A 115,343-nucleotide genomic window follows, 5' to 3' on the forward strand; every position below is an offset into this window, starting at 1 on the left:
CAAGCTCTCTGAACTCGACTGGTTTGAGCGCATTGTGACCCGAGAGGAATCCCATCTGGCATAGAGCATAAAAAAAGCCCGCTCGGTGAGCGGGCCGGGTATGGAGAGAGACGATTACTTCTTACGGGCGTACTTCAGTGAATCCAGCGCAACCGCGAAGATAATGATGGCGCCCTTGATGATGTACTGCCAGTACGGGTTCACGCCGATATAGGTCAACCCGTAGTTGATGACGGTGAAAATGATCACACCGGTCACCACGCCCAGTACCGTACCCACACCGCCGCTGAAGGAGACGCCGCCCACCACGCAGGCTGCGATCGCATCCAGCTCATACATGAAGCCGAGGTTGTTGGTTGCAGAGCCGATACGGCCCGCTTCCAGCATCCCACCGAAGGCGTAGAACACGCCGGACAGGGCATAGATGATGAGCAGGTTCAGAGCTACGTTAACGCCGGAGACTTTCGCCGCTTCCGGGTTACCGCCGATGGCGAAGATGTTTTTGCCGAAGCGCGTTTTGTTCCACAAGATCCAGACGAAGGCCACCGCAATCAGCGCATAGAAGGTGATGTACGACAGGCGGAAGCTGCCAAGCGCAATAAACCCTTGCGTAAAGGTCGAGAAGCCGCTGTCAAAGCCCGAGATTGGCGAAGCGCCGACGAAGTCGTAGTACAGGGAGTTGATACCGTAAACGATGATCATCGTACCCAGGGTGGTGATAAACGGCGTCACGTTCAGGTAGGCGATGATAATTCCGTTGATCAGACCAATCACCGCACCGATGGCGCAGACAATCAGGATCACCACGAAAATCGGCATGGTGGCCATTTCCGGGAAGACCTTGTTAGCGTTTTCCATCGACTGCAGCAGAGTTGCCGCGATAACCGCCGCCAGACCCACCTGGCGACCGGCAGAAAGGTCCGTCCCCTGGGTCACGATCAGGCCCGCCACGCCCAGCGCAATGATAATACGCACGGAGGACTGGGTCAGAATGTTACTCAGGTTCAGCAGGCTTAAGAACGTAGGGTCCTGGAAAATGATGATTGCCAGCAAGACTAAAAGAACAACGTAAATACCGCCTTCTTTCAGGTAAGTGAGAAAACTTTTTTTATTTAACGCACTCATGAGGAGCCCCTGATCTTAAAGGTGCAAAGACGCAAGACGCAAAATTTCGTTTTGCGTTGTCGTTTTGGTGTCAACAATACCGGCGACGAGACCATTGCTCATAACCAGAATACGGTCCGTGATCCCTAACAATTCCGGCATTTCGGAAGAAATAATAATGATCCCTTTATTCTTTTTCGCCAGCTCGGCAATCAGCTGATAAATTTCAAACTTCGCGCCGACGTCAATACCGCGGGTAGGTTCATCCAGCATCAGAATTTCTGGCTGGGTTAATAACCAACGGCCGATAATCACTTTCTGCTGGTTACCGCCTGACAGCGAACCAATTTGGGTGCGATGGCCTGGCGTTTTCACGCGCATGGAGTCAATCACCCATTGGGTATCGCTCTTCATGCGGGAGTTATCCAGCAGCCCGACTTTGTTTTTGTAATTGCGAATGTTAGAAATTAACGAGTTAAAGTTAATATCCAGATAAGCATAAATACCGGTCGAACGACGCTCTTCCGTCACCAGCGCGAAACCATTATTAATAGCTTCGTTGGCGTTGTGGTTGTTAATTTTCTTACCGTGCAGCGTAATGGTGCCTTGAGCTTTCTCACGGATACCAAACAGGGTTTCGACGATATCGGTACGTTTTGCCCCGACCAGGCCGGCAATCCCCAGGATTTCACCTTTATGCAGGTCGAAGGAGACATCGCGTATAGACGGCTGACGTAACGAGGTCAGGTTGCGCACTTCCAGAATCACTTCACCCGGCTTGTTTTCTTTGTCAGGGAAGCGCTGGTTCAGGGAACGGCCGACCATCATGGCGATGATCTTGTCCATGTCCAGCCCTTCCAGCGGCTGCGTGGCAATCCACTGACCGTCGCGCAGGATGGTGATCTCATCGCACAGCTGGAAGATCTCTTCCATTTTGTGTGAGATGTACACAATGCCGCAGCCGCGATCTTTTAGCTTACGAATAATGGTAAAAAGGTGGTTAACCTCTTTTTCCGTTAATGACGATGTCGGTTCGTCCATGATGACGATTTTCGCATCATAGGAGAACGCTTTGGCGATTTCGATCATCTGCATCTGGGAGACGGATAATGTTCCCACGCGGGCGCGCGGATCGATATCAATATCCAGCTCGTCGAAAATCGCTTTGGTGTCGCGATACATTTTGTCCTGATCGACAAAGACACCTTTGGTTGGATAACGTCCCAACCACATGTTATCCATAACTGAACGCTGCAGCACCAGGTTTAATTCCTGGTGAACCATCGAGATACCGTTTTCCAGTGCTTCTTTCGCTGAATGGAAATCGATCTCTTTCCCCTGAAAAAGAATGCTGCCAGAATCTTTTTGATAGATCCCAAAAAGACATTTTAATAATGTTGATTTACCCGCACCGTTCTCCCCCATTAAGGCATGAATAGAGTGAGGACGAACTTTTAAATTAACATTATCGAGTGCCTTAACGCCGGGAAATGACTTGTTGATACCGCTCATTTCCAACAGGTATTCACCGGATGACTGAGTTGTTGTGCTGACCATAATTATACCTTGTTGGCCTCGCATATCGCGTTATAAAAGGGCGCAACGAATTGCGCCCAGTGGAGACAGTACCGCTAACTTATTTACCGATAAACTCAGCCAGGTTGGACTGGTCTACGCCCACGTAAGGTACGCGAACGATTTTGTTGTCAATTTTCCAGTTGGTGCCATCTGCCGCGCCTTTGCCATCGGCGAGGTTTTTCGCCAGATCGAAGGTGGCTTTCGCCTGGTTGTTGGCATCGTTCAGCACGGTACCGGCCATCGCACCGGATTTAACCAGCGCCAGCGCTTCTGGCAGTGCATCCACGCCGAATACCGGGATTGAGGATTTGTTGTGTGCTTTCAGCGCTTCTACCGCACCCATTGCCATCGCATCGTTGTTGGCGATAACGACTTCGATTTTGTTGGCATTAGGGCCGGACAGCCATGCGTCCATCTTATCTTTCGCCTGAGCGGTATCCCACATCGCGGTATCTAACGCCAGCTGCTGGGTTTTCAGGCCCTTGTCGTTCAGCTCTTTAATAACGTAGGTAGTACGCGCTTCAGCATCCGGGTGGCCTGGCTCGCCTTTCAGCAGCACGAACTGAATCTGACCGTCTTTATTCAGGTCCCAGTTCGGGTTCGCCGCCCAGTGTTTCGCGATCAAATCGCCCTGAATAATACCGGACTCTTTGGAGTCAGTACCGACGTAATACGCTTTGTCGTAGCTATCCAGCGCCTTACGGGAAGGTTCTTTGTTGAAGAAGACGATCGGCACGTTCTGACCGCGCGCTTTTTCAATGACCGTGCCTGCTGCAGCCGGGTCAACCAGGTTGATGGCCAGGGCTTTCACGCCTTTCGCCAGCAGAACGTCGATCTGGTCGTTCTGTTTGGACTGGTCATTCTGGGAGTCGTTCATCAGCAGCTGAACGTCTGGCGCTGCTTTCGCATCTTTCTCAATCGCTTTACGCACAACAGACATGAAGTTGTCGTCGTATTTATAGATGGTCACACCAATACGGGTATCCGCAGCGTGCGCTGCTGCACCAAAAAGCATGCTTGCCATTACAGCAGACAGGGTCAACACCTTCTTATTCATGGTATCTCCGGTTTTTTATGCAGGGTAGTTCTTGTGAATAACGATCGGCGGGCAGGTGTTAATAAAACGTTACTGACAGCCGAAGTTCACTTATAAAATTTCTATCTTCCGTGTTCGGTAACGCTCCAGAAATGCGTTTTATTCGTTGTTTGCGGCACATTGGCTATAGTGAAAGTGAATAATCACTGTTACATAGCGTTTCAGCCCCTAAAACGCTGACATCATAGTCAGCGCCTTGTTAAGATACTGTGAATTTACTCACAGATTGAAAACGGTTACATCACCTGAACTAATCAGTTAGTGATCGGAACCACAATTTGCCGGGCCGCGACGGAGTGGCGACGTACTAAAGTCGGCATGAAACAGTGCGTTGCGCCCGGATCCAGCAGCCCTGCCGCTCCCTGTAATGCCAGCTCAGTCGCCAGTTTCGCCATAGAGGCAATGGGGTAGCGCACCGTTGTCAGCTGCGGGTCGGTGTAACGGGCAATCGGGATATCATCAAAACCAATGAGTGATAAATGCTGTGGCACCGCAATGCCGTTATCCTTCAGCGCCGTCAGGGCGCCAGCCGCCATGCTGTCGTTATAGGCAAACACCGCAGACAGCTGCAGATTGCGGCCCAGCAGCTCCACCATCGCCGCTTCACCGCCCTGCATGTCCGGCGTGCCGGTCCCCACCCAGCTTTCGGATGGCGTAATGCCGTGCTCTTTCAGGGCATTTTGCCAGCCTTCGTGCCGCAGTTCGTCATCTTCAATCTGATGGCTGGAGGCCAGATAACCGATCCGCTGATGCCCGTTGTTGATGAGCATTTTCGTGGCCATCATGGCGCCGCTGACGTTATCGAGCCCGACGCAGCGGTGAGCATAGCCGGGGACGATGCGGTTGATCAGCACCATGCCCGGGATCTGCTCCATTAATCCGGTTAGCTCTTCATCGCTCAAGGCTTTTGAATGGACAATCAGGGCGTTACAGCGCTGACGGATCAGCACTTCAATGGCATGACGCTCTTTTTCCGCCTCATGATAGCTGTTGCCGATCAGGACATATTTCTGATGCTGCTGTGCCACCATGTCGACCGCTTTCACCAGCGCGCCGAAAAAGGCATCCGAGACATCCATCACCACCACGCCGATGGTGTCACTGACCTGCGTCGCAAGCGCCTGGGCATTGGCATTTGGCCGGTACCCGAGCTGGGTCACGGCTTTCATTACGGTTTCTCGGGTTTCAGGGCTGACCAGCGCGCTATTGTTCAGAACGCGTGAGACGGTAGCCACAGAAACGCCCGCCTGACGGGCGACGTCACGAATGGTGATCATATTCACCATCCTTCAAAGGATTGCAGCAACTCACAGACACCCCCTGTGTTTAGCAAGGTGGCTATTTTGGCAGCGAGAGAAAGGGGACTACGTGAAGAAGCTCACAGTCATGAAAACGCTTACATCCGTTTTGTTAATGATTGTGATCCAGATCGTTATCTGGATGTGTTTTTCAATGATACCCCTGAAGCATATGCGGTTAACTGACGCCACACCCGCTCCAGCGGTCCCTGGCGGAAATAGCGTAGCCAGAGAACAGAAAACGCCAGGTTTACCACCCAGACCGGAATAACAAACGCCAGCAGCGTAAGGCGGTCGAATTTCATAAACAGGCCAAAACGATAGAAAAGCGTGGTACATATGAGCGTTTGCAGGAGGTAATTGCTCAACGCCATTCGGCCCACGCAGGCGATAGCGCTGACAATCCGCAGGCGGGAAAGCGTTGGCCAGAAGCCATAGATCAGCGCCGCGTAGCCGATGGTCTGGAACGGCGCGCTCAGTTCACGCGGCACCTGGAGCAGAAACGCGCACCAGCGGTAATCCCAGTGAATATGCCACTGCACAATCACCGCCGGGAGGTTAATCAGCACGCCGAGCAGCACCAGACCGGCGCCGGTACGACGATAGTGACGCAGGCTGAATTCTCCTTTCAGCCAGCCGGTGCGCATCAATGACGCGCCCATCAGCATCATGCCCGCCAGCTGCCAGCCGTATTGCGCGCCCAGCGCAAGGAGGTTGTCCCCCAGCATATCCGCACGGTTGCTTATCGCTTCCGTACCGCCTTTCAGCTTCCAGAACTGTTCGTACTGCAGGTTAGCGGCATCCGGGATCCATGAACGGTTTGTCGCCTCGCCGGAGATCATCCCCAGCAATAGCAGGACGCCAAGCCCCATCACATACAGCATCACGCCGGTGTTAAACAGGCTTTTTACGCTGTGCGCATCGCGAATGAGGCGCCAGCAGATGAGCCCGACTAACCCATACGCGAGAAGAATATCGCCGTCCCAGAAGAACAGGCCGTGGATAAAGCCGAGGATAACCAGCAGCGTCAGGCGCGACTGGATCCAGCGCGTACCGCGTTTGAGGAGAAGCTGCAGGCCTGCGCCAAACAGCAGGGCAAAGAGCGTGAGGAATTTGACCTGCGCAAAGAGATCGAGGATCGCCCACGTCCAGGCATCACTGCGCGTGATGTCGCCATACCACGCAGGATTGAGATAAGCCGCCTTCGGCAAACCGAAGGCGGCGATATTAAGCAGCAGGATACCGAGAATGGCGACGCCGCGAACAAAATCGAGCGTGACGTTTCGCTCCATGGTCCCTGCCCTGTAAGACTTAGTTGTGATGACGTACGGCGCGCAGGAACTCCTGGCGGGTATTCTGGCTTGACTTAAACAGGCCGCCCAGCGAGGTGGTGGTCGTTGCACTGGTCGCATCACGCACGCCGCGCGCCTTCACGCAGTAGTGAACCGCGTCGATAGAGACGGCCACGTTATTGGTGCCCAGCAGCGTTTGCAGCGCGGTCAGGATCTGCTGCGTCAGACGCTCCTGCACCTGCGGACGCTGGGCAAAGAACTGCACGATGCGGTTGATCTTCGACAGGCCAATCACCGTATCTTTGGGGATATACGCCACGGTCGCTTTACCGTCGATGGTCACGAAATGGTGTTCGCAGGTGCTGGTCAGCGTGATATCACGCACCGTCACCATCTCATCCACTTTCATCTTGTTTTCAATGACGGTGATTTTCGGGAAGTTGGCGTAATCCAGGCCGGAGAAAATTTCGTCGACGTACATTTTCGCGATGCGGTGCGGTGTCTCCATCAGACTGTCGTCACTCAGATCGAGATTCAGCAGCTCCATGATTTCGGTCATATGACCGGCAATCAGACGCTTGCGGGTTTCATTGTCCAAATCCTGTACGGGCGGACGCAGTGGCGTTTCAAGACCGCGCGCAACCAGGGCTTCGTGGACCAGGGCAGCTTCTTTACTGAGTGATGACATTTTGTTCTCCTGCAGGTGTGGCGTCTTTTGCCCTCGTTGTGGCAAAAGTATGCGCTCATTGTGCGTGAGGCGACGCACATAATCCAGTATTCACGACGATAATTATTGCAATTGCTGTTGCCTTTCAGCGTGACGATTCCAGACCAAGGCTCCTCCAACGAACAGCGCCATACCCGCCAGGCCAAGCGCGGGCTCCAGCCGGTGGGTAAACCAGGTTGATAACGCCGAGGTGACGGGGCCAATCAACTGACCAATTGCATACCCGGTGGTGAGGAGGCCTGCCATATAGCGCGTGTGGTTTGGCGCCAGCTCGCGGCCGTATAAAAGAGAGAGCTGCACGGCACACAAAAAGCCGCCGCCCACCAGCAGCCCGCCCGTCAGCAGCCCGCCAATCCCCGGCAGCAGCCAGGCCGCCAGCACGCCCGCCCCCTGTAACCACAGTACGATAGCCAGCCTGCGGTTAGCCGTTGAGGTATGGCGTAAAAGAATACTGAGCGCTATCCCCACCACGGCGGCGATACCAAAAATCGGCCAGACGAACTGCGCAAACAGGCTGCCGGGAAAACGCACCGCCGCCATTTGCGAGAGGAAGGTCGCCGGGAGGATATAGCCAAACCCGGCCAGGCTGTAGCTCCAGACCAGGCGTTTTAAATCCGCCGTCAGCACCAGCGGCTCTGGTGCGGTGCCCGGTCGATGGAGCTGACCGGATCGCGGCAGGTAGCGCGCCACCAGCACAATCAGCACCAGCGCCAGCACGCCGTAGATTTGCCATGCCGCCCCGGCCGACAGGGACTTCGCCTGGATATAGACGGCGAGCAGCCCGCTCAGGGCAATGCCCGCCCCCGGTCCGGCAAATACGGCAGCGCTCAGGCCCGGTTTACCCAACTGCCCAAGCCGTTCGTTAGTCCAGGCGGCAATCAGTACCATCGACCAGCCGCTCATGCAGCCAATCACAAAACGCAGCAGGCCGTGTACGACGGCGTTATCCGCCGCCGCGGAGAGCAGCGTCAGCGCCACCGCGCCGGTGATGCCAAGCCAGAGGCGCGTTTCCACAAAGCGGTGCGCGCGCATGGCATCCCATGCGCCCACCAGATAGCCCAGATAGTTCATCGCCGCGACCAGACCCGCGCTGGTCAGCGTAAGCTGCCCGGCAGCAATCATCAGCGGCACCTGAGGCGTAAAGGCAAAACGTCCTATCCCCATCGCCACCACCAGAACGACAAACCCACTGAGCGCAATACGCAGCGCCATGACCGCTCCAATTGTTAAAGAAAAGTAAATTTATGATGCAGCATCTGGCCGTCAGGCGAAAGTGAAAGTTGCTCACAGGTCAATGAAAAGGCTGTATTATGGTTTTTATGAATACGCATTCTCATTAAGGAGCCCTGCATGGAACTGCTCGAAGAGCACCGTTGTTTTGAAGGTCGACAGCAGCGCTGGCGGCATGACTCCACCGTCCTGAACTGTGCGATGACGTTCAGCATTTTCCTGCCGCCGACGGAAAATCCGCCGGTTCTGTTCTGGCTTTCCGGCCTGACCTGCAACGACGAAAACTTCACCACCAAAGCGGGGGCGCAGCGTATTGCCGCCGAGCTGGGTATTGCGCTGGTGATGCCTGATACCAGCCCGCGCGGCGATGATGTGGCCGACGATGCGGGATACGATCTGGGCAAAGGCGCCGGATTTTATCTCAATGCCACCGAGCAGCCCTGGGCGCGCCACTACCGCATGTATGATTACATTCGTGATGAACTTCCTGCGCTGGTGCAGTCGCAGTTTGCGGTTGGCGAGCGCTGCGCGATCAGCGGCCACTCGATGGGCGGACACGGGGCGCTTATCATGGCGCTGAAAAATCCGGGGAAATACGTCAGCGCGTCGGCCTTTGCGCCGATTGTGAACCCAACGCAGGTGCCGTGGGGGCAGAAAGCCTTCACGAACTATCTGGGTGAAGATGAAGCGAAATGGCTGGAATGGGATAGCAGCGCGCTGATGCTGGCCAGCAGCTCAGCAAATGCGATCCCGATGCTTATCGATCAGGGTGATGCGGATCAGTTCCTCGCCGGTCAACTGCAGCCTGCGGTGCTGGCAGAAGCGGCACGCCAGAAAGACTGGCCGCTGACGCTGCGCATCCAGCCGGGATACGACCACAGCTATTATTTTATCGCGTCCTTTATTGAGGATCATCTCCGCTTCCATGCGGAGCATTTGTTCGGGTAAATGCAGCCGATTGCCGGGTGGCGGCTTCGCCTTACCCGGCCTACATTCGTGGGTTTTGTAGGCCCGGCAAGCGAAGCGCCACCGGGCATCCAGGCTACATCAGAACTTATAATCCACGCCCACAAAGTAGCGACGGCCATCTTCCGTGTAGCTGTAATCGTCACGGCTCAGATCTTTGTCCAGCAGGTTCTGCACGCCCGCGCGTAGCTTAACGGCTTTCGTTACCTGCCACGCGGCGCCGGTATTCCAGATGACATAGCCACCCGGCGTTGGAGCACTGCTGGTCAGCGCGCGTTTCTCACCGGTGTAGTTACCCTGAACATAGAACGACCAGTCCTGCGTTGCCTTCCAGTCAACGGTCCCGTTGGCGGTGTGGAACGGCAGATCGGACAGCGGCTTGTTGCCGCCGTTGCTGATATCACGACCGTCGTTGTAGGTGTAGTTCAGCGTCACCTTCCAGTCTTCAGCAACCGGGAACTTTACCTCTGTTTCCACCCCGCGGATGCGCGCCTTGTTAACGTTGTAGTAGCGGAAAATCGGTTCACCGTCCGCATTCAGGCCAACGTAGTTAGTGTAGCCCTGGGCCTGTTTCGCATTGGCCGTACGGCTGATGCTGATGCGGTCATCGACGTTATTCTGGAAGGTGGTGACGCTGGCCTGCACGCCCTCTAACCAGCCCTCTTCCCCGCTGTAGTAGAGACCGAATTCGAAGCTCTCGCTGGTTTCCGGTTTCAGGTCGGGGTTACCAACAATCTCACAGGCACCGCGGCACGAGCCGGTGACCCAGTCCGGGCTCAGCTGCAGCAGTGACGGCGCTTTAAACGCGGTCGCCCAGCCCCCTTTCACCGTTACGGTATCGGTCGCGTTGTAGACCAGATAGGCGCGCGGGCTCCAGTGGTCGCCGTAGGTATCATGGTCGTCCATACGGATGCCGGTGGTCAGTGCCAGAGGTTCAAAGATACGCCACTCATCTTCAAGGAACAGGGCATACTGGCTTGTCGACGTACTGCTGCTCGAGCCGCCCGTCAGGTTGACAGGGTCCTTCAGCTTATCGTGACGCCATTCGCCGCCGAAGGTCAGCAGCTGGTTGATTTCGCCCAGCGGCAGCACGTATTTCCCGTCCACCGCGTTGCTTTCGGAGGTGATCGGATTGCTGTTGCCCGGGTTCTTGTTATCTACCTTTTCGCCGTAAACCTTCAGCTCGCTGTTGCCGACGCCCCAGCGGCCGTTGTGGCTGAGCGAGTAGTTCTGCCGCTCAAGGCGGTTTTTGTCGAGGGAATCAGAGTCACGATCCTGACGGTCGAAACCGTAGCCCGCCGTAAAGTCATGATTTTCAGACGGCGTCCAGGCGAATTCAACATTCGCATCGCGGCTGGTAAAGCCTTCAATGCGCGGCGTTTCACCGCTCGCCGTGGTAGAGGACTTCTGCTGACCGTCTTTCTCACGCTTCGCGAGGCTACCGTAGGCTTTCAGCCCCAGCAGACCGTCCACCAGCGGACCGCTGGTATAGAACTGACCGTTATACGTGTCGCCACGGTCGCGATGTTCCTGAATTGTTGAATCGGCGCTCAGGGTGCCCGTCCATTTCTGGCCGATTTTTTTGGTGATAATGTTTACCACGCCGCCCAGCGCATCGGAGCCGTAAAGAGAAGACATCGGTCCGCGCACCACTTCAATTCGTTCGATGGCGTCAACCGGCACCCAGTTGAGGTCGAAATCATTATGGCGGAACACCGCGTTACGGGAATTGACGCGCTTGCCGTCGATCAGGATCAGCGTGTAGCTGCTGTCCAGTCCACGGATACTTACCCCTTTACGGTTGTCCCCTTCGCTCGTGAGCTGAACGCCCGGCACATCCCGTAACACATCTTTCAGGTTCTGAACGGGTTTGCGCTGCAAATCTTCCTGGGTAATCACGCTGATGCTTGCCGGGGCGTCTTTCAGGTTTTGCTCGGTCGCGGAGGCCGTTACAACCATTGTGTCGCCGGATTCCGCTGCGATAACAGGCAGGGCCAGGGACATTGCGGACGCACACAGTCCTCCCCTGACGAAGGGATTCAACCTAAACATTCCATATCTCCATGAGGTAAATACAACTAAATCAAATCATCATTGCTCACAGCGTCTTCCCTGCCGCCCACATCTGCGGTGGGTCGGTGACACGCTTATTTTTGATAACGATAAAGCAAACGATAATTATTATCAATTAAATTGTTAAGAAATATATCTTTGTTTCAGGATACGGGAATAAAAAAACCCGCTCGAATGAGCGGGTTAAAAGAGAGGAAGTGCGGTTATTGTTTAAATCGTTCCGGGAATTCCATTTCACTGTAGCGAACGAATTTTGTTCCTTTCGTCAGCTTGTAGCCAAACCAGATAACGAGGAACAGCGGAATACCAATGTAGGTCGCCGTGACGGCGCCCCAGTCAATGGTGTCCGCCAGGAACGCTTCATAGTTCTGTCCCAGGGTAATGATCAGGCACAGAATGAAGGCGAAAATGGGACCCAGCGGGAAGAACCCTGAGCGATACGGCAGCTGGTTAACGTCATAACCCTGTTTGACGTAGCCACGGCGGAAACGGTAGTGGCTAATGGCAATCCCCAGCCAGGCAATAAAGCCCGTCATCCCGGACGTGTTAAGCAGCCACAGGTAAACCGTCTGGTTGCCAAACATGGAGGTCAGGAAGCACAGACCGGCAATCACCGTGGTGGCATACAGCGCGTTACGCGGTACGCCGCCACGGGACAGCTTCGCGAAAATACGCGGTGCTTTACCGTCGCATGCCAGCGTGTAGAGCATACGGGTGGACGCGTACATCCCGGAGTTACCGGCTGAAAGCACAGCGGTCAGGATAACGGCGTTCATCACTGCCGCGGCTGAAAGCAGACCGGCGTGCTGGAAGACCAGCGTGAACGGACTGACGCTAATGTCTTTAACGTCATTACGCAGCAGGCTTGGATCGGTGTACGGAATGATCAGGCTGATAATCAGGATCGCGAACACATAGAACAGCAGGATACGCCAGAAGACCTGACGAACCGCGCGCGGAATATTCTTCTCCGGGTTCTCTGACTCACCGGCAGCGATACCAATCAGCTCGGTCCCCTGGAAGGAAAAGCCGACAATCATTGCCACGCCAATCATTGCCGACAGTCCACCGGCAAACGGCGCATCGCCTGTTGTCCAGTTACTCCAGCCCGCAGGTTCTGCGCCTTTGAAAATACCAACGATCATCGCCACACCGACGACGATAAAGATGATGACGGTTGCCACTTTGATCAAAGAGAACCAGTATTCCGCTTCGCCGAAACCGCGCACGGAGATGTAGTTCAGCAGGAAAATAACGGCGAGGAACAGCGCGCTCCAGATCCAGCCTGGCGTATCCGGGAACCACCAGTTCATCACCAGCTGCGCGGCGACAAGGTCAACGGCGATAGTGACCGCCCAGTTGTACCAGTAGTTCCAGCCCAGCGCGAAGCCAAAGCCTTCTTCAACGTATTTTTGACCGTAGGTCGAGAACGAACCGGATACCGGCATGTACGCGGCCAGTTCGCCAAGACTGGTCATCAGGAAGTACACCATCAGGCCAATCAGGATATAAGAGAAAAGTGCCCCACCCGGGCCTGCTGCCGAAATCGTTGCGCCAGAGGCAACGAAAAGACCTGTACCGATGGAGCCGCCAATGGCGATCATCGTCAGGTGACGCGCCTTGAGTTCACGACGTAGCGTGGGCGCTTCTGTGGTTTTAATTTCTGAAACCATATGAAAATGCTGTCCATTTAATAAATGAGGCGCGATTGTAGCAGACGATCCGCGTTCCTTCCGGCAGAAATACTCAGTTATAAGAGAGCTTCATGACTCGGCCAGGATTATAAGTAAAGCATAATTTTTCCCTCTCCCCTTTGGGGTGAGGGAAAGATTACATCTCGCAATAGCGCAGAAAACGCTGCAAAGAACTGGAAAGGTGTTTCTGACGATGATGAATGCACCACAGCGTGCGCACCAGTTTCGGGAGCGGGATGGGGATTTCAACCAGCGATCCGGTCTCCAGCTGTTCGGCAATAACGCGCCGTGAAAGACAGCTGATGCCGAGCCCGTGGCGCACCGCGTGCTTGATGGCCTCAGAGTTCCCAAGCTCCATCCCTAACTGGAAATGCGGCAGATGAGAAAGCAGCAGATAATCGACAATTTCACGCGTGCCGGAGCCCTGCTCGCGCAGGATCCACTGCGCCTGCGCCAGGCGTTCCAGCGTCACCTCTCCCTGTAGTAAAGACGAGGCCGGGGAGGCAAACACCACCAGCTCATCTTCCAGCCAGGGCTCGGCAATAATATCGACGTTATGGCAGGGTCCTTCGATGAGGCCGATATCCACCCGGAAGTCGATCACCGCGTTGATGACGTCCTGGCTGTTCCCCACGCTCATCTCCAGCGGCAGGGTCGGGAAATCCCGGCGGTAGCGGGCAATCACTTCCGGCAGGATGTAGTTCCCGATGGTGCTGCTGGCGTAGACGCGGATCGCACCGTTATCTTCGCGGAACAGCTGCTCGATTTCGATAGCCTGCTCCAGCAGCGCCAGCGCGCGCGGATAAAGAAGACGACCGTGCTCGTTGACCACCAGACGCTTCCCTACCCTGTCAAAAAGCTGAACGCCCAGCTGTCCTTCAAGATCGGTCAACGCCGCGCTGACCGCAGACTGCGAGAGCGCCAGCATTTGTGACGCCTGGGTCGTCGAGCCGCTTTTCAGCACCTCGGCAAACACTTCCAGCTGACGCAGAGTAATGTGCATGGTTGCTTACCACTTATATAGATTGATTATAAGTATATAATCAATTTTATTTTTAAGCCAGGGCGCCGTAACCTTTAGCCAGACAAAGGAGAAGGTTATGTCAGAAATCACCTTACAACATCATCGTACAGTGTGGCACTTCGCGCCGGGTCTTGCGCTCAGCGCCGCAGTGACCGCCGTCGCGCTATGGGGCGGCAGCATCCCGGCCATCGCAGGCGCAGGTTTCAGCGCGCTGACGCTGGCCATTTTGCTGGGCATGGTCGTGGGTAACACCGTTTATCCACATATCTGGAAATCCTGCGACGGCGGCGTGATCTTTGCCAAGCAGCATCTGCTGCGTCTTGGGATCATTCTCTACGGCTTCCGTCTCACCTTTTCGCAGATTGCGGATGTGGGTGCGAGCGGGATCGCCATCGACGTCCTGACCCTGACCAGCACCTTTTTGCTGGCCTGTTTTATCGGCCAGAAAGTGTTTGGCCTGGACAGGCAAACCAGCTGGCTGATCGGTGCCGGGAGCAGTATCTGTGGGGCCGCGGCGGTGCTGGCAACGGAACCCGTCGTTAAAGCCGAAGCCAGTAAGGTGACGGTGGCGGTAGCGACGGTGGTGATCTTCGGTACGCTGGCGATTTTCCTCTACCCAGCCATGTATCCGCTGGTTGCCCACTGGTTTAGCCCGGAAACCTACGGCATCTATATCGGTTCGACCATGCACGAAGTGGCCCAGGTGGTGGCGGCAGGACATGCTATTAACCCTGAAGCCGAAAACGCAGCGGTGATTGCCAAAATGCTGCGCGTGATGATGCTGGCGCCGTTCCTGATTTTCCTTGCTGCACGGGTTAAACAGCTGGCACCGGCGGACAGTAATCAGAAAAGTAAAATCACCATTCCATGGTTTGCGATCCTGTTTATCGTGGTCGCTATCTTTAACTCCTTCCACCTGCTGCCCAAATCGGTAGTGGATATGCTGGTGACGCTGGATACCGTACTGCTGGCGATGGCCATGGCGGCCCTGGGGGTGACTACACACGTCAGCGCACTGAAAAAAGCCGGTGCGAAACCGCTGCTGATGGCGCTGGTACTCTTCATCTGGCTGATTGTCGGCGGCGGCGCGATTAACCTCGCGGTCCATAGCCTGATGGCATAAACCACTACATCCTTCTCCTGTTAACCCGCTATCATAGGCATTTCGGGTTAACAGGAGTCCCTTTATGAAATATGTTGGAGCGCACGTCAGCGCTGCAGGTGGCCTTGCGAATGCCGCCATTCGCGCCGCCGAAATTGAGGCGACCGCTTTCGCCCTGTTCACCAAAAATCAGCGCCAGTGGCGCGCCGCACCGCTCACCGCCGAGGTGATTGACGATTTCAAAGCTGCCTGTGAGAAGTACCACTACGGGCCAGGCCAGATCCTTCCCCACGACAGCTATCTCATTAACCTCGGGCACCCGGTTGAAGAGGCGCTGGAAAAATCCCGCGAGGCGTTTCTTGATGAAGTTCAGCGCTGTGAGCAGCTTGGGCTGACGCTGCTGAACTTCCATCCTGGCAGCCATCTGATGCAGATCGATGAAGATGCCTGCCTCGCGCGCATTGCCGAATCCATCAACATCACGCTGGACAAGACCAAAGGCGTCACCGCGGTGATTGAGAATACCGCCGGTCAGGGCAGCAACCTCGGCTTTAAGTTCGAACATCTGGCGGCGATTATCGACGGCGTGGAGGATAAATCCCGCGTCGGCGTGTGCATTGATACCTGCCACGCGTTTGCCGCCGGTTATGACCTTCGCACCACCGAGGCAACGAAAAACACGTTTGATGAGTTCGAGCGCGTAGTTGGCTTTAAGTACCTGCGCGGAATGCACTTAAACGATGCGAAAAGCGCCTTTGGCAGCCGCGTTGACCGCCACCACAGCCTGGGCGAAGGCAACATTGGCCACGATGCGTTTCGCTTTATCATGCAGGACGCCCGCTTCGACGGTATTCCGATGGTGCTTGAAACCATTAATCCGGACATCTGGGCAGAAGAGATTGCCTGGCTGAAGGCTCAGCAAACTGCTGAACAGGCGGCATAAAAAAAGCCGGGTGCGTAATGCGACCCGGCTTTTTTATTATTTATCGCTTACGCTGCTTTTGCCACAACTTCCGCTTCCGGACGTTTCAGCACCGCGTAAGAGAGACCCGCGACCAGCGTACCGGCGACGATGGCCAGCAGGTAGCCCAGTACCGGCGTGATGGCGCCAGGGATCAGCAGAACAAACAGACCGCCGTGTGGTGCCATCAGCTTCGCGCCAATCGCCATGGAGATCGCCCCGGTCACTGCACCACCCGCGATACAGCACGGCAGTACACGCATTGGGTCACGGGCCGCGAACGGAATCGCGCCTTCGGTGATGAAGCACAGACCCAGCACCAGCGCGGCTTTACCGCCTTCCTGCTGCGCTTTATCGAACTTACGACGGGCAATAATCGTCGCCAGGCCGAGCGCCAGAGGTGGCACCATACCTGCCGCCATGATCGCTGCCATTGGCGCGTAGGTCTGGGTACTCAGCAGGCCAACACCAAAGGCGTACGCCGCTTTGTTTACCGGACCACCCATGTCGGTACACATCATGCCGCCGAGAATTGCCCCCAGCAGAACCGCGTTCGCGGTACCCATGGTTTGCAGCCAGTGGGTCAGACCCGCCAGGATGCCTGCAACCGGCTTACCAATCAGGTAAATCATCGCCAGACCGACCACCAGGCTGGAAATCAGCGGGATGATCAGAATCGGCTTCAGCGCTTCCATACTCTGCGGCAGCTTGAGCTTCGAGCTGATGAGCTTCGCGACGTAACCGGCGAGGAAGCCCGCGATGATACCGCCGATAAAGCCGGAACCGGTGCTTACGGCCAGCATACCGCCGATAAGACCCGGCGTGAGGCCAGGACGATCAGCGATGGAGAAAGCAATAAAGCCTGCCAGAACGGGTACCATCAATGCAAATGCGGAACCGCCACCAATCTGCATTAACGCAGCGGCCAGCGTGCCTTGCTCTTTAAACGCGGTAATACCAAATGCGAACGAGAGCGCGATACACAGACCACCCGCAACCACCATCGGCAGCATGTAAGACACGCCGGTCAGCAGGTGACGATAGGCGCCTGCTGACTCTTTCTTACCTTCCGTCGCGGTCTGGCGCGCGCCAGTTGCCTGATACGGCTTCGCTTCCACCAGCGCTTTATCAAACTCCTGCGCAGTCTTTTTCAGCGCCAGGCCGGTAGACGTGCGGTACATTGGCTTACCGGCAAATTTCGCCAGGTCCACTTCGATATCCGCCGCCACAATCACCAGATCGGCCTCAGCCACTTCTTCAGGGGTGATAGCGTTGCCGGCACCGACGGAGCCGCGCGTTTCAACTTTAACCCACCAGCCGCGTTTTTTCGCTTCGGTTTCAATGGCTTCAGCCGCCATAAAGGTGTGAGCCACACCCGTCGGACAGGCCGTCACCGCAACAATTCGTTTCGGGCCCGTGGCCGCAGCCGGTGCCGTCGCGACGGGCGCGCTGTAAACAGACGCGTGACCTTTCGCTTCGCTCAGGAACAGTTCCGGATGAGCCACCGCGCGATTAATATCGCCCAGCCACACTTTTTTGCCGTTCAGCGCACTGTCAGCCGGGATTTTGTCGCCCAGTACAATGGCCAGTTCGGCATCGCCAGGGTTATCAGTCATCTCGAGATGTGCTTTGTTCGCCGCCGCTCCCAGCAAGGTCTTCGCCATATAGGCGCGAGCCTGTCCGAGACCGGAGTCAATGATCAGCAGCGTTTTCATTATTCCTCTCCTGCTGTTAGTTAAAAGGTTTTAAGTCAACGCGCGCCATCATCGCGGCTAACTGGGTACGATCGGTAATACCGACATTGCTCTGGCTTACGGCCAGGGCAGCAACGGCAGTGGCAAGACGTAAAGTATGTTCACTGGATTCACGCATCAGCAGGCCGTAAATCAGGCCGCCAACCATTGAATCCCCTGCGCCAACGGTACTCACAACTTCCATTGACGGCGGTTTGGCGATCCATTCGCCAGACGCGTTAACCCACAACGCGCCTTCTGCACCAAGCGAGATAACCACGTGAGCGATACCCTGCTCGCGCAGCGCATGGGCAGCTTCAATCACATCTTTTAGTTCTGGCAGCTTACGACCCGCCCAGATTTCCAGCTCGCGGCGATTCGGCTTCACCAGCCACGGCGAGGCTTTCAGACCGGCGACCAGCGCGTCGCGGCTGCTGTCAAAAATAATGCACGGGCACTGGCTGCGAAGGCGCGTCATCCAGTCGGTAAACGCTTCCGGGCTCACGCCGGACGGCAGGCTGCCGCTGACGCACACCATGTCAAACTGACCCAGCCAGGTCAGAGAATCGTTAACAAAACGCTCCCAGTCTGACGGCGTCACTTCGAAGCCAGAAAAGTTCAGATCGGTCACTTCACCGTCTTTCTCCGTCAGCTTAACGTTGATACGGGTACGGCCCTGAACAACCTGAAAACGGTTGGCAATGCCCAGCTCGCTGAACAGCTGCTGGAAACCGTCCTGGTTATCTTTCCCGAGGAACCCACCCACGGTGACATCGATACCGAGATCCTTGAGCACTTTCGCGACGTTAATCCCTTTGCCCGCAGCATGCAGGCCGGTGGTACGCACGAGGTTGACTTCGCCGCGCTCAATTTCCGGGCAAAATCCTACCAGGTCATAAGCCGGGTTCAGCGTAATAGTCGCAACACGTCTGCTCATTATGCGCCCTCCCCCAGACCCGCCGCGATGGCGTCGCCAATCGCTTTCAGCGCCTGTTCAGCATCAGCACCCTGCGCGGTGAAACGCAAACGGTGACCTTTCTTCACGCCCAGCGCGACAACTTTCATCAGACTACGGCCGTTGGCCGGTTTGCCCGTGCCGTCAAGATTCGCCACGGTGATCTCACTCTCGAATTGTTTAATGGTATTCACCAGCATGGTACCCGGACGGGCATGCAGGCCGTGTTCGTTACGCACCACGAACTCCGCAGTTTGCACGTCATCCGTCAGCACATCATCACTGGTCAGCAGTGCCAGCACGGTGGAGGCATCAGCGTTCAGCAGTTTTTCAGCTTTGTTGTTCAACAACAGGTCGCCCAGACGCTTCAGCACGGAAACCGGCCGTTCATCAGCCATCGCCACGGTCACCAGCATGGCCGCGCGCTCGCCTTCTACGTCAAACGCGTTGGCCGCGCGGCTCACGGCGATAGCGCTGCGCAGGTTGCCTTCAGCACTGTCGTTCAGCCAGATACCCTGACCCAGATTCAACGGCTTATCGTTAATCACGCGCGTCACAAAGGTGGCATCCGCCGCGCCGGCTTCTTTCAGACGACCGGCGTTCAGCGCCTGCAGCGTCACCAGATCGGAAGCAACCACGTCCAGCGTCAGCGTTTCATTATCCAGTTTCAGCGCTTCGCTCTGTTTTTCGCCCATCAGCAAGGCGCGCAGCTCTTCCGCTGTGGTGGCGGACTTAAGCTGTTCAGCCACCGCGTCATCACTCAGGACATGCGTCAGCTGACGCAGCAGACCTAAGTGTTCATCGCTGCTGGCCGCGATACCGATAGCCACATAGGCAACCTGACCGTCTCCCCAGAGCACGCCCTGCGGGAACTGGTAAACCTTAACGCCGGTTTTCAACACCTGATCGCGGGTGTCGGTGGTGCCGTGCGGAATGGCGATCCCATTGCCGAGGAAGGTTGAGGTCTGCTGCTCGCGCGCCAGCATGCCGTTGACATAGCCGTCCGCGACGTTACCCGCCTGCACAAGCGCAGCGGCAACCTGGCGAATAGCCTCTTCTTTATCCCCGGCCTGAGCGCCCGGGTGGATATCCTGAACAGATAACTGGAACATGGTTCTCCACTCCTGCTGAAATTGAATCGTTTCAGCTTTAATGAGAAAAAATGCGCTAGCCTGCTCCGTTTGTTTAAACAAGATAGCGCTGAAACGTTTCAAAAAGTCTTGCGCTTTCTGCAATACCTTGCAAGTAAACTCGTCTTTCTGATGTCAGAATTTAGAGATACAGCACATTTCTTCTTCGTTCAGCTGAATTTTGCTGAAGTTCAGCAAGTCAGTTTCAGCTAAGGTCAGCCGATGTGGGTGTAAGATGAAATGCCATTTTGATTTTTCGTGGCATCATTGACCGCGCCCACTGTTTATTTTTTAGCTGACGGCGTACACTCCGCCCCTCTCTGCTACTCGCTAATTATAAAACATGCATAACACCCCTGCGGCTGCCTCGCCGAAGCCCTTTGATTTAACCTCAGCGGCCTTCCTGATTGTTGCCTTCTTCACGGGCATTGCCGGTGCGTTACAGACGCCGACGCTGAGCCTATTTCTGACAAATGAGGTTCATGTTCGTCCGGCGCTGGTTGGCTTCTTTTTTACCGGAAGCGCCATCATCGGCATCCTGGTCAGCCAGTTTCTGGCGGGACGCTCCGACAGAAAAGGCGATCGTAAAAGCCTGATCGTTTTCTGCTGCCTGCTGGGGGTCATGGCCTGCGTTCTGTTTGCCTGGAACCGCAACTATTTCATTCTGCTCTTCGTCGGGGTATTCCTGAGCAGCTTTGGCTCAACGGCTAACCCCCAGCTGTTCGCCCTTGCCCGCGAACACGCGGACCATACCGGACGTGAAGCGGTGATGTTCAGCTCAGTCCTGCGTGCTCAGGTGTCTCTGGCATGGGTGATTGGCCCGCCGCTGGCCTACGCGCTGGCGATGGGTTTTGGCTTTACGGTAATGTACCTGAGTGCCGCTGTCGCGTTTGTGGTATGCGGCGCGCTGGTGTGGTTCTTCCTGCCGTCCATGCGCAAAGAGCCCAAAGTGGCAACGGGCGTACTGGAAGCGCCGCGCCGTAACAGCCGCGATGCCCTGCTCCTGTTTGTTGTCTGCACGCTGATGTGGGGCACCAATAGCCTGTATATCATCAATATGCCGCTGTTTATTATTGATGAACTGCACCTGTCGGAAAAGCTGGCGGGAATCATGATGGGCACCGCGGCCGGGCTTGAGATCCCGACCATGCTCATTGCGGGCTATTACGCAAAGCGCTTCGGAAAGCGTTTTTTAATGCGCATTGCCGCCATCGCCGGTCTGCTGTTCTATCTCGGCATGCTGACGGTACATACGCCGGGGCTGTTGCTGGCTTTACAGCTGCTGAACGCCATCTATATTGGCATTCTCGCAGGGATAGGCATGCTCTATTTCCAGGATTTGATGCCTGGCCAGGCAGGCTCTGCCACCACCCTTTATACTAATACCACCCGCGTGGGCTGGATTATTGCCGGCTCAATGGCCGGTGTTGTGGCAGAAATTTGGGACTATCACACGGTGTTCTGGATTGCGCTGGTGATGTGTACGCTGACGATTGGCTGTCTGGCGAGGATTAAAGACGTTTAAGGTGCGGTGAGCGATTCAAGCTCAAGAAGGTACGTCATCGCCTGCTCGCGCGTGCTGCCGCACATTTCGGCCGTGGGCTGAAGCCCGGAGCAAACTCTCGGGCGCAGCGGTGAGCCAAAGATCTTGCAAAGATTATTTTCAGAGAGCTGAACGCAGCGGGTATTGGCAGGCTTGCCCTCGGGCATTCCAGGAATGGGGCTTGAAATGGACGGTGCAGTACAGCACGCGCCACAATCGGGACGGCAATCCATAAATGCTCTCTTTCGCTGACGATGGCCCGCGTAGTCGGGCATCGCGCGCACAGTAACACCTTTTGCGTATTGATAGCAAAAGCCACGAATTCCACTTGCCTGAAAGGCCGCGCGCGAGTAATTTGGCGCGATATTTTTTACCTCCCGTAAACAGGATTACTGCAATGCCAAGAGCGAACGAAATTAAGAAAGGTATGGTGCTGAATTACAACGGCAAACTGCTGATTGTGAAAGATATCGACATTCAGGCACCAAGCGCCCGTGGTGCAGCAACGCTGTATAAAATGCGTTTCGCCGATGTGCGTACCGGCCTCAAAGTGGAAGAACGCTTCAAAGGTGACGATATTGTCGATACCGTGACCCTGACCCGTCGCTATGTTGATTTCTCCTACATCGACGGCAACGAATACGTGTTCATGGACAAAGAAGATTACACCCCGTACATCTTCACCAAAGATCAGATTGAAGAAGAGCTGCTGTTCATTCCTGAAGGCGGTATGCCTGACATGCAGGTTCTGACCTGGGACGGCGTGCTGCTGGCGCTGGAACTGCCTCAGACCGTCGATCTGGAAATCGTTGAAACGGCACCCGGCATCAAAGGCGCATCCGCCAGTGCCCGCAACAAACCGGCTACCCTGACGACCGGCCTGGTTGTGCAGGTGCCGGAATACCTCTCCGCTGGCGAGAAGATCCGCATCCATATCGAAGAAAAACGCTATATGGGTCGCGCCGACTGATTGCGGCGTTTTTCGGGTGGCGGCTTCGCCTTACCCGACCAACAAAAACACAAAAACCGGCTCTCAGGCCGGTTTTTTTTATTGTTGGCCCGGTGGCGCTTACAGAAGCTCCGGATACTTCGTCATCTTCAACGCCAGCTCAACGCCACGCACTTCCGCCATCCCTTTAAGACGGCCAATCGCAGAATAGCCTGGGTTGGTTTTCTTACGCAGATCGTCCAGCATCTGGTGGCCGTGGTCAGGACGGAACGGAATAGGACGCACATCGCCAATCTGCTTGCGACGCGCCTCTTCGGCCAGAATGGCGTCTACCACCGCCACCATATTCACATCGCCGCCCAGGTGAGCCGCCTCGTGGAAGGTTTTTGGGTTCTCTTCACGGCAGGTCGCGCGCAGATGCGTAAAATGAATGCGGTCGCCGAAGGTTTCAATCATCCGCACCAGATCGTTATCCGCCCGCACGCCGTAGGAGCCGGTACACATGGTGAAGCCGTTATTGATGCTGTCGACCGTCTCTTTCAGCCACTGCATATCTTCAATTGTGGAAACAATGCGCGGCAGGCCGAGGATTGGACGCGGTGGATCGTCCGGGTGCACGGCCAGGCGAACCCCTACCTCTTCCGCAACCGGCACGATTGCGCGCAGGAAATACGCCATGTTTTCACGCAGCTGATGCTTATCAATATTGCCGTATTCCGCCAGGCGGGCGCGGAACTGATCCAGCGTATACCCTTCCTCAGCCCCAGGCAGGCCCGCAATGATATTACGGGTCAGCTTTTCGATGTCCGCGTCGCTGGCTGCATTGAACCATTCGAGTGCCTGCTGCTGCTCTTCCGCGGTGTAATCCGCTTCGGCGCCAGGCCGTTTCAGGATGTGCAGCTCGAACGCTGCAAAGGCAATCTGATCGAAACGCAGCGCTTTTGAACCGTCCGGCATCTGATATTCGAGGTCGGTTCGCGTCCAGTCGAGGATGGGCATAAAGTTATAGCAAACCGTATCAATTCCGCAGGCCGCGAGGTTACGAATGCTCTGCTGATAGTTAGCAATCCAGGTCTGGTAATCCCCGGAATGGGTTTTGATATCTTCATGAACAGGAATGCTTTCCACCACAGACCAGGTTAATCCCTTCTCCGCCAGCAGCGCCTGACGCGTCTGTATTTCCTCTACCGGCCAGACCTGACCGTTAGGAATATGATGCAGCGCCGTGACGACACCCGTTGCGCCAGCCTGACGCACATCATCAAGAGAAACCGGATCGTTCGGCCCGTACCAACGCCAGGTTTGTTCCATTGCCTCACCCTCTTAAGTTGTTATACCAATATGCGTTACTGCAATGACGACTACCATACATGTTTGCCGTGAAGGGTCAATACACCGCCACACATTGATTGATCAAACTCACATAACGGGGATATTTACGGCTCACCAATTTTATTTGCTGTCATATAACTTTACACTGGCATTGTTAATTAATGGTTAATCAGGTGTGTATCTCATGAAGACAATTGCCTCTACCGTCCTTCCTGCCGGGGTTCAGCAACCTCGCTACGATCGCCAGTCATTACGCTCCCGCATCGTCCACTTTGGCTTTGGCGCGTTTCACCGTGCGCACCAGGCCTTGTTAACAAATAGGGTGCTGAATGAAAAAGGCGGCGACTGGGGGATTTGTGAGATTAGCCTGTTCAGCGGCGACGTGCTGATGAGCCAGCTGCGCGCGCAGGAGCATCTGTTCACCGTGCTGGAGAAAGGGGCTGAAGGAAATGAGGCGATTATCGTCGGCGCCGTCCATGAGTGCCTGAACGCAAAGCTGGACTCCCTGCCCGCCATTATTGAGAAATTTTGCGAGCCTCAGGTCGCGATCGTATCGCTCACCATCACGGAAAAAGGCTATTGCATCGATCCCGCGACCGGAAAACTCGATCTGAATAACCCCCGGATCGTCCACGACCTTGAAAACCCCTCAGAGCCACATTCGGCCCCAGGGATCCTGGTCGAAGCGCTCCACCGCCGCCGCGAGCGCGGCTTGCCTGCGTTTACCGTGCTCTCCTGCGACAACATCCCGGATAACGGGCACGTGGTCAAAAACGCGGTGCTGGGCATGGCGCAAAAGCGTTCCGCGGCGCTGTCTGAATGGATTGATAGCCACGTGAGCTTCCCGGGAACGATGGTTGACAGAATTGTTCCCGCCGCGACGGAAGCATCGCTGGCGGAAATCACAGACGCGCTCGGCGTTGAAGATCCGTGCGCCATCAGCTGCGAACCGTTTATTCAGTGGGTGGTGGAAGATAATTTTGTCGCAGGCCGTCCCGAGTGGGAAGTGGCGGGTGTCCAGATGGTGCAGGATGTTCTGCCGTGGGAGCAGATGAAATTACGCATGCTCAACGGCAGCCACTCTTTCCTGGCGTATCTCGGGTATCTCGCTGGCTACGCGCATATTAACGAATGCATGGAGGACGCGGCGTTCCGTGAAGCCGCCCGTCGGCTGATGCTGAACGAGCAGGCCCCCACGTTACGGATTAAGGATGTCGACCTTACCGCATACGCCGATAGCCTAATTGAACGCTTTGCCAACCCGGCCCTCCAGCATCGGACCTGGCAAATCGCGATGGACGGTAGCCAGAAGCTTCCGCAAAGAATGCTGGACGGGATCCGCGTTCATCTTGAGCGAAATACGCCGTGGTCGCTGCTGGCTCTGGGCGTGGCCGGCTGGATACGCTACGTCAGCGGTATCGACGACCGTGGCAATGCGATTGACGTTCGCGATCCCCTCAGCGATAAAATCCGCGCCATCGTCAACGCCAGCAGCGACGCCGACCGCGTTAACGCGCTGCTGGGGCTGAGTGAGGTCTTTGGTCACGATCTCGCACAAAACAGCGTCTTTGTGGAGACTGTCCGCCAGGCATACCAGCGCATTATCCGCAACGGCGCACGTCAGGCTGTTATCGAAACGTTAAATATTTAACGATTATTGCGCTTAACGCGAACGGATGAGGCCTCCGTTCGCCCTTCCCCTTCTCACAGGTCACGTTTTTCGCCAGGATAGAGAGAATAGTGTTATAGCATCACAATTCTCATCTGGAGCGCACGTGACCAAAACCAACCTCATCACCGGTTTTCTCGGCAGCGGTAAAACCACCTCAATTCTCCACCTGCTGGCGAATAAAGATCCGGCCGAGAAGTGGGCCGTGCTGGTCAATGAATTTGGCGAGGTGGGCATTGACGGCGCGTTGCTGTCATCCAGCGGCGCGATGATTAAAGAGATCCCCGGCGGATGCATGTGCTGCGTCAATGGCCTGCCTATGCAGTTCGGCCTAAATACCCTGCTGCGTCAGGGCAAACCTGACCGCCTGCTGATTGAACCTACCGGGCTGGGTCACCCTAAGCAAATCCTCGATTTACTGACCGCCCCGGTTTACGAGCCGTGGATCGATTTGCGCGCCACCCTGTGCCTGCTCGATCCGCGTCAGCTTCTGGATGACAAGGCGGTGGCAAATGAGAACTTCCGCGATCAGCTCGCCTCCGCTGACGTTATTGTCGCGAATAAAGCAGATCGCGCCACGGCTGAAAGCCAGGCCGCGCTGGATGCGTGGTGGCAACATTTTGGCGGCAATCGCACGCGGGTGCAGACCACCCAGGGGAATATTGATAGCGCCCTGCTTGACCTGCCTCGTCTGAACCGCACCGAGCTGCCCGCCAGCGCGGAGCATTCGCACAGTCATCCGGTTAAGCAGGGTCTGGCAGCCCTGAGTCTGCCGGAACACCAGCGCTGGCGTCGTAATCTGAATAGCGGCCAGGGATATCAGGCCTGCGGATGGATTTTTGATGCTGAAACCGTTTTTGACACCATCGGGATCCTGGAGTGGGCCCGTCTTGCGCCCGTCGATCGCGTGAAAGGGATCATGCGCACCCCGGACGGACTGGTGCGGATCAATCGCCAGGGCGACGATTTCTTTATTGAAACGCAAAACGTGGCGCCGCCTGACAGCCGTATAGAGTTAATTAGTGCGGTTAACGCCGACTGGAATGCCCTCCAGTCCAGTCTGTTGAGGATTCGTTTAAGTTCGGGCGGCTAACGTTGCCCCAGTTTTCACTCTATGCAGAACGTTATGACAACTCGATTTCCCCTGATATTACTGCTTAATGTCGCCGGTCTGGCGCTTTTCTTCTCCTGGTATATCCCGGCAGATCATGGTTTCTGGTTCCCGCTGGATTCTGCCATTTTTCACTTCTTCAATCAGGAGCTGGTGAAGAGCAACGCGTTCCTGTGGCTGGTGGCAATTACCAACAACCGCGCCTTTGACGGCTTCTCGCTGCTGGCGATGGGCTGCCTGATGCTCTCTTTCTGGCTGAAAGAGGACAAAGCCGGGCGTCGGCGTATTCTGATTATCGGTCTGGTGATGCTGCTGTTTGCTGTCGTCATTAACCAGCTGGCCACCGCGATTATTCCGGTTAAGCGTTCCAGCCCAACGCTCTTTTTCACCGATATTTATCGCGTCAGCGAGCTGCTGCATATTCCAACAAAAGATGCGTCGAAGGACAGTTTCCCTGGCGATCACGGCATGATGCTGCTTATTTTTTCCTCAATTATGCTTCGCTATTTCGGCAGAAAAGCGTTTGCCATAGCCCTGATTATTTTTGTGGTTTTTGCCTTCCCGCGCGTAATGATTGGCGCTCACTGGTTCACCGATATTGCCGTCGGTTCGCTCTCCGTTGCGCTGATTGCGCTGCCGTGGTGTTTGATGACCCCACTGAGCGACAGGATAATAGCGCTGTTCGATCGCTATCTTCCCGGCAGAGCGCAACAACAATTAAACAAATAACTAACCTAAATTAACGTGAGCTATCAGGGATCGACATGATCCCCGATAGCCTTTCCGCCACGATCTTTTCCCAGCGTCATATTCTTGTCATCACATTCATGATAAAAATGAAGCAATTGCGCGATAAAGCCTCGGATCTGTCTGCATTTTAAGCAATTACGGATTTTTACTTTCTGTATCACATTTTCTTATAAAAAAAAGGCTTTTTTTTCTCGCAATACCCCAGGCAATCGGTTAATCTCGAACTCGTTTTGCCCCATAGAGATAATTATTTCTCTGGCGAATAATTTTGTGCGCTGTACCACAAATGTGACCAGAAAGAATTGTCTCAATGTGAACAGATAATTAGTCTCGTCACGTTTGGCATTTTTATAACGATATTTGTCGTTAAGGACTTCAAGGGAAAATAAACAAAATGGTCAAATCTCAACCGTTTCTGAGATATATCTTACGGGGGATCCCGGCGATAGCAGTCGCGGTACTGTTGTCTGCATGTAGTACATCGAACACCGCAAAGAATATGCATCCTGAGACGCGTGTTGTGGGAATGGAAGATTCCTCGTCACTGCAAGCCTCTCAGGATGAATTTGAAAATATGGTACGTAATCTGGACGTGAAGTCCCGCATTATGGACCAGTATGCTGACTGGAAAGGCGTGCGTTATCGTCTTGGCGGCAGCACAAAAACAGGTATTGATTGTTCCGGTTTTGTACAGCGTACATTCCGCGAGCAATTTGGGTTAGATCTTCCGCGTTCAACCTATGAACAGCAGGAGATGGGCAAGTCGATTTCACGTACCAAACTGCGCACCGGTGATCTAGTCCTGTTCCGTGCCGGTTCTACAGGTCGACATGTTGGCATCTACATTGGTAATGACCAGTTCGTACATGCCTCCACCAGCAGCGGTGTCACCATTTCCAGCATGAATGAACCGTACTGGAAGAAGCGCTACAACGAAGCACGCCGCGTACTGACCCGCAGTTAATATGACTATCGTATCGTTGGTTATCCCTTGGCTGGCGATATGATGAAAAAAAGCACTGCTTCGGCAGTGTTTTTTTTTGCCCGTTACACTGAATACATCCAGCGGCATTTCAGGAATTACGACGTCTATGTTCACCCGCTATTTCTCCAGCAATCGCAAGATACTGATCCTCAGCATCATCACAGGCCTGATCGCCGCCCTGCTCCTGGGTTCGTTGCAATTTTTCTGGAGCTACCACAAGCGGGAAGTCAAATTCGACACCCTGATCCACGATGTGAGCATCTATATGGAGAGCTATTTCGATGAGTTAAAAAATTCTATCGATGTGCTCCAGCCGCTCACGTTAAACAATTGCCACGACGTAAATCAGGAACTCACTTCGCGCGCTGCCTTTAGCGTTAACGTTCGCGCATTCCTGCTGGTCAGAGACAAAATGGCGTTCTGCTCTTCTGCTACGGGTCCGATGAATTCCCCAATGGAGGAGCTGATACCTGAGCTGCACATCGACAAACAGATTGATATGGCGTTGCTTCCCGGCACTCCGATGTTGCCCAACAAGCCCGCCATTGCCATCTGGTACCGTAACCCGCTAGTGAAGGACGGCGGCGTATTTACCTCAGTGAATCTCAACCTGACGCCTTACCTGCTCTACACGGCTCGCCAGGACGAATTTGCCGGCATCGCCATCATCATTGGCGATCATGCGCTGTCAACGCGGTCCAGCATGCTGGTCAACGCGCACGATCTTCATGAAACGCCGGCCCGTACCGCAACGCTGAAAGACGTTCCCCTGACCATAAATCTGTATGCGGACGCCTGGACCAGCGATGAAATTCTTTACGCCCTGTTCTTCGGGCTGGTATGCGGCATTTGTGCCGGCTCGCTCAACTACTATATCCTCAGCATTCGCCTCAACCCGGGTAAAGAGATTTTGAGCGCGATTAAGCGCGGCCAGTTTTATGTAGTCTATCAGCCCGTCGTCGATGCTAAATCGCTCCAGATGACCGGGCTGGAAGTACTGATGCGCTGGAAACACCCGACAATGGGGGAAATTCCGCCCGACGCGTTTATCAATTTTGCCGAAGCGCAGAAGCTCATTGTCCCGCTGACGCTGCATCTTTTTGACCTTATCATTCACGATGCTCCCGTGTTACAAACGCTGTTACCTCCGGGCGCAAAGGTGGGAATCAACATCGCGCCGGGGCATCTGCATGCGGAAAGCTTCAAGGACGATATGCGCACCTTCAAAGCGTTACTGCCGCCAGATTACTTCCAGATCGTGCTGGAAATTACCGAGCGCGATATGCTTAACCATCGGGAAGCCAACAGCCTCTTCGGATGGCTGCATAACGAAGGGTTTGAAATCGCCATTGATGATTTTGGTACCGGCCACAGCGCGCTGATTTACCTTGAGCATTTCACCATGGACTACCTCAAGATAGACCGCGGATTTGTTAATGCGATAGGGACTGAGACGGTAACGTCGCCGGTGCTGGATGCCGTTCTGACGCTGGCAAGACGACTGAATATGTCGACCGTCGCCGAAGGGGTAGAGACACCGGAACAGGCCGCCTGGCTGCGCGAACACAGCGTTAATTTCCTGCAGGGATACTGGATTAGCCGCCCGATGCCGCTGGCGCAGTTCCGCGAATGGCGGCCTGATATTTCGGCCGAGGGTGATTAATTTCACATTGCCCGTGACGTCACTTATTATTCAGCTTAACCGAGCCGGTCTGTAAAGAGGGAGCTGCCGCGAGATGCTTATGCGCTTTATGTTGCTGATGTTGGCATTCATGAGCCTGTCCAGCCAGGCGCAAGCCATCAAAGAAAATATCGCCTTCGCGGTGATTGGCGAGCCGAAATACGCGGTCAATTTTACGCACTTCGATTACGTCAACCCTGCCGCGCCGAAGGGCGGAAAGGTCACGCTTTCCGCCACGGGAACCTTCGACAACTTCAACCGCTTCGCCCTGCGCGGCGTGGCGGCCGCGCGGACGGAATCGCTTTACGATACGCTCTTTGTCACCTCTGATGACGAGCCCGGCAGCTACTATCCGCTTATTGCCGAGAACGTGCGTTACGCCGATAACTTCGCCTGGGCGGAGATCTCCCTTAACCCTCGAGCTCGTTTTCATGATGGTACGCCGGTTAAGGCCAGCGACGTTGCGTTCACCTTTCATAAATTTATGACCGAAGGCGTTCCCCAGTTCCGCATCGTGTATAAAGGCGCGTCGGTCAGAGCCATTGCGCCGCTTACCGTGCGCATCGAGCTGAGCGAACCAAATAAAGAGAACATGCTCAGCCTGTTCTCGCTGCCGGTGATGCCGGAATCGTTCTGGAAAAACCACAAGCTGAGCGACCCGCTTTCCACGCCTCCTCTGGCTGGCGGCCCCTACCGCATCACCGACTGGCGCATGGGGCAATATGTCGTCTATTCCCGCGTCAAAGACTACTGGGCAGCCAATCTGCCGGTAAACCGCGGACGCTGGAACTTCGACACCCTTCGCTATGATTACTACCTTGACGATAACGTGGCGTTTGAAGCGTTCAAAGCGGGGGCCTTCGATTTGCGGGTCGAGAGCAGCGCCAAAAACTGGGCGACCCGCTATATCGGCAAAAATTTCGCCAAAGGCTATATCGTCAAAGACGAGCATAAAAATGAGTCTGCGCAAGACACGCGATGGCTGGCGTTTAATATTCAGCGTCCGGTATTTAATGACCGCCGGGTGCGGGAAGCCATCTCCCTGGCCTTTGATTTTGAGTGGATGAACAAAGCGCTGTTTTACGGGGCTTACAGCCGCGCCAACAGCTATTTCCAGAACACGGAATATGCCGCGCGCGATTACCCGAAAGCCGACGAGTTGATTCTGCTGGCCCCCCTTAAAGCAGAGGTACCGCCAGAGGTGTTTACAACGGTGTTTCAGCCGCCGGCTTCAAACGGTGACGGTTACGACCGCGACAACCTGCTCAAAGCCAGCAAGCTGCTGGATGACGCGGGCTGGCATCTGAAGAATCAAAAACGTGTTGATGCCAAAACGGGCAAGCCACTCAGCTTTGAGCTGCTGCTCTCGTCCGGGGGCAACGACCAGTGGGTGCTGCCGTTTAAGCACAATCTTGAGCGGCTGGGTGTGACCATGAACATTCGCCAGGTGGATAACGCGCAGATCACCAGCCGCATGCGCAGCCGTGATTACGACATGATGCAGCGCCTGTGGCCCGCCCAACCATGGCCCAGCTCGGACCTGCAAATCTCCTGGGCCTCCAGCTACATCGACTCCTCGTACAATGCGCCGGGGGTAAAAAGCCCGGCGATTGACGCGCTGATTGCGAAAATCGTGGCGGCGCAAGGGGATAAAGAAAAGCTCCTGCCGCTCGGGCGCGCCCTCGACAGGGTCTTAACCTGGAACTACTACATGCTGCCGATGTGGTATATGGGCGAAGATCGCCTTGCGCGCTGGGATAAGTTCTCCGTGCCTGCCGTGCGCCCTGTCTACTCCCTGGGCTTTGATACCTGGTGGTATGACGTTAACAAAGCCGCCAGACTTCCCGCTGAGCGGCGATAAGGAATCATCATGGGTGCCTATCTTATCCGTCGTCTCCTGCTGGTCATCCCCACCCTGTGGGCTATCATCACGATTAACTTTTTTATCGTGCAAATTGCTCCCGGCGGCCCGGTCGATCAGGCGATTGCCGCCATTGAATTTGGCAACAGCGGCGGCATGCCCGGCGGCGGCGGTGAAGGCATGGGCGCAAGCCATGCGCGAACCGGCGTAGGGAATATCAGTGAAAGCCATTATCGCGGCGGACGCGGGCTGGATCCGGAAGTGATCGACGAGATCACCCACCGCTACGGCTTTGACAAACCGATTCACGAGCGCTATTTCAAAATGCTCTGGGATTACATCCGCTTTGATTTTGGCGATAGCCTGTTTCGCAGTGCGTCAGTGTTAACGCTGATCAAGCAAAGCCTGCCGGTTTCGATCACGCTGGGGCTGTGGGGAACGCTGATTATCTATCTGGTCTCTATACCGCTTGGGATCCGCAAAGCGGTGTATAACGGTAGCCGTTTCGATATCTGGAGTAGCACGTTCATTATCATCGGCTATGCCATCCCGGCGTTTCTGTTTGCCGTCCTGCTGATCGTCTTTTTTGCCGGGGGAAGTTATTTTGACCTCTTCCCGCTGCGGGGGCTGGTCTCCGCCGATTTCAGTTCCCTGCCGTGGTATCAGAAAATCACCGACTACCTCTGGCATATCACACTGCCGGTTCTGGCCACGGTCATTGGCGGGTTTGCGGCCTTGACCATGTTGACCAAAAACGCCTTTCTCGATGAAATTCGTAAGCAGTACGTTGTTACTGCCCGCGCCAAGGGCGTGAGCGAGAAGCAGATCATGTGGAAACACGTGTTCCGCAACGCCATGCTGCTGGTAATCGCCGGGTTTCCGGCCACGTTCATCGGCATGTTTTTTACCGGCTCGCTGTTGATAGAGGTCATGTTCTCGCTCAACGGACTGGGGCTGCTGGGCTATGAGGCTACCGTATCGCGCGATTATCCGGTGATGTTTGGCACACTCTATATTTTCACCCTGATTGGCCTGCTGCTGAATATCATCAGTGATATCAGCTATACGCTGGTCGATCCCCGAATCGATTTTGAGGGCCGCTGATGCCGCGTTTAAGCCCCGTCAATCAGGCCCGCTGGGCCCGTTTTCGCCACAACCGCCGCGGCTACTGGTCGCTGTGGATTTTTGCCGTGCTGTTTGCCTTAAGCATGTGTTCGGAGCTGATCGCCAACGACAAGCCGCTGCTGGTGCATTTTAACGATCGCTGGTACGTGCCGGTCATCGCCAGCTACAGCGAAAGCGACTTTGGCGGCCCGTTTGCGACACGGGCGGAATATCAGGATCCGTGGCTTCGCCAGCAGATTGAGCAGCACGGCTGGGCGCTCTGGGCGCCGGTGCGCTTTGGCGCAAACAGTATAAACTTCGCTACCACGGCCCCCTTCCCTTCCCCGCCCTCCGCGCAAAACTGGCTGGGAACGGATGCTAACGGCGGCGACGTGCTGGCACGCATCCTGTACGGCACGCGAATATCGCTTCTCTTTGGGCTGATGCTGACGCTCTTCTCCAGCGTGATGGGCGTTGTGGCGGGCGCCGTTCAGGGTTACTACGGCGGGAAAATTGACCTGTGGGGCCAGCGTATCATCGAAGTCTGGTCTGGTATGCCAACGCTGTTTCTGATAATCCTGCTTTCCAGCGTCGTACAGCCCAACTTCTGGTGGCTATTAGGCATCACCGTCCTGTTCGGCTGGATGGCGCTGGTCGGCGTGGTGCGGGCGGAGTTTCTGCGCACCCGCAATTTCGACTATATCCGCGCCGCGCAGGCGCTTGGCGTTAGCGACCGGAGTATCATCTTCCGCCATATGCTGCCTAACGCCGTGGTGGCAACGCTCACCTTCCTGCCGTTTATTCTGTGCAGCTCCATCACCACGCTCACCTCGCTGGATTTTCTCGGTTTCGGGCTACCGCTGGGTTCCCCGTCGCTTGGCGAACTGCTGCTGCAGGGTAAGAACAACCTCCAGGCACCGTGGTTAGGCATCGCCGCCTTTCTTTCCGTGGCCGTGCTGCTGTCGCTGCTGATTTTTATTGGCGAAGCCGTGCGCGATGCCTTTGATCCGAACAAGGCGGTATAAGATGACCCAGCCTCTTCTGAGTATTGATAACCTGTCGATTGCTTTTTCAAAGCAGGGTGAGACGCGCACCGTGGTCAACGATTTATCGCTGCAGATCCAGCCCGGGGAAACGCTGGCTCTGGTCGGCGAATCGGGTTCAGGCAAAAGCGTTTCGGCGCTCTCCATCCTGCGGCTGCTGCCTTCTCCGCCGGTGAGCTATCCGCAAGGGGACATTCTTTTTCACGGCCGTTCGCTGCTGCATGCCGACGAACATACCCTGCGCGGCATTCGCGGCAACAAAATCGCGATGATCTTCCAGGAGCCGATGGTTTCACTTAACCCTCTGCACAGCCTGGAAAAACAGCTTTATGAAGTGCTCTCCCTGCACCGAGGGATGCGCAAAGAGGCCGCGCGGGGAGAAATTCTGGATTGTCTTGAACGAACGGGCATACGCAATGCGGCCAAACGGCTGAATGATTTTCCGCATCAGCTCTCCGGCGGCGAACGCCAGCGCGTGATGATCGCCATGGCCCTGCTGACGCGCCCCGAACTGTTGATTGCCGACGAGCCCACAACGGCTCTGGACGTGACGGTACAGGCGCAAATACTGACGCTGCTGCGGGATCTGCGTGACGAGCTGAACATGAGCCTGCTGTTTATCACGCACAACCTGAGCATTGTGAGAAAGCTGGCCGACAGCGTCGCGGTGATGCAAAACGGACGCTGTGTTGAACAGGATACGGCGTCCGCGCTGCTGAGCGCACCGCAGCACCCCTATACGCAGCGCCTGCTCGACAGCGAACCCTCCGGCGACCCGGTTCCTCTCGATGCGGACAGCACGCCGCTGCTGCGCGTTGAGGATCTGTCCGTCTCGTTCCCGATCCGCAAAGGTATTCTGCGCCGCATTGTCGATCGCAATCCGGTGCTGAAAAATATCCGCTTCTCGCTGCGCCCGGGGGAATCCCTGGGGCTGGTGGGCGAATCCGGCTCGGGCAAAAGCACCACCGGTCTGGCGCTGCTGCGCTTAATTGCCTCCCAGGGCGAGATCCTCTTTGACGATATGCCGCTGCACCGCTGGAACCGCCGCCAGATGCTGCCCGTGCGCCCCCGCATGCAGGTGGTGTTTCAGGATCCCAACTCCTCGCTTAACCCACGGCTCAGCGTGTTACAGATTATCGAAGAGGGTCTGCGCGTCCATCAGCCCGGCCTGAGCACGCAGCAACGCGAGCAGGAGGTCATGCGGGTCATGACCGAAGTGGGTCTAGATCCCGAGACGCGCCACCGCTACCCTGCGGAATTTTCCGGTGGGCAGCGCCAGCGTATCGCCATTGCCCGCGCGCTGATCCTGAAACCGGAGCTGATTATTCTGGATGAACCGACGTCATCGCTGGACAGGACCGTACAGGCGCAGATCCTGGCGCTGCTGAAAGGGTTACAGGAAAAGCACCGGCTGGCCTATATCTTTATCAGCCATGATTTACAGGTGGTGCGGGCGCTATGCCATCAGGTGATTGTGTTGCGTCAGGGAGAGGTGGTCGAGCAGGGTGATTGCCAGCGCGTATTTAGCGCGCCAACGCAGCGCTACACGCGCCAGCTGTTGTCGTCAGACTAGCGCTCAGAATGGATACTGGCCGGAGAAAGGCTCTGCAATAGCAACGCCAAAATTTTTCAGGCGGCAGGTGGCAGCAAACTCGTCCTGGCTTTTCACAAACAGGCACGGCTCACCTTCGCACTCCAGCACGGAGCTGTCCACTTCGATATCCGTCAGGGCCTGACTGAGACGCTCCATCACCCGCCAGGCATTTTCGTCGCTCGGGCTCAGAAGCTTGAGCGCCACCAGGCAGTTTTCACAGCCCGCGACGTTTTGCGGAATCGGTTCAACTTTCGAACCAGCAAAACCCGCCGACCAGCGATAGCTCTGGGGCAAGCGATGGACAATAGAAAGTTGTAATGTATTCACGTTCGTTCCCCGGAAGCAAAATTTACTTCACAATTTATTTACATTTATAGTAACACATCATCGCCAGCCTGCACTATTCAGCACTTTTTTATCGGTATTCAGGCTCGCGTCGGCGCTATATGTACCCGTTTCTGCGATCTAACTCAACCTTTTTGAATACAATGATGTGACTTTTTACACAAATAGATTTTACATAAAATAAACAAACACGGAATAAACGAACGGGGGTTTGGTTGATATGCATCAACAAAAAAGGCCCTTCCGGGCCTTCTCTGCGTTTTAGTGGACCGCTTTTCGCGGTCGACTGGCGTAAAGATAGAAGAGTATCGAGCTGGTTGCGCAAAAAGCCATCGCCCACAGCATGGGCCATGCCGTCGTAAAGGTGGCCATCGAAAGCAACGCCCCGACGATAGCGCCGATGCCGAAGCGGAACGTCCCTGCCAGAGATGATGCGGTTCCTGCCATGTGCGGAAACTCATCCAGGATCACCGCCATCGCATTGGACGACACCATCGACACGCAGCCAACAAAGGCCGCCACGCCGACCACCAGCGCCCAGAAGCCCACGCCCAGAAACGCGCTCACCACCAGCCAGATCGCCATCACAAACTGGATCCACAGCCCGGCGCGGAACATGTTCAGCGCCCCCACCCGCCGGACAAAGCGGCTGTTGATGATAGTCATGATGAACAGGAAGACGATGTTAAGCGCAAAGTAATAGCCGAAGTGCTGCGGCGAAACGTGGTTCAGCTCTATATAGACAAACGGCCCGGCGCTCAGGAAGGAGAACATTCCGGCGAAGCTGAACCCGCTTGCTAGCATATAGCTGAGCACGCGCTTGTGGCGAAACAGCGAGGCAAAGTTGCCGATGGTGGTACGGATGTGAAACTTCTGGCGGCGCTCGACGGGAAGCGTTTCATTAATAAAGAAGAAGATCATCGCGGAGGCCAGCAGCGCGGCCAGGGCCAGGATCCAGAAAATCACATGCCAGCTGAACCACACCAGCACCGCACCACCGGCCATTGGGGCCACCAGCGGCGCAATCGTCGTCACCAGCATGACAAACGACATCATGCGGGAGAACTCTTCTTTGGGGTAGATATCGCGCATCAGGGCGTTAATCACCACGCTTGCCGCTGCCGCCGCCAGACCGTGGAAGAAACGCATGATAATCAGATGATCGATAGTCTGCGCCAGCGCGCAGGCAACCGCTGCGGCGGCAAAGACCAGCGTCCCGCCCAGAATGACCGGCTTGCGTCCAAGGCTGTCGGCCATCGGGCCATAAAACAGCTGGCCGAGGGCAAAGCCGAGAATATAGGTGCTGAGCGTCATCTGCGCGCTGCCCGCCGGAACGCCAAACTGCGCGGAAATGACCGGCAGCGCGGGCAGGTACATATCGATAGACAGCGGCATCAGCATGGCCAGCAGGCCAAGAATGAAGACGATTTTGAACGACGAGTGTGGCCTGGTGGTCACAGAGTTCTCCTGAAATTAGTGCGAAGGCAGACCGACGCTGGCGATCTCTTCTTCCGTTAACGGGCGATATTCGCCAGGCGCCAGGTCGGGATCGAGTTCAATCGCACCAATCCGTTCGCGATGCAGGCCAACAACGTGGTTCCCCACCGCGGCAAACATACGTTTCACCTGATGGTAGCGCCCTTCGCTGATGGTCAGGCGGACCTCCGTCGGGGTGATGACTTCGAGCACCGCCGGTTTGGTCAGATCTTTTTCATTATGCAGCTGAACGCCTTTCGCGAAGTGCTCTGTCGTGTCATCCGACACCGGTGACTCCAGCGTCACGAGATAGGTTTTCTCGCAGTCGTGGCGTGGAGAGGTGATGCGGTGCGACCACTGACCGTCGTCGGTCATCAGCACCAGCCCGGTGGTGTCGATATCGAGTCGACCTGCGGCGTGCAGCTTGTGCGCCACCGGCTCGTCGAGGAAATAGAGCACCGTCGGGTGATCCGGATCGTCCGTTGAGCAGACGTAGCCTTCCGGCTTATTGAGCATGAAGTAGCGCGGACCGTGCTGCTGGGTCAGCGGATTGCCGTCATACTCCACCTGATGGTCAGGTTGCAGTTTGAACGCGCTGTCTCTCACAATGTCGCCATCCACGGTAACGCGGCTGGCGCGAATTTCGCGCCCGGCAATAGCGCGGCTTACGCCGAGTTGCTGAGCGATAAACTTATCAAGTCGCATGAAATCTTTTTAGCCTTAATGGTGCAGGAAGTCGGACAACAGGTCCGAAAAAAGAAGCAGTCTGGAACGGTTCAGTATAATGGTCTGGTTGCGCCACTCAAGGGAAAAAGTTTCGTGGCATACTATGTGCGGAATAACGAAACCGAGACCCCATGACTTTTACACTTCGTCCCTATCAGCAGGAAGCCGTTGACGCCACCCTCGCCTGGTTCCGTAAACATCGCGAGCCGGCGGCGATTGTGCTCCCGACCGGTGCAGGCAAAAGCCTGGTCATTGCCGAACTGGCGCGTCTGGCCCGCGGCCGCGTGCTGGTGCTGGCGCACGTTAAAGAGCTCGTCGCGCAAAACCATGCCAAATATTGTGCACTTGGGCTGGAAGCCGATATTTTCGCTGCCGGGCTGAAGCGTAAAGAGAGCCACGGCAAAGTGGTGTTTGGCAGCGTGCAGTCGGTGGCCCGCAATCTGGACCTGTTTCGCAGCGAATTTTCGCTGCTGATTGTCGACGAATGTCACCGCATCAGCGATGACGACGACAGCCAGTATCAGCAAATCCTGTCCCACCTGAAAGAGGTGAATCCTCACCTGCGCCTGTTGGGCCTGACGGCGACCCCGTTTCGTCTGGGGAAAGGCTGGATCTATCGCTACCATTATCACGGCATGGTGCGCGGCGATGACAAGGCCCTGTTTAGCGACTGCATCTACGAGCTTCCGCTGCGCTACATGATTAAACATGGCTACCTGACGCCACCTGAGCGGCTGGATATGCCGGTGGTGCAGTACGATTTCAGCCGCCTGCAGGCGCAGAGCAACGGGTTATTCAGCGAAGCGGATCTTAACCAGGAGCTGAAAAAGCAAAAGCGCATTACGCCGCATATCATCAGCCAGATAGAGGAGTTCGCCGCGACGCGCAAAGGGGTGATGATCTTTGCCGCCACCGTTGAGCACGCGCGAGAAATCACCGGGTTACTGCCCCCCGGCGACGCGGCGCTCATCACCGGCGAGACGCCCGGCCCCGAGCGCGACCGCCTGATTGAGGCCTTTAAAGCCCAGCAGTTCCGCTATCTGGTTAACGTATCGGTATTGACCACCGGCTTTGACGCCCCGCACGTCGATCTGATCGCTATTTTGCGTCCGACCGAATCGGTCAGTCTGTATCAGCAAATTGTTGGCCGCGGCCTGCGTCTGGCGCCGGGGAAAACCGACTGCCTGATTCTGGATTATGCCGGTAACCCGCACGATCTCTATACGCCTGAGGTCGGCGCGCCAAAAGGGAAAAGCGACAACGTGCCCGTGCAGGTCTTTTGCCCTGCCTGCGGGTTTGCCAACACCTTCTGGGGAAAAACCACCGCCGACGGCACGCTGATCGAACATTTTGGCCGCCGCTGTCAGGGCTGGTTTGAAGATGATGACGGGCATCGCGAGCAGTGCGATTTCCGCTTCCGGTTTAAAAACTGCCCGCAGTGCAACGCCGAAAACGACATTGCCGCTCGCCGCTGTCGGGAATGCGACACGGTGCTGGTTGACCCGGACGACATGCTGAAAGCGGCATTAAAGCTGAAAGATGCGCTGGTGCTGCGCTGTTCCGGCATGGCGTTGCAGCCCGGCGCCGATGAAAAAGGCGAATGGCTGAAAATCACCTATTACGATGAAGACGGGGCGGACGTCAGCGAGCGCTTCCGGCTCCAGACGCCTGCCCAGCGAACGGCCTTCGAACAGCTGTTTATTCGCCCGCACACCCGCACCCCGGGGGTGCCCCTGCGCTGGATCACCGTGGCGGATATCGTGCGCCAGCAGGTGCTATTGCGCCATCCGGATTTTGTCGTCGCCCGCAAAAAAGGCCAGTTCTGGCAGGTGCGCGAGAAACTCTTTGACTACGAAGGTCGCTTCCGTCGCGCCAACGAATTGCGCGGTTAGCGGGACTTTTCATTGATGTGGGGGGCATTTGAGTATAAAATGCCGCCCGCTTCACATCCGTGAGGCAGAACACTCACCTGCTGCTGGGTCGCCTGTAGTAGGGTTTTAAATACAGAGAGAAATCAATGTTTACTATCGAAGCAGAAGTACGTAACGTGCAGGGTAAGGGTGCGAGCCGCCGCCTGCGTACCGCTAACAAGTTCCCGGCTATCGTTTACGGTGGCGAAGCTGCTCCAGTTGCAATCGAACTGGATCACGACAAACTGTGGAACCTGCAGACCAAAGCTGAATTCTACAGCGAAGTTCTGACCATCGTTGTTGGCGGTAAAGAAGAAAAAGTGAAAGTTCAGGCTGTTCAGCGTCACGCGTTCAAGCCAAAACTGACTCACATCGACTTCGTTCGCGCGTAATCGCAAACCTGTCGAAAAAAACCCCGCTTCTGCGGGGTTTTTTGTGCCTGCTATTTACCGCCCGAGGTGCGGCGCTGAAGCTGATCGCGCAGATTCGGCGGCGTGCCCTTAATGGTCAGCGTATCGGTGGCCGGATCCCAGAAGATACGTTCACCCAGCAGCATCGCATCAAAGTTAATGGTTAACCCACCGCCGCTGCCGGCAAACTTGGTTAACTGACGCAGCGTGCTGCGATCCGCCGGGAAGCTCTCTTCAAGCTCATAGCCCTTTTCTGCGGTAAATTCCTGGAAGCTGACTTCGCTGACGCCCGCCAGCTCTTTTGACAGCGACTCCAGCTCAATCTCTTCCCCTGCCTGCAGCTGTTCGTTGCAGTAGCTGTAAACCTGCTGACGCACCGTCTGGCGCTCAGATTTATCGAGCTGCGCTTCTGCTGTGAAATCGTCAACCGCCTGGAGCAGCCCTTTGTTCTGCGCTTTGGCGTTAAGCCCTTCACTGGCACCGAGGAAGTCCATAAAGAAATCCGCCACTTTGCGGCCCACGCGTCCCTTCAGGAAAGTCAGGTAGCGGGTCGACTCCGGGTTGGTTTCCCACTCGGTCAAATCAATACGCGCCACGATATCCGCATGGTTAATGTCCAGATAATGCGTCGAGCTGATATCCAGCTGCTCGTTCACGCGCATGCTGCTTAAGTTATTCAGCACGGTAACCAGCAGATACTCGACCGCCAGATAGCGGTAGTGGCAGAACAAGACAATCCCGCCGTCGGCGAACGGATATTTAGCCAGCTCGTCGCGCAGACGCCCGGTTGCCGCACGGCTAAACGCCAGGAAATCCTCTTCACCCTGGCGCTGCAGGCGCAGGCTATCGGCCAGTTCGCTGTCTTCGCTGAAAAGACCATAGGCTTTATTTTTGGCGCTGTAGACGCGATGCAGCTCTGCCATCATCTCCACCACGGTCGCCGTGGGTTCCAGTAACGAATCGCGCAGCACCACTTCAAGGGTTTGCTCATCACGCTTGATAAGCTGGTGCAAGGCAATCTGGTTGATTTCCAGACTCATGATAAACTCTCCTTTTAGACCGGGCGGTATTCAACCACCACCAGGACATGTGTGCAACAACAGATAAAAAAGGGGAAAAAAAGCTGTTGCTACGGTAATATGTTGCCCTTTCATCAACAAACTGATTTTGATTTATGCCACAACATTCCCGCTACAGTGATGAACACGTTGAACAACTGCTCAGTGAGCTGGTCAACGTACTGGAAAAACATAAAACGCCGACCGATCTCTCCCTGATGGTTTTGGGAAATATGGTCACCAACCTGATTAACACCAGCGTTGCTCCGGCTCAGCGTCAGGCGATCGCAAAATCTTTCGCCCAGGCTTTACAGTCGTCCGTCAGCAACGACCCGGCCCATTAAGGGATACGAACAACAGTTTATGGTGACGAATCGTCAGCGCTACCGTGAAAAAGTCTCCCAGATGGTCAGCTGGGGGCACTGGTTTGCCCTGTTCAACATTCTGTTGGCGACGGTCATTGGCTGTCGTTATCTGTTTGTCGCAGACTGGCCAACAACGCTAACCGGGCGTGTCTACTCCTGGATAAGCGTTGTCGGTCACTTTAGCTTTTTGGTTTTCGCCACCTATCTGCTGATCCTGTTCCCCCTGACGTTTATCGTCATGTCGCAGCGTCTGATGCGGTTCTTATCCGCCATCCTCGCGACGGTGGGGATGACGCTGCTGCTTATCGACAGTGAAGTGTTCACCCGCTTCCACCTGCATCTTAACCCCATCGTCTGGGAACTGGTGATTAACCCCGACCAGAACGAAACGGCCCGTGACTGGCAGCTGATGTTTATCAGCGTCCCGGTGATCCTGTTGATTGAGATGCTGTTTGCGACGTGGAGCTGGCAAAAGCTCCGCAGCCTGACCCGGCGACGCCATTACGCGAAGCCCGTCGCCGCGCTCTTTTTCGTCTCCTTTATCAGTTCGCACATCATGTATATCTGGGCGGATGCAAACTTCTATCGCCCTATTACCATGCAGCGCGCGAACCTGCCGCTCTCGTACCCGATGACGGCCCGTCGTTTCCTCGAGAAACACGGCCTGCTTGACGCTCAGGAGTACCAGCGCCGTCTTATCGAGCAGGGTAATCCGGAAGCCGTCAGCGTGCAGTATCCTCTGAGCGATCTACGCTATCGCGATATGGGGCGCGGGCAAAACGTCCTGCTGATCACCGTTGATGGCCTGAACTATTCCCGTTACGAGAAGCAGATGCCTGTGCTGGCCGATTTCGCGAGTCAAAACGTCTCGTTTACTCAGCATATGAGCTCCGGTAACACAACCGACGCGGGCATCTTTGGCCTCTTCTATGGCATTTCAGCCGGATACATGGACGGCGTACTCTCTACCCGCACGCCTGCGGCGCTGATCACCGGGCTGAATCAGCAGGGCTATCAGTTAGGGTTGTTCTCATCCGATGGCTTTAACAGCCCGCTCTACCGCCAGGCGCTGCTGTCCGATTTCTCACTGCCAGCGGCACAAAATCAGTCCGATGCGCAGACCGCCGGCCAATGGATAAACTGGCTTCAGCGCTACGCGCAGGAAGATAACCGCTGGTTCTCATGGGTTGCCTTTAACGGCACAACGCTTGCTAACAGCAATAAGAGTGATTTCGCGCGCCGCTACGGCCGCGCGGCGGGTGATGTTGATGCGCAGATTGGCCGCGTGCTTGACGCGCTACGTGAGTCCGGCAAGCTGGATAACACCGTGGTGATCGTGACCGCAGGCCATGGCGTCCCGTTAGGTGACGAGACGAAGAGCATGAGCTGGTCACGCCCGAACCTGCAGGTTCCGCTGGTGATCCACTGGCCTGGCACCCCGGCACAGCGCATCAATATGCTTACCGAGCATAAAGATGTGATGACTACCCTGATGCAACGCCTGCTGCATGTCAGCACGCCAGCGAACGAGTATTCGCAGGGACAGGATCTCTTCAGCGCCGCGCGCCGCCATAACTGGGTCACGGCTGCCGGGAATGACACGCTGGTGGTGACCACACCGAAGCTGACGCTGGTGCTGAACAGTAACGGGAATTATCAGACGTATAATCTGCAGGGTGAACGGTTGAAAGACCAGAAACCGCAGCTGAGCCTGCTGCTGCAGGTCCTGACGGATGAGAAGCGCTTCATCGCTAACTGATTAATAATAAACCAGTTAGCGACAGATTCCCTTGCATTCAAAACGGAATCGAGTAGTATTCTTTTTATGCGTCGGCACGTAGCGCAGCCTGGTAGCGCACCGTCATGGGGTGTCGGGGGTCGGAGGTTCAAATCCTCTCGTGCCGACCAAAAACATACAGAAAACCAGCCTGATGGCTGGTTTTTTTATTTCGCCTCGTCCGGGGTTTTGCGCAGATACACCAGCGTAGCCAGACAAATCACCGCTCCGGCATAAAACGTATATTCCGCGCCAAACGTTTCCCATATCGCGCCGGCTCCCACGCTGGCGATTAATAATCCCACGCCGCTGACCAGACTAAAAATACCGAAAGCAGTGCCGCGCAGATCGGGCGGTGCGGTTTTAGCGATCATTGCCGCCAGTAATCCCTGGGTCATACCCATATGTACTCCCCAGAACGCGACGCCCAGAAGCATTCCAGCCCAGTGGGTGCTCAGCGCCAGCACAATATCTGCCCCAATCAGCATCACCAGGCCCCACTGCAGTAATCGGGTGTGGCTCATCCCGTCCGACAACTTGCCAAACGGATAGGCAGAGAGGAAATAGAGCAGATTCATGGCCACCATCACCAGCGGGATCAGCGCCAGCGGCACCCCCGACTGCTGTGCGCGCAGCACAAGAAATGCTTCACTGAAACGTGCGAGCGTGAAGATGGCTCCCAGGCCAATGACCCACCAGCAGCCTTTCCCGAGACGCCTGAGGTTCTCTTTTTTGATGGGGTTCGTGCGTTTATGTTCGACGGGCGTTTTCGGCTCATGCAGGCCGAAGAAAAGCAGCGCCACGGCGAGCACGCCGGGGATCACCGCGATCCAGAAAATCGTGCGGAAGTCATCGTTCCACAGCAGCATTAATCCTACGGCCAGCAGCGGCCCGAGAAATGCGCCGACGGTGTCCATCGACTGACGCAGCCCAAAGGCCGCGCCGCGAAGTTCCGGCGGCGTAACATCAGCAACCAGCGCATCGCGCGGCGCTCCCCGTATCCCCTTCCCGACCCGGTCGATTAAGCGCGCCCCAAGGATCATGCCGGAAGAAGAGGCGATAGCGAACAACGGTTTACTCAATGCGCCAAGACCGTAGCCCAGAACCGCCAGTCCTTTACGCTTGCCCAGATAGTCACTGATGGCGCCGGAAAACACCTTGATAAACAGCGCCGTAGCTTCAGCCAGACCTTCAATCAAACCAATGAAAATAACGCTGGCGCCCAGCGTCGTCACCATAAACAGCGGCAGCAGGCTGTGGATAATCTCCGAGGAGATATCCATTAACATACTGACGCCGCCCACCACCCAAACTCCTTTCGGGATCCGGCTGAGCGTTGCAAACCGGGATAACATTGCGCATCTCCTGCTTCATGTTGCACTGTCTTGTCCGAAACAGAATATCCTGGAAATGCGAATAAAAATTATTAGACATAAAAAAAGCCACCCCGCAGGATGGCTTCGATATCGCAAATCGGCGTCTAGTGTTTATCACGTCCGCCCAGGAAGAAAATGCCCAGCGGGATGGCCAGCAGAACGGTGAACACCAGGCTGTAGACAAAGATCATCGCCGACTGCAGGACATACATGCTGGTTGTCCAGGCAGAGAGAGGAATGTTGTACTGTTCGATAACGCCAACAATCGTGGCCCGCCCCACGCACGCGGCAGCAATCATAAACACAACCAGCAGCGCCAGGAGGAACTTGCGGCCTTCAGGCGTTTTCAGTTTTGCACGAACCATCTCTCTTCCCTTTTACAGATGAATAACATTAAAGAGGGTCTAAAATAACACAAACGCCTGCCGGACTCCATGCCAGTACAAATCTCTACTTAAGTGGCAAATATGTGGTTTATTTCGCTATCCATATTGAAAATGTAAGTAAATAACACCAATCATTCATAGTTGATATGTTAACCTGTGCAGGATCGTTTTGACATAAAGGAATGACAATGAAAAACGCACCTAAATTTGCCATCGCACTCATCGCCGCCGCATGTGTCAGCACCAGTGCTTTCGCCAGCGAAACCCCTAAAGAGCAGCCGCTTGAAAAAGTCGCCCCGTATCCGAAAGCGGATAAAGGGATGAAGCGTCAGGTGATCCAGCTACCGGCACAGCAGGATGAAGCGAATTTCAAAGTGGAGCTGTTGATTGGCAAGACGCTGGAAGTGGATTGCAACCAGCATCGTCTGGGCGGTCAGCTGGAAAGCAAAACGCTGGAAGGCTGGGGTTATGACTACTACGTCTTTGATAAAGTGACCTCTCCGGTCTCCACCATGATGGCCTGCCCGGACGGCAAGAAAGAGAAGAAATTTGTGACAGCGTATCTGGGCGACAATAGCCTGCTGCGCTACAACAGCAAGTTGCCGATCGTGGTTTATACGCCTGAAAACGTGGAAGTGAAGTATCGCGTGTGGAAGGCTGAAGAGAAGATTGAGCAGGCTGTCGTACGTTGAAATTAAGTCGGGTGGCGGCTTCGCCTTACCCGACCTACAAAACAACACCGAACATAGGCCGGGTAGGCGTCAGCGCCACCCGGCTTTTTTACCTTACAGCGCGATATCCGCAACCGGTTTGTTTTCCGGCTGAGGCTTCAGCTCCGCTTTCGGCGCAGCATCCGCAGCCTGCGGTTTGATGTACTGCAGCTGCAGTACGCGGCTGGTGTATTCCAGCTCCTGCTCCGTCGCGTCCACGTTACCGTTCAGCTTCGTGCCGTAGGATGGAATAATGGTTTTCAGCTTCGCCTGCCATTCCGGACTGGCGACTTTATCTTTAAACACTTTTTCCATCAGGTGCAGCATGATTGGCGCAGCGGTAGACGCACCCGGTGACGCGCCCAGCAGCGCGGCGATTGTGCCATCCTTATCGCTCACCACTTCGGTACCCAGACGCAGCACGCCGCCCTCTTTCGGATCGCGCTTGATAATCTGCACGCGCTGACCCGCCTGCCACAGACGCCAGTCTTCTTTCTTCGCCTGAGGATAGTACTCTTTCAGCGCTTCGAAACGATCGTCGTCAGAGAGCATCACCTGGCTAATCAGGTATTTCACCAGATCGAAGTTATCCAGACCCACGTCCATCATCGGCTTGACGTTAGAGGTGGTGGTTGCGCTCAGCAGATCCCACAGGGAGCCGTTTTTCAGGAATTTAGTGGAGAAGGTCGCGAACGGTCCAAATAGCACCACGCGTTTGCCGTCAAGCATACGGGTATCGATGTGTGGAACGGACATTGGCGGCGCGCCCACGGAAGCCTGACCGTACACTTTTGCCAGATGACGATTCACCACTTCCGGGTTATCGGACACCAGGAACTGACCGCCGACCGGGAAGCCCGCGTAGTCGTCAGCTTCCGGAATACCGGACTCCTGCAGCAGCTTCAGCGCCGCGCCGCCCGCACCGATGAAGACAAACTTCGCCTTGATGACGTGTTCAGCTTCATTGTTTTTCAGATCGGCAACGGTCACGCTCCAGCTATTATCCGCGTTGCGCTTGAAACCGCGCACTTCGGTGCTGAGCTGCAGATTGAAGTTCTCTTTTTTCTTCAGAGACGTCACCAGCTGACGGGTAATTTCACCGTAGTTAACGTCAGTACCAATTTCGGTACGGGTCGCCGCCACTTTCTGGTTCGGGTCACGACCTTCCATGACCAGCGGAGCCCACTCTTTAATCTGCGCGTGGTCTTCAGAGTATTTCATCCCGCGGAACAGCGTGCTCTGCTGCAGAGCGGCGTAGCGCGCGCGCAGGAAGTTGACGTTCTGCTCGCCCCACACAAAGCTCATGTGCGGCACGGTGTTGATGAAGGAGTGCGGGTCGTGCAGCACGCCGCTGTTGACCTGATGAGACCAGAACTGGCGAGAAACCTGGAATGCTTCGTTGATTTCTACTGCCTTCTCGATACTAATGGAACCGTCCTTTTTCTGCGGCGTATAGTTCAGTTCCATGAGTGCCGAATGGCCGGTACCGGCGTTATTCCAGCCGTTCGAACTCTCCTGCGCCACGCCATCAAGGCGCTCGACCATGGTCATAGACCAGTCCGGCTGCAGTTCTTGCAGATAGGTTCCCAGCGTGGCGCTCATGATCCCGCCACCGATTAAAAGGACGTCCGTTTCCTGCTCTTTTGGTGCGTCAGCTTTCGCCGCCATGGAGACGGTGTTAAGCCCCACGGCCAGAGAAAAGAGCATGGCAGTCATTTTTTTCATAATTTATGCCTTAGTGTAAAAGTGCTTGATGCGTGGAAATTGCAGGTGAAAAAAGCTGCGGGGGCACGGTAACAACTTTTAAATATTGTTTAAAGGTTACGAAATTATTGTAATTGTGAAATTTAATGATGGATTGTTTGTGAGGAATTAGCGATGCGTCTGGTAAAGCGCGGTTTTACTGGCTAGTATGTTGCGTTTTGTGATCGCGCGCACGGAAGCCTGCCCTAACCAGCGAACTGTTATGTCCTTACCCCATTCTGCTGTATCCCCCGAAAACCGCGTAGCCAACGTACTGCGTTCCCCTAAGAAGCTGACGCGCGAAACGCTGGCAGGCGTGATTACCGCCCTGGCTCTGATCCCCGAAGTCATCTCGTTTTCGGTGGTCGCGGGCGTTGACCCGAAGGTCAGCCTGATCGCTTCCGTAGTGCTGTGTCTCGCCCTGTCCATACTCGGTGGTCGTCCGGCGATGGTCACGGCAGCGGCCGGTTCCGTGGCGCTGGTCATTGGGCCGATGGTGCATCAGCACGGCGTGCAGTACATTCTTCCCGCCGTGCTCATGGCTGGCGTGATTCAGATTCTGTTTGGCGTGCTGGGCATGGCAAGGCTAATGCGCTTTATTCCCCAGTCGGTCATGACCGGGTTTGTTAACGCCCTGGGCATTTTGATCTTCTTAGCTCAGGTGCCGCATTTCTGGAGCCGAAGCCCGCTGATTGTGGGCCTGTTCGTGCTGACGCTGCTGATCGTGCTCTGGGTGCCGCGCTATATCAAAAGCATCCCTTCCCCGCTGATTGCGATTGTGCTGTTAACCTTGTTTACCGTTTCAACCGGGCAAAGCCTGCCGACCGTGGGCGATGAAGGCTCAACGAGCGGCGGTTTGCCGGGACTTAGTGAACTTCTGGTCCCCCTCAATGTACAGACGCTGAGCATTATCTGGCCGTGCGCGTTGAGCATCGCCTTTGTCGGCCTGCTGGAGTCCCTGCTCACGGCAAAGCTGGTGGATGAGCTGACCGCGACACCGTCAGGTAAACGCCGCGAAAGCATTGGATTAGGCGTCGGCAATATTCTGGCCGGATTTTACGGTGGTATTGCAGGCTGCGCGATGATAGGACAAACCATCGTTAACGTGGAGATGGGGAAAGGCCGAAGCCGCATTTCAACCTTCGCTGCGGGCATCGTGCTGCTGATCCTGGTGACGGCACTCAGCGAGGTGATGGCCAACATCCCGATGGCGGTGCTGGCGGGCATTATGGCAATCGTCGCCGTCAAAACCTTCAGCTGGCACAGCCTTCAGCCCGCCACGCTGAAAACGGCCCCGATAGCGGAAACGGTCGTCATGCTGGTCACCGTTGCCGCCACGGTATCAACCGGCAATCTGGCAATTGGCGTGCTGGGCGGGATTATCGTCATGGCACTCCTCCCCGCCCGCATCAAGCGTCGGCTTAAAGAAGAAAAATCGTCGCCAGTCCAAGAAAAATAAAGAAACCGCCGGTATCGGTGATGGCGGTGATCATCACGCTCGACCCCACCGCGGGGTCGCGCCCCAGTTTGGTCATGGTCAACGGGATAATGACGCCCATCATCGATGCCACCAGCAAATTCAGCACCATCGCCAGCATCATCACTCCGCCTAACGCCATATCGTCATACAGCCACCAGGTGATGCCGCCCATAATGCCGCCCCATACCAGGCCGTTGATCAGCGCCACGCCCATCTCTCTGAAGATCAGAAAGGCGAAGTTGCCGGGCTGAATATTTTCCAGCGCCAGCGCGCGGACGATCATGGTGATGGTCTGGTTTCCGGTGTTGCCGCCAATCCCGGCCACAATCGGCATCAGCGAGGCCAGCGCCACCAGCTGCGAAATAGTGTGTTCAAAGCCGTCAATCACGCGGGAGGCGATAAACGCGGTACACAGGTTAATGGCCAGCCACGCCCAGCGCGTTTTCACCGCCTTGCCGACGGAGGCATGGACGTCATCTTCCGCGCTGATCCCTCCGAGCGCACGCAGATCGTTATCGGTTTCTTCGTAGACCACGTCAACGATCTCGTCGATGGTCAGACGCCCCATCAGTTTGCCGACGGAATCCACGACGGCAGCACTCACGAGGTCGTCACGTTCGAAGGTTCGCGCCGCTTTCTCCGCATCGTCTTCCGGGGAGAAGACCATCGGCTCGTTTTCCATCACCTCGCTCACCTTCCGCTGGGTGCTGTTGAGCAGGATGGTTTTCAGCTCCAGCTCGCCGAGCAGGGTTTTGTCCCGGGAGGTGACAAACAGTTTATCGGTGTTATCCGGCATTTTGCCCAGGCGACGCAGATAGCGCTGTACGGTACCGAGCGTCACGTCCGGTCGCACCGTGATAACGCCGAACTCCATGATCGCGCCGACGCTGTTTTTCTCATAGTGCATCACCTGACGCACGCGCGCCCGCTCCTCCGCAGGCAGTGACGCCAGCAGGCGACCGGTCAGGTTTCGCGGCAGGTGCTGAACGAGGTAAATCTGCTCGTCGATATCCAGCGTTTGCAGAGCGTCAAGAATATCCCGGTCGCTCATCTCGTCAATCAGGTCGTCCCAGACGTTTTCGGAGGCCTCAAGCAGCACCTGTCCGCGCTCGTGATCCTGTACCAGACGCCAGAGGGCGTGACGTTCTTCCGAGGGAAGCGCTTCAAGGGTGTCCGCCAGATCCGGCGGGGGTAAGTGAGCAACCAGCGCACCTACCTCAGCAATATCGTCGGCCAGGGTGCCGACATCATATTGCTCAGCCAGGGTGAGTTTGCCTAATAGCGTAGAAGTGACCGCTTTATCGGTCGTGAGGAGCCAGATGAGTCGCGCGCGCTCCTGGTCACGCTGTCTGGCGCTGTTTTTCTTTAATACCGACATCAATCATAAATCCATTAAATGAGTTGGGGTTAAGCATAGCGCGGGGATATGTAAATAAGAATAAACAACGGGCCGGGATGGAGAAAAAAGCGGCATTACGGCCACGATCTCTCCCCTCTCCCTGTGGGAGAGGGTTTGGGTGAGGGCATCAGGCCGTACGCGCCACCGCGTCACGCGATGCCGCATCGCGCTCTTCACCGGTCAGCTCGCTCAGCCTGCCGTCGCGCATCTCCAGCAGGCGGTCAGCATGAATGAAGTAGTGATCGTCGTGGCTGATGGCGAAAATGGTTTTGCCCATCTCCTGCATCAGCGGCAGCAGCACCTGATAAAATTCGCGGCGGAAATGCGGGTCCTGATCCGCTGCCCACTCGTCGAGCAGGATGATGTCACGCTCTTCCGCCAGCGCCAGCAGCAGCGCCACGCGCTTTTTCTGCCCTTTGGAAAGCTTCAGGTTGAGGATCTTCCCGTCCTGTAACTCCAGCTTGTGCGACATCTGCAGCTGCGCCAGCCATTTTTCCACCAGCGCCGGATTAGCCTGCTGCCCATCCGGCCCCAGCAGCCGATCGAACAGCCAGACGTCGGTGAATACCGCCGAGAAAAGCTTGCGGTAATCTTCGGGTTTCTCCGCGCTCAGCGCCCTGCCATCCAGCAAAATCTCGCCCGACTGCGGCTGATAAAGCCCGGTGAGCAGCATAGCCAGCGTCGATTTACCGCTGCCGTTGCCGCCAATCAGGAACAACAGCTCGCCGCGGCGGATCGTCAGGTTGATCGGCCCCACGGAGAAGGCGCTGTCCTGATAGCGGAACGTGACGTTACGTAGCTCGAGCGTCTGCCAGTTCGGGAAGGCCTGCGGGCGCGGAAATTCTGCCTGGAACGGCGCGAGATCGAATTTTTTGAGCTTATTAAAGGCCACCTGCGCACTCAGTAAGGTGGGCAACGCGCCGACCGCCGAGAGCAGCGGCGTGCGCAAAAACAGCAGCGTCAGCGAGTATGTTGCCGCTACGTTGGTGTCCGACCAGCCCAGGCTGTTCGCCATCCAGAATACCAGGCCAATGGCACCCAGCATCATAATGTTTGACCAGTTCACCGCGCTCAGGTGGAAGGTATCGGCGCGAATAATGTGATGCCGGTATTCGCGCGCGTCCGGAATATAGAGATTGTTAAAGATATACTCGGCGCGCTCGCGGTTCAGGGTGAGTTCTTTACGCCCTTCCAGTACCGTCTGGTAATCGTTATAGAGCTTATCTTCGGTTTCGCGCAGCACCGCCATATGTTTATAGACGCGCGACACCAGCATAAAACCGCCCCAGATGGTGATGGCGATCCACAGTGCAGTCACCGCCAGCATTTTGGTGGAGAGCCAGGCGAGATAGGCCGCCGAGCCAAAGGTCAGAATGATCCCCTGCACCAGCTCCGGCAGACGAACGAACGCGATGGTAATGGCGCGCACGTCGCTGGTCAGCCCCGCCAGCAGGGAGGCGCTGCCGAGCTGCTCAACGCGCTCTATTTGGGTGTCCAGGATCCGCTTGATAAACTCACTGCGCAAACGAAAAACGAAATGGTGGCCAAGCGCGGTCAGCGCCAGCTGTGAGCCGAGCGTAACCGCCATCAACAGCAGCAGAAGGCCAAGAAACTCCGGCAATACGGAGAGCGAGGTGTCGACCATTTCTATCAACCGCACGTTAATAAACGCGATGAGGCCAATACCCAGCGCGGCGCTGGCAAGGCTTAACGCCATAACGGCGATGAAGGGCCAGCGATACTGACGCCAGACGAGGAGAAGTAGTTGCATGCAGGCAATCCGGACATTAAAAAAACAGCCAGCAGTGTAAACTGCCCTGCGCGGACATCAAGAATAATTCTTATTTTAGTTTATTCATCCCCGCCTGACGGAAGGTCAGATTAAAGCGGTACTCACCCGTGAGGGGGTGGACGCCGGGTTTCAACGGCTGAATGCCGTGATAATAAAGCCGCGATTCCCTGCCCCACACCACCACATCGCCATGTTCCAGCATGATGCGTTTGAGCGGATCGTTGCGGCGTAATCCCCCAAACTGGAAGACGGTGGGCAGACCTAACGATACCGAGACGATAGGCGCGCGCAGATCGGGTTCATCCTTATCCTGATGCAGCGAGAGCTTTGCGCCAACGGCATAGCGGTTAATCAGGCAGGCATCCGGCCGAAAGTCAGGATACTCGGCTGCCACGGCGGCCTCACGGCAAAGCGCCTGAAAAACCGCAGGCATCGGAGGCCAGGGCTGGCCGGTCGCAGGATCGTTCGGGGCATACAGATAGCCCCGCTCGTTCGTCGCCCAGCCCAGTTCGCCGCAGTTGGCCATGGCCACCGACATGGTGTAGCCGCCCGGCGTCACCATATGGCGAAACGGTGAAACCGCTGTGACCTCTTCAATTCCGGCAAGCAACGCCTCCGCACGGGAGAGAGCAAAGCGACGCAGGATAACCGCCCCCGGCGCAAGCGGCTCCTGCCAGGGTTCAGCATCCGCAAAAAGATCGAGCATTATCCCTCCCGGCGTTTCGCCTCACGTTTCAGTAATAGCGCTTTTCGCGCCGTTCCCCAGCGGTAGCCCGACAGCACGCCGTCGTTGCGAACCACGCGATGACAGGGGATCACAATTGCCAGCGTGTTTGCCGCACAGGCTCCGGCAACGGCGCGTACCGCCCTGGGCTGGCCAATCGCCTGCGCCACCTGCTGGTAACTTGCCGTTTCGCCGCAGGGAATGTTGCGAAGTGCCTGCCAGACGCGCTGCTGGAAAGCGGTTCCACGAATATCCAGCGGCAGCGCAAGCGGTACATCGCGATTATCAATACTGGCAATGACCTGGTGGATCCGCTGCACAAAGGCGTCATCCAGCGGCGCGTGCGTAGCTTTTGGAAATTGCGTGGCAAGCTCTGCGGTTACTTCAGCATCGGTGTCACCCAGCAGAATCGCGCAGATCCCCCGCTCGCTTTCGGCGACCAGACAGCGTCCCAACGAACAGTCATCGATGGCATACCGCACGGCCACCTCTCCTTTACGGTACTGCTTCGCCGTCATGCCTAATGCATCGTTGGCTTTACGATAATAGCTGCTGCTGTCGGGAAATCCCGCCGCCAGCACGGCGTCGGTAATTTTGTCTCCCTGCGCAAGCGCGGTGCGCAGACGCTGACCCCGCACCGCCAGCTGCCAGGCTTTTGGCGTCATGCCCGTCACCGACTTAAACAGGCGGTGGAAATGGAAAGGACTCATGGCAACCTGCTCCGCCAGCCTCTCCAGGGTTAACGCAGGATCCTGCTCCAGAAGCCGGCAGGCATGTTCCACTTTTTCCAGCTTCTGCGCCTGCGGATCGCGTTTGTCCGGCATGCAGCGCTTGCACGGGCGAAACCCTGCCTGAGCGGCATGCCGGGCATCAGGATAAAAACGAACATTTTTACGCAGCGCGTGGCGGGCGCGACATGACGGACGGCAGAAAATACCCGTTGTCTGCACGGCGAAGACAAACTGATCGTCAGCGAGCGGATCGCGGGCCAGCACGGCCTGCCAGCGATCCTCATCGGTAATTAAGGTTGGGTTTTTCATGATCGGCTCCTCGTATAAGCATATATAGAGCGTGCCTGAGCGCCACCGATAAAAAACCCGCAACCTTGCTTTTTAATTTTTGTCGCTGACCAGGAAACTGTTGAACTGCGGCGAGCTCCAGGTTTTAAACCCGTCGCCCTCTTTAACAATCATATAAACCGCCAGCCCTTCCTGACGGACCACCTCTTTAGCTTTTTCCGGGCCGAGAACCATTAACCCGGTATCCCAGGCATCCGCTTCCAGCGCGGTGGGGGCAATGACCGTCACTGAGACCAGATTATGCATGATGGGGCGCCCGGTCTGCGGATCGATAACATGTGAAATACGCTTCCCGTCAAGCTCGTAATAGTTACGATAGCTTCCGGATGTACTGATGCCATGTCCGTTGATATCCACTATCGCCTGCACGGCATTTTGCCGATCGGTTGGTTTTTGAATCGCTACGCGCCACGGCTTATCGCTGGCGTTCATGCCCCGGCTGACCAACGCGCCGCCAACCGAGACCAGATAACGGGAAATGCCTTCCTGCGCCATCAGTGCAGCAAGATGATCCGCCGCATAGCCTTCCCCGACCGTTGACAGATCGACAAACAGATCGGGAATATCTTTTTGCAGGTACTGCTGCCCGTACTGGTTGATCACCGTCAGATGCTGCAGCCCCGTTCGGGCGCGGGCGTCATCAATGGCCGCCTGTTCAGGCGTCTTCACCGGCTGTTTATTCGGGCCAAATCCCCAGAGGTTCACCAGAGGGCCGACGGTCACATCCATCGCCCCGTTAGTTTTGTAACCCACGCGTATGGATTCAGTCACGATATCGGCCATCGCCTCGCTCACCGGCCACAGAGAGGTACTGGTGGAGAGATTAAAGCGCATCAGCGCCGAGTCATTTTTATAGGTTGAGAGCAGCTGATCGTCGGCGTCCAGCTGCGCCTGAATTTTGCCGTGAAGCTCATCCGTGCGAGTTTTATCGAGGTTCATCACACTGACGCGCCAGAAGGTTCCCATCGTTTTGCCTTCGAGCACCGTCGCGGCGGGTGCGTCGGTTTTCGCCACGGGCGCGGGATCGTCACACGCGGTCAGGAAAAAAAGCATAGCCAGAAAGCTGGCGCGTAAAAAAGTCATGTCCATTCATTATTATCCTCATGCCAGGGCGGCAAGAGTACACCAAAACGGGTGAGTAGTGAGAATCGGGGAAGCACAAAAAAGGGGCCATCAGGCCCCTTACGTCACACGATAAAGCGATTAGAACTGGTAAACCAGGCCCAGCGCTACGATATCGTCAGTACCGATACCCGCCTGACGGGTGAATTCATTTTCATCAACCAGGTTGATTTTGTAATCCACATAGGTGGACATGTTTTTGTTGAAGTAGTAAGTCGCACCAACGTCAACATATTTCAGCAGATCCTGATCGCCGTAACCTTCGATGTCTTTGCCTTTAGACTGCAGGTAGGCCACGGATGGACGCAGACCGAAGTCGAACTGGTACTGAGCAACCACTTCGAAGTTCTGCGCTTTGTTAGCAAAACCGTAAGCGGTAGTCGGGCTGTCGCCATTAGAGGTACCGAAACGGGTTGCGTTGTAGGTCTGGGAGTACTGCGCTGCCAGATAGATGTTGTTGGCATCGTATTTCAGGCCACCAGAATAGACTTCTGCGTTATCGCCATGACCGTAAACGCTTGCACCGTTCTGATCGGCAGTACGTTTGGAGGAGGACATTGCGCCACCTACGCTGAAGCCTTCGCCCAGGTTATAGGTCACGGAAGCACCGTAGCCGTCGCCGTTCTGTTTCAGCAGGCTGCGTCCACCCACGTTTTCACCGCTTACGCTGCCGTTTTTACCCTGATACTGCAGAGCAAAGTTCAGACCATCCACCAGACCAAAGAAGTCCTGGTTACGATAGGTCGCAACGCCGTTTGCACGGGACTGCAGGAAGTTGTCTGCGCCGTAGGTATCGCCACCAAATTCTGGCAGAACGTCAGTCCAGGAGGTTACGTCGTAGATTACGCCGTAGTTACGACCGTAATCGAAAGAACCCGCGTCACCGAATTTCAGACCCGCGAACGCCACACGCGTCCAGGCATCATTTTCGCTTTCGGAGGTGTTGCCCTGGATCTGGTATTCCCACTGGCCGTAGCCGGTCAGCTGATCGTTAACCTGAGTTTCGCCCTTGAATCCGAGACGCATGTAGGTCTGGTCGCCGTCGGCACCCTTGTCGTCAGAGAAATAGTGCAGACCATCAACTTTACCGTACAGATCTAATTTGTTGCCATCTTTGTTATAAATTTCGGCCGCATTTGCTGCGCCTGCCACCAGGAGTGCTGGTACCAGGAGGGACAGTACTTTAACTTTCATTTTATTAACCCTCTGTTATATGCCTTATAATTGCCACTGCTTACTGGTTAACCCTCATTAACCAGTCGGCAATTTCATTCTCCGCAAAATTACAGAATAATCCAATGCGAATATGATACGAAAACTTTGAAGATGTTTCATTTATCTATCAACATGTTTCAAAATGTAAATATCAAGGAACTTTTACAAAGCACAAATAGCTTAGAAAATTAGCACTTATAATCAAACGAAAAATACACCACATACAAATCAATAGGTTACAATAAAATCCGTTACAGCACTGAATGACAAAACAAGATCGCACCTAATCTCTAAAATAACTCTCGCTATCATCATTAACTTTATTTATTACCGTCATTCAATTTTGAATGTCTGTTTATCCCTAATTGAGCCGAATGCTTCGCATTCGGTTTTTTTTTACCTTTCTTTACGTAACTTCTCATTTTTTGTGCTACCGATCCGAAATTGTAACGACTATTAACTAATTTCTCACCGGCTATCTTTCTCTGGCACGCAAATGATATAGCGCTTAATTTCTTGTTAATTCGTGCTATTTGCTGGCTTAGCGCATTTATTATTTGTACGCGCACGGCGAGTTTGTACACGTTTATTGCTCCATCCACCGCCGATATTGTCCAGTGAAAAAGTCGCCTCTTCCCGGACAGTGGCGCTGGAAATTCAGTTATTACCCTTTATACTGCCCTATCGCCACAGAGCACGACCACAACGGGTTAAAGATATCAATGAGTCAGACTGAAACCACCGCCCCGAGCAAATTCTCCCTCCTTCCCGGGAGCATCACCCGTTTCTTTCTTCTTTTGATCGTTGTGCTGTTAGTGACCATGGGGGTGATGGTACAAAGCGCGGTTAATGCATGGCTGAAGGATAAGAGCTATCAGGTCGTCGATATCACCCACGCCGTCCATAAGCGCATAGATACCTGGCGCTACGCCACATGGCAGATTTACGACAATATCGCGGCCGCGCCTGCCTCCTCGTCCGGAGATGGACTTCAGGAGACGCGGCTTAAGCAGGATGTCTATTACCTCGAAAAACCGCAGCGTAAAACCGAGGCGCTTATTTTTGGCTCTCACGACAGCGCGACGCTTGAGATGACGCAGCGTATTTCGACCTATCTGGATACCCTCTGGGGTGCCGAAACGGTGCCATGGTCGATGTATTATCTGAATGGTCAGGACAACAGCATGATCCTGATCTCTACGCTGCCGTTAAAAGATCTCTCTTCCGGTTTTAAAGAGACCACCGTGGGCAGCATCGTCGATTCCCGCCGGGCAGAGATGCTGCAACAGGCGAATGCGCTTGATGAACGTGAGAGCTTCTCTTCTCTGCGCCGTCTGGCATGGCAAAACGGTCATTATTTTACTCTGCGCACCACGTTCAACCAGCCAGGACATCTGGCGACGGTGGTCGCCTTCGATTTACCGATAAATGATTTAATCCCACCGGACATGCCGCTCGATAGTTTCCGTCTGGAGCCCGACAGCAGCACTCAGAACATGCGTGCGGCATCTGACAAAGAGGCCGCAGAGAGCGTATCGATCTCCTTTAACGGCTCGAAAATCGAAATTGCCTCATCCCTGAACTCGACCGGTATGCGTCTGGTGTGGCAGGTGCCGTTTGGCACGCTTCTGCTGGATACCCTGCAAAATATCCTGCTGCCTCTGCTGCTGAATATCGGTCTGCTGGCGCTGGCCCTGTTTGGGTACAGCACCTTCCGTTTCCAGTCGGGGCGTCAAAGCGACGCCTCTGCGGTTCCTGCCGGCACCAGCAATGAGCTGCGCGTATTACGCGCGCTGAATGAAGAGATTGTTTCCGTGCTGCCGCTTGGGGTCTTAGTTCACGACCAGGAAGCGAATCGTACGGTGATGAGCAACAAAATTGCCGACCATCTGCTGCCGCATCTTAACCTGCAGAATATCACCACCATGGCGGATCAGCACCAGGGGGTGATTCAGGCCACCATCAACAATGAACTGTACGAGATCCGCCAGTTCCGCAGCCAGGTGGCTCCACGCACGCAAATCTTCATCATCCGCGATCAGGATCGCGAAGTGCTGGTGAATAAAAAGCTCAAGCAGGCGCAAAGGCTGTATGAGAAAAACCAGCAGGGGCGCGCCGCATTTATGCAGAACATTGGCGATGCCTTCAAGCAGCCGTTAAAAACGCTGGCGACCCAGGCGGCGGCGTTGAATACGTCAGAAAGCCACCAGCTTGCCTGTCAGGCCGACTCGCTGGTCAGAATGGTTGATGAGATCCAGCTGGCGAACATGCTGGAGAATGATTTCTGGAAGGGAACGCCAAGCCTCTTCTCTATTCAGGCTCTGATTGATGAAGTGGTTCCGGAAGTCCTGCCCGTGATTAAGCGCAAAGGGCTGCAGCTGCTGATCAATAACAATCTCCCGGCAAATGACGAACGCCACGGCGATCGTGAAGCGTTGCGCCGCATACTGTTGATGATTATTCAATACGCGGTGACCACCACGCAGATCGGTAAAATCACCCTTGAAGTCAGTACGGAGGAGTCGGCAGAAGACCGCCTGACGTTCCGCATCCTGGACACCGGGGAAGGCGTCACCACGAGTGAAATTGATAATCTGCACTTCCCGTTCCTGAACGACACGCAAAGCGATCGCTACGGAAAGGCAAATGCCCTTACCTTCTGGCTATGCGATCAGCTGGCGCGTAAGCTCGGCGGCCATCTCAATATCAAGGCCCGCGAATCCCTCGGCACCCGCTATTCTCTGCACGTGAAAATGGCCGCCAATCCGCAGGAAGAAGATGAAGAACGTCTGCTCGATGATGTCGTGGTGATGGTCGACGTTACGTCGAACGAGATCCGCAATATTGTCGTTCGCCAGTTAGAAAACTGGGGGGCGGCCTGCATCACGCCGGATGAAAGACTTGCAAGTCAAGAATTTGATCTGTTTTTAACTGATAATCCGTCTAATCTTACTGCCTCCGGCTTGCTTTTAAGCGATGATGAGTCAGGCGTGCGGAAAATCGGCCCTGGCCAGCTGCGCGTCAACTTTAATATAAGCAATGCGATGCAGGAAGCTGTACTACAACTAATAGAAGAGCAGCTGGCGCAGGAAGAGATAGCGGAATCCCCGCTTGGCGGTAATGAAAATGCCGAGCTTCACGCCAGCGGATACTATTCACTCTTTGTTGATACAGTACCAGATGATGTTAAGCGGTTGTATACTGAGTCCGCTGCGAATGATTTTGCAGCGCTGGCACAGACAGCACACCGGCTTAAAGGGGTGTTTGCCATGCTTAATCTGGTTCCCGGCAAGCAGTTATGTGAAACGCTGGAACATCTAATTCGTGAGAAAGATGCCTCTGGCATTGAAAAATACATCAGCGACATTGACGCCTACGTCAAAAGCTTGCTGTAGCAAGGTAGCCTTATACATGAACAATATGAACGTAATTATTGCCGATGACCATCCGATTGTACTGTTCGGTATTCGCAAATCACTTGAACAGATCGAGTGGGTGAATGTAGTCGGTGAATTTGAAGACTCTACAGCACTGATCAATAACCTCCCAAAGCTTGATGCGCACGTGCTCATTACCGACCTCTCCATGCCTGGAGACAAATACGGTGATGGGATCACGCTCATCAAATATATTAAACGCCACTTCCCGGATATCTCGATCATTGTTCTGACCATGAACAACAACCCGGCGATCCTGAGCGCGGTACTGGATCTGGACATCGAAGGGATTGTGCTGAAACAGGGCGCTCCGACCGATCTGCCAAAAGCGCTCGCAGCGCTGCAGAAAGGCAAGAAGTTCACGCCTGAAAGCGTTTCTCGTCTGCTGGAAAAAATCAGCGCGGGTGGATACGGTGACAAACGCCTGTCTCCGAAAGAGAGTGAAGTTCTGCGCCTGTTCGCAGAAGGTTTCCTGGTGACCGAGATTGCCAAGAAGCTGAACCGCAGTATTAAAACCATCAGCAGCCAGAAGAAATCAGCGATGATGAAGCTGGGCGTGGACAACGATATTGCACTGCTGAACTATCTCTCCTCCGTCACGCTGAGCGCAACGGACAAGGATTGATCCCGACGGGTGTGCGGCCTGATGCCCTCACCCCATCTCTCTCCCACTCCCACCGGAAGAGGGTGAAAACATAAAAGGCCCTTGCGGGCCTTTTTTATATTCTGGTTTTTCTCACGCGCTCCGCGTAAATCGACAAGGTCTGCTTAAGCACGTCCAGCGTCACCGGTTTCGACAGACAGCTGTCCATGCCTGACTCCAGACAGCGCTGCTTCTCTTCCGCCAGCGCGTTCGCCGTTACGCCCACCACCGGCAACGTCAGGCCAAGCTGCCGGATGCGCTGCGTCAGACGGTAGCCGTCCATGTTAGGCATGTTGACGTCACTCAGCACGATATCAATATGATTCTTACTCAGCACGTTCAGCGCATCCACGCCGTCATTGGCGGTTTTGCACTGATAGCCCAGCGATCCAAGCTGGTCAGCCAGCAGGCGACGGTTAATTGGATGGTCATCAACCACCAGAATCATCATATCGTCATTCACCGACGCCAGAGACTCCGGTGACGGCAATCCTCCCGCGCCGTCGCTCTCTTCCAGTTCCACTTTGTAGATGCGCGCCAGCAGGCTCAACAGCTCGTGCGGGGTTGCGACACTGTGTACCCATTCTCCTGGCGCACGCTCAACCGGGATACCGATGTGGCGACGGCAGAAGAGCACTGACCCTCTCCCCTGCCACGGCAGCTCCAGCATCTCGTCGGCGATCAGCACATCGTCCACGTCCGGCGTTTGACCTTCATAACGGCACGCCCTCACGCCGCTGTGGGTAAGCAGCGCCGTCAGATAGTCATTCAGCGAGGCGTTATGCACCGCCAGCCAGCAGCGCTTGTCGCTCAGCCCGTCTACCGTCGCTTTTGCCGGATATTGCGCCGAATAAAGCGGAATGCGGATGGTGAACTGGCTGCCCATACCGGGCTCGGTATCCACAGAGATATCGCCGTCCATCATGCTGACGAGCTTCTCACAAATCGCCAGCCCCAGTCCGGTTCCCTGGAAGTTACGCTGCACGCCGGTCCCCACCTGGAAGAACGGGTCGAACAGACGAACCACCTCCTTCGCCGGAATGCCGACCCCCGTGTCGCGCACGCGAATGCTCAGGTAATCCCCCGCCCGGCAGACGTGCAACACAATACAGCCGGTATCGGTGAATTTGATGGCGTTGCTGAGCAGGTTGGAGATGACCTGCTGCAGGCGCATCGGGTCGCCGTGCAGCGTCAGCGGCACGTCCGGTTCGATAAAGCAGTAGAGCCCCAGCTGTTTACGCACGACCAGCGGCAGATAGTTGGCGCTGATGTGGTTCATCACCTCGCGCGGTGAGAATTCCCGCGGCTCAATTTTCAGCTGCTCAGACTCAATTTTAGAGAAGTCGAGAATATCGCTAATGATTTTCAGCAGCAGGCTGGAGGAGTTGTTCATCGCCGTCACCAGTCTGTCGACTCCTTTCGGCAATTCCTTCGTCTGCAGCAGATCGAGGTTACCGATAATCCCGTACAGCGGCGTGCGCAGCTCGTGGCTTACGGTCGCAAGGAACATGGATTTCGACTGACTCGCCTGCTCTGCGGCCTGCGCCATCTCCTGTAACGACTCTTCCATTTTCACGCGGGCGGAAACATCCACCAGCACGCAAATCGCCACGTTTTCATTGCGATAGCGGGAATGCACGAAGCTGATCTGCAGATTGGTGTGCGTACTGGTCAACACGTCGACGAAGTTAACCTGCTGGCCGCAGATAATTTGCGTCAGCCTCTGCCGGTCTTCATGCGTCAGCATGTTCAGGTAGTTATGCGCCAGTTCATTACTCAGGATGTTGGTTCCGTCCTGGGTACGCAGAATACAGATCCCCACCGGCGCCGAGGCGACAATCTTGCGGTTAAACTGCTCGTGTTCCTCGAGCCGCTGGGCGTCGCTTTCTGCGGGAATAAAGATTTTCCGCTCATACATGCGCGCCAGCGTGAACAGCGCGCCCCCCGCCAGCAGGTTCAGCAGAATCGCATTCATGATAAGAATGCGTATCCGCTCAAGCACCATATCCACCGGCAGCGAATAGACGATACTCAGCGACGAAGGCGGCAGGCTCTTCTTCAGGACCAGCTCGCGGAAACCCGAGGTATAGCCAAACCACGACCGCTCCTGCATCCAGTGCGGTTCGACGTTTAGACGGTTATCGGGCCCGGCAAGGGAGATCAGCTGATGACCATTTTCATCCAGAATGGTCACCCCCATGGGCAGGCTGCCCGGGGTGAAGAAGTTCTCCATGCGAATGGTCTGCTCAATCCCCATCAGCGCCTGCAGGCGATTGCCCAGATAGACCGGCGTCAGGGCGTAAAAATACCCCACGCCCGGGCGCGGGCCCTGGCTCACCCAGAAGATGTTATTCCCGCGCTCGTCCTGCGGCGCATTGCGGTATTTCACAATACGTTCATGCAGGCTTTTCAGCGCATCATCACGCTCAACGGGCACATCGCGCAGGCCAAAGTCAGCCATGCAAAGATTCTCGCTGCCAATCAGGAAGACGCGGTTCAGGTCATAGGCGGCGGAGAAATTGTCGCGCCAGTAGCGCATAAACCAGGCAAGGGATTCCAGCGACCCGCGCCAGGTATTGCTCATGGTGGAGCAATCGGAATCCGGGAACAGCGGCTGGAAGTCCGGGACCTCGGTTTTGTCATCACGCCCGCGAAGCGCAAGGATGCCGTTTTCCGCCGTCAGACGATTTTCGGCAATATACTTCAGCTCCTTCATGACGTCAGACGTTCGCTGAATGTAGCGCTGGGCCTGGTCGGAGCTTAAGTTAAACTCCTGGCGGATCTCCGCTTCTTTCTGGTGCAGGGCGTTAACGATGTAAAACACCGAGAACAGGGCCACCAGCAGCCAAAGCAGGAGCGCCAGCGCCCGAAACAGATAGCGAGAGACTTTCAGCGTAGTACGAAAGGAGACGAGGTATTTCAAGGGGGCGAGGCTCCGCCGTCGGGGTCAAAAGAATGTGGTTAAGGTAGCGGTAAACGCGCCAGGTCGCAACGTTGACTTATCTGCTAATGCAAAAGAAAAGGGCCGGAATCCGGCCCTTTTTTGCATCAGGAGACATTACTCGTCAGCGTCATCCGCTACGTCATCGTCGGTGTCGGCTTCCGGCGCGATATCATCATCGCCTTCCGCAACGCTGCCGTCGATGGAGTCGAGCTCTTCGTCATCCACCGGCTCGGCAACGCGCTGCAGACCCACTACGTTTTCATCTTCCGCTGTACGGATGAGGATCACGCCCTGGGTGTTACGACCCACCACGCTGATCTCAGACACGCGGGTACGCACCAGCGTACCGGCATCGGTGATCATCATGATCTGATCCGCATCGTCCACCTGCACCGCGCCGACAACGGAACCGTTGCGCTCGGTCACCTTGATGGAGATAACGCCCTGCGTACCGCGAGACTTGGTTGGGTATTCCCCTTCCGCCGTACGTTTACCGTAACCATTCTGCGTCACGGTCAGGATAGCCCCTTCACCGCGCGGAATAATCAGAGAAACAACGCTGTCTTCGCCAGCCAGCTTGATACCACGAACTCCCGTCGCGGTACGGCCCATTGCACGGACGGCGTCTTCTTTGAAGCGCACCACTTTACCGGCCGCAGAGAACAGCATGACTTCATCAGATCCCGAGGTCAGATCCACGCCAATCAGCTCGTCGCCTTCGTTCAGGTTCACGGCGATAATACCGGCAGAACGCGGACGGCTGAATTCGGTCAGCGCGGTTTTCTTCACGGTACCGCTGGCGGTCGCCATAAAGACGTTCACGCCCTCTTCGTACTCGCGTACCGGCAGAATAGCGGTGATACGTTCGTTCGCTTCCAGCGGCAGCAGGTTAACGATTGGACGACCACGCGCGCCGCGGCTTGCTTCCGGCAGCTGATAGACTTTCATCCAGTACAGACGACCGCGGCTGGAGAAGCAGAGGATCGTGTCGTGGGTGTTCGCCACCAGCAGGCGGTCAATAAAGTCTTCTTCTTTAATACGTGCTGCAGATTTACCTTTACCGCCACGACGCTGTGCTTCGTAGTCCGTTAACGGCTGATACTTCACGTAGCCCTGGTGAGACAGGGTCACAACAACGTCTTCCTGGTTGATCAGGTCTTCGATGTTGATGTCCGCGCTGTTGGCGGTGATTTCGGTGCGGCGCTCGTCGCCGAACTGATCGCGGACCAGCTCCAGCTCTTCGCGGATCACTTCCATCAGGCGCTCTGCGCTGCCCAGAATGTGCAGCAGCTCAGCAATCTGTTCCAGCAGCTCTTTGTATTCGTCGAGCAGTTTTTCATGCTCAAGGCCGGTCAGTTTCTGCAGACGCAGATCCAGAATCGCCTGGGCCTGCTGTTCAGTCAGGTAGTACTGACCGTCACGTACGCCGAATTCAGGTTCCAGCCACTCAGGACGCGCTGCGTCATCGCCCGCACGTTCCAGCATCGCGGCGACGTTGCCCAGATCCCACGGACGGGAAATCAGCGCAGTTTTCGCTTCTGCCGGGGTTGGCGCACGACGGATCAGTTCGATGATCGGGTCGATGTTGGCCAGCGCAACTGCCAGCGCTTCAAGGATGTGCGCACGATCGCGCGCTTTGCGCAGTTCGAAGATGGTACGACGGGTCACCACTTCACGGCGGTGACGGACGAACGCGCTCAGGATCTCTTTCAGGTTCATGATCTTCGGCTGACCATGGTGCAGCGCAACCATGTTGATACCGAAGGAGACCTGAAGCTGAGTCTGGGAGTACAGGTTGTTCAGGACAACCTCACCCACCGCGTCGCGTTTGATCTCAATCACGATGCGCATACCGTCTTTGTCAGACTCGTCACGCAGCGCGCTGATGCCTTCAACACGTTTTTCTTTTACCAGCTCGGCGATTTTTTCAATCAAACGCGCTTTGTTCACCTGATACGGGATCTCGTGAACAATAATGGTTTCACGGCCGGTTTTAGCATCCGCTTCCACTTCGGCGCGGGCACGGATGTAAATCTTGCCGCGGCCGGTACGGTACGCTTCTTCAATGCCGCGACGACCGTTGATGATCGCCGCCGTCGGGAAGTCCGGGCCCGGAATGTGTGTCATCAGCCCTTCAATGCTGATGTCTTCATCGTCGATATAGGCCAGACAGCCGTTGATCACTTCCGTGATGTTGTGCGGCGGAATGTTGGTTGCCATACCGACCGCGATACCGGAAGAACCGTTAACCAACAGGTTCGGGATCTTGGTTGGCATCACATCTGGGATGCGCTCGGTGCCGTCGTAGTTATCGACGAAATCAACGGTCTCTTTTTCCAGGTCGGCCATCAGCTCATGAGCGATTTTCGACATACGGATTTCCGTATAACGCATCGCCGCAGCGGAGTCGCCGTCGACTGAACCAAAGTTACCCTGACCATCTACCAGCATGTAGCGCAAGGAGAATGGCTGCGCCATACGAACGATGGTGTCATAAACGGCGGTATCACCATGCGGGTGATATTTACCGATGACGTCACCGACGACGCGGGCAGATTTTTTATAGGCTTTATTCCAGTCATTGCCCAATACGTTCATGGCGTATAGTACGCGACGGTGTACCGGCTTCAGGCCATCGCGGACGTCCGGCAGCGCACGGCCAACAATGACCGACATCGCATAGTCCAGATAGGAGCTCTTCAGCTCTTCCTCGATGTTAACCGGTGTAATTTCTCTCGCAAGGTCGCTCATCTAACCGCTATCCCTCTACTGTATCCCGGATTCAAAGGTCGCAAATTATAACACAGCCGAGGTGATTGAGGTAAACCTATACGCTTTATTCACGGGGATTGCCTGATATACTCCTTTGTCTTGCTAAATAAGGAGTAAAAGCGCCCATGAATGCCGAAAAATCCCCGGTGGCTCACAACGTTGACCACGAAGAGATTGCCAAATTTGAAGCGGTGGCGTCCCGCTGGTGGGATCTCGAAGGTGAGTTCAAACCGCTGCATCGCATTAATCCGCTGCGTCTGGGCTATATCGCGGAGCGTTCCGGCGGCCTGTTCGGTAAGAAAGTGCTCGACGTCGGCTGCGGCGGCGGCATCCTGGCGGAAAGCATGGCGCGCGAAGGGGCGAACGTCACGGGCCTGGATATGGGCTTTGAACCGCTGCAGGTTGCCCGTCTTCATGCGCTGGAGTCTGGCATACAGGTAGACTACGTGCAGGAAACCGTGGAAGAACACGCGGCAAAACACGCCCATCAGTACGATGTGGTGACCTGCATGGAGATGCTGGAGCACGTACCCGATCCGCAGTCGGTGGTACATGCCTGTGCAAAACTGGTGAAGCCGGGCGGCCAGGTCTTCTTCTCAACCATCAACCGTAACGGTAAAGCGTGGCTGATGGCCGTCGTTGGCGCGGAGTATGTACTGCGCATGGTGCCGAAAGGGACGCACGACGTGAAGAAATTCATCAAGCCTGCAGAGCTGTTAAGCTGGGTTGACCAGACGTGGCTCAAAGAGCAGCACATCATCGGCCTGCACTACAATCCGCTAACCAATAAATTCAAACTCGCACCGGGCGTTGATGTTAACTATATGTTGCACACAACCGCCAAAAACGACTAACGTCATTCGTTATTCTTATAAAGATTGCGCGACATCATGTTGCGCAATTCTGACCTCCCGTTGAAGAAATCAGCACTCGATCAAATTTTGAATTTTTTTTCTTAATTATTGACATGTCTTCCAGGCCTTACGGTACGAGGACTTAGCCTTTTTTACCCTTTCACAACCTCAATTTAACGCCAAAATCAACCCTTGTGCTGAAAAGATTCGATACTAGAATACTCACCATATAGCGTTTTTCTTATCGCAAACCCCCTACATGTAGTATTTATCCACAGAGTTAGTCACAAGACGGATCTGTGGATAAACGGGGGATATTTTTTATTTCACGGACAGGTAAAACCCACATGAATCAGAGTCTGCTGGTGACAAAGCGCGACGGTACTACCGAGCGTATCAATCTGGACAAAATCCATCGAGTTCTCGACTGGGCAGCAGAAGGACTGAACAACGTATCTATCTCCCAGGTTGAACTGCGCTCCCACATTCAGTTCTACGACGGCATCAAAACGTCTGATATCCACGAAACGATCATTAAAGCAGCGGCAGACCTCATCTCCCGCGAAGCACCGGATTATCAGTACCTCGCTGCACGTCTGGCGATTTTCCACCTGCGTAAAAAAGCCTACGGTCAGTTTGAGCCGCCGAAGCTTTACGATCACGTGGTGAAAATGGTTGAGCTGGGCAAATACGACACGCATCTGCTGGAAGACTATACGGAAGAAGAGTTCGAGCAGATGAACGGGTTTATCGATCACTGGCGCGACATGAACTTCTCCTACGCGGCGGTGAAGCAGCTCGAAGGCAAATACCTGGTTCAGAACCGTGTAACCGGCGAGATCTACGAAAGCGCCCAGTTCCTCTACATTCTGGTGGCTGCCTGCCTGTTCTCTAACTACCCGCGTGATACCCGTCTGGATTACGTGAAGCGTTTCTACGATGCGGTCTCCACGTTCAAGATTTCTCTGCCGACGCCGATCATGTCTGGCGTGCGTACCCCAACCCGTCAGTTCAGCTCCTGCGTACTGATCGAGTGTGGTGACAGCCTGGATTCAATCAACGCCACCTCCAGCGCCATCGTGAAATACGTCTCCCAGCGTGCCGGTATCGGCATCAACGCCGGTCGCATCCGTGCGCTGGGCAGCCCGATTCGCGGCGGTGAAGCGTTCCACACCGGCTGTATCCCGTTCTATAAACACTTCCAGACGGCCGTAAAATCCTGCTCTCAGGGCGGCGTGCGCGGCGGTGCTGCGACCCTGTTCTATCCGATGTGGCACCTGGAAGTGGAAAGCCTGCTGGTTCTGAAAAACAACCGTGGCGTGGAAGGCAACCGCGTGCGTCACATGGACTACGGCGTGCAGATCAACAAGCTGATGTACACCCGTCTGCTGAAAGGCGAAGACATCACCCTGTTCAGCCCGTCCGACGTCCCGGGCCTGTATGACGCGTTCTTTGCCGATCAGGACGAGTTCGAGCGTCTGTACACCAAATACGAAAAAGACGACAGCATCCGTAAGCAGCGCGTGAAGGCGGTAGACCTGTTCTCCCTGATGATGCAGGAACGTGCCTCTACCGGCCGTATCTACATCCAGAACGTTGACCACTGCAACACCCACAGCCCGTTCGATCCGATGGTTGCGCCAGTGCGCCAGTCTAACCTGTGCCTGGAGATCGCCCTGCCGACCAAACCGCTGGAAGACGTGAACGACGAAAACGGCGAAATCGCGCTGTGTACGCTGTCCGCGTTCAACCTGGGCGCGATTAAGAGCCTGGACGAGCTGGAAGAGCTGGCCGTGCTGGCGGTTCGTGCGCTCGACGCCCTTCTGGACTACCAGGATTACCCAATCCCGGCCGCTAAACGCGGTGCGATGGGCCGCCGTACCCTGGGTATCGGCGTGATCAACTTCGCCTACTGGCTGGCGAAAAACGGCAAGCGTTACTCTGACGGCAGCGCCAACAACCTGACGCACCAGACGTTCGAAGCGATTCAGTACTACCTGATGAAAGCGTCCAACGAGCTGGCGAAAGAGCAAGGCGCGTGCCCGTGGTTCAACGAAACCACCTACGCGAAAGGCATTCTGCCAATCGACACCTACAAGAAAGACTTGGATGCGATTGTCAGCGAGCCGCTGCACCTCGACTGGGAAGGCCTGCGCGAGTCCATCAAGACTCACGGCCTGCGTAACTCCACGCTCTCTGCCCTGATGCCGTCTGAGACCTCTTCGCAGATCTCCAATGCCACCAACGGTATTGAGCCGCCGCGCGGCCACGTCAGCATTAAAGCGTCGAAAGACGGCGTGCTGCGTCAGGTGGTACCGGATTACGAGACGCTGGGTGACAACTACGAGCTGCTGTGGGAAATGCCAAACAACGACGGCTACCTGCAGCTGGTGGGTATCATGCAGAAGTTTATCGACCAGTCGATCTCTGCCAATACAAACTATGACCCGACGCGCTTCCCGTCAGGCAAGGTCCCGATGCAGCAGCTGCTGAAAGACCTGCTCACCGCCTACAAATTTGGCGTGAAAACCCTGTACTATCACAACACCCGTGATGGTGCGGAAGACGCGCAGGACGACCTAGTACCGTCAATTCAGGACGATGGCTGCGAAAGCGGCGCATGTAAGATCTAATGAAGGGCGGGGATATCCCCGCCTTTATTTCGTAAGACAGGACACACTCATGGCATATACCACCTTTTCACAGACGAAAAACGACCAGCTCAAAGAGCCGATGTTCTTCGGCCAGCCGGTCAACGTGGCACGCTACGATCAGCAAAAATATGACATCTTCGAAAAGCTGATTGAAAAGCAACTCTCCTTCTTCTGGCGTCCGGAAGAAGTGGATGTATCCCGCGACCGTATTGACTACCAGTCGCTGCCGGATCACGAAAAACATATCTTCATCAGCAACCTGAAGTACCAGACGCTGCTGGATTCCATTCAGGGACGTAGCCCTAACGTGGCGCTGCTGCCGCTGATCTCGATTCCTGAGCTGGAGACCTGGGTGGAAACCTGGGCATTCTCCGAGACCATTCACTCCCGCTCTTACACGCACATTATCCGCAACATCGTGAACGATCCGGCGGTTGTGTTTGACGATATCGTCACCAACGAGCAGATCCAGAAGCGCGCGGAAGGCATTGCTCACTACTACGACGAGCTGATCGAGATGACCAGCTACTGGCACCTGCTGGGCGAAGGCACCCACCACGTGAACGGTAAAACCATCACCGTGAACCTGCGAGCGCTGAAAAAGCAGCTGTACCTGTGCCTGATGAGCGTCAACGCTCTGGAAGCGATCCGCTTCTATGTCAGCTTCGCCTGCTCCTTCGCCTTTGCCGAGCGCAAGCTAATGGAAGGCAACGCCAAAATCATCCGTCTGATTGCCCGTGATGAAGCCCTGCACCTGACCGGCACCCAGCACATGCTGAACCTGCTGCGCAGCGGTACGGACGATCCGGAGATGGCGGAAATCGCTGAAGAGTGCAAGCAGGAGTGCTACGACCTGTTCGTGCTGGCCGCTCAGCAGGAGAAAGAGTGGGCAGACTACCTGTTCCGCGACGGCTCCATGATTGGCCTGAACAAAGACATCCTGTGCCAGTACGTTGAGTACATCACCAACATCCGCATGCAGGCTGTTGGTCTCGACCTGCCGTTCCAGACGCGCTCTAACCCGATTCCATGGATCAACACCTGGCTGGTGTCCGATAACGTGCAGGTTGCGCCGCAGGAAGTGGAAGTCAGCTCTTATCTGGTCGGTCAGATTGATTCTGAAGTCAACACCGACGACCTGAGCAACTTCCAGCTCTGATGTCACGCGTCACGTTAAGTCTTTCCGGCACTGAGGTACTGTGTCGGGAGGAGCACCCTTCTCTGCTGGTGGCTCTTGAGGCGCATCAGGTAGAAGTAGAGTACCAGTGTCGTTCCGGCTACTGCGGCTCCTGCCGCTGCCGTCTGGTCGCCGGCCAGGTGGACTGGCTGACCGAGCCGCTGGCTTTTATCAATGAAGGGGAAATTTTGCCCTGCTGCTGCCGGGCAAAAGGCGATATAGAGATCGAGATGTAAAAAAGGGCCTTACGGCCCTTTTTTCTATTTTAAGAACGTCACCGCTTTATCCGGGAAATCCGTAAACAGTCCGTCCACGCCCGCCTGCTTATACAACACTTCATAAAGCTGATTCACGTCCGTGGCATATGGCGGCAGCTGGTCTGCACGCACGGTATACGGGTGCACCTGCATCCTGCTGGCGTGCGCCTCTTTCACCATCGCAGTCAGCTTCACGTGACCAGGCGTTGAACCTTCCGCCACCAGCATGTGGTAATCCGGCCCGATGCCGTCGGCGTACTGCGCAATCTGCTTCATCGCGCCCGGCTTAAACATCCAGTCGTAATTGTAGTTCACCCACGTTCCGTCCGGCTGCTTCTCCTGGGTTTCATTCCAGTCGGTATAGGCAATCAGCTGCACCAGATTGAGATCCATCCCCATCTTCGGCTCCAGCTCGGTTTTGATGCGCTTCAGCTCGGCGGCATCAAAACACTGCAGGTAAACTTTGTCCTTCTTGCCGGTGTAGCCGTACTGCTTCAGCACCTCGAGCGTCTTCGCGGCAATATCTTTTCCTTCCTGATGGTGGAACCACGGCGCTTTGATTTCCGGGTAGATGCCGATATTTTTACCGGTTGAGTGGTTCAGCCCCTGAACAAACTCAATCTCTTCCTGGAAGGTATGAATGCGGAAGTCAGATTTGCCCATCGGGAAACGTCCCGGATAGACCTGCACCTTCTTGCCGTTTTCAATCTCAAAGCCCTCGGTAAACTTCAGGGAACGGATCTCCGCCAGCGTGAAGTCGATGGCATAGAAGCGGCCATCTTTGCGCGCGCGGTCCGGGAAACGATCCGCCACGTCCGTCACGCGGTCAAGATAGTGATCGTGCAGGACGACCAGCTGGTCGTCCTTCGTCATCACCAGATCCTGCTCCAGATAATCCGCGCCCTGGGCATAGGCCATCGCTTTCGCCGGGAGCGTATGCTCCGGCAGATAGCCGCTGGCGCCGCGGTGGGCAATAACAATTTTATCCGCCGCCAGCGCGGAGCCTGTCATCAGGCCCGCCAGCAGCAGGCCGGTTGCAAGTTGGGTAAATTTCATCGCTAAGCTCCTTATTGACGACGCGCCAGCACTTCCGCGTGGTGACGTTTCTCACCGATCATCACAACAATCAGCAGCAGTACCGCCAGCACGCTACCGCCGATCATCACCATAAAGCCGCCGTCCCAGCCGAAGAAGTCAACGGTGTAGCCCACGATGGCGCTCGCCGCGACCGAACCGCCCAGGTAGCCGAACAGGCCGGTAAAGCCCGCCGCCGTGCCCGCCGCTTTTTTCGGCGCCAGCTCCAGGGCATGCAGACCGATCAGCATCACCGGACCGTAAATCAGGAAGCCGATGACGATCATGCAGGCCATATCTACTGATGGGTTGCCCGGCGGGTTGAGCCAGTACACCACGGTAGCAATGGTCACCAGGGTCATAAAGAACACGCCCGTCGCGCCGCGGTTGCCTTTAAACACCTTGTCCGACATCCAGCCGCAAAGCAGCGTGCCCGGGATCCCGGCATATTCATACAGGAAATAGGCCCAGGAGGATTTATCCAGCGCGAAGTGCTTCACCTCTTTCAGGTAGGTTGGCGACCAGTCGAGGATGCCGTAGCGCAGCAGGTAAACGAACACGTTCGCGACCGCGATGTACCACAGCAGCTTGTTCGGCAGCACGTACTTCATGAAGATCTGTTTAGCGGTCAGCTCTTCTTCGTGCTCCTTGCTGTAATCATCCGGATAGTCGTTTTTGTACTCTTCAATCGGCGGCAGGCCGCAGGACTGCGGCGTGTCGCGCATCAGGGCGAAGGCAATAATCGCCACCAGAATGGCGCCAAAGGCAGGCATATAGAGCGCCGCATGCCAGTCGTTGAACCAGGCCATCCCCAGCAGGAACAGCAGAGGCGGAATACCGCCGCCCACGTTATGGGCGCAGTTCCACACCGACACGATGCCTCCGCGCTCTTTCTGCGACCACCAGTGCACCATGGTACGCCCGCACGGCGGCCACCCCATCCCCTGGAACCAGCCGCAGAGGAACAGCAGCACGAACATGATGGCAATGCTGGAGGTAGCCCACGGCACAAAGCCCATGAACAGCATGACCGCGGCCGCCAGGATCAGACCGGCGGGCAGGAACACGCGCGGATTCGAGCGATCCGACACGGAGCCCATGATGAATTTGGAAAAACCGTAGGCGATGGAGATCCCCGACAGCGCGAACCCCAGATCGCCACGGGAAAAGCCCTGCTCCACCAGATACGGCATGGCGAGCGCGAAGTTTTTACGTACAAGGTAGTACGCCGCGTACCCGAAGAAGATCCCCAGGAAGATTTGCCAACGCAGACGGCGATAGAGCGGATCTATTTCTGCCTCTGGCAGACGCGCCCTGTGCGGCGCAGGTTTGAAGATACTGAGCATAACAGCCTCCGTGGCCTTGAAATGAATGAGCAGGTGGCTCGCACCTGAATTCCAGAGGCGGGGATGTTAAGAAATCACGGTGATTGTTACTGTGAATCAACGCACAGATTGTTACAGAAATATGACAGAATGCGCAAAAAAGCGCATGAAATCACGTTTCACTTTCGAATTCCGCGCGTTTATGTTCGAAATCAAACAAACCACAAAATTAATATGGCTAAATGATAAAAAACGAACATAGAGGGTAAACAATGACCAGTCACGATCCTGGTTATAGTGATGTGATAATCATTGGTGGTGGCGCGACCGGCGCCGGGATCGCGCGCGATTGCGCCCTTCGCGGCTTAAGCGTCACGCTTCTGGAACGCCATGATATCGCCACGGGCGCAACCGGGCGTAACCACGGCCTGCTGCACAGCGGCGCCCGGTATGCGGTCACCGACGCTGAATCCGCGCGCGAATGTATTGCTGAAAACCAGATCCTTAAGCGTATCGCCCGTCACTGCATTGAGCCGACTGACGGCCTGTTTATCACTCTTCCCGAAGATGACCTCACCTTTCAGGACACCTTTATTACCGCCTGCTGTGCAGCGGGCATTCAGGCTGAGGCCATGGATCCGGCTCTGGCGCGGCGGCTGGAACCGTCGGTTAACCCGGCGCTTATCGGCGCGGTTAAAGTGCCTGACGGCACCGTTGACCCCTTCCGCCTGACTGCCGCCAACATGCTGGACGCCCGCGAACATGGCGCTCACATTCTGACCGGACACGAAGTGACCGGGCTTATCCGCGAGGGAAACCGCATCTGCGGCGTACGGATCGTTGATACGCAATATAACGAACACAGCGAGCTGTATGCCGCCGTGGTGGTTAACGCGGCGGGGATATGGGGGCAGCGCATCGCGGAATACGCGGACCTGTCGGTGCGCATGTTCCCGGCGAAAGGCTCGCTGCTGATCCTCGACCACCGCATCAATAACCACGTAATTAACCGCTGCCGCAAACCGTCAGATGCCGATATTCTGGTACCAGGCGACACCATCTCATTAATCGGTACGACCTCAACCCACGTGGACTATAGCGAGATTGACTACAACCGCGTGACCGCTAATGAGGTCGACATCCTGCTGCGCGAAGGGGAAAAACTGGCCCCGGTGATGGCGCAGACGCGTATTCTGCGCGCCTACGCAGGCGTGCGTCCGCTGGTCGCCAGCGATAACGATCCGAGCGGGCGTAACGTCAGCCGGGGCATTGTGCTGCTCGATCACGCCGGGCGTGACGGCCTGGACGGGTTTATCACCATCACCGGCGGCAAGCTGATGACCTACCGCCTGATGGCCGAGTGGGCGACCGATGCCGTCTGCCGCAAGCTGGGCAATACCGAACGGTGCGTGACGGCAGAACAACCCCTGCCCGGCTCGCGTCAGTCCACCGAAAAAACGCTGCAAAAAATCATCTCCCTGCCCGCGCCGCTGCGCGGATCCGCTATTTACCGCCACGGCGACAGAACGCCGCAGTGGCTCGGTGAAGGGCGCCTGAGCCGCAGCCTGGTGTGCGAGTGCGAAGCCGTCACCGCCGGTGAGGTGCAGTACGCGGTGGAAAATCTGACGGTTAACAGCCTGCTCGATCTTCGCCGCCGCACCCGCGTCGGAATGGGTACCTGTCAGGGCGAGCTGTGCGCCTGTCGTGCCGCCGGACTGCTGCAGCGCTTTCATACCACCACCGCTACCCAGTCGCTCGATCAGCTCAGCGCGTTTTTAAACGAGCGCTGGAAAGGCATCCAGCCTGTCGCCTGGGGCGATGCCCTGCGCGAAAGCGAATTTACCCGCTGGGTCTACCAGGGGCTTTGCGGTCTTGAGAAGGAGCAACGCGATGAAATTTGATACCGTAATCGTCGGCGGCGGGCTGGCAGGCCTGCTCTGCGGCATCAGGCTCACCAGGCAGGGGCTGCGCTGCGCCATTATCACACGGGGCCAGAGCGCCCTGCACTTCTCGTCGGGCTCGCTGGATCTGGTGGACGAAACGTACCGCGATAAGCTGCCGCCGGAGCACCCCTATCACCTGATTGGCGCGCACAACGTTGACCGCTTTGCGCTGGAAACCGAAGCGCTGCTGGCGGACTGCGGCGCGCGTCTGAAGGGGAGCGCCCGGCTCAATCACCAGCGCGTCACGCCGCTCGGTACCTTACGCTCTGCCTGGCTCAGCCCGGAGGAGGTGCCCGTTGCGCCCGTCAATGCCGCGCGCGTCCGGGTCGTGGGTATTAGCGGTTTTCTGGATTTTCAGCCCCATCTCGCGGCGGCGTCGCTTTGCCGCCAGGGGATCAATGCCGAAACGGCAGAGATAGAACTACCTGAGCTTGATGTCCTGCGCGATAACCCGAGCGAGTTTCGCGCGGTGAATATCGCCCGATTTCTGGATAACGAGGACAAATGGCCGCTGCTGTATGACGCGCTCAGGCCCCTCAGCGACAGCTGTGACGCCCTGCTGATGCCCGCCTGCTTTGGCTTACGCGACAACCGGCTCTGGCGCTGGCTATCGGATCGTCTGCCCTGCTCGCTCGGCCTGCTGCCAACGCTGCCTCCGTCCGTACCCGGCATTCGTCTGCATACCCAGCTCCAGCGCCAGTTTGTCGCGCAGGGCGGCGTGTGGATGGCGGGTGATGAGGTGAAAAAAATCACCCTGACCGACGGCGCGGTGAGCGAAATCTGGACGCGCAACCACGACGATATTCCGCTTCGTGCGCGCTATACGGTGCTGGCAAGCGGCAGCTTCTTCAGCAACGGGCTGCTGAGCAGCCGGGAGGGTATCCGGGAAGCTATTATGGGACTGGATGTTCGCCAGCATGCCTCCCGCGCGGACTGGTATCAAAGTGATTTCTTCTCGCCGCAGCCCTGGCAGCAGTTCGGCGTGATTGTCGATAACCGGTTACACCCGCAGCTTGCCGGTAGACCTGTCAGTAATCTCTTTGCCATCGGCTCGCTGCTGGGCGGGTACGATCCTATTGCTCAGGGGTGCGGTGGCGGCGTCTGCGCCGTCACGGCGCTGTATGTGGCAGAGCAGATTAGCCAGCGCACGGAGGCTGAACAATGAACGATACCCGTTTTGAAAGCTGCATCAAATGCACGGTGTGTACCACCGTCTGCCCGGTCAGCGGCGTGAACCCACGCTATCCCGGACCAAAGCAGGCCGGACCGGACGGCGAGCGTCTGCGCCTGAAGGACGGCAAGCTGTATGATGAAGCGCTGAAATACTGCATCAACTGCAAACGCTGCGAAGTCGCCTGCCCGTCGGATGTGAAAATCGGCGATATTATCCAGCGCGCCCGGGCGCACTACAGCACGCAAAAGCCGTCGCTTCGTGACGCAATCCTGAGCCATACCGATCTGATGGGCAGCGTCTCTACGCCGTTTGCCCCGCTGGTGAATGCCGCGACCTCTCTCAAACCGGTGCGCCAGCTGCTGGATGCCACGCTGAAGATAGACCATCACCGCAGCCTGCCGAAATATTCTCACGGAACCTTCCGCCGCTGGTATAAATCCGTCGCGGCGAAACAGGCTCAGTACGCCGAGCAGGTGGCCTTTTTCCACGGCTGCTACGTGAACTACAACCACCCGCAGCTGGGTAAAGATCTGCTGAAGGTGCTGAACGCCATGGGAACGGGCGTTCAGCTACTGAATAAAGAGAAGTGCTGCGGCGTACCGCTGATCGCCAACGGGTTTACCGATAAAGCGCGCAGGCAGGCTCAGAGCAATGTCACCTCCCTGCGCGAAGCGATTGTCGATAAAGGTATTCCGGTGCTGGCGACCTCTTCCACCTGTACCTTTACCCTGCGCGATGAGTACCCGCATCTGCTGGACGTAGACAACACCGGACTACGCGAGCACATCGAGCTGGCGACGCGCTTCCTGTGGCGCAAGCTGGACAGCGGACAGACGTTGCCGCTAGGGAAATTACCCCTGAAAGTGGTGTACCACACGCCGTGTCATATGGAGAAAATGGGCTGGTCGCTCTATACGCTGGAGCTGCTGCGGCTAATCCCGGGGCTGGAGCTGACGGTGCTGGATTCACGCTGCTGCGGGATTGCGGGAACCTACGGCTTTAAGCGTGAAAACTATGACACGTCGCAGGCGATCGGCGCCCCGCTGTTCCGTCAGATTGAGGAGAGCGGCGCGGATATCGTGGTGACCGACTGCGAAACCTGCAAGTGGCAGATTGAGATGTCCACCAGCAAGCGCTGCGAGCATCCGATTACGCTGCTGGCAAAGGCGCTCGGCTGAACATGGCCGGGGCGAAAGGCCCCGGCACAGGCGTTACTCCACGAACAGCGATTCAACCACGTTAATCCAGCCGTGCTCGCTGGCCACCTCTTTGCCATTCAGCCAGCGGCGCAGCATGTTCAGCGCCATCATGGCGCATACCTCCTGACGCACCGCCAGGCTGTGGCGGGTAATGCTCATTTTCACCCGCAGGGCGTGGGTGCCCTCGGGCGTCGCCAGCGCGAAGTTGAGGTGTTCTTCATCCAGCCCGCCGACGAACAGCGCCAGACCGGCAAAATGCTTCACCCTTCTCTCGGACGCCCAGCGGGCGGTCTGCGCCAGAGTCTCCTGCTGGAACGGCACCACTTCGCTGGCCAGCAGCGGCGCGTTGACGCGCGACAGCTGAAGTGCCAGCAGGCCACCGGTGAACTGCTCGCTTAAGGTCACGCTGAGCTGACGCGCCTGCAGCTGCTTCGCAATCAGCGCGGGCAACCCTTCCGTACCTTCAAAGATCAGGCTTTCGCCAGCCACGCGCTGCACCTCGGGCCACAACGCCAGCATCGCCTCTTTCTGCTCGGCCGGACCTGTCAGCTTAAGTTCAATGATCGGCATGGAGGAGCGATAGCCCATAGACACGCCCGGCGGCAGCAGAAGGTGATCGAGGCTTTGGGCCAGATCGCTTTCCGAGCGGCCAAAGGTGGTCAGACGCAGACACAGCGGCGGTTCCGGCAGGGTAAAACGATCGCGAAGGCGCGGCAGGATCTGCTGCTCGACCATCACTTTAAATTCTGAGGGCACGCCCGGCGTGAAGAACATCAGGCAGCGGTTCAGCTGCATGGCAAATCCGCACGCGGTACCCACCGGGTTATCAACCAGCTCGGCGCTGGCGGGAATTTCAGCCTGTTTGCGATTGCTGGGGGCCATGACGCGGCCACGTTCGGAGAAAAAGCGCTCCATCTGCGAAAGCCACGCCTCGTGCAGCACAAGCCCTTCGCCTTTTGCGGTCGCGGCGGCCAGCGCGCTGAGATCGTCACTGGTAGGGCCGAGCCCACCGTTCACAATCAGCACGTCACAGTGCTCACTGCGTTCACGCAGAATAGAGACCAGTGACTCAAGATTGTCGCCCACCGTATTGCGGCGCGTTAACGGTAATCCTTGCTCAAAGAAAAGATCGGCAAGCCAGGCTGCATTGGTATCAATAATTTGTCCATGCAGCACTTCGTCGCCGGTGGATAACATCTCCACGTTAATCATTATGTTCTCCCGCTTATTTGGTCAAAACACTATAACGCAAACGCGGGGTGGATAAGAGAGAAACTGGCGCGACAGAATGCCGCGCCGGAGTGATTAAAAGCCTGCGCTGACGCCCACGTACGGGCCGTCGGCCAGCGCGTTGTCGCGGTTGCCGTCTTTACCGGCCAGGTTCAGATAACGATAGCCCGCTTCGATGGTAATCGGACGCATGATGGTCCAGCGCGCGCCAGCGTTGGCCTCTTCATAGCTTTCGATACCGCTTGAGAGGGAATCCGGCGAATAGTAGTACTCACCAAACAGGCCGAAGCTGTCGCCAATTTTCCACTGCAGGCCGCCGCCCACTGCCGCCGCGTACCCTTCGTCACCGTCATTTGGGTTGGTATAGATACCTTTACCGCCGACGGTCGCCAGGAACGGGCCAAGAGGAACGTTGAGACCCAGGCCGAGGCTGGCCGCGTCGCCGTCATCATCGTTATGCGTCCAGCCGCCGGTCATCGCCAGACCGGATGTCTCGGTACCCATGCCAAAGCCCAGGTGGGTATAATCCTGACCCGCCGAGCCGTTAATGCTAATGGCGTTAGCCGCCGCAGATACAACCATCAGGCCGAAGACCAGTAATGCCGCTTTTTTCATTGTCGTGATCCCGCACAATTATTATAAAGGAGTCCCAAAACCGCGAGATTTTAACCGGAGTATCCCGGGGATCAAGCACTCTGCGTGCGGCAGAACGGTAGATTGTAACTATTTGAAACGGCTATTATCCCTTCAGCGATGCGTTCACCCACTGCTGCAACGCGCGGCGCGAGACTTTGATACCGCCATTTTTGAGTTCGGTCGGCAACAGCAGCCAGCGGACGGGTTGCTCAAAACGCGCCACCTTATCCCGCACCCAGTCAGGTAAACAGGTGATATCCGTTCCCGGCTCGCACTCCACTACCGCCACCGGACGCTGCCCAAACTCGGCGTCGTCCAGCGGAACGATAAACACCTGGTTAACCTGCGGGTGCGTGGCGATAACGCGCTCAAGGCTTTCCGGCTGAATCCCTTCTCCGCCGCTAAAAAAGAGGTTGTCCATGCGGCCGAGGATCGTCAGGCGGCCGTCATGCCATTCGCCGCGATCGCGTGTAGCGAACCAACCCTGCGCGTTGGTCAGCGGAATCAGTTCGCCATCCCGCCAGTAGCCTGAGGCCATGCTTTGCGCCCTGATCCAGACTTCCCCGTTAACGACCTGCACCTCTCTGCCCGGCAGCGCATAGCCCACGTCCGGCTCGCCGTCCGCCTCTTTCGCGCAGACGGTAGAGGCAAACTCGGTCAGGCCGTAGCCGCAGAAGGTGCGTATATCCTGTTCTCGCGCCTGTTCGGTCAATTCAACAGGGATGGCCGCCCCGCCCAGCAGCACCGCTTTCAGTGCAATATGCTGGTGTGCATTAAGCAGACGCCAGAGCTGGGTTGGCACCAGCGAGGCGTGGGTACAGCCGCACAGCGCCTCCGCCAGCGGCTGTTTCTCGCGCACGGTTAAGCGCGCGCCGGCCTGCAGCCAGCGCCATAAAATCCCCTGGCCGGAAACGTGAAACAGCGGCAGCGAAAGCAGCCAGTCGTCGTCTTCACCGTAGGGCATCAGCGACAAAACGCCGCGCGCGCTGGCAAGATGGGCCTCGCAGGTATGGACCGCCGCTTTCGGCAGCCCGGTAGAGCCGGAGGTCAGCGTCATGGACGCCAGCCGCGCCGGTTGCCACGCAGCGCAATACGCATCGACGGTCTCGCGCATGCCCAGGGCAGGAAGACCGTCGTAGCTGCCGTCCAGCACCAGCGCAAAGCGCAACGTCATCTGCGGGAGCAGCACGTCCAGCAGCGGGCGCGGCAGCTGCGGATTCACGGGAAGAATACGCGCCCCGCACTGGAGCAGCGCCAGCCACGCCAGCAGGGTGTGCGGATGATTATGGGCCAGCAGCAGCACGCCGTCGCCCTCCTCCACGCCCTGACGGTGAAAGCCCGCCGCAAGGCGGTCAATGCGCGCGCACAGCTGTTGCCAGCTGAGCACCTCGTCGTTCAGACTCAGGGCCGTTTTATCGGCAAACTGCGCACACCAGTGCCGCCACGGCCAGTCGGTAAAACTCATTGCAGCGGCTCCAGCGCCGTAACGTCGAGGCACGGCAGCGCGCTGTCCGGCCACGGGCGGAGAAGCTGAGCCTGCATCAGGTTCAGCGTGTCGAGACCAGGGACCGTGTCAGGCGTTAACCAGGAGGCAATGCGCGCCAGCTGGGTTAGCCCAAGGCTGGACTCAATCGACGAGCTGATGACCGCTGTCAGCCCTAAGGCGTGCGCCGCCGCGACCTGCTCGCGCACTTTCGCCAGGCTGCCGGTCAGCGTTGGTTTAATCACCACCGCGCTGACGCCGGGTTCGGCGACAAATTCAAAATCGGCCTCGCGCAGGCTTTCATCCCAGGCGATGGCAATCCCCGTTTCGCGGGCAAACGCACGCGAATCCTCCCGCGTCTTGCACGGTTCTTCGAGGAAGGCAATGCGGCTGCGGTACGCCGGATTGACGTACTTCGCAAACTGCTGCGCCTTAAGCGGCGTCCAGGCGCGGTTGGCGTCCAGACGCAGATGAAGGTCGGGGATCGCCTCCAGCAGCAGGTTGGCGACCATGCCGTCGCGCACGGCTTCATAGAGACCGACTTTAATTTTCGCCACTTTCTCCCCCGGCATGGCGGAGAGCAGCGCGAACAGCTCGTCAGGATCGCCCGTGCAGAGCGGCGCCGCGCGGTAATTCCCCGTTTCCGGCAGGCTGCCTTCCAGCTCGGCCAGCGCGCAGCTGATACCAAAGGCCGCGGAAGGCACCTCCGGCAGCGCCGGATTTGCACCCTCGCGCCACGCGTCCGCCCACGTAAGCAAGGCCGTCTGCGCGACATCCAGCGACTCCAGGCTAAAGCCCGGCAGCGGTGAAATCTCGCCCCAGCCTTCCCGCTCGCCCTGCTGCAGATGCACGAAGAAGCCGTCACGGGTTTTTAACCGCCGCTCACGCAGCACCACGCCCGCGTCCATCGGTATCTGCCAGCGGTAAACCTGCGCGCGACGCATTACGGATTCCGTTTGTATTTGCTGAAGTCCGGCTGGCGTTTTTCGTTAAACGCGTTGCGCCCTTCCTGACCCTCTTCGGTCATGTAGAACAGCATGGTGGCGTTGCCCGCCAGCTCCTGCAGACCCGCCTGACCGTCACAGTCGGCATTGAGCGCGGCCTTCAGGCAGCGAAGCGCCATCGGGCTGTTTTGCAGCATTTCACGGCACCAGCGCACGGTCTCTTTTTCGAGATCGGCAAGCGGCACCACGGTGTTCACCAGGCCCATATCCAGCGCTTCCTGCGCGTTGTACTGGCGGCACAGGAACCAGATTTCGCGGGCCTTTTTCTGACCGACGATGCGCGCCATGTAGGAGGCTCCCCATCCGCCGTCGAAGGATCCCACTTTCGGGCCCGTCTGGCCGAAGATGGCGTTCTCGGCGGCAATAGTCAGGTCACACATCATGTGCAGCACGTGGCCGCCGCCGATGGAGTAGCCCGCCACCATCGCCACCACCGGTTTTGGACAGGTGCGGATCTGACGCTGGAAATCGAGGACGTTCAGGTGGTGCGTACCCGCGTCGTCCTGGTATCCGCCGTAGTCACCGCGCACTTTCTGATCGCCGCCGGAGCAGAACGCTTTATCGCCTTCGCCGGTCAGGACAATCACGCCGATGTTATCGTCGTAGCGCGCATCCGCCAGGGCCTGAATCATCTCTTTCACGGTCAGCGGACGGAAGGCATTACGCACCTGCGGACGGTTAATGGTGATTTTAGCAATGCCGTCGGTGGATTTGTGGTAACGAATGTCGGTGTAGCCTTCGGAGCAGTCTTGCCATTCAACCGGTGCATAGAGCATGTTTTCATCAGGGTAGATCATAGAGTGTCCTTTATGCGAAGACGCAGTATCTGAGCCAGACTTGCGGTAACCGCATCGGGATTTTCCCGGTGGGCGTTGTGTCCGGCGTTGGGAATTGCATGGCGAACGGCGTTCAGCTCGGCGGCCAGGGCCGCAAACTTCTCATCACGTTCGCCATAGAGATAATCAAAAGAGAAATCGCGCGCGCTCAGGGCAGCACGCAGGTCGGGCTGCACGGCCAGCGACGTTGCCTCGAGCATCATCGCCAGCGTCGCGCCGCTGTTCTGGCTGCGCAGGGTAATCAGCGCATCGCGCTGGGCGTCCGTAAGGGAGGCGAAAACGGGCTGTTGGTACCAGTCAGCGAATACTTTCTCCAGCGGTTCGGTACGAAAACGCGTTGCCCAGCGGCGGTCGGATGCCAGCCGCGCATTTCGCGCATCGGCATCCTGCAGGCCCGGATGCCCTCCCTCCACCAGCACGCCATGCAGCCCCTTCGACTGCTGGCAGGCATGGAACATCGCAATGCGGCCGCCGAGGGAGTACCCGACAAGCCAGAATTTGAGTATGTTGTAACTAAGCAGGGTTCGGGTGAGCAACGCGCTCATCTCGTCAAACCCCTTCACACCCAGATTCCGGGATCCACCGTGCCCCGGCAGATCCAGATATAGCCTGGGATAATCGCTAAGTCCTGCACCGACCCTCTGCCACTCGCGACAGTCACCCGAAAAACCGTGCAAAAAGACCAGCCAGGGATAGCCTGGTTTTCCGGCCTGCAGCACGCCCGAAAGGATCACAGCTGGCTCACCTGCGCCAGCAGGCTTTGCAGGGCCTGCGCACCGTCAGCATCGTTCACCACAAGCTCAATCAGCGTCGCGCCCGGCTGTTTCCATGCGCTGTTTAACGCCGCGTCCAGCTGTTCCCAACTTTCCGGGCGATGGTATTTCAGGCTAAACATCGCCGCGGCGTGTTCGAACTGCACGTTCTGCGGCATCAGATAGAAACGCTCGCGCTCGCTCTGCGGCGTAGGCAGCAGGGAGAAAATCTGCCCACCGTTGTTGTTGACCACAATCAGCACAAACGGGGCTGACGCCTGACGCAGCAGCGCCAGCGCGTTGAGATCGTAGAGCGCGGAGAGATCGCCCACGATCGCCAGCGTCGATTTCGCGCTGGCGCGCTGTACGCCCGCCGCCGTGGAGATCAGCCCGTCGATGCCGCTGGCACCACGGTTGCTGTACACCGGGTAGCCCGCGGGCAGCTTCGAAAAAGCGTCAATCAGCCGCACGACCAGGCTGTTGCCGACAAACAGCTGCCCCTGTTCAGGCAGGTACTGGCGAATACGGTGCGCCAGCCCGGCTTCGCTAAACGCTTCACAGTGCGCTTTGGTTAGTTCCCACGCCTGGCGCGAAAGGTCCGGAATGGCCACCGCCCAGGGCTTGCGTTTTTCAGCGGGATGGAGCGCCAGCCAGGCGTCGATAGAGCTGACGAGACGACGACCGCGGTGGTGCGCCGGGTCAAGCCGCCCTTCCAGCGCGTCCACCAGCCAGTACTCGTCCGGTGTGCAGGTCGCCTGCCACTGCAGTAACCGTTTGCCGGTCAAGCTCGATCCAAGCTGGACCACAATCTGCGCCTGCGCCAGTTCGGTGACCGCTTTGGCATTACCCAGCCAGAGATCGGCGCACGGCAGCGGCTGACCGGTCTGGGAAAGCACGTCGCCTATCAGCGGCCAGCCCAGGGTTTGCGCCCATTCGGCAACCAGCTTGCCTTCAGAGGCGCTCATGCGCCCGGCGATAACCACGCCGCGCTTCTGCCGCCAGAAGAACCAGTCGCGCTGTTTCGCGCTCTCAAGGTGCGTCTGCTCGCGCAGCCACGGTTTTTCACTCTCCCACCAGTCGCCGAGGGTCTGCTGCCAGTCAAGACCCGTGTCGTCCAGCTCACCGTACAGCGGCTCGGCAAACGGGCAGTTGATATGCAACGATCCGCTACGCAACGTCTCCATGGCGTGATCGACGGTGGAGACCAGCCAGCTTGCCGGAATATCCTGGGTGGGACGGGGCAGCGAAATCGTCTGCGAAGGATGCGAAGAAAAGAGTCCCGGCTGGCGAATGGCCTGATTGGCGCCGCAGTCGATAAGCTCAGGGGGACGATCGGCCGTCAGTAAAATCAATTTTTCACCGGTTAACCCGGCTTCAATCAGTGCCGGATAGAGGTTCGCCACGGCGGTACCGGAAGTGACAATCACCGCCACGGGTTCTTTGCTGACCTTCGCCAGACCCAGCGCAAGATGGCCGAGGCCGCGCTCATCAAAGTGGGTGTGGTGAATTAACGCCCGGTTTTCGGCGGCCGCCAGCGTCAGCGGCGTTGAGCGAGAACCCGGTGCAATACACACGTGCCTGACGCCATGGCGCGTCAGGGCTTCAAGGATCACCGCCGCCCAGCGTCGGTTAAAAGAACTTACTGACATGAGATTGTCCGGTATCAAGAATGCGACACAGTATAAATAATAGAAAAAATTGGAATTTTGATATGAATCGGGATTGCGCGAATCTGTATTAATCCCTTAGGAGCAGAGAGCGCAATCCGGCGGCTTTGTTTTCAATCTCCTGCCACTCCTGCTCCGGGTCAGACCCGCTGACGATACCGGCGCCGGCGTAGAGCCGCAGGGAGTCCTCCTGAACGCGCGCGGAGCGCAGCGCCACGCAGAACTCACTCTGCTCGGGGGATAAATACCCGGCCGAACCGGCGTACCATTCGCGGTTAAAGGGTTCAACCTTCTGAATAAACTCGCGCGCAGGCTGTCGGGGTAATCCGGCAACGGCCGCGGTCGGCTGCAACATGAGCAGACACTGCTCGTCATCAGCCTGTTTAAGCTCGGTCCAGATACAGCGGCGCAAATGCTGCACTTTACGCAGGCGTACCACCTGGGGGGGCAGTACCTCGAGCGTCTGCGTGGAGTGCTGAAGACGCTGACAGATATCCTCCACAACCAGCATATTTTCACGCTGGTTTTTATCATCGTTCAGCAGCCACTCGCCGAGACGCTGCGCCTGGCTATCATCGCTATGGCTGGCGACGGTGCCCGCCAGCGCTTCCGTACGCAGCAGCGTGCCGCGCCGCCGCCACAGACGCTCGGGGGTCGAGCCGAGAAACGCGTTGCTGGCGTCGAAAATCATGCAGAAATGGTAGCAATGTAAATTGAGGGCCCGGCTGGCTGCCATCAGCGCGACGGGGTTTACGCGCTGTGTAAAACGAATATCGGTTGCCCGGGCGAGAACCACTTTTTCAAATTCACCGCACGCAATGGTCTCTGTCGCCCTGCGGATAAGCGTCAGCCATTCGGCCTGCTGCGGCAGATGGGTTTCGTGCTCTACCTGAACGGACAGCGGGCGGATAGGCCTTGCAGGACGGAGCTGCTGTAAAAAATCCAGCGCGGCGCGGGCATCTTCCTGAAGAGAATAATTGCTCCACAGCTGCAGGCGCAGCGTGGCGTTGCCGGCGGTACGTCGCCAGAGCAGCCGCGGTAAAAAGAGGCTCCCCTGCTCCGGATTAAAAGCGTTCAGGCCGCAGATACGGGTATCTTGTGCCGCATTTTGCTCGCGCAAAAACTGCGTGGCTAACGCCAGAGAGGAAAATTGGGTAACCGCCCCCAGCGCAGCCAGCTCTTCATCGCCGTTACGCTGTTGCCAGTAAAACTGCGGATAGCACTGCTGAGCCCCAAGCCAGGCGAGAGGGTCGAAGGCGTCGTTTAACGGGAAAGAGACGTCGAAATGACGTAAGCCGGGTGTTGCGGGTAACGCTTGCGAAAGCTGGGTACGCAATTGCTCCAGCGCGAGGAAAATCGAATTCACGCGAACCTCTCCCTGTTAAAACCTCGTATTATACGGGGTACTGACGATAAATAGCAGTACCCACGTATAGGGAGTGGTTAAGCGGTTTAGCGACGGGCCAGCAGCAGCCCCAGCACCAGCCCTACGGCAGCCCCCACGCCAATACCCTGCCACGGTTTTTCATGCACGTAATCATCGGCACGATACACTGCTTTTTTGGCCCGGTAGTAGTAGGTATCAGACGCATGGCTGACGCGGTTTTTCACTTCATGCAGCGCCTGCTCGGCGCGGGCTTTTAGCTCAATATATTTCTGATCGGCAGGGTCGCCCGAGGAACGTAACACCTCTTCCAGCGTTTCGCTCAGTAAAGCCAGGTCGTCGTCGATACGGGTATCCCAGGATTGAAATGACATATTTTTCTCCATGTTAGTACACCAGTCCGCTAACTATAGCCAACGACTCGCTATTACGCCTGCTTCGCTTCTCGCGCCATGCCGACGTGGGGAATGCCATCTTCATCGTACACATCGGTGACCGGCACGAAACCAAAGTGGCCGTAGAAGGACTGCAGGTGTGCCTGCGCGCCCAGGTATAACGCCTTGTCAGGCCACTGTTTCCGGCACGCCTCCAGCGTTTTTTCCATCAGCTGATAGCCCAGCTTTTCGCCACGCGCCTTACCCCTGATGATGACGCGGCCAATGACGACAGGCTCAAAATCGTCTTCGCTTTTCAGAATCCTCGCATACGCCACCAGCTCGTTATTCCGCCAGCCGAGTATATGGCGGTTCTCGCCAACGAGATCGTCGCCGTCGATGTCCTGATACGGGCAGGTCTGTTCAACCACAAAAACTTCGCAGCGCAGTTTCAGCAGGGCGTAAAGTGAATGAACGGTGAGGTCACTATGGTGTAAATCTTGCCACTGGATCATGTCAGTCTCCTTCCTGGGGTTCATCACGTTATACTAAACCCCTCCCCGTTCGGCAAAGGGCTGATTGCGTTATGGAACTGATTTTTCTGGGTACGTCCGCTGGCGTGCCAACCCGCTCACGGAACGTGACGGCGATCCTTCTGGATCTTAAACATCCCACCCGCGGCGGGCTGTGGCTATTTGACTGTGGTGAAGGAACGCAGCATCAGCTGTTACACACCGCTTATCACCCCGGCAAGCTGGATAAAATTTTTATCACCCATCTGCATGGTGACCATCTGTTTGGCCTTCCCGGCCTGCTGTGCAGCCGCTCGATGGCCGGTAACGCCAACTCGCTGACGATTTACGGGCCTGCGGGTATTCGTGAATTTGTTGAAACCACGCTGCGCCTTAGCGGGTCATGGACGGATTATCCGCTGGAGGTCGTTGAAATTAGCGAAGCCCTGGTTTTCGATGACGGCGAATATAAGGTGAGCGCTCAGCCGCTCAATCACCCTGTCGAGTGCTATGGATACCGCATTGAAGCGCATGACAAACCCGGCGCGCTGGACGCCGCCGCGCTGATGGCCGATGGCGTCAAACCCGGACCGCTGTTCCAGCGCCTGAAGCACGGTGAGACCGTCACGCTGGAGGACGGACGCGTCATCAACGGCCAGGATTATCTTGCCGCACCGCAGCCCGGCAAAAAGCTGGCAATATTTGGCGACACGGCCCCGTGCCCGGCAGCGCTTCAGCTTGCCCAGGGCGTGGATGTGATGGTGCATGAAGCAACGCTTGAAACAGCGATGGAAGAAAAAGCCAACGGCCGGGGCCATAGCTCTACGCGTCAGGCGGCGCAGCTTGCCCGTGACGCGGGCGTCGGGAGGCTCATCGTCACCCACGTCAGCTCGCGCTACGACGCGCGGGGCTGTGAAAAGCTGCTGGCAGAGTGTCGCGCGCTGTTCCCGGAATGTGAGCTGGCCGAAGATTTCGCTCAGGTCAGCGTTTAGTCCTTCATTTTTCCCTCAGGATGCCGATAACGATTAAAAGGTCAGCATTTCTCTCGAGGGTAGAATGGATAATTTCCAGAAAGATATTGATGACAGGGCGAATCTGACCCTGTCGAACCGTTTTGAACTGTTGCTGTTCCGTCTTGGCACCTCTCTTAACGAAAATAAATCTGAGCTGTTTGGCATTAACGTCTTTAAGCTGCGTGAAATTGTGCCGATGCCGGAGTTCACGAAACCCGCCGGGATGAAATCACCGCTGATGGGAATGGTGAATATTCGCGATCAGGTGATCCCGGTGATCGACCTCGCCGCCGTGGCGGGCTGTAAGCCCACCACCGGGCTGAATATCCTGCTGATCACCGAATACGCGCGCAGCGTGCAGGCGTTTGCCGTGGAGTCGGTTGAGAACATCATGCGTCTGGACTGGAAGCAGGTGCACGCGGCGGAAACTGCCGTCAGCGGTCGCTACATCACCAGCATTGCGTGTCTTGACGAGAAGAGCGATACCAACGATCTGGCGATGGTGCTGGATGTTGAGCAGATCCTGTATGACATCACTCCGGCCAATCACGATCTGCACGCCACCAATCTGAAGACCACCAAATTCCATATTAAGCCTGGCGCAGTCGCCATCGTCGCAGAAGATTCGAAAGTCGCGCGCTCGATGCTGGAGAAAGGTCTGCAGGCGATGGAGATCCCGGCACAGCTGCATATCACCGGCAAAGAGGCGTGGGAGAAAATTGGGGTTCTGGCCGCACAGGCGCAGGCTGAGGGAGTTCCCATCACCGACAAGATCGCGCTTGTGCTGACCGATCTTGAAATGCCGGAGATGGACGGCTTTACGCTGACGCGCAAAATCAAAACCGACCCGGTATTAAAGGACATTCCGGTGGTGATCCACTCTTCCCTTTCCGGTAACGCCAACGAAGATCATATTCGTAAGGTGAAAGCGGACGGGTACGTGGCGAAGTTTGAGCTAAACGAGCTGTCGTCGGTGATTGAGGAAGTGCTGGACCGCTCGATGAAGAAGATTGACGGGCCGCTTATAAGCAGGAAGCAGCTGGCTTAAGTCTGGTGCGGGCTGGTGCCCTCACCCCGTCCCTTTCCCACAGGGAGAGGGCGAAAACCATAAAAAAACCCGCCGAGGCGGGTTTTTTGTTTTACATCAGCGGCATCGCTCGCTGCACGATATCAATCAGCGGCTGCGGATAGATACCGAAGATCAGCACCAGCAGCGCCGAGATAAGCACTACGATACCACCGGCGCTGTACTGCCAGTTGGTTGGGGCATCACGGTTGAGCTGCTGAGGCGCGCTAAGGTACAGGCTCACGGCCACGCGCAGGTAGTAGTAGAGACCAATCGCGGAACCGATCACCACGCCCGCGGTCAGCCACCACAGGTGCGCCTGCACACCGACGGCCAGCACGTAGAATTTACCGATAAAGCCAAGCGTCATCGGGATACCTGCCAGAGAGAGCATCATCACGGTCATCACCGCAGACAGGATCGGACGGTGCCAGAACAGACCACGGTAGGAGAACAGTGAATCGGCATCCGGACCACGGTACGGGCTGGACATCAGGCTCACCACGCCGAAGGCGCCGAGACTGCTGAACAGGTAACCGGCCAGATACACGCCCACGGTTTCCATCGACATCTCGCCGCTCTGCAGCGCAATCAGCGCCACCATCAGGTAGCCCAGATGAGAAATAGACGAGTAGCCCAGCAGACGCTTGATGTTGGTCTGGCTCAGCGCCATCAGGTTACCGAAGATGATGGAGACGAACGCGATAATGCCCAGCACCACGCGAACCGCTTCGCTGTCACCTACCGGTGCGTACAGGAACAGACGCATGACCACACCGAAGATAGCGATTTTGCTCGCCGTCGCCAGGAAGGTCGACACCGGAGCCGGTGCACCCTGGTAGACGTCTGGCGTCCACAGGTGGAACGGGACCAGCGAGAGTTTGAAGCCAAGGCCAACAATCATCATACCCAGACCCGCCAGCAGCAGCGGCTCATGCAGCATGCCGTCACCGAGGCTCTTGCCGAGCGCCATAAAGGAGAGGTTACCGGACTGTGCGTACACCAGCGCAATACCAAACAGCAGGAACGAGGACGCCGCCGCAGACAGGATGGTGTACTTGATGCTTGCTTCCAGCGAGCGCTTCTGGCGGAAGGCGTAACCAATCAGACCGAACAGCGGCAGAGAGATCAGCTCAATGCCGAGGAACAGCGCGGCCAGGTGGTTCGCATTCGCCAGCAGAATGCCGCCCAGAGCGGCAATCAGAACCAGCAGGTAAAACTCTTCTTTGTTGTCGTTGTAGCCTTCGAGCCACGGGTACGCAAAGGTACAGGTTGCCAGGCTCGCCAGCAGCACCAGACCGGTGTACAGCATGGCGTAACCGTCAACGCGCATCAGCGGGGTGACGTCCATCGCCCCACCCTGGCCAACAAACCAGAGTGAGACTAACGCGGCGTTCAGGCCGATGACCGACAGCGTGGCATTCAGGAAGTGATTGCGTCGCCACGCAATGGAGAGCATCACAACCACCACCGTCAATCCGACGATCAGCAGCGGTAGCAGCGCGATCAGTTGTTGTGGAGTTATTGTCATGGCGAATTACGGCCTTGTAGTAGAAACAGAATTAACAAACCACTGCTGGATGTTACTCATCGCGCTGTGCGAGGTATCCAGAATCGGCTGCGGGAAGAAGCCCAGCAGCACCAGCAGTACGACCAGCAGCAGGATGATGAACAGCTCACGCAGCGACATCCCCGGCAGTTCTTGTGCAGCAATTTCGCTCTTCGCTTTACCGAAGTAAGCGCGGTGCAGCATCGCCAGCGAGTATACGGAAGCGAACACCAGACCAAACGTGGAGATCACGGTAATCACCGGTACCACTTTGAAGCTGCCGAACAGAATCATAAATTCGCCGACGAAGTTACCGGTACCCGGCATCCCCAGGGTAGCCACCGCGAAGAACATGGAAAGCGCTGGCAGCCACTTAATTTTGCTCCACAGACCGCCCATCATACGCATGTCGCGGGTATGCAGACGTTCGTACAGCTGACCGCACAGGATGAAGAGGCCGGCTGCAGACAGACCGTGCGCAATCATCTGGATCACCGCGCCCTGGTACGCCAGCTGGCTGCCGGTGTAGATAGCAATCAGCACGAAGCCCATGTGGGAAACGGAGGTGTAGGCAATCAGTCGCTTGATGTCGTACTGGGTGAAAGCCATCCAGGCACCGTAGAAGATACCGATCACACCAAGCCACATGGCAATCGGTGCGAACTCTGCGGAGGCGTTCGGGAACAGCGGCAGAGCGAAACGCAGCAGGCCGTAGGCCGCCGTTTTCAGCAAGATGCCCGCCAGGTCAACGGAACCCGCCGTTGGTGCCTGAGAGTGCGCGTCTGGCAGCCAGCCGTGCAGCGGAACGACCGGCATTTTCACCGCGAACGCGATGAAGAAGCCCAGCATCAGCAGATATTCCACGCCGTGCGACATTGGGGTCTTCAGCAGGTCTTCGTAGTTGAAGGTCCAGGTGCCGGTCGCATTGTGGTGAACAAACACCAGCGCCAGAATGGCAATCAACATCACCAGACCACTCGCCTGGGTATAGATGAAGAACTTGGTTGCCGCCGTGATACGCGTTTTACCGTCGGACGCCTTGTGGCCCCACAGCGCGATCAGGAAGTACATCGGCACCAGCATCATCTCCCAGAAGAAGAAGAACAGGAACATGTCGATGGCAAGGAACACGCCGATTACGCCGCCCAGGATCCACATCAGGTTCAGGTGGAAGAAGCCCTGGTATTTTTCGATTTCTCGCCAGGAGCAGAGTACCGCCAGAACGCCGAGCAGACCGGTCAGCACCACCATCAGGAGAGACAGACCGTCAATCGCCAGGTGGATCGTAATGCCGAAACGCGGGATCCACGGCAGGATGAACTCAGACTGCCACTGCGGAATGCCCGCAGACTGGGTCAGTGAGTAACCGCCCTGCAACCACAGTTGCAGGCCAAGCGCGAGCGTCAATCCCATGGTGATCAGCGCGATCCAGCGCGGCATCTTCACGCCAAAGCGTTCAGTCTGCCAGCACAGGAAGCCGCCGATGAAGGGAATTAATATTAGCCAGGGTAGTAACATGGCGATTTACATTCCTTTTTAAGGCCCCCAGCAGGGGCCTGATTTTCAACGAATTCGAATAAAATTCACTTAACGATCAACGCAACACCATCAGCAGCGCCAGCACGACAACCGCACCGATGCTCATGGACGCCACATACCAGCGCAGGTAACCGTTCTCGCTGTACAGCAGGCCTTTACCTGCAAAGCGGGAAAGGATCGCCGGGATGTTCATCAAGCTGTTCAGCGGGTCGCGCTTCAGCAGCCACGCGATGCCCAGGAACGGCTTAACGAAGATCATGTCGTACAGCCAGTCGAAGCCCCACGCGTTGTACCACCAGGTGCCCAGCAGGCGGCCCGGCGCACTGTTGGCCACGGCAGTGACCAGCGTACGTTTGCCCAGCCACAGCCATGCTGCGATCAGGATGCCCGCGATAGCGACCACACCGGAGGTGATTTCAAGCGTCAGAACGCGACCGTGCTCAAGCTCGGTGGTGTCCGGCAGTACGCCCTGCAGCGGAGGCACAATCATCGCGCCAACGAAGGTGGACAGTACCAGCAGCACAATCAGCGGCAGGTGATGGGTAATCCCCTTCCCTGCGTGAGCGTGAATTTGTTCTTTACCGTGGAATACGATGAAAATCATACGGAAGGTATACAGGGAGGTCATGAACGCGCCGACCAGACCCGCAACCATCAGATTGATATGACCATTCGCCATGGCACCCGCAAGGATTTCGTCCTTACTGAAGAAGCCCGCGGTGATCAGCGGCAGTGCCGCCAGCGCCGCGCCGCCCACCAGGAAGCAGACATAAACCAGCGGAATGGACTTACGCAGTCCGCCCATCTTGAAGATGTTCTGCTCGTGGTGGCAGGCCAGAATCACGGAACCGGATGAGAGGAACAGCAGCGCTTTAAAGAACGCGTGCGTCATCAGGTGGAAAATGGCCGCGTCCCACGCCTGAACGCCCAGCGCCAGGAACATGTAACCAATCTGGCTCATGGTGGAATACGCGAGAACGCGTTTGATGTCGGTCTGCACCAGCGCGGCAAAGCCTGCCAGCACCAGCGTGACCGCACCGACGATACCCACCAGATGCAGAATTTCCGGGGTCATCAGGAACAGGCCATGGGTACGCGCAATCAGGTAAACACCGGCGGTTACCATGGTCGCAGCGTGGATCAGCGCGGAGACAGGGGTTGGACCCGCCATCGCGTCGGCCAGCCACGTCTGCAACGGCAGCTGCGCGGATTTACCCACGGCACCACCCAGCAGCATCAGCGTTGCCCACCACAGCATGTTGTTGCCTGCCGCGAAGTGCGCCGGCGCTAGTTCCACCATTTCGCGGAAGTTCAGCGTGCCCAGTTCGTTGTAAAGAATGAACAGCGCGAAAGCGAGGAAGACGTCACCCACTCGGGTCACGACGAATGCTTTCATGGCCGCTGCGCCATTCTTCGGATCGGTATAGTAGAAACCGATCAGCAGGTAAGAACACAGACCTACGCCTTCCCAGCCCAGATACATCAGCAGCAGGTTATCGGCCAGCACCAGAACCACCATGCTGGCGATAAACAGGTTGGTGTAGGCGAAGAAGCGGGAGTACCCCTCTTCACCGCGCATATACCAGGAGGCGAACATGTGGATCAGGAAGCCGACGCCGGTGACCACGGAGAGCATGGTCAGCGAGAGGCCGTCCAGCACCAGGTTGAAGCCGATGTTGAAATCACCGACCGACATCCAGGTCCACAGCGGTACGCTGAAAGGCTGACGCCCGTTGTTAAAGAAGTCGATACCCGCATACGCTGTCACCAGCGCGGCCAGGCCAACAGAGCCCATGCCGACGGTCGCAGACAGATTCTCAGACCAGCGGCCGCGAGAAAACGCCAGCAGCACGAAGCCAATCAGCGGAAAAATAATGGTTAAGGCAAGCATGTTCATCCACGCAACTCACTTACTGAATCGATGTTCAGATTCTGGCGGCGACGATGGAGCTGCAGCAACAGCGCCAGGCCAATACTCGCTTCGGCAGCCGCGAGGCTGATGGCGAGAATGTACATCACCTGACCATCGGTCTGGCCCCAGTAGCTTCCGGCGACCACGAAGGCCAGCGCGGAGGCGTTAATCATGATTTCCAGCCCGATCAGCATAAACAGCAGATTGCGGCGGATAACCAGACCGGTCAGACCCAGAACGAATAAAATCGCAGCGAGGATCAGTCCATGTGTTAAGGGGATCATGCGCGCTCCTCCGTTTTTCTTTTCGCGCGGTCGTCAGTGCGGTTGCTCAGCACCTCGCCAGCACGCTCTTCGCGGCCAACGTGGAAAGCAACAACCAGACCTGCCAGCAGCAGCATTGAGGCCAGTTCAACCGCCAGAACGTATGGGCCAAAGAGCGTGATACCTACCTCTTTCGCGCCAATCGGCGTGCCGTCGATGCCCTGATCGTTAACACCCAGAATGGCGTACACGATCACCACCAGCATGATGGCCGACAAAATTGCCGGGCCGATCCACACCTGAGGTTTTAACCACTGACGTTCCTGCTCAATTTCAGAGCCGCCCAGGTTCAGCATCATCACCACAAACACGAAGAGCACCATGATGGCCCCGGCGTAGACGATGATTTCCAGCGCACCGGCGAAGTGCGCGCCCAGTGCGAAGAACACCCCGGAAATGGCCAGCAGCGAGATGATTAAGTACAGCAGCGCATGCACCGGGTTGGTGTGCGTGATCACTCGCAGCGTAGCCAGGATGGCGATAAGGCCACAGATATAAAAAGCGAATTCCATTGCCCTCTCCTTACGGTAACAGGCTCTTGACGTCGATAGGCTTAGCTTCGTTCTCTGCTTCACCCTTATCTTTGCCGTCGATTGCCATACCCGCCATCCGGTAGAAGTTATATTCCGGGTATTTGCCCGGACCGGAAATCAGCAGATCCTCTTTCTCGTACACCAGGTCCTGACGCTTGTACTCACCCAGCTCGAAGTCTGGAGTCAGCTGAATCGCCGTGGTTGGGCACGCTTCTTCACACAGACCGCAGAAAATGCAGCGTGAGAAGTTGATGCGGAAGAACTCAGGGTACCAGCGGCCGTCTACCGTCTCGGCTTTCTGCAGAGAGATACAGCCTACCGGACACGCTACCGCACACAGGTTACAGGCAACGCAGCGCTCGGAACCGTCCGGGTCGCGCGTCAGCACGATACGGCCACGGTAGCGCGGCGGCAGATATACCGGCTCTTCCGGGTACATCCGGGTTTCGCGTTTGGCAAACGCGTGCAGGCCGATCATCCAGATACTGCGTACCTGAGTGCCGAAGCCTACCAGTAATTCTTTTAAGGTCATGGTCTATAGCCCCTTATGGCTGCTGCCAGAGAATGACAGCCGCCGTTACCAACAAGTTGACGAGCGTCAGCGGCAGGCACACTTTCCAGCCGAAGGACATTACCTGGTCATAACGCGGACGCGGTAACGCTGCGCGAATCAAAATGAACATCATCATGAAGAACGCGGTTTTCAGCGCGAACCAGATGAACGGCGGTAAGAACGGGCCATGCCAGCCACCGAAGAACAGCGTTACCATCAACGCGGAAATGGTGACAATACCGATGTACTCGCCCACGAAGAACAGACCGAATTTCATACCGGAATATTCGATGTGGTAACCGTCGGCCAGTTCCTGTTCGGCTTCTGGCTGGTCAAACGGGTGACGGTGACACACTGCAACGCCCGCGATGGCAAAGGTAATAAACCCAAAGAACTGCGGAATAACGTTCCAGATGTCGGCCTGGTTATTGACGATGTCGGTCATGTTGAATGAACCGGCCTGCGCCACCACGCCCATCAGGGAAAGACCCAGGAACACTTCGTAACTCAGGGTCTGCGCGGAAGCACGCATCGCCCCCAGCAGCGAGTATTTGTTGTTACTGGACCAGCCTGCGAACAGGACCGCGTAAACCGCGAGGCCTGCCATCATCAGGAAGAACAGAATGCCGATGTTCAGGTCAGCGACCACCCAGGTCGGGCTGACCGGAACGATAGCAAACGCCAGCAGCAGCGAGGTGAAGGCGATCATCGGTGCCAGAGTAAAGATCACGCGGTCCGAGAAGCGCGGGATCCAGTCCTCTTTAAAGAACATCTTGATCATATCCGCGACCAGCTGGAGTGAACCACCCCAGCCCACGCGGTTCGGTCCGTAACGGTTCTGGAACAGACCGAGCAGACGACGTTCACCAAAGCTCATGAACGCGCCGCAGGTGACCACCACCAGCAGGATAACAATCGCTTTCAGAATGCTCAGCAGGATGTCGATAAGATCCGGCGTTAACCAACTCATGCTTTTGCCTCCTGCAGATTATCAAGACGCGCACCCGCCAGAACCGGCGCGATGCCAGGCATACCCATCGGCAGACCTACCTGCCCTGCTGTCAGACTTTCAGAAATAATCAGCGGCAGGCTGATGGTCTGGCCGTCATAGCTAAAGGCGATGTTTGCACCCGCGTTAACGCCAAGCTTCGCGGCGTCAGCCGGGTTAAGCTTGATGTACGGCTGCGGCATACGGGTCTGGAAGACCGGTGAACGCTGGGACAGCTCGTCGCTACCGAACAGGTGGTAGTACGGGGCAATACGCCAGCTACCGTCCTGCGCCTGGAAACTCGCCGGTACGGTGGTGAAGAAGTCCAGACCGGTTTCGGAGGCTTCAATCAGACGCACGCCCGGATCGCCGTGGCGCAGGGAGCCGCCCACTTCAGCCTGGAACTTGTTCCATGCCTGCGGGGAGTTCCAGCCCGGTGCCCATGCGAAAGGGATTTGCGAACGCGGCGCAGACGGCTGGTTGTTCCCTTCCATCGAGAAGGCGAACATGGTGTCTTTATCCTGCGGCTGGCGCGGTTCGTGCACGCTGATGTTGGCACGCATCGCAGTACGGCCACTGTAACGGTGCGGTTCACGCGCCAGTTTCTGGCCGCGAATGCGGAAGCTTGCTTCAGGCGCGGCATCTTTAATGCCTGCCAGCTGAGGCAGTTTTTCGACTACCGCGTCGATAACGTGGTCGAGCTGCGTCCAGTCCACTTCACGGCTCTGCACGGTGCTGTGCAGGGAGTGCAGCCAGCGCCAGCTTTCCAGCATCACGGTGTTGCTGTCGTAGTACGCCGGGTCATAAACCTGGAAGAAACGCTGTGCGCGGCCTTCGTTGTTGATAACGGTACCGTCGCTTTCTGCGAAGCTTGCCGCAGAGAGCACCAGGTGCGCTTTGTCCATAATCGCGGTGCGCTGATGGTCAATGACCATCACCAGCGGGGCTTTGGAGAGCGCGGCGTCTACGCGAGCGGCAGAAGCATGACGATGCAGGTCGTTTTCCAGCACCACCACGGCGTCAGCGGCACCGGATTCCAGTTCGCTTAGCGCTTTTTCCAGCGAGCCGCCGCCAATCATGCCCAGACCAATGCTGTTCACCGCACGGGCAATCATGGTCACACCGACGTCAGCACCGCGGCCTTTCAGAGCTTTGGCCACGTTGGCTGCTGCCTGAATGATCTCTGCGCTACCGGCGTTGGTACCGGAAATAATCAGCGGTTTCTTCGCACCGGCCAGGGCCTGAACAATCACGTCGACCTTGTTTTGCAGGTCGCGATCCAGCTCAACGGCCGGTGAGTTGTTGTCCAGCGCGTGGGCAATGGCAAAGCCAAGACGCGCCTGATCTTCAACCGGTGCGCAGTAGGTCCACGCCGCAATATCGTCCAGACGGGTGTTGTCGACGTTGGTCACAAACAGAGGATGCTTCGCGCGCTGGCCGATGTTCAGGATCGCCGCAATCTGCCAGTCAGCCACTTTCTGCGCCGCTGCCATTTCACGTGCTTTACCCTTCACCGCCTGGCGAACCGCCAGAGCCGCGCGTGCGCCGGTCTGCGTCAGGTCTTCACCCAGCACCAGGACCGCATCATAGGATTCGATTTCGCGCAGCGCAGGGGTATGGATACCGCCTTCACGCAGCACTTTCAGTACCAGCTGCAGACGTTCCTGCTCGCCCTGGGCGATACCGGTATAGAAGTTTTCCGCCCCAACCAGCTCGCGCAGGGCGAAGTTGCTTTCGATGCTGGCGCGCGGAGAGCCGATACCGATCACTTTCTTCGACTGGCGCAGAATGTCTGCCGCGCCCTGCATCGCCTGTTCAGCGTTCAGGGTAATGAAGTCGTCGCCACGGCGTTGAACCGGCTGACGCGGACGGTCCTTCAGGTTCACATAGCCATAGCCGAAACGACCGCGGTCGCACAGGAAGTAGTGGTTAACGGTACCGTTGTAACGGTTTTCGATACGACGCAGTTCGCCGTAGCGCTCACCAGGGCTGGTGTTGCAGCCGAGGGAACACTGCTGGCAGATGCTTGGCGCAAACTGCATGTCCCATTTACGGTTGTAACGCTCGGAGTGGGTTTTATCCGTGAAGACGCCGGTCGGGCAGATTTCTACCAGGTTACCGGAGAATTCGCTTTCCAGTACGCCGTCTTCTGGACGACCGAAGTAGACGTTGTCATGTGCGCCATACACGCCCAGATCCTGACCGTCTGCATAGTCTTTGTAGTAACGCACGCAGCGGTAGCAGGCAATGCAGCGGTTCATTTCGTGAGAGATGAACGGCCCCAGATCCTGATTACGGTGGGTACGCTTGGTAAAGCGATAGCGACGGAAGCTGTGACCGGTCATCACGGTCATATCCTGAAGGTGGCAGTTACCGCCCTCTTCACAGACCGGACAGTCGTGCGGGTGGTTGGTCATCAACCATTCCACAACGCTTTCACGGAACTGTTTCGCTTCTTCGTCATCAATCGAAATAAAGGTGCCTTCGGTGGCTGGCGTCATACAGGACATCACCAGGCGACCACGCGTGTCTTCCGCGTTTTGATATTGCTTCACCGCACACTGGCGGCAAGCACCGACGCTGCCCAGCGCCGGATGCCAGCAAAAGTACGGAATATCGAGGCCAAGAGACAGACAAGCTTCCAGCAGGTTGTCCGCCCCGTTGACTTCGTATTCTTTGCCGTCTACATGAATCGTAGCCATTAGCATGCTTCCAGTTGGCTCGGTCGAAACCGAGCGTTAATCAAAATTCTTGTCGTTACCAGCGCGCTTTAAGCAGGTTCGGCTGAATCCCATTGATGGCATGGGTATTGCTGAACGGCTGCTTGATGCCTGCTTCGAACTCGTCGCGGAAATATTTGATCGCGCTCTGCAGAGGTTCGACGGCACCCGGTGCGTGGGCACAGAAGGTTTTACCCGGGCCTAAGAATCGACACAGTTGCTCAAGCGTCTCGATATCGCCAGGCTGGCCTTCGCCACGTTCGATTGCACGCAGGATCTTCACGCTCCACGGCAGACCATCACGGCACGGTGTACACCAGCCGCAGGACTCACGGGCGAAGAACTCTTCCAGGTTACGCACCAGCGAGACCATGCCGATCTCGTGGTCGACGGCCATCGCCAGCGCCGTACCCAGACGGCTGCCTGCTTTACCAATGCTTTCGAACTCCATCGGCAGGTCAAGGTGGGCTTCGGTCAGGAAGTCTGTCCCTGCCCCACCCGGCTGCCAGGCTTTAAATTTCAGACCATCGCGCATGCCGCCGGCGTAGTCTTCAAGAATTTCGCGCGCGGTGGTACCGAACGGCAGTTCCCAGACGCCAGGATTTTTCACGCGACCGGAGAAGCCCATCAGCTTGGTACCGGCATCTTTGCTTGAGGAGATGCCCTGATACCACTCCACGCCGTTGGCGAGGATAGCCGGAACGTTACACAGGGTTTCGACGTTGTTTACGCAGGTCGGTTTCCCCCACACGCCGGAGCTTGCCGGGAACGGTGGCTTGGAACGCGGGTTCGCGCGGCGGCCTTCCAGAGAGTTAATCAGCGCGGTTTCTTCACCGCAGATATAACGCCCGGCACCGGTGTGCACGAACAGTTCGAAGTCAAACCCGGTGCCCAGGATGTTTTTACCCAACAGGCCCGCTTCGGTGGCTTCGGCAATCGCGCGACGCAGGTTTTCCGCCGCTTCAATGTACTCACCGCGCAGGAAGATATAGCCACGGTACGCTTTCAGCGCGAACGCGGAAATCAGCATGCCTTCCACCAGCAGGTGCGGCAGCTGTTCCATCAGCAGGCGGTCTTTATAGGTGCCCGGCTCCATTTCATCGGCGTTACACAGCAGGTAACGGATGTTCATGGATTCATCTTTTGGCATCAGGCTCCACTTCAGACCGGTGGAGAAGCCCGCGCCGCCGCGGCCTTTCAGGCCAGACTCTTTTACCGCGTTAACGATGTCGTCCGGCGCCATGCCGCCAAGGGCTTTACGCGCACCGGCATAGCCGTTTTTGCTCTGATATTCGTCGAGCCATACCGGCTGTTTGTCATCACGCAGACGCCAGGTCAGCGGATGCGTCTCAGCAGTACGAATTACAGTTTTCATTTGTACTGCTCCAGCAGGTCAGGAATCGCTTCCGGCGTCAGATGGCTGTGAGTGTCCTCATCAATCATCATGGTCGGCCCCTTGTCGCAGTTACCCAGGCAGCAGGTTGGCAGCAGAGTAAAGCGTCCATCGAACGTGGTCTGGCCCGGCTTGATATTGAGCTTCTTCTCAATCGCAGCCTGGATGCCCTGATAACCGGTGATATGGCAGACAACGCTGTCACAGTAGCGGATCACATGGCGGCCAACCGGCTGACGGAAGATCTGGCTGTAGAACGTGGCTACGCCTTCTACGTCGCTTGCCGGAATACCCAGCACTTTCGCGATCTCATAGATCGCCCCGTCCGGCACCCAACCACGCTGTTTCTGTACGATTTTCAGCGCTTCAATGGACGCCGCACGCGGGTCTTCGTAGTGGTGCATCTCGTGCTCAATGGCGGCACGTTCTGCTTCACTCAGCTCAAAAGCCTCGGTTTGTGGTTGTTGATTCTCGTGCATAATTAGCGGTCCACATCTGACATAACAAAATCGATACTACCCAGATACACAATCAGGTCAGAGACCAGACTGCCGCGGATGGCGGACGGAATCTGCTGCAGGTGCGCAAAGCTCGGCGTACGCACGCGGGTACGGTAGCTCATGGTGCTGCCGTCACTGGTCAGGTAGTAACTGTTAATACCCTTGGTCGCTTCAATCATCTGGAAGGATTCTTGCGCCGGCATGACCGGACCCCAGGAAACCTGCAGGAAGTGGGTGATCAGGGTTTCGATATGTTGCAGCGTGCGCTCTTTCGGCGGCGGCGTCGTCAGCGGGTGATCCGCCTTGAACGGGCCTTCCGGCATGTTGTTGAGGCACTGCTCAAGGATGCGCAGACTCTGGCGCAGTTCTTCCACTTTAAGCATCACGCGGGTGTAGCAGTCGGAAACACCGCCGCCCACCGGGACTTCAAAGTCGAAGTTCTCGTAGCCAGAGTAAGGACGGGCTTTACGCACGTCGAAATCAATACCGGTCGCACGCAGACCTGCACCTGTTGTCCCCCACTCCAGCGCTTCTTTCGCGCCGTAGGCAGCAACGCCCTGGGAACGGCCTTTCAGGATGGTGTTACGCAGCGCGGCTTTCTCGTAAGACGCCAGACGTTTTGGCATCCAGTCGAGGAATTCACGCAGCAAACGGTCCCAGCCGCGCGGCAGATCGTGCGCCACACCGCCGATGCGGAACCAGGCCGGGTGCATACGGAAACCGGTAATCGCTTCCACCAGATCGTAGATTTTCTGACGGTCGGTAAAGGCGAAGAACACCGGGGTCATCGCGCCGACGTCCTGAATGAACGTGGAGATGTACAGCAGGTGGCTGTTGATACGGAACAGTTCTGACAGCATGACGCGAATCACGTTAACGCGATCCGGCGTAACGATACCCGCCAGTTTCTCAACGGCCAGCACGTATGGCATCTCGTTGACGCAGCCGCCGAGGTACTCGATACGGTCCGTATACGGAATGTAGCTATGCCAGGACTGACGCTCGCCCATCTTCTCAGCACCACGGTGGTGGTAGCCAATGTCAGGCACGCAGTCGACAATCTCTTCGCCATCGAGCTGAAGAATAATACGGAATGCACCGTGCGCAGACGGGTGGTTCGGACCGAGGTTAAGGAACATGAAGTCCTCGTTGTCGGTACCGCGCTTCATGCCCCAGTCTTCCGGTTTGAAGGTCAGCGCTTCCATTTCCAGATCCTGTTTGGCTTTGGTCAGCTCAAACGGATCGAATTCGGTTGCACGTGCCGGGTAGTCTTTACGCAGCGGGTGGCCGGTCCAGGTCTGCGGCATCATGATGCGCGTCAGGTGCGGGTGGCCGTCGAAGGTCATGCCGAACATTTCCCAGGTTTCACGCTCATACCAGTTGGCGTTCGGGAAAAGTTTGGTGATTGTCGGCAGATGCATGTCGTTTTCAGACAATGCCACCTTGAGCATGATATCCGTATTACGGTCTATTGAGATCAGGTGGTAGAAAACGGAAAAGTCCGCAGCAGGGAGCCCCTGGCGGTGGGTACGCAGACGTTCATCCATGCCGTGTAAGTCAAACAGCATGACGTACGGTTTTGGCAATTTCTTGAGGAAATCGACAACTTCCAGTAATTGCTCACGCTTCACCCAAACAACGGGTACCCCGGTGCGGGTAGCCTGAACAGTAAAGGCATCCGGCCCAAAACGGTTGCGCAGTTCGCCAATGACTGGGTCATCCAGATGATCCCGGGTCTGCCAGGCGGCTTCTTGCGCGGTTAAGTCGGTCATATTGTTCACCATTGCAAATGGTCCGTGGTGACTGTTGAGCCTGGCTTCGCGCTATTTGAGTAGTGATATGCGAAGGTGTTCTCCAGGCCTACAGGCGCAATTTAAATTTCGTCAGGCGTACGCAGATTGGTGACGGCAATACGTTCACCACGTTTACGCTCGCGCTCAGACTGCATGTTCGCGCGATACACACCCTGATCGCCAACAACCCACGACAGTGGGCGACGTTCTTTACCAATAGATTCCTGCAGCAGCATCAATGCCTGCATGTAGGCTTCCGGACGTGGCGGGCAACCCGGGATGTACACATCCACTGGGATAAATTTATCTACGCCCTGTACGACGGAATAGATGTCGTACATACCGCCAGAGTTAGCACATGCCCCCATGGAGATAACCCATTTAGGCTCCAGCATCTGGTCATAAAGACGCTGAATAACAGGTGCCATTTTGGTAAAGCACGTACCGGCTACCACCATCAGGTCAGCCTGACGTGGGGAAGCACGCAGTACCTCTGCCCCAAAACGCGCAACGTCATGCACCGCAGTGAATGACGTCACCATTTCAACGTAGCAGCAAGAAAGGCCAAAGTTGTAAGGCCAGATGGAGTTCTTACGACCCCAGTTGACCATATCGTGCATGGCATGTTCGAGTTTGCCCATGTACACGCTTTTATTGACTTCTTGCTCCAGGGGGTCGGTTACGATCTCCTGTTTTTGCAGGGGGTAACGGTCATTCTCACCGTTAGGATCTATGCGGGTGAGCGTATAATCCATCTTATTGCCTCGCTGTTACTGCTGACGATTAGAGATACTGTTTTCCGGGTTGATGTGTTCACGACGTGAACGCGCAGGCGTCCAGTCAAGCGCGCCAATACGCACCAGATAAACCAGACCGGCCAGTAGCACTAAAATGAAAATTGCGGCCTCGACAAAGCCCACCCAACCACTTTCGCGGATGGACGTTGACCATGCGAAAAGGTAAAGCGCTTCCACGTCGAAGATGACGAAGAACATGGCTACCAGATAGAACTTGGCAGACAGGCGTAAGCGAGCGGAACCTACTGAATCAATACCTGATTCGAAAGGTGTGTTTTTGTGCCTTGCACGGGCGCGACCGCCCAGGAACCAGCCGCCGACTAGCATCAGGCAGCACAGGCCAATGGCTACAATAAGAAAGATTGCGAATGCCCAGTGATGAGCGATGACTTCTGTGGATGTTGACATACTCATTGCTTACTCATCAAAAGTGATACCAACGACACTGCTCTTGCTGGCAGATGGGCATCACATCGATTCATGGGGAGGAACAAATAACCTTACACTAACTGTCAGAAATGAGACGTAGACAGCAAAATGATGGGGTTTTTTACTCCTTTCTATAACCTATTGTCAACTTTAACAAAGGTTTCTTCACATTAAATTACATCGAGCGATTCTCATTAACATTTGGTGCCCTTTAACCCTGGTGGGTGCATGACTTTCCGTCAAATGTATGTTGTTGAATCGTGTCCGTTTCGGAAGTAAAAAAAATAACCCTCCTATTTTGACAGGATTTGCCAACGATTCCTCCCCCCAAATAGGAGTATTTTCTTGATCTGTGACACGCTTTTGTTAATTCAACCAGGAAAACGGCAACATATTTCCTGTTTTTTTAACATGAGAGGGATATGGATGAAGTTAGAACGGAAAACGGACAATATGTAAGCAAAATCATTTAGCTTATTGATAAATATAGAGTATCCTGAAAATCCATATGCTATAAGCGGATATTATTGCTAAAAAAAAGCCACTGCATGCGAAAATCACACGAGTGGCCTTTTTTTACACTTACATTTTGTTACCAGAATTTTGAGCAGGCGATCACTCAAAATCCCCTTCAACGATCAGGGAATCATCCCCCCCTTCGGAGGTAACGCGCTCGAACTGCCACGGGTTATGGTAGTTTTCCATCGCGTCGAACACCACCTTTGCCAGCTCGTTATGGCTGGACGAATTGTGGCAGAGCAGATATTCCGTATCCGGCAGCGCAGGCAGGCCATCGGATTTTCCCAGAACGCGCAGATCGGGGCTCATCATCTCTACCGGACGCGCCGTTACACCCAGACCGGCCTTCACGGCTGCACGGACCGCTGGCAACGTGGAAGCCACATACGCCAGACGCCACGGAATGTTGGCCTCATTCAGCGCCGTGAGCACCATATCACGGAACGGGCTCGGGTCATCCAGTAAGACCAGTGGCACCGGTTCCCCTTTTTGCAGCACGTATTCGGCTGCGCAATACCAGTGCGTAGGCGATGTACGCAGCGTCAGGCAATCAAACTGCCCGGGACGATGCGTAGTCACCACCAGGTCGACTTTATTCTCATTTAACATCTCAACCATAAAAGCATTACGCTTTACGCTAACGTCCAGTGCAAGCTTCGGATAAACCGAACTGATACGATTGAGAAGAAACGGCAATATTGTATCCGCTGACTCATCAGATGCGCCTAACGTTAGCACCCCTTGTAGGTTGCTAAACATTAATGACATACATGCTTCATCATTAAAGCGAAGAATTTTCCTGGCATAACCCAGAAGCTGAATACCGTGTTCCGTTAAGAGCTTATTACGCCCATGACGCGCAAAAAGCTCTTTACCAACCAGTTGCTCCAGCCGCTGCATTTGCTGGCTGACGGCGGACTGAGTTCGGCAAACGGCGGCAGCAGCTGCTGCAAAAGTGTTGAGATCGGCGACCGCAACAAACGTTCTCAGCAGATCGAGGTCGAGATTCATTATCGGACGATTTGCATTTATCATATCTATTCACTTTCAGGTTGCTCGTGCGGAGCTGCCCGGGTTGAAGCTGTGTGTAACAGTTAAGCAATTCCCTCTGAAGGTTTTCCCTCGCATCCCGGCCCGGCAGACTGCCTGACAGATAGTTATTGTGCTGCTTTATATCAACAGTCAGAAAGCACGTTTCATGACGTTATTTTTATTCTCTTAAACGTTCAGGATATTTAGATGTTCGCAGGTTTATGTAAATTACATTAAAGGTATAACACCTTTTCTGCCATCTTTATCGCAGCGCTGTCAACGTAGCAGGAGATGTTCGACACATTCCAGCCAGAGATAACTCCAACAATAACAATCAATTAATTCGGAAAATCAGTTACAGATATACAAAAACCGTGTATCTGCCCCCTGCTTTCCTGTAAGACATCTTAACCCAAATCCACTTTATTTATAAGTCTTATTGCAATATTGAGGATTAAAGAAGAATGTTAAGCTTCTAAACTAATTTTATTAAAATTAACTAAAGTTGCATTTTATAGGTTAATAATAAATAAATTTTAATTTAGATTAAGACCATTCATTAATGGCACTTAACATTAATTTCACATGAGTAACTTTTAGCCACATTATGCTTTTACAGGAACATTCCTCAAGCATTCAGGATTTACGAAAAGTCACTCAGGGTGATTGCTACCGTCGTCCGGCTCACCACTTATTTTATTCAGCACAATATACAGTATTTTGGCAAATTAATAGCACATTCACCCCATCCTGGTACCGTAAGTGCAACTTTAAGCCAGTATAAAAGCGAATGTGCAGCGAAAAAGATTTATCAATTTTTTGCTGCCGGCACAAAATCTTCTACTGCACACCCTTCAAAACGAAGCGAGGGGGGAGTACATTATTCCGTGCTGACTTCCACGGCAGGGAGTGGCAATAATAGCGAAAAGGTTAAAGGTTCATGTCCCCTATCGAAAAATCCAGCAAGCTAGATAACGTCTGTTATGACATCCGCGGCCCGGTTCTGAAAGAGGCAAAACGCCTTGAAGAGGAAGGCAATAAGGTTCTTAAACTCAACATTGGTAACCCTGCGCCATTTGGTTTTGAAGCGCCGGATGAAATTCTGGTTGATGTGATCCGCAACCTTCCTACTGCACAAGGCTATTGCGATTCAAAAGGACTTTACTCCGCACGTAAAGCTATCATGCAACACTACCAGGCACGCGGCATGCGTGATGTTACCGTTGAAGATATTTATATTGGCAACGGCGTCTCCGAACTGATCGTGCAGGCGATGCAGGCGCTGCTGAACAGCGGTGACGAAATGCTGGTTCCCGCACCGGACTATCCGCTGTGGACGGCTGCAGTATCCTTGTCCAGCGGTAAGGCCGTGCACTATCTTTGCGACGAGTCCTCCGACTGGTTCCCGGACCTCGATGATATTCGCGCAAAAATCACGCCCCGCACGCGCGGCATCGTGATCATTAACCCGAACAATCCAACGGGTGCGGTATACTCAAAAGAGCTGCTGATGGAGATCGTCGAGCTCGCCCGCCAGCACAACCTGATCATCTTTGCCGACGAAATTTACGACAAGATCCTGTACGACGCGGCACAGCACCACTCAATCGCAGCGCTGGCCCCGGATCTGCTGACCGTCACCTTTAACGGCCTGTCTAAAACCTACCGCGTGGCCGGTTTCCGTCAGGGCTGGATGGTATTAAACGGTCCGAAAAAGCACGCCAAAGGCTATATTGAAGGGCTGGAGATGCTGGCCTCCATGCGTTTATGTGCCAACGTTCCGGCGCAGCACGCAATCCAGACGGCGCTGGGTGGTTATCAGAGCATTAGCGAGTTCATCGTGCCCGGTGGACGCCTGTACGAACAGCGTAACCGCGCGTGGGAGCTGATCAACGATATTCCGGGGGTTTCCTGCGTGAAGCCGAATGGGGCGCTCTATATGTTCCCGAAAATTGACGCGAAGCGCTTCAATATTCACGATGATCAGAAAATGGTGCTTGATTTCCTGCTGCAGGAAAAAGTGCTGCTGGTCCAGGGCACGGCGTTTAACTGGCCGTGGCCGGATCATGTGCGCATCGTGACGCTGCCGCGCGAAGATGACCTCGAAATGGCCATCAGCCGCTTTGGTCGCTTCCTCTCTGGATACCATCAGTAATCTTAAAATCAGGCTACTTCGGTAGCCTGATTTGCATCTTCCCTCCCCTCCCCGCACAATGAACGCCTGTCGCAGTGAAGACAAAAGGTATCCTATGAGTCAGAGTCATTTCTTTGCCCACCTCTCCCGCCTGAAACTCATCAACCGCTGGCCGCTGATGCGCAACGTGCGCACAGAGAACGTGTCAGAGCACAGCCTGCAGGTTGCCATGGTCGCTCACGCGCTGGCCGCCATTAAAAACCGCAAATTCAACGGTCAGGTCAATGCAGAGCGCATCGCCCTGCTGGCGATGTACCACGATGCGTCAGAAGTGCTGACCGGCGACCTGCCTACGCCGGTGAAATATTTCAACTCGCAAATTGCGCAGGAATATAAGGCCATCGAGAAGATTGCCCAGCAGAAGCTGATCGACATGGTGCCGGATGAGTTGCGCGACATCTTTGAGCCGCTCATCGATGAGCATCAGTACACGGAAGATGAAAAGTCGCTGGTCAAACAGGCCGACGCGCTCTGCGCCTATCTGAAGTGTCTCGAAGAGTTGTCCGCAGGGAATAACGAATTTTTACTGGCAAAAACGCGCCTGGAAAAAACGCTGGAATCCCGCCGCAGCGAAGAGATGGATTATTTTATGCAGGTGTTTGTACCGAGCTTCCATCTGTCTCTGGATGAGATCAGCCAGGATTCACCGTTGTAATTTTTCGCCGGGTGGCGGCTTCGCCTTACCCGGCCTACGTTTCTGCGCTCACGCTTAAAACGGGAACAGGACCGGTATCAATACCACGCACACCACCATCACCAGCACGGTGAACGGCACGCCCAGCTTCACGAAATCGCTGAACTTATAGTTCCCGGGCCCGAGCACCAGCGTGTTCACCGGTGAAGAGACCGGCGTCATAAATGCCGCGGAAGCGGCCATCGCCACCATCATCGCAAACGGGTACGGCGATACGCCCATGGACTTTGCCATCGCCAGCGCGATAGGCGCCATCAGTACCGCCGTCGCGGTGTTGGAGATAAACAGACCGATGGTGGCGCACATGATAAACAGGCAGACCATCATCATGTACGGCCCATACCCGCCGCCGACGTCCATTAAGCCTTTAACGATCAGATCCACGCCACCGGTTTTTTGCAACGCCAGGGCGAAAGGCATCATCCCGACGATGAGAATAATGCTCGGCCAGTGAACGGCTTTATAGGCGCTTTCGGCGTCAATACAGCGGAATTTACCCATCAACAGGCAGGCGATGATTGCCGCGACCGGATTGGGAATTTCATCGGTCAGCATCAGCGCCACCATCAGCACCAGACAAAAAATAGCGTGAGGCGCCTGGCTGTGCGCAGGCGACGCGTCGCTCTCCTCAACAGGCATGTTGAGCACCACAAAATCACGCCCTTTTTGCCCGAGCTGGCTTATCAGCTTCCAGTTACCGACAACCAGGAAGATGTCGCCCAGCAGGATCGGCTCATCGACTACCGCCCCTTCCATCGCCACGCCATCGCGCTTCAGCCCCACGACATTCAGGCCATAGCGGGTACGGAATCCCATTTCCCGCACGGTTTTACCCAACAGTTCCGACTCCGGGATCAGCGACACCTCGGCCATGCCGACATCCAGCGCCTGATCGGAGAAATACTCCCCGCGAAGCACCATAGGTTCCAGCAGCTGTTCGCTGCAAAAATCGCGCAGATCCACGTCCGCGGTTGACATATCAATCAGCAGGACGTCACGCGCGCGGAATTCCGACACCCCGTTGACGTTAACGATCACTCGACGAAAACGTCGCCAGCGCTCTACGCCAATCACATTCGCGCCATAGCGCTCACGCAGTTTCAGATCATCAAGCCGCTGCCCAACCATCGGCGAGCCGGGGCGAATAGCCAGACGGCGCGCGCGCCCGGTAAGGCGGTACTCTTTAATCAAATCGCGGAAGGTGCGTCGCTTCCATCCTTCTTTATTTTTGTCCTGTCTTTCACCTTTAAGGGCAAAACGGGTCAGCAGCATGTAGACCACGCCCATTACAAGAATAACCAGCCCAAGCGGGGTGACGCTGAAAAAACTGAAGCCCTCAAATCCTTCCCGGATCAGCTCGCTGTTGACGACCAGGTTCGGCGGCGTTGCCACCAGCGTCATCATTCCGCTGATCAAACCGGCGAAACTCAGGGGCATCATCAGGCGCGACGGCGAGCTCTGCATCCGCATGGAAACGCTCAACACCACTGGGATGAAGATGGCGACCACGCCCGTGGAGCTCATAAACGCCCCCAGTCCGGCGACGGTCACCATCAGGTAGATCAGCATTTTGGTTTCGCTGCTGCCCGCCACTTTCACTAGCCACGACCCCACAATGGTCGCCACGCCGGTGCGCACCAGCCCATCACCAATAATAAACAGGGCTGCAATCAGGATAACGTTGGGATCGCTAAACCCGGAGAAGGCTTCCGGCAGCGTGAGCGTACCGCTCAGCACAAACGCGACGATGACAAACAAGGCGACGGCGTCCATGCGTACCTTGCCCGTTGCAAAAAGAAGCATGGCGATTAAAAGCAGGCTCAGGACCCAAATCAGTTCACCGTTCACAACATGTCCTTGTCAGTGGGAGATGAGAAATTTTGCCATAAAAAAGCCCCATCAGCGTGGGGCTATATCATGGGTTTACATTTTTAGCGAGACGGTTACAACGCCATCAGAGGCTTTCGAAACAGCCAGTGCCGTCAGGGAATCGAGCACCAAATCTGCCTCCTCCAGGCGGGGAGATCCCGCCGGAACGTTAACGGCGATGACGTGGCTCCCTGCGTTCAGCCCGGCCAGTACGCCAGCCGCCGCATCTTCCACCACCACGCACTCTGCCGGGTCGAGGCCCAGCAGTTCAGCGCCCAGTAAAAATGCATCAGGCTCCGGTTTACCCCGCTTCACGCGCTCCGCCGTAATAAACACGTCAGGCGTCGGCAACCCTGCCGCCTTGTGTCGGGCGTGGGCAACCGGTACGGAACCGGAGGTGACGATAGCCCACGGGATCTGCGCCTCGTTCAAATGCTCAAGCAGTTCGCGCGCGCCCGGTAATGCGGTGATGCCGTCAGTATCGGTGGCTTCAATATGCTCCAGGTATTTGAACTCCGCCTGAATTTCGTCCTCAGTGCGTCCGGCCAGGAAGTGCCGTAGCGAGGTAATGGCCTGTTTGCCATGGATAAAATTCAGCACGTCCTGATGGTGGATGCCATGTCTGTCAGCCCAATGGCACCATGAACGCTCAACAACCGGCAGCGAGTCCACCAGCGTACCGTCCAGATCAAACAGAAAACCTCTACACTGCACACGCACCTCCGTCAGGCATTAATGATTTGTTGAATTTCGTTGCTGCTTAAATGGTACTGACGCGGACAGGCATGCCACGCGCTCAGCATGCGCTGATACTTATCCCACATCGGGGTCTGCGCGTTGAAGCCGTGGGTGCCCGCGTCAAAGTGGGTATAACGCCCTTCAGTATTCACCATAAAACGAACATAGCTCAGATAACGCGCTTCCGTTGCGGCATCAAAGCCTAAGAAAGTGACGCGACGCTCGTCAATGGACTGCCGATCTTTGAGATTCGTCCATGACACGTGCAGAGCGTGATACATCTCCATAATATCGATCACGATGCGGCAGGTTTCTTCTTTCAGCTCGCCAAACTCGCGGTCCAGTTCACGCATTTGCAAACCAAAGCCGCGTTCGACGATGGTTTGCAGGCGGCTGTAGCGCGCAGCGTTATCGGGATCAAGCATAGTCATCATCTTGTACTGGTTAGACAAAATCAGACGTTGAGCATGGGTCATTTCCATCTTTCGACTCCTGTAGCGCATTGCACTTAAAAAAAAGACACGGTAACTGATTGTTACTGTGCCTTCTTTTCGTCGTCGTTTCGATGATCAATCACAAATCATCGAGGAATGTTTTATCCAGTTGCTTAAAAGCACGCTTTAACGTGTCCGCCAGCGCCTGGTAATCCGGCTTGCCTTCAACCGGGGCGAGCGCCTGACCGGCCTCTTCCAGCTTACCGCGCACTTCATAAAACCAGTGTAAAATAGAAGGTGGAAGTGGCGTGATGGACCGTTTACCTAACCACCATAGGCCCTGCATCGGCAGGCTTAATGCGAAGAGCGCCGTGGCGACGGCAGGTCCAAGCTGCCCACCCAGCGCAATCTGCCAGCACAGCGTAAAGACAGCGACAGGCGGCATAAAGCGAATCGCATAGCGCGTGGCGCGGATGGTGCGATTCTCAATAAACATCGGCGCAAGGCGCTTTTCCATTGGCCACGTCTTTGCGTAATGCTGTCCCCGACGAAACAGACTGAAGAAATTTACGGACGGGTTCTCTGGTGTCGACATGGCTGTACCTCAACTTCACATATAAAAATTAAAATTTTCGTGCAAAACCACAACAAGCTATGACAACGTTCAAAATATTTTGTCATCTCTACCCCGTATCGGGTATCCTGTGCCAGCCTGATAGGGCCATAGACGAGAATCATTAGCTCGTCAAATTATTGCATATTATGCCATTGGCTGAAAATTGTGCAAAATGGCATAAAATCATAGTTATTTCTTCCATCATGCCACAATGTTCGTTTGGCATGATGTTAATCATAAATGTCCGAGTCATCATGCGTTACGCTGTTAGACTCACTGACGTTTTTTTAGCCACGTATCAATAATAGGTACTTCCATGTCGAGTAAGTTAGTACTGGTTCTGAACTGCGGTAGCTCCTCACTGAAATTCGCCATCATCGATGCGCTCAACGGTGACGAATACCTCTCTGGTTTGGCCGAATGTTTCCATCTGCCTGAAGCACGTATCAAGTGGAAGATGGACGGCAGCAAACAAGAAGCGGCTTTAGGTGCAGGCGCCGCTCACAGTGAAGCGCTGAACTTTATCGTTAACACTATTCTGGCACAAAAACCAGAACTGTCTGCTCAGCTGACTGCGATTGGTCACCGTATCGTCCACGGCGGCGAAAAATACACCAGCTCCGTGGTGATCGACGAATCTGTGATCCAGGGCATCAAGGACTCTGCGTCCTTCGCACCGCTGCACAACCCGGCTCACCTGATCGGTATCGCTGAAGCACTGAAATCCTTCCCGAATCTGAAAGACAAAAACGTGGCCGTATTCGATACCGCGTTCCATCAGACCATGCCGGAAGAGTCTTACCTCTATGCCCTGCCATACAGCCTGTACAAAGAACATGGCGTACGTCGTTACGGCGCGCACGGCACCAGCCACTTCTATGTGACTCAGGAAGCCGCAAAAGTCCTGAACAAGCCGGTTGAAGAACTGAACATCATCACCTGCCACCTGGGCAACGGTGGTTCTGTTTCGGCTATCCGCAACGGTAAATGTGTTGATACCTCCATGGGTCTGACCCCGCTGGAAGGTCTGGTGATGGGTACCCGTTCCGGTGACATCGACCCGGCGATCATCTTCCACCTGCACGACACCCTGGGCATGAGCGTTGACCAGATCAACAAAATGCTGACCAAAGAGTCTGGCCTGCTGGGTCTGACCGAAGTCACCAGCGACTGCCGTTACGTTGAAGACAACTACGCAGAGAAAGAAGACGCTAAACGTGCAATGGACGTTTATTGCCACCGTCTGGCGAAGTACATCGGCTCTTACACTGCGCTGATGGAAGGCCGTCTGGACGCGGTTATCTTCACCGGTGGTATCGGTGAGAACGCGGCAATGGTTCGTGAACTGTCCCTGGGCAAACTGGGCGTTCTGGGCTTCGACGTTGATCACGAGCGTAACCTGGCTGCCCGCTTCGGCAAGTCTGGCTTCATCAACAAAGAAGGCACCCGCCCTGCTCTCGTTATCCCAACTAACGAAGAACTGGTCATTGCGCAAGACGCGCACCGCCTGACTGCCTGATTCCACACCGCCAGCAATGCTGGCGGTGCTGTTTTGTAACCCGCCCAATTGCGGCGGTAACGAAAGAGGATAAACCGTGTCCCGTACTATTATGCTGATCCCTACCGGAACCAGCGTCGGCCTGACCAGCGTCAGCCTTGGTGTGATCCGTGCTATGGAACGCAAAGGCGTTCGTCTGAGCGTCTTTAAGCCAATCGCCCAGCCACGTGCCGGGGGCGATGCGCCAGACCAGACCACCACCATCGTGCGCAAAAACTCCAATCTGCCAGCGGCCGAACCGCTGAAGATGAGCCACGTTGAATCTCTCCTCTCCAGCAACCAGAAAGACGTGCTGATGGAAGAGATCATCGCCAACTACCATGCTAACGCGCAAGACGCGGAAGTGGTGCTGGTAGAAGGTCTGGTTCCAACCCGCAAACATCAGTTTGCTCAGTCTCTGAACTTTGAAATCGCGAAAACCCTGAACGCAGAGATCGTTTTCGTGATGTCTCAGGGCACCGACACCCCAGAGCAGCTGAACGAGCGTATCGAGCTGACGCGCAGCAGCTTCGGCGGCGCGAAAAACACCAACATCACCGGCGTGATCGTCAACAAGCTGAACGCGCCAGTGG

Annotated in this window: 96 protein-coding genes and 1 tRNA gene (2 of these 97 cut by a window edge); 37 read left to right on the forward strand and 60 right to left on the reverse strand. The window is 56.1% G+C overall.

Annotated elements, in window-relative coordinates; all coding sequences use genetic code 11:
- Positions 1 to 64, forward strand: partial view of a glutamine synthetase family protein gene (locus PUP35_RS14900; protein ID WP_274243278.1) — the final stretch only. 1,325 nt of this gene lie to the left of the window's left edge; 64 of the gene's 1,389 nt are visible here — the last part of the coding sequence; the start codon falls outside the window, past its left edge; the stop codon is at positions 62 to 64.
- A gap of 50 nt (positions 65 to 114) precedes the next feature.
- On the opposite strand, the gene mglC is transcribed toward PUP35_RS14900, so the two are convergent.
- The 7 genes from mglC to PUP35_RS14935 all read right to left on the reverse strand — a co-directional run bounded on the left by mglC (position 115) and on the right by PUP35_RS14935 (position 8,307).
- Positions 115 to 1,125 (reverse strand): galactose/methyl galactoside ABC transporter permease MglC, encoded by a 1,011-nt coding sequence (mglC, locus tag PUP35_RS14905; protein WP_008500921.1) that lies wholly within the window; start codon positions 1,123 to 1,125, stop codon positions 115 to 117.
- Between the two features lie 15 nt (positions 1,126 to 1,140).
- The gene (gene mglA / locus PUP35_RS14910) at positions 1,141 to 2,661 is read right to left on the reverse strand and encodes a galactose/methyl galactoside ABC transporter ATP-binding protein MglA (RefSeq protein WP_047174129.1); all 1,521 of its coding nucleotides are present in this window, start codon (positions 2,659 to 2,661) and stop codon (positions 1,141 to 1,143) included.
- Between the two features lie 79 nt (positions 2,662 to 2,740).
- Positions 2,741 to 3,739: a galactose/glucose ABC transporter substrate-binding protein MglB gene (gene mglB / locus PUP35_RS14915; RefSeq protein WP_008500923.1), complete on the reverse strand. Its 999-nt coding sequence runs from the start codon at positions 3,737 to 3,739 to the stop codon at positions 2,741 to 2,743.
- 293 nt (positions 3,740 to 4,032) lie between these two features.
- The gene (galS, locus tag PUP35_RS14920; protein ID WP_149366476.1) at positions 4,033 to 5,055 is read right to left on the reverse strand and encodes an HTH-type transcriptional regulator GalS; all 1,023 of its coding nucleotides are present in this window, start codon (positions 5,053 to 5,055) and stop codon (positions 4,033 to 4,035) included.
- Positions 5,056 to 5,210: 155 nt separating this feature from the next.
- Positions 5,211 to 6,368, reverse strand: coding sequence for a DUF418 domain-containing protein YeiB (yeiB, locus tag PUP35_RS14925; protein WP_274240362.1), 1,158 nt, complete (start codon positions 6,366 to 6,368; stop codon positions 5,211 to 5,213).
- A gap of 19 nt (positions 6,369 to 6,387) precedes the next feature.
- Complete coding sequence (folE, locus tag PUP35_RS14930) at positions 6,388 to 7,056, reverse strand: GTP cyclohydrolase I FolE (protein WP_023312471.1); 669 nt, start codon at positions 7,054 to 7,056, stop codon at positions 6,388 to 6,390.
- A gap of 102 nt (positions 7,057 to 7,158) precedes the next feature.
- Entirely contained in the window at positions 7,159 to 8,307 is a 1,149-nt protein-coding gene (locus tag PUP35_RS14935; RefSeq protein WP_274240363.1) for a YbfB/YjiJ family MFS transporter, read from the reverse strand.
- A gap of 138 nt (positions 8,308 to 8,445) precedes the next feature.
- On the opposite strand from PUP35_RS14935, the gene fghA reads away from it, so the two are divergent.
- Complete coding sequence (fghA, locus tag PUP35_RS14940; RefSeq protein ID WP_274240364.1) at positions 8,446 to 9,273, forward strand: S-formylglutathione hydrolase; 828 nt, start codon at positions 8,446 to 8,448, stop codon at positions 9,271 to 9,273.
- Between the two features lie 99 nt (positions 9,274 to 9,372).
- On the opposite strand, the gene cirA is transcribed toward fghA, so the two are convergent.
- From cirA to yieE, 3 genes are all read right to left on the reverse strand, one after another.
- Entirely contained in the window at positions 9,373 to 11,343 is a 1,971-nt protein-coding gene (gene cirA, locus PUP35_RS14945; RefSeq protein WP_115875854.1) for a catecholate siderophore receptor CirA, read from the reverse strand.
- A 224-nt stretch (positions 11,344 to 11,567) separates the two neighbouring features.
- Entirely contained in the window at positions 11,568 to 13,037 is a 1,470-nt protein-coding gene (locus PUP35_RS14950) for an amino acid permease (RefSeq protein ID WP_133294820.1), read from the reverse strand.
- Between the two features lie 157 nt (positions 13,038 to 13,194).
- Complete coding sequence (gene yieE, locus PUP35_RS14955) at positions 13,195 to 14,061, reverse strand: DNA-binding transcriptional regulator YeiE (protein ID WP_047346566.1); 867 nt, start codon at positions 14,059 to 14,061, stop codon at positions 13,195 to 13,197.
- Between the two features lie 97 nt (positions 14,062 to 14,158).
- On the opposite strand from yieE, the gene PUP35_RS14960 reads away from it, so the two are divergent.
- The gene (locus PUP35_RS14960; protein ID WP_274240365.1) at positions 14,159 to 15,205 is read left to right on the forward strand and encodes a YeiH family protein; all 1,047 of its coding nucleotides are present in this window, start codon (positions 14,159 to 14,161) and stop codon (positions 15,203 to 15,205) included.
- Positions 15,206 to 15,269: 64 nt separating this feature from the next.
- A complete protein-coding gene (nfo, locus tag PUP35_RS14965) occupies positions 15,270 to 16,127 on the forward strand; it encodes a deoxyribonuclease IV (protein WP_127731690.1) in 858 nt (285 codons plus the stop codon).
- A gap of 47 nt (positions 16,128 to 16,174) precedes the next feature.
- Here nfo and fruA read toward each other — a convergent pair whose 3' ends face one another.
- From fruA to fruB, 3 genes are read right to left on the reverse strand one after another with little or no spacing between them, the layout of a single operon-like run.
- Positions 16,175 to 17,860 (reverse strand): PTS fructose transporter subunit IIBC, encoded by a 1,686-nt coding sequence (gene fruA, locus PUP35_RS14970; RefSeq protein WP_127731692.1) that lies wholly within the window; start codon positions 17,858 to 17,860, stop codon positions 16,175 to 16,177.
- A gap of 16 nt (positions 17,861 to 17,876) precedes the next feature.
- Complete coding sequence (gene fruK / locus PUP35_RS14975; RefSeq protein WP_115875857.1) at positions 17,877 to 18,815, reverse strand: 1-phosphofructokinase; 939 nt, start codon at positions 18,813 to 18,815, stop codon at positions 17,877 to 17,879.
- On the reverse strand, positions 18,815 to 19,945 hold the full coding sequence (gene fruB / locus PUP35_RS14980) for a fused PTS fructose transporter subunit IIA/HPr protein (RefSeq protein WP_274240366.1): 1,131 nt from the start codon (positions 19,943 to 19,945) through the stop codon (positions 18,815 to 18,817). Before fruB ends, fruK begins: the two co-directional genes overlap by 1 nt.
- Before the next feature lie 361 nt (positions 19,946 to 20,306).
- Between fruB and setB the strand changes: the two genes are divergently transcribed.
- Positions 20,307 to 21,488, forward strand: coding sequence for a sugar efflux transporter SetB (gene setB, locus PUP35_RS14985; RefSeq protein WP_274240367.1), 1,182 nt, complete (start codon positions 20,307 to 20,309; stop codon positions 21,486 to 21,488).
- Here the strand turns inward: setB and PUP35_RS14990 are convergent.
- Positions 21,485 to 21,739 carry a YkgJ family cysteine cluster protein gene (locus PUP35_RS14990; RefSeq protein ID WP_274240368.1) on the reverse strand — a complete coding sequence of 85 codons (255 nt, stop codon included), beginning with the start codon at positions 21,737 to 21,739 and terminating at the stop codon, positions 21,485 to 21,487. The genes setB and PUP35_RS14990 overlap by 4 nt on opposite strands.
- A gap of 164 nt (positions 21,740 to 21,903) precedes the next feature.
- On the opposite strand from PUP35_RS14990, the gene yeiP reads away from it, so the two are divergent.
- The gene (gene yeiP, locus PUP35_RS14995; protein ID WP_008500940.1) at positions 21,904 to 22,476 is read left to right on the forward strand and encodes an elongation factor P-like protein YeiP; all 573 of its coding nucleotides are present in this window, start codon (positions 21,904 to 21,906) and stop codon (positions 22,474 to 22,476) included.
- Between the two features lie 99 nt (positions 22,477 to 22,575).
- Here the strand turns inward: yeiP and uxuA are convergent, their stop codons facing one another.
- The gene (gene uxuA, locus PUP35_RS15000) at positions 22,576 to 23,766 is read right to left on the reverse strand and encodes a mannonate dehydratase (RefSeq protein ID WP_274240369.1); all 1,191 of its coding nucleotides are present in this window, start codon (positions 23,764 to 23,766) and stop codon (positions 22,576 to 22,578) included.
- A 205-nt stretch (positions 23,767 to 23,971) separates the two neighbouring features.
- Here uxuA and PUP35_RS15005 point away from each other — a divergent pair, with 205 nt between their 5' ends.
- From PUP35_RS15005 to yejF, 9 genes are all read left to right on the forward strand, one after another.
- Positions 23,972 to 25,438, forward strand: coding sequence for a mannitol dehydrogenase family protein (locus PUP35_RS15005; RefSeq protein ID WP_271368640.1), 1,467 nt, complete (start codon positions 23,972 to 23,974; stop codon positions 25,436 to 25,438).
- 124 nt (positions 25,439 to 25,562) lie between these two features.
- Positions 25,563 to 26,549, forward strand: coding sequence for a CobW family GTP-binding protein (locus tag PUP35_RS15010; RefSeq protein WP_274240370.1), 987 nt, complete (start codon positions 25,563 to 25,565; stop codon positions 26,547 to 26,549).
- A 33-nt stretch (positions 26,550 to 26,582) separates the two neighbouring features.
- Positions 26,583 to 27,296, forward strand: coding sequence for a phosphatase PAP2 family protein (locus PUP35_RS15015; protein WP_181899759.1), 714 nt, complete (start codon positions 26,583 to 26,585; stop codon positions 27,294 to 27,296).
- A gap of 415 nt (positions 27,297 to 27,711) precedes the next feature.
- On the forward strand, positions 27,712 to 28,281 hold the full coding sequence (gene mepS, locus PUP35_RS15020; RefSeq protein ID WP_008500946.1) for a bifunctional murein DD-endopeptidase/murein LD-carboxypeptidase: 570 nt from the start codon (positions 27,712 to 27,714) through the stop codon (positions 28,279 to 28,281).
- 127 nt (positions 28,282 to 28,408) lie between these two features.
- Positions 28,409 to 29,965, forward strand: coding sequence for a cyclic di-GMP phosphodiesterase (locus PUP35_RS15025; RefSeq protein ID WP_274240371.1), 1,557 nt, complete (start codon positions 28,409 to 28,411; stop codon positions 29,963 to 29,965).
- Positions 29,966 to 30,038: 73 nt separating this feature from the next.
- Entirely contained in the window at positions 30,039 to 31,844 is a 1,806-nt protein-coding gene (locus PUP35_RS15030) for an extracellular solute-binding protein (RefSeq protein WP_274240372.1), read from the forward strand.
- 9 nt (positions 31,845 to 31,853) lie between these two features.
- Entirely contained in the window at positions 31,854 to 32,948 is a 1,095-nt protein-coding gene (locus PUP35_RS15035; protein ID WP_274240373.1) for a microcin C ABC transporter permease YejB, read from the forward strand.
- Entirely contained in the window at positions 32,948 to 33,973 is a 1,026-nt protein-coding gene (locus PUP35_RS15040; RefSeq protein ID WP_133294830.1) for an ABC transporter permease, read from the forward strand. The genes PUP35_RS15035 and PUP35_RS15040 overlap by 1 nt, the downstream gene beginning before the upstream one ends.
- Position 33,974: 1 nt before the next feature.
- A complete protein-coding gene (yejF, locus tag PUP35_RS15045; RefSeq protein ID WP_274240374.1) occupies positions 33,975 to 35,564 on the forward strand; it encodes a microcin C ABC transporter ATP-binding protein YejF in 1,590 nt (529 codons plus the stop codon).
- A 3-nt stretch (positions 35,565 to 35,567) separates the two neighbouring features.
- On the opposite strand, the gene PUP35_RS15050 is transcribed toward yejF, so the two are convergent.
- From PUP35_RS15050 to rsuA, 3 genes are all read right to left on the reverse strand, one after another.
- Complete coding sequence (locus tag PUP35_RS15050; RefSeq protein ID WP_008500952.1) at positions 35,568 to 35,912, reverse strand: YejG family protein; 345 nt, start codon at positions 35,910 to 35,912, stop codon at positions 35,568 to 35,570.
- A 279-nt stretch (positions 35,913 to 36,191) separates the two neighbouring features.
- Positions 36,192 to 37,388 carry a Bcr/CflA family multidrug efflux MFS transporter gene (locus PUP35_RS15055; RefSeq protein ID WP_274240375.1) on the reverse strand — a complete coding sequence of 399 codons (1,197 nt, stop codon included), beginning with the start codon at positions 37,386 to 37,388 and terminating at the stop codon, positions 36,192 to 36,194.
- Positions 37,389 to 37,403: 15 nt separating this feature from the next.
- Complete coding sequence (rsuA, locus tag PUP35_RS15060; RefSeq protein ID WP_274240376.1) at positions 37,404 to 38,111, reverse strand: 16S rRNA pseudouridine(516) synthase RsuA; 708 nt, start codon at positions 38,109 to 38,111, stop codon at positions 37,404 to 37,406.
- Between the two features lie 152 nt (positions 38,112 to 38,263).
- Here rsuA and PUP35_RS15065 point away from each other — a divergent pair, with 152 nt between their 5' ends.
- Positions 38,264 to 40,024: a DEAD/DEAH box helicase gene (locus PUP35_RS15065; protein ID WP_111967554.1), complete on the forward strand. Its 1,761-nt coding sequence runs from the start codon at positions 38,264 to 38,266 to the stop codon at positions 40,022 to 40,024.
- A gap of 125 nt (positions 40,025 to 40,149) precedes the next feature.
- Positions 40,150 to 40,434 carry a 50S ribosomal protein L25 gene (gene rplY / locus PUP35_RS15070; RefSeq protein ID WP_008500956.1) on the forward strand — a complete coding sequence of 95 codons (285 nt, stop codon included), beginning with the start codon at positions 40,150 to 40,152 and terminating at the stop codon, positions 40,432 to 40,434.
- Between the two features lie 50 nt (positions 40,435 to 40,484).
- On the opposite strand, the gene yejK is transcribed toward rplY, so the two are convergent.
- Positions 40,485 to 41,492 carry a nucleoid-associated protein YejK gene (gene yejK, locus PUP35_RS15075; RefSeq protein WP_109845346.1) on the reverse strand — a complete coding sequence of 336 codons (1,008 nt, stop codon included), beginning with the start codon at positions 41,490 to 41,492 and terminating at the stop codon, positions 40,485 to 40,487.
- 134 nt (positions 41,493 to 41,626) lie between these two features.
- Between yejK and PUP35_RS15080 the strand changes: the two genes are divergently transcribed.
- The 3 genes from PUP35_RS15080 to PUP35_RS15090 all read left to right on the forward strand — a co-directional run bounded on the left by PUP35_RS15080 (position 41,627) and on the right by PUP35_RS15090 (position 43,783).
- Entirely contained in the window at positions 41,627 to 41,854 is a 228-nt protein-coding gene (locus PUP35_RS15080; RefSeq protein WP_008500958.1) for a YejL family protein, read from the forward strand.
- 19 nt (positions 41,855 to 41,873) lie between these two features.
- Positions 41,874 to 43,634 (forward strand): LPS biosynthesis-modulating metalloenzyme YejM, encoded by a 1,761-nt coding sequence (yejM, locus tag PUP35_RS15085; protein ID WP_115875868.1) that lies wholly within the window; start codon positions 41,874 to 41,876, stop codon positions 43,632 to 43,634.
- Positions 43,635 to 43,706: 72 nt separating this feature from the next.
- Positions 43,707 to 43,783 (forward strand) — tRNA-Pro (locus PUP35_RS15090).
- A gap of 36 nt (positions 43,784 to 43,819) precedes the next feature.
- Here PUP35_RS15090 and PUP35_RS15095 read toward each other — a convergent pair.
- Together PUP35_RS15095 and PUP35_RS15100 are read right to left on the reverse strand one after the other, a co-directional pair.
- Complete coding sequence (locus PUP35_RS15095; protein WP_115875869.1) at positions 43,820 to 45,007, reverse strand: MFS transporter; 1,188 nt, start codon at positions 45,005 to 45,007, stop codon at positions 43,820 to 43,822.
- A gap of 125 nt (positions 45,008 to 45,132) precedes the next feature.
- The gene (locus PUP35_RS15100) at positions 45,133 to 45,393 is read right to left on the reverse strand and encodes a DUF2534 family protein (protein WP_010433451.1); all 261 of its coding nucleotides are present in this window, start codon (positions 45,391 to 45,393) and stop codon (positions 45,133 to 45,135) included.
- A 209-nt stretch (positions 45,394 to 45,602) separates the two neighbouring features.
- On the opposite strand from PUP35_RS15100, the gene eco reads away from it, so the two are divergent.
- On the forward strand, positions 45,603 to 46,106 hold the full coding sequence (gene eco / locus PUP35_RS15105) for a serine protease inhibitor ecotin (protein ID WP_045351839.1): 504 nt from the start codon (positions 45,603 to 45,605) through the stop codon (positions 46,104 to 46,106).
- A gap of 93 nt (positions 46,107 to 46,199) precedes the next feature.
- Here the strand turns inward: eco and mqo are convergent, their stop codons facing one another.
- A complete protein-coding gene (mqo, locus tag PUP35_RS15110) occupies positions 46,200 to 47,849 on the reverse strand; it encodes a malate dehydrogenase (quinone) (RefSeq protein ID WP_047652540.1) in 1,650 nt (549 codons plus the stop codon).
- 187 nt (positions 47,850 to 48,036) lie between these two features.
- Between mqo and PUP35_RS15115 the strand changes: the two genes are divergently transcribed.
- Positions 48,037 to 49,326 (forward strand): SulP family inorganic anion transporter, encoded by a 1,290-nt coding sequence (locus PUP35_RS15115; RefSeq protein WP_274240377.1) that lies wholly within the window; start codon positions 48,037 to 48,039, stop codon positions 49,324 to 49,326.
- Here the strand turns inward: PUP35_RS15115 and mgtE are convergent.
- From mgtE to PUP35_RS15145, 6 genes are all read right to left on the reverse strand, one after another.
- Positions 49,289 to 50,725, reverse strand: coding sequence for a magnesium transporter (gene mgtE, locus PUP35_RS15120; RefSeq protein WP_069303099.1), 1,437 nt, complete (start codon positions 50,723 to 50,725; stop codon positions 49,289 to 49,291). The two genes, PUP35_RS15115 and mgtE, sit on opposite strands and share 38 nt — an antisense overlap.
- Positions 50,726 to 50,873: 148 nt before the next feature.
- Positions 50,874 to 52,517 (reverse strand): multidrug ABC transporter permease/ATP-binding protein, encoded by a 1,644-nt coding sequence (locus PUP35_RS15125; RefSeq protein WP_248174735.1) that lies wholly within the window; start codon positions 52,515 to 52,517, stop codon positions 50,874 to 50,876.
- A 70-nt stretch (positions 52,518 to 52,587) separates the two neighbouring features.
- Positions 52,588 to 53,244: a DNA oxidative demethylase AlkB gene (alkB, locus tag PUP35_RS15130; protein ID WP_274240378.1), complete on the reverse strand. Its 657-nt coding sequence runs from the start codon at positions 53,242 to 53,244 to the stop codon at positions 52,588 to 52,590.
- Positions 53,244 to 54,302, reverse strand: coding sequence for a bifunctional DNA-binding transcriptional regulator/O6-methylguanine-DNA methyltransferase Ada (ada, locus tag PUP35_RS15135; protein WP_115875873.1), 1,059 nt, complete (start codon positions 54,300 to 54,302; stop codon positions 53,244 to 53,246). Before ada ends, alkB begins: the two co-directional genes overlap by 1 nt.
- Positions 54,303 to 54,374: 72 nt before the next feature.
- A complete protein-coding gene (gene apbE, locus PUP35_RS15140) occupies positions 54,375 to 55,430 on the reverse strand; it encodes an FAD:protein FMN transferase ApbE (protein WP_115875874.1) in 1,056 nt (351 codons plus the stop codon).
- A 114-nt stretch (positions 55,431 to 55,544) separates the two neighbouring features.
- Complete coding sequence (locus PUP35_RS15145; RefSeq protein ID WP_033146057.1) at positions 55,545 to 56,657, reverse strand: porin OmpC; 1,113 nt, start codon at positions 56,655 to 56,657, stop codon at positions 55,545 to 55,547.
- Positions 56,658 to 57,400: 743 nt separating this feature from the next.
- Here PUP35_RS15145 and rcsD point away from each other — a divergent pair.
- Together rcsD and rcsB are read left to right on the forward strand one after the other, a co-directional pair.
- Entirely contained in the window at positions 57,401 to 60,073 is a 2,673-nt protein-coding gene (gene rcsD / locus PUP35_RS15150; RefSeq protein WP_111965291.1) for a phosphotransferase RcsD, read from the forward strand.
- Between the two features lie 16 nt (positions 60,074 to 60,089).
- Positions 60,090 to 60,740, forward strand: a complete 651-nt coding sequence (gene rcsB / locus PUP35_RS15155) for a response regulator transcription factor RcsB (RefSeq protein ID WP_003859405.1) — start codon at positions 60,090 to 60,092, stop codon at positions 60,738 to 60,740.
- Between the two features lie 94 nt (positions 60,741 to 60,834).
- On the opposite strand, the gene rcsC is transcribed toward rcsB, so the two are convergent.
- Both rcsC and gyrA read right to left on the reverse strand, forming a co-directional pair.
- Positions 60,835 to 63,681, reverse strand: a complete 2,847-nt coding sequence (rcsC, locus tag PUP35_RS15160; RefSeq protein WP_274240379.1) for a two-component system sensor histidine kinase RcsC — start codon at positions 63,679 to 63,681, stop codon at positions 60,835 to 60,837.
- 135 nt (positions 63,682 to 63,816) lie between these two features.
- On the reverse strand, positions 63,817 to 66,453 hold the full coding sequence (gene gyrA / locus PUP35_RS15165) for a DNA topoisomerase (ATP-hydrolyzing) subunit A (protein ID WP_111965289.1): 2,637 nt from the start codon (positions 66,451 to 66,453) through the stop codon (positions 63,817 to 63,819).
- A gap of 146 nt (positions 66,454 to 66,599) precedes the next feature.
- Between gyrA and ubiG the strand changes: the two genes are divergently transcribed.
- The 4 genes from ubiG (at position 66,600) to yfaE (ending at position 71,395) form a co-directional block, all read left to right on the forward strand.
- Positions 66,600 to 67,328 carry a bifunctional 2-polyprenyl-6-hydroxyphenol methylase/3-demethylubiquinol 3-O-methyltransferase UbiG gene (ubiG, locus tag PUP35_RS15170; RefSeq protein WP_023325748.1) on the forward strand — a complete coding sequence of 243 codons (729 nt, stop codon included), beginning with the start codon at positions 66,600 to 66,602 and terminating at the stop codon, positions 67,326 to 67,328.
- 347 nt (positions 67,329 to 67,675) lie between these two features.
- On the forward strand, positions 67,676 to 69,961 hold the full coding sequence (gene nrdA, locus PUP35_RS15175; protein ID WP_274240380.1) for a class 1a ribonucleoside-diphosphate reductase subunit alpha: 2,286 nt from the start codon (positions 67,676 to 67,678) through the stop codon (positions 69,959 to 69,961).
- Between the two features lie 49 nt (positions 69,962 to 70,010).
- Positions 70,011 to 71,141 carry a class Ia ribonucleoside-diphosphate reductase subunit beta gene (nrdB, locus tag PUP35_RS15180; protein WP_047074992.1) on the forward strand — a complete coding sequence of 377 codons (1,131 nt, stop codon included), beginning with the start codon at positions 70,011 to 70,013 and terminating at the stop codon, positions 71,139 to 71,141.
- Positions 71,141 to 71,395: a class I ribonucleotide reductase maintenance protein YfaE gene (gene yfaE / locus PUP35_RS15185; protein ID WP_008500234.1), complete on the forward strand. Its 255-nt coding sequence runs from the start codon at positions 71,141 to 71,143 to the stop codon at positions 71,393 to 71,395. The genes nrdB and yfaE overlap by 1 nt, the downstream gene beginning before the upstream one ends.
- A 24-nt stretch (positions 71,396 to 71,419) precedes the next feature.
- Here the strand turns inward: yfaE and glpQ are convergent, their stop codons facing one another.
- Both glpQ and glpT read right to left on the reverse strand, forming a co-directional pair.
- Positions 71,420 to 72,472 carry a glycerophosphodiester phosphodiesterase gene (glpQ, locus tag PUP35_RS15190; protein WP_248174743.1) on the reverse strand — a complete coding sequence of 351 codons (1,053 nt, stop codon included), beginning with the start codon at positions 72,470 to 72,472 and terminating at the stop codon, positions 71,420 to 71,422.
- Positions 72,473 to 72,483: 11 nt separating this feature from the next.
- A complete protein-coding gene (gene glpT, locus PUP35_RS15195) occupies positions 72,484 to 73,836 on the reverse strand; it encodes a glycerol-3-phosphate transporter (protein ID WP_045354273.1) in 1,353 nt (450 codons plus the stop codon).
- Positions 73,837 to 74,087: 251 nt separating this feature from the next.
- Here glpT and glpA point away from each other — a divergent pair, with 251 nt between their 5' ends.
- The 3 genes from glpA to glpC are packed head-to-tail and all read left to right on the forward strand — an operon-like array spanning position 74,088 to position 78,110.
- Positions 74,088 to 75,716 carry an anaerobic glycerol-3-phosphate dehydrogenase subunit A gene (glpA, locus tag PUP35_RS15200; protein ID WP_274240381.1) on the forward strand — a complete coding sequence of 543 codons (1,629 nt, stop codon included), beginning with the start codon at positions 74,088 to 74,090 and terminating at the stop codon, positions 75,714 to 75,716.
- Complete coding sequence (gene glpB, locus PUP35_RS15205; RefSeq protein WP_127731764.1) at positions 75,706 to 76,923, forward strand: glycerol-3-phosphate dehydrogenase subunit GlpB; 1,218 nt, start codon at positions 75,706 to 75,708, stop codon at positions 76,921 to 76,923. Before glpA ends, glpB begins: the two co-directional genes overlap by 11 nt.
- The gene (gene glpC, locus PUP35_RS15210; RefSeq protein ID WP_274240382.1) at positions 76,920 to 78,110 is read left to right on the forward strand and encodes an anaerobic glycerol-3-phosphate dehydrogenase subunit GlpC; all 1,191 of its coding nucleotides are present in this window, start codon (positions 76,920 to 76,922) and stop codon (positions 78,108 to 78,110) included. The genes glpB and glpC overlap by 4 nt, the downstream gene beginning before the upstream one ends.
- A gap of 33 nt (positions 78,111 to 78,143) precedes the next feature.
- Here glpC and PUP35_RS15215 read toward each other — a convergent pair whose 3' ends face one another.
- From PUP35_RS15215 to PUP35_RS15260, 10 genes are all read right to left on the reverse strand, one after another.
- Positions 78,144 to 79,343, reverse strand: coding sequence for a nicotinamide mononucleotide deamidase-related protein YfaY (locus PUP35_RS15215; RefSeq protein ID WP_115875882.1), 1,200 nt, complete (start codon positions 79,341 to 79,343; stop codon positions 78,144 to 78,146).
- Positions 79,344 to 79,436: 93 nt separating this feature from the next.
- Positions 79,437 to 79,976, reverse strand: coding sequence for a YfaZ family outer membrane protein (locus tag PUP35_RS15220; protein ID WP_274240383.1), 540 nt, complete (start codon positions 79,974 to 79,976; stop codon positions 79,437 to 79,439).
- Positions 79,977 to 80,100: 124 nt separating this feature from the next.
- Positions 80,101 to 81,462, reverse strand: coding sequence for an o-succinylbenzoate--CoA ligase (menE, locus tag PUP35_RS15225; protein ID WP_274240384.1), 1,362 nt, complete (start codon positions 81,460 to 81,462; stop codon positions 80,101 to 80,103).
- A complete protein-coding gene (menC, locus tag PUP35_RS15230; RefSeq protein WP_274240385.1) occupies positions 81,459 to 82,424 on the reverse strand; it encodes an o-succinylbenzoate synthase in 966 nt (321 codons plus the stop codon). Before menC ends, menE begins: the two co-directional genes overlap by 4 nt.
- Positions 82,424 to 83,281: a 1,4-dihydroxy-2-naphthoyl-CoA synthase gene (menB, locus tag PUP35_RS15235; protein WP_045402731.1), complete on the reverse strand. Its 858-nt coding sequence runs from the start codon at positions 83,279 to 83,281 to the stop codon at positions 82,424 to 82,426. Before menB ends, menC begins: the two co-directional genes overlap by 1 nt.
- Positions 83,278 to 84,054, reverse strand: coding sequence for a 2-succinyl-6-hydroxy-2,4-cyclohexadiene-1-carboxylate synthase (gene menH, locus PUP35_RS15240; RefSeq protein WP_274240386.1), 777 nt, complete (start codon positions 84,052 to 84,054; stop codon positions 83,278 to 83,280). Before menH ends, menB begins: the two co-directional genes overlap by 4 nt.
- The gene (gene menD / locus PUP35_RS15245) at positions 84,051 to 85,721 is read right to left on the reverse strand and encodes a 2-succinyl-5-enolpyruvyl-6-hydroxy-3-cyclohexene-1-carboxylic-acid synthase (protein ID WP_223580040.1); all 1,671 of its coding nucleotides are present in this window, start codon (positions 85,719 to 85,721) and stop codon (positions 84,051 to 84,053) included. Before menD ends, menH begins: the two co-directional genes overlap by 4 nt.
- Positions 85,722 to 85,809: 88 nt before the next feature.
- Complete coding sequence (gene menF, locus PUP35_RS15250; RefSeq protein WP_111965277.1) at positions 85,810 to 87,105, reverse strand: isochorismate synthase MenF; 1,296 nt, start codon at positions 87,103 to 87,105, stop codon at positions 85,810 to 85,812.
- A gap of 86 nt (positions 87,106 to 87,191) precedes the next feature.
- The gene (gene elaB / locus PUP35_RS15255; RefSeq protein ID WP_008500219.1) at positions 87,192 to 87,497 is read right to left on the reverse strand and encodes a stress response protein ElaB; all 306 of its coding nucleotides are present in this window, start codon (positions 87,495 to 87,497) and stop codon (positions 87,192 to 87,194) included.
- Between the two features lie 53 nt (positions 87,498 to 87,550).
- Positions 87,551 to 88,012 carry a GNAT family N-acetyltransferase gene (locus PUP35_RS15260; RefSeq protein WP_274240387.1) on the reverse strand — a complete coding sequence of 154 codons (462 nt, stop codon included), beginning with the start codon at positions 88,010 to 88,012 and terminating at the stop codon, positions 87,551 to 87,553.
- Positions 88,013 to 88,083: 71 nt separating this feature from the next.
- On the opposite strand from PUP35_RS15260, the gene rbn reads away from it, so the two are divergent.
- Positions 88,084 to 89,001 (forward strand): ribonuclease BN, encoded by a 918-nt coding sequence (gene rbn, locus PUP35_RS15265; protein WP_274240389.1) that lies wholly within the window; start codon positions 88,084 to 88,086, stop codon positions 88,999 to 89,001.
- A gap of 64 nt (positions 89,002 to 89,065) precedes the next feature.
- The gene (locus PUP35_RS15270; protein ID WP_032652809.1) at positions 89,066 to 90,070 is read left to right on the forward strand and encodes a chemotaxis protein; all 1,005 of its coding nucleotides are present in this window, start codon (positions 89,066 to 89,068) and stop codon (positions 90,068 to 90,070) included.
- A 91-nt stretch (positions 90,071 to 90,161) separates the two neighbouring features.
- Here the strand turns inward: PUP35_RS15270 and nuoN are convergent, their stop codons facing one another.
- From nuoN to lrhA, 14 genes are all read right to left on the reverse strand, one after another.
- The gene (gene nuoN, locus PUP35_RS15275; RefSeq protein WP_274240392.1) at positions 90,162 to 91,619 is read right to left on the reverse strand and encodes an NADH-quinone oxidoreductase subunit NuoN; all 1,458 of its coding nucleotides are present in this window, start codon (positions 91,617 to 91,619) and stop codon (positions 90,162 to 90,164) included.
- A gap of 6 nt (positions 91,620 to 91,625) precedes the next feature.
- Positions 91,626 to 93,155, reverse strand: coding sequence for an NADH-quinone oxidoreductase subunit M (gene nuoM, locus PUP35_RS15280; protein ID WP_274240394.1), 1,530 nt, complete (start codon positions 93,153 to 93,155; stop codon positions 91,626 to 91,628).
- A gap of 76 nt (positions 93,156 to 93,231) precedes the next feature.
- A complete protein-coding gene (nuoL, locus tag PUP35_RS15285; RefSeq protein WP_023325763.1) occupies positions 93,232 to 95,073 on the reverse strand; it encodes an NADH-quinone oxidoreductase subunit L in 1,842 nt (613 codons plus the stop codon).
- Positions 95,070 to 95,372 carry an NADH-quinone oxidoreductase subunit NuoK gene (nuoK, locus tag PUP35_RS15290; RefSeq protein WP_003861496.1) on the reverse strand — a complete coding sequence of 101 codons (303 nt, stop codon included), beginning with the start codon at positions 95,370 to 95,372 and terminating at the stop codon, positions 95,070 to 95,072. Before nuoK ends, nuoL begins: the two co-directional genes overlap by 4 nt.
- Complete coding sequence (gene nuoJ, locus PUP35_RS15295) at positions 95,369 to 95,923, reverse strand: NADH-quinone oxidoreductase subunit J (protein WP_008500212.1); 555 nt, start codon at positions 95,921 to 95,923, stop codon at positions 95,369 to 95,371. Before nuoJ ends, nuoK begins: the two co-directional genes overlap by 4 nt.
- A gap of 10 nt (positions 95,924 to 95,933) precedes the next feature.
- Positions 95,934 to 96,476 (reverse strand): NADH-quinone oxidoreductase subunit NuoI, encoded by a 543-nt coding sequence (gene nuoI / locus PUP35_RS15300; RefSeq protein WP_003861491.1) that lies wholly within the window; start codon positions 96,474 to 96,476, stop codon positions 95,934 to 95,936.
- A gap of 13 nt (positions 96,477 to 96,489) precedes the next feature.
- Entirely contained in the window at positions 96,490 to 97,467 is a 978-nt protein-coding gene (nuoH, locus tag PUP35_RS15305) for an NADH-quinone oxidoreductase subunit NuoH (RefSeq protein WP_008500211.1), read from the reverse strand.
- Positions 97,464 to 100,187 carry an NADH-quinone oxidoreductase subunit NuoG gene (gene nuoG, locus PUP35_RS15310; protein ID WP_274240397.1) on the reverse strand — a complete coding sequence of 908 codons (2,724 nt, stop codon included), beginning with the start codon at positions 100,185 to 100,187 and terminating at the stop codon, positions 97,464 to 97,466. The genes nuoH and nuoG overlap by 4 nt, the downstream gene beginning before the upstream one ends.
- 55 nt (positions 100,188 to 100,242) lie before the next feature.
- Positions 100,243 to 101,580 (reverse strand): NADH-quinone oxidoreductase subunit NuoF, encoded by a 1,338-nt coding sequence (nuoF, locus tag PUP35_RS15315; protein WP_008500209.1) that lies wholly within the window; start codon positions 101,578 to 101,580, stop codon positions 100,243 to 100,245.
- The gene (gene nuoE / locus PUP35_RS15320) at positions 101,577 to 102,077 is read right to left on the reverse strand and encodes an NADH-quinone oxidoreductase subunit NuoE (RefSeq protein WP_006176513.1); all 501 of its coding nucleotides are present in this window, start codon (positions 102,075 to 102,077) and stop codon (positions 101,577 to 101,579) included. The genes nuoF and nuoE overlap by 4 nt, the downstream gene beginning before the upstream one ends.
- A gap of 2 nt (positions 102,078 to 102,079) precedes the next feature.
- Positions 102,080 to 103,882: an NADH-quinone oxidoreductase subunit C/D gene (nuoC, locus tag PUP35_RS15325; protein WP_023312537.1), complete on the reverse strand. Its 1,803-nt coding sequence runs from the start codon at positions 103,880 to 103,882 to the stop codon at positions 102,080 to 102,082.
- 89 nt (positions 103,883 to 103,971) lie between these two features.
- Complete coding sequence (nuoB, locus tag PUP35_RS15330) at positions 103,972 to 104,646, reverse strand: NADH-quinone oxidoreductase subunit NuoB (protein WP_003861482.1); 675 nt, start codon at positions 104,644 to 104,646, stop codon at positions 103,972 to 103,974.
- 15 nt (positions 104,647 to 104,661) lie between these two features.
- A complete protein-coding gene (gene nuoA / locus PUP35_RS15335; RefSeq protein WP_014171000.1) occupies positions 104,662 to 105,102 on the reverse strand; it encodes an NADH-quinone oxidoreductase subunit NuoA in 441 nt (146 codons plus the stop codon).
- A 630-nt stretch (positions 105,103 to 105,732) separates the two neighbouring features.
- Entirely contained in the window at positions 105,733 to 106,671 is a 939-nt protein-coding gene (gene lrhA, locus PUP35_RS15340) for a transcriptional regulator LrhA (RefSeq protein ID WP_111965271.1), read from the reverse strand.
- 937 nt (positions 106,672 to 107,608) lie between these two features.
- Here lrhA and alaA point away from each other — a divergent pair.
- Together alaA and yfbR are read left to right on the forward strand one after the other, a co-directional pair.
- Positions 107,609 to 108,823: an alanine transaminase AlaA gene (gene alaA / locus PUP35_RS15345; RefSeq protein ID WP_008500204.1), complete on the forward strand. Its 1,215-nt coding sequence runs from the start codon at positions 107,609 to 107,611 to the stop codon at positions 108,821 to 108,823.
- Between the two features lie 94 nt (positions 108,824 to 108,917).
- Positions 108,918 to 109,517, forward strand: coding sequence for a 5'-deoxynucleotidase (yfbR, locus tag PUP35_RS15350; RefSeq protein ID WP_010433329.1), 600 nt, complete (start codon positions 108,918 to 108,920; stop codon positions 109,515 to 109,517).
- 54 nt (positions 109,518 to 109,571) lie between these two features.
- Here the strand turns inward: yfbR and PUP35_RS15355 are convergent, their stop codons facing one another.
- The 4 genes from PUP35_RS15355 to yfbV form a co-directional block, all read right to left on the reverse strand.
- Positions 109,572 to 111,404: an SLC13 family permease gene (locus PUP35_RS15355; RefSeq protein ID WP_274240408.1), complete on the reverse strand. Its 1,833-nt coding sequence runs from the start codon at positions 111,402 to 111,404 to the stop codon at positions 109,572 to 109,574.
- 75 nt (positions 111,405 to 111,479) lie between these two features.
- Complete coding sequence (locus PUP35_RS15360) at positions 111,480 to 112,139, reverse strand: sugar phosphatase (RefSeq protein WP_274240410.1); 660 nt, start codon at positions 112,137 to 112,139, stop codon at positions 111,480 to 111,482.
- Positions 112,140 to 112,150: 11 nt separating this feature from the next.
- On the reverse strand, positions 112,151 to 112,645 hold the full coding sequence (locus tag PUP35_RS15365; protein ID WP_023617380.1) for a YfbU family protein: 495 nt from the start codon (positions 112,643 to 112,645) through the stop codon (positions 112,151 to 112,153).
- A gap of 91 nt (positions 112,646 to 112,736) precedes the next feature.
- Positions 112,737 to 113,192, reverse strand: a complete 456-nt coding sequence (gene yfbV / locus PUP35_RS15370; protein WP_023312543.1) for a terminus macrodomain insulation protein YfbV — start codon at positions 113,190 to 113,192, stop codon at positions 112,737 to 112,739.
- 337 nt (positions 113,193 to 113,529) lie between these two features.
- Here yfbV and ackA point away from each other — a divergent pair, with 337 nt between their 5' ends.
- Complete coding sequence (ackA, locus tag PUP35_RS15375; protein ID WP_023312544.1) at positions 113,530 to 114,732, forward strand: acetate kinase; 1,203 nt, start codon at positions 113,530 to 113,532, stop codon at positions 114,730 to 114,732.
- A gap of 76 nt (positions 114,733 to 114,808) precedes the next feature.
- Positions 114,809 to 115,343, forward strand: the 5' portion of a protein-coding gene (gene pta / locus PUP35_RS15380) for a phosphate acetyltransferase (RefSeq protein ID WP_045327913.1). The gene runs 1,607 nt beyond the window's last position; only the first 535 of its 2,142 coding nucleotides appear in the window; it begins with the start codon at positions 114,809 to 114,811; the stop codon falls past the right edge of the window.

Origin of the sequence: Enterobacter sp. S-33 (assembly GCF_028735835.1) — a bacterium.
In the GTDB taxonomy this organism is placed as follows: domain Bacteria; phylum Pseudomonadota; class Gammaproteobacteria; order Enterobacterales; family Enterobacteriaceae; genus Enterobacter; species Enterobacter vonholyi.

Excerpts from the sequence above, each read along its gene's own strand:
- eco (WP_045351839.1), top strand. The coding sequence starts at position 45,603 with ATGAAAAACGCACCTAAATTTGCCATCGCACTCATCGCCGCCGCATGT.
- nuoL (WP_023325763.1), bottom strand. The coding sequence starts at position 95,073 with ATGAACATGCTTGCCTTAACCATTATTTTTCCGCTGATTGGCTTCGTG.
- nuoA (WP_014171000.1), bottom strand. The coding sequence starts at position 105,102 with ATGAGTATGTCAACATCCACAGAAGTCATCGCTCATCACTGGGCATTC.
- PUP35_RS15220 (WP_274240383.1), bottom strand. The coding sequence starts at position 79,976 with ATGAAAAAAGCGGCATTACTGGTCTTCGGCCTGATGGTTGTATCTGCG.
- nuoN (WP_274240392.1), bottom strand. The coding sequence starts at position 91,619 with ATGACAATAACTCCACAACAACTGATCGCGCTGCTACCGCTGCTGATC.
- fruB (WP_274240366.1), bottom strand. The coding sequence starts at position 19,945 with ATGTTCCAGTTATCTGTTCAGGATATCCACCCGGGCGCTCAGGCCGGG.
- mglA (WP_047174129.1), bottom strand. The coding sequence starts at position 2,661 with ATGGTCAGCACAACAACTCAGTCATCCGGTGAATACCTGTTGGAAATG.
- PUP35_RS15270 (WP_032652809.1), top strand. The coding sequence starts at position 89,066 with ATGGATAATTTCCAGAAAGATATTGATGACAGGGCGAATCTGACCCTG.
- mqo (WP_047652540.1), bottom strand. The coding sequence starts at position 47,849 with ATGAAAAAAATGACTGCCATGCTCTTTTCTCTGGCCGTGGGGCTTAAC.
- PUP35_RS15215 (WP_115875882.1), bottom strand. The coding sequence starts at position 79,343 with ATGATTAACGTGGAGATGTTATCCACCGGCGACGAAGTGCTGCATGGA.
- PUP35_RS15065 (WP_111967554.1), top strand. The coding sequence starts at position 38,264 with ATGACTTTTACACTTCGTCCCTATCAGCAGGAAGCCGTTGACGCCACC.
- uxuA (WP_274240369.1), bottom strand. The coding sequence starts at position 23,766 with ATGGAACAAACCTGGCGTTGGTACGGGCCGAACGATCCGGTTTCTCTT.
- PUP35_RS14935 (WP_274240363.1), bottom strand. The coding sequence starts at position 8,307 with ATGGCGCTGCGTATTGCGCTCAGTGGGTTTGTCGTTCTGGTGGTGGCG.
- glpC (WP_274240382.1), top strand. The coding sequence starts at position 76,920 with ATGAACGATACCCGTTTTGAAAGCTGCATCAAATGCACGGTGTGTACC.
- ubiG (WP_023325748.1), top strand. The coding sequence starts at position 66,600 with ATGAATGCCGAAAAATCCCCGGTGGCTCACAACGTTGACCACGAAGAG.
- PUP35_RS15145 (WP_033146057.1), bottom strand. The coding sequence starts at position 56,657 with ATGAAAGTTAAAGTACTGTCCCTCCTGGTACCAGCACTCCTGGTGGCA.
- PUP35_RS15015 (WP_181899759.1), top strand. The coding sequence starts at position 26,583 with ATGACAACTCGATTTCCCCTGATATTACTGCTTAATGTCGCCGGTCTG.
- PUP35_RS14960 (WP_274240365.1), top strand. The coding sequence starts at position 14,159 with ATGTCAGAAATCACCTTACAACATCATCGTACAGTGTGGCACTTCGCG.
- PUP35_RS15095 (WP_115875869.1), bottom strand. The coding sequence starts at position 45,007 with ATGTTATCCCGGTTTGCAACGCTCAGCCGGATCCCGAAAGGAGTTTGG.
- PUP35_RS15260 (WP_274240387.1), bottom strand. The coding sequence starts at position 88,012 with ATGATCCAGTGGCAAGATTTACACCATAGTGACCTCACCGTTCATTCA.
- menD (WP_223580040.1), bottom strand. The coding sequence starts at position 85,721 with ATGTCAGTAAGTTCTTTTAACCGACGCTGGGCGGCGGTGATCCTTGAA.
- nrdB (WP_047074992.1), top strand. The coding sequence starts at position 70,011 with ATGGCATATACCACCTTTTCACAGACGAAAAACGACCAGCTCAAAGAG.
- rcsB (WP_003859405.1), top strand. The coding sequence starts at position 60,090 with ATGAACAATATGAACGTAATTATTGCCGATGACCATCCGATTGTACTG.
- PUP35_RS14950 (WP_133294820.1), bottom strand. The coding sequence starts at position 13,037 with ATGGTTTCAGAAATTAAAACCACAGAAGCGCCCACGCTACGTCGTGAA.
- nuoG (WP_274240397.1), bottom strand. The coding sequence starts at position 100,187 with ATGGCTACGATTCATGTAGACGGCAAAGAATACGAAGTCAACGGGGCG.
- glpQ (WP_248174743.1), bottom strand. The coding sequence starts at position 72,472 with ATGAAATTTACCCAACTTGCAACCGGCCTGCTGCTGGCGGGCCTGATG.
- yejF (WP_274240374.1), top strand. The coding sequence starts at position 33,975 with ATGACCCAGCCTCTTCTGAGTATTGATAACCTGTCGATTGCTTTTTCA.
- setB (WP_274240367.1), top strand. The coding sequence starts at position 20,307 with ATGCATAACACCCCTGCGGCTGCCTCGCCGAAGCCCTTTGATTTAACC.
- menB (WP_045402731.1), bottom strand. The coding sequence starts at position 83,281 with ATGATCTACCCTGATGAAAACATGCTCTATGCACCGGTTGAATGGCAA.
- folE (WP_023312471.1), bottom strand. The coding sequence starts at position 7,056 with ATGTCATCACTCAGTAAAGAAGCTGCCCTGGTCCACGAAGCCCTGGTT.
- rcsD (WP_111965291.1), top strand. The coding sequence starts at position 57,401 with ATGAGTCAGACTGAAACCACCGCCCCGAGCAAATTCTCCCTCCTTCCC.
- elaB (WP_008500219.1), bottom strand. The coding sequence starts at position 87,497 with ATGTCATTTCAATCCTGGGATACCCGTATCGACGACGACCTGGCTTTA.
- PUP35_RS15040 (WP_133294830.1), top strand. The coding sequence starts at position 32,948 with ATGCCGCGTTTAAGCCCCGTCAATCAGGCCCGCTGGGCCCGTTTTCGC.
- mglB (WP_008500923.1), bottom strand. The coding sequence starts at position 3,739 with ATGAATAAGAAGGTGTTGACCCTGTCTGCTGTAATGGCAAGCATGCTT.
- gyrA (WP_111965289.1), bottom strand. The coding sequence starts at position 66,453 with ATGAGCGACCTTGCGAGAGAAATTACACCGGTTAACATCGAGGAAGAG.
- alkB (WP_274240378.1), bottom strand. The coding sequence starts at position 53,244 with ATGCTCGATCTTTTTGCGGATGCTGAACCCTGGCAGGAGCCGCTTGCG.
- PUP35_RS15125 (WP_248174735.1), bottom strand. The coding sequence starts at position 52,517 with ATGCAACTACTTCTCCTCGTCTGGCGTCAGTATCGCTGGCCCTTCATC.
- yfbV (WP_023312543.1), bottom strand. The coding sequence starts at position 113,192 with ATGTCGACACCAGAGAACCCGTCCGTAAATTTCTTCAGTCTGTTTCGT.
- glpB (WP_127731764.1), top strand. The coding sequence starts at position 75,706 with ATGAAATTTGATACCGTAATCGTCGGCGGCGGGCTGGCAGGCCTGCTC.
- yeiP (WP_008500940.1), top strand. The coding sequence starts at position 21,904 with ATGCCAAGAGCGAACGAAATTAAGAAAGGTATGGTGCTGAATTACAAC.
- lrhA (WP_111965271.1), bottom strand. The coding sequence starts at position 106,671 with ATGATAAATGCAAATCGTCCGATAATGAATCTCGACCTCGATCTGCTG.
- galS (WP_149366476.1), bottom strand. The coding sequence starts at position 5,055 with ATGATCACCATTCGTGACGTCGCCCGTCAGGCGGGCGTTTCTGTGGCT.
- fruA (WP_127731692.1), bottom strand. The coding sequence starts at position 17,860 with ATGAAAACGCTGCTGATCATTGACTCCGGTCTCGGACAGGCTCGCGCC.
- nuoF (WP_008500209.1), bottom strand. The coding sequence starts at position 101,580 with ATGAAAACTGTAATTCGTACTGCTGAGACGCATCCGCTGACCTGGCGT.
- fghA (WP_274240364.1), top strand. The coding sequence starts at position 8,446 with ATGGAACTGCTCGAAGAGCACCGTTGTTTTGAAGGTCGACAGCAGCGC.
- mgtE (WP_069303099.1), bottom strand. The coding sequence starts at position 50,725 with ATGTCGGTATTAAAGAAAAACAGCGCCAGACAGCGTGACCAGGAGCGC.
- yfaE (WP_008500234.1), top strand. The coding sequence starts at position 71,141 with ATGTCACGCGTCACGTTAAGTCTTTCCGGCACTGAGGTACTGTGTCGG.
- glpT (WP_045354273.1), bottom strand. The coding sequence starts at position 73,836 with ATGCTCAGTATCTTCAAACCTGCGCCGCACAGGGCGCGTCTGCCAGAG.
- nfo (WP_127731690.1), top strand. The coding sequence starts at position 15,270 with ATGAAATATGTTGGAGCGCACGTCAGCGCTGCAGGTGGCCTTGCGAAT.
- ackA (WP_023312544.1), top strand. The coding sequence starts at position 113,530 with ATGTCGAGTAAGTTAGTACTGGTTCTGAACTGCGGTAGCTCCTCACTG.
- nuoE (WP_006176513.1), bottom strand. The coding sequence starts at position 102,077 with ATGCACGAGAATCAACAACCACAAACCGAGGCTTTTGAGCTGAGTGAA.
- rplY (WP_008500956.1), top strand. The coding sequence starts at position 40,150 with ATGTTTACTATCGAAGCAGAAGTACGTAACGTGCAGGGTAAGGGTGCG.
- nuoK (WP_003861496.1), bottom strand. The coding sequence starts at position 95,372 with ATGATCCCCTTAACACATGGACTGATCCTCGCTGCGATTTTATTCGTT.
- menE (WP_274240384.1), bottom strand. The coding sequence starts at position 81,462 with ATGAGTTTTACCGACTGGCCGTGGCGGCACTGGTGTGCGCAGTTTGCC.
- glpA (WP_274240381.1), top strand. The coding sequence starts at position 74,088 with ATGACCAGTCACGATCCTGGTTATAGTGATGTGATAATCATTGGTGGT.
- cirA (WP_115875854.1), bottom strand. The coding sequence starts at position 11,343 with ATGTTTAGGTTGAATCCCTTCGTCAGGGGAGGACTGTGTGCGTCCGCA.
- alaA (WP_008500204.1), top strand. The coding sequence starts at position 107,609 with ATGTCCCCTATCGAAAAATCCAGCAAGCTAGATAACGTCTGTTATGAC.
- nuoJ (WP_008500212.1), bottom strand. The coding sequence starts at position 95,923 with ATGGAATTCGCTTTTTATATCTGTGGCCTTATCGCCATCCTGGCTACG.
- nuoC (WP_023312537.1), bottom strand. The coding sequence starts at position 103,882 with ATGGTGAACAATATGACCGACTTAACCGCGCAAGAAGCCGCCTGGCAG.
- nuoM (WP_274240394.1), bottom strand. The coding sequence starts at position 93,155 with ATGTTACTACCCTGGCTAATATTAATTCCCTTCATCGGCGGCTTCCTG.
- nuoI (WP_003861491.1), bottom strand. The coding sequence starts at position 96,476 with ATGACCTTAAAAGAATTACTGGTAGGCTTCGGCACTCAGGTACGCAGT.
- mglC (WP_008500921.1), bottom strand. The coding sequence starts at position 1,125 with ATGAGTGCGTTAAATAAAAAAAGTTTTCTCACTTACCTGAAAGAAGGC.
- PUP35_RS15035 (WP_274240373.1), top strand. The coding sequence starts at position 31,854 with ATGGGTGCCTATCTTATCCGTCGTCTCCTGCTGGTCATCCCCACCCTG.
- rbn (WP_274240389.1), top strand. The coding sequence starts at position 88,084 with ATGGAACTGATTTTTCTGGGTACGTCCGCTGGCGTGCCAACCCGCTCA.
- PUP35_RS15005 (WP_271368640.1), top strand. The coding sequence starts at position 23,972 with ATGAAGACAATTGCCTCTACCGTCCTTCCTGCCGGGGTTCAGCAACCT.
- yieE (WP_047346566.1), bottom strand. The coding sequence starts at position 14,061 with ATGCACATTACTCTGCGTCAGCTGGAAGTGTTTGCCGAGGTGCTGAAA.
- fruK (WP_115875857.1), bottom strand. The coding sequence starts at position 18,815 with ATGAGCAGACGTGTTGCGACTATTACGCTGAACCCGGCTTATGACCTG.
- PUP35_RS15030 (WP_274240372.1), top strand. The coding sequence starts at position 30,039 with ATGCTTATGCGCTTTATGTTGCTGATGTTGGCATTCATGAGCCTGTCC.
- nrdA (WP_274240380.1), top strand. The coding sequence starts at position 67,676 with ATGAATCAGAGTCTGCTGGTGACAAAGCGCGACGGTACTACCGAGCGT.
- PUP35_RS15115 (WP_274240377.1), top strand. The coding sequence starts at position 48,037 with ATGTTGCGTTTTGTGATCGCGCGCACGGAAGCCTGCCCTAACCAGCGA.
- apbE (WP_115875874.1), bottom strand. The coding sequence starts at position 55,430 with ATGGACATGACTTTTTTACGCGCCAGCTTTCTGGCTATGCTTTTTTTC.
- mepS (WP_008500946.1), top strand. The coding sequence starts at position 27,712 with ATGGTCAAATCTCAACCGTTTCTGAGATATATCTTACGGGGGATCCCG.
- PUP35_RS14990 (WP_274240368.1), bottom strand. The coding sequence starts at position 21,739 with ATGGATTGCCGTCCCGATTGTGGCGCGTGCTGTACTGCACCGTCCATT.
- PUP35_RS15025 (WP_274240371.1), top strand. The coding sequence starts at position 28,409 with ATGTTCACCCGCTATTTCTCCAGCAATCGCAAGATACTGATCCTCAGC.
- yeiB (WP_274240362.1), bottom strand. The coding sequence starts at position 6,368 with ATGGAGCGAAACGTCACGCTCGATTTTGTTCGCGGCGTCGCCATTCTC.
- PUP35_RS15365 (WP_023617380.1), bottom strand. The coding sequence starts at position 112,645 with ATGGAAATGACCCATGCTCAACGTCTGATTTTGTCTAACCAGTACAAG.
- PUP35_RS15100 (WP_010433451.1), bottom strand. The coding sequence starts at position 45,393 with ATGGTTCGTGCAAAACTGAAAACGCCTGAAGGCCGCAAGTTCCTCCTG.
- yejK (WP_109845346.1), bottom strand. The coding sequence starts at position 41,492 with ATGAGTCTGGAAATCAACCAGATTGCCTTGCACCAGCTTATCAAGCGT.
- yfbR (WP_010433329.1), top strand. The coding sequence starts at position 108,918 with ATGAGTCAGAGTCATTTCTTTGCCCACCTCTCCCGCCTGAAACTCATC.
- nuoB (WP_003861482.1), bottom strand. The coding sequence starts at position 104,646 with ATGGATTATACGCTCACCCGCATAGATCCTAACGGTGAGAATGACCGT.
- yejM (WP_115875868.1), top strand. The coding sequence starts at position 41,874 with ATGGTGACGAATCGTCAGCGCTACCGTGAAAAAGTCTCCCAGATGGTC.
- menC (WP_274240385.1), bottom strand. The coding sequence starts at position 82,424 with ATGCGTCGCGCGCAGGTTTACCGCTGGCAGATACCGATGGACGCGGGC.
- rsuA (WP_274240376.1), bottom strand. The coding sequence starts at position 38,111 with ATGCGACTTGATAAGTTTATCGCTCAGCAACTCGGCGTAAGCCGCGCT.
- nuoH (WP_008500211.1), bottom strand. The coding sequence starts at position 97,467 with ATGAGTTGGTTAACGCCGGATCTTATCGACATCCTGCTGAGCATTCTG.
- ada (WP_115875873.1), bottom strand. The coding sequence starts at position 54,302 with ATGAAAAACCCAACCTTAATTACCGATGAGGATCGCTGGCAGGCCGTG.
- PUP35_RS15080 (WP_008500958.1), top strand. The coding sequence starts at position 41,627 with ATGCCACAACATTCCCGCTACAGTGATGAACACGTTGAACAACTGCTC.